The 109,483-nt window shown below is 67.7% G+C and carries 107 protein-coding genes, 1 tRNA gene and 3 riboswitches (1 of these 111 only partly in view); of the genes, 63 read left to right on the forward strand and 45 right to left on the reverse strand.

Annotated elements, in window-relative coordinates; all coding sequences use genetic code 11:
- Positions 1-77, reverse strand: partial view of a DUF3108 domain-containing protein gene (locus ACSQ86_RS03125; protein WP_436308481.1) — the 5' end (the start) only. It extends 1,042 nt beyond the left edge of the window; 77 of the gene's 1,119 nt are visible here — the first part of the coding sequence; it begins with the start codon at positions 75-77; its stop codon lies off the left edge, out of view.
- A gap of 98 nt (positions 78-175) precedes the next feature.
- On the opposite strand from ACSQ86_RS03125, the gene ACSQ86_RS03130 reads away from it, so the two are divergent.
- Positions 176-1,198 carry a fumarylacetoacetate hydrolase family protein gene (locus tag ACSQ86_RS03130; RefSeq protein ID WP_436302648.1) on the forward strand — a complete coding sequence of 341 codons (1,023 nt, stop codon included), beginning with the start codon at positions 176-178 and terminating at the stop codon, positions 1,196-1,198.
- Here ACSQ86_RS03130 and ACSQ86_RS03135 read toward each other — a convergent pair.
- The gene (locus ACSQ86_RS03135; RefSeq protein ID WP_436306248.1) at positions 1,189-1,359 is read right to left on the reverse strand and encodes a hypothetical protein; all 171 of its coding nucleotides are present in this window, start codon (positions 1,357-1,359) and stop codon (positions 1,189-1,191) included. The genes ACSQ86_RS03130 and ACSQ86_RS03135 overlap by 10 nt on opposite strands.
- A 103-nt stretch (positions 1,360-1,462) precedes the next feature.
- Positions 1,463-2,260, reverse strand: coding sequence for a response regulator transcription factor (locus tag ACSQ86_RS03140; RefSeq protein WP_436302649.1), 798 nt, complete (start codon positions 2,258-2,260; stop codon positions 1,463-1,465).
- Positions 2,261-2,334: 74 nt separating this feature from the next.
- Here ACSQ86_RS03140 and ACSQ86_RS03145 point away from each other — a divergent pair, with 74 nt between their 5' ends.
- Genes ACSQ86_RS03145 through ACSQ86_RS03155 form a run of 3 tightly spaced genes read left to right on the forward strand, consistent with a single transcriptional unit; the run spans position 2,335 to position 5,326 of the window.
- On the forward strand, positions 2,335-4,083 hold the full coding sequence (locus ACSQ86_RS03145; RefSeq protein ID WP_436302650.1) for an FAD-dependent monooxygenase: 1,749 nt from the start codon (positions 2,335-2,337) through the stop codon (positions 4,081-4,083).
- Complete coding sequence (locus ACSQ86_RS03150) at positions 4,080-4,310, forward strand: hypothetical protein (RefSeq protein ID WP_093105183.1); 231 nt, start codon at positions 4,080-4,082, stop codon at positions 4,308-4,310. The genes ACSQ86_RS03145 and ACSQ86_RS03150 overlap by 4 nt, the downstream gene beginning before the upstream one ends.
- 41 nt (positions 4,311-4,351) lie before the next feature.
- Positions 4,352-5,326 carry a Bug family tripartite tricarboxylate transporter substrate binding protein gene (locus ACSQ86_RS03155; RefSeq protein WP_436302651.1) on the forward strand — a complete coding sequence of 325 codons (975 nt, stop codon included), beginning with the start codon at positions 4,352-4,354 and terminating at the stop codon, positions 5,324-5,326.
- A 164-nt stretch (positions 5,327-5,490) separates the two neighbouring features.
- Here the strand turns inward: ACSQ86_RS03155 and ACSQ86_RS03160 are convergent, their stop codons facing one another.
- Both ACSQ86_RS03160 and ACSQ86_RS03165 read right to left on the reverse strand, forming a co-directional pair.
- Positions 5,491-6,651 carry a toxin-antitoxin system YwqK family antitoxin gene (locus ACSQ86_RS03160; RefSeq protein WP_093105188.1) on the reverse strand — a complete coding sequence of 387 codons (1,161 nt, stop codon included), beginning with the start codon at positions 6,649-6,651 and terminating at the stop codon, positions 5,491-5,493.
- Positions 6,652-6,673: 22 nt separating this feature from the next.
- Positions 6,674-7,087 (reverse strand): VOC family protein, encoded by a 414-nt coding sequence (locus ACSQ86_RS03165; RefSeq protein WP_436302652.1) that lies wholly within the window; start codon positions 7,085-7,087, stop codon positions 6,674-6,676.
- A 52-nt stretch (positions 7,088-7,139) separates the two neighbouring features.
- Here ACSQ86_RS03165 and ACSQ86_RS03170 point away from each other — a divergent pair, with 52 nt between their 5' ends.
- From ACSQ86_RS03170 to ACSQ86_RS03200, 7 genes are all read left to right on the forward strand, one after another.
- Positions 7,140-8,390 (forward strand): cystathionine gamma-synthase family protein, encoded by a 1,251-nt coding sequence (locus ACSQ86_RS03170; RefSeq protein ID WP_436308482.1) that lies wholly within the window; start codon positions 7,140-7,142, stop codon positions 8,388-8,390.
- Between the two features lie 55 nt (positions 8,391-8,445).
- A complete protein-coding gene (locus ACSQ86_RS03175; RefSeq protein WP_436302654.1) occupies positions 8,446-9,450 on the forward strand; it encodes a TraB/GumN family protein in 1,005 nt (334 codons plus the stop codon).
- Between the two features lie 29 nt (positions 9,451-9,479).
- Positions 9,480-9,836 carry a DUF2946 family protein gene (locus tag ACSQ86_RS03180; protein ID WP_436308483.1) on the forward strand — a complete coding sequence of 119 codons (357 nt, stop codon included), beginning with the start codon at positions 9,480-9,482 and terminating at the stop codon, positions 9,834-9,836.
- Between the two features lie 138 nt (positions 9,837-9,974).
- Entirely contained in the window at positions 9,975-12,227 is a 2,253-nt protein-coding gene (locus ACSQ86_RS03185; RefSeq protein ID WP_436310252.1) for a TonB-dependent receptor, read from the forward strand.
- Positions 12,228-12,257: 30 nt separating this feature from the next.
- The gene (locus ACSQ86_RS03190; protein WP_436302656.1) at positions 12,258-12,746 is read left to right on the forward strand and encodes a copper chaperone PCu(A)C; all 489 of its coding nucleotides are present in this window, start codon (positions 12,258-12,260) and stop codon (positions 12,744-12,746) included.
- Positions 12,747-12,829: 83 nt separating this feature from the next.
- Positions 12,830-13,603: a PhaM family polyhydroxyalkanoate granule multifunctional regulatory protein gene (locus tag ACSQ86_RS03195; protein WP_436308484.1), complete on the forward strand. Its 774-nt coding sequence runs from the start codon at positions 12,830-12,832 to the stop codon at positions 13,601-13,603.
- Between the two features lie 34 nt (positions 13,604-13,637).
- Positions 13,638-14,906 (forward strand): FIST signal transduction protein, encoded by a 1,269-nt coding sequence (locus tag ACSQ86_RS03200; RefSeq protein ID WP_093105207.1) that lies wholly within the window; start codon positions 13,638-13,640, stop codon positions 14,904-14,906.
- A gap of 136 nt (positions 14,907-15,042) precedes the next feature.
- On the opposite strand, the gene ACSQ86_RS03205 is transcribed toward ACSQ86_RS03200, so the two are convergent.
- Both ACSQ86_RS03205 and ACSQ86_RS03210 read right to left on the reverse strand, forming a co-directional pair.
- A complete protein-coding gene (locus ACSQ86_RS03205; protein ID WP_436302658.1) occupies positions 15,043-16,218 on the reverse strand; it encodes a M20 aminoacylase family protein in 1,176 nt (391 codons plus the stop codon).
- 9 nt (positions 16,219-16,227) lie between these two features.
- Complete coding sequence (locus ACSQ86_RS03210; RefSeq protein ID WP_436302659.1) at positions 16,228-17,214, reverse strand: tripartite tricarboxylate transporter substrate binding protein; 987 nt, start codon at positions 17,212-17,214, stop codon at positions 16,228-16,230.
- A gap of 110 nt (positions 17,215-17,324) precedes the next feature.
- On the opposite strand from ACSQ86_RS03210, the gene ACSQ86_RS03215 reads away from it, so the two are divergent.
- Both ACSQ86_RS03215 and ACSQ86_RS03220 read left to right on the forward strand, forming a co-directional pair.
- Positions 17,325-18,209, forward strand: coding sequence for a LysR family transcriptional regulator (locus tag ACSQ86_RS03215; protein WP_436302660.1), 885 nt, complete (start codon positions 17,325-17,327; stop codon positions 18,207-18,209).
- 96 nt (positions 18,210-18,305) lie between these two features.
- A complete protein-coding gene (locus ACSQ86_RS03220; protein WP_436304862.1) occupies positions 18,306-19,403 on the forward strand; it encodes an IS5 family transposase in 1,098 nt (365 codons plus the stop codon).
- 136 nt (positions 19,404-19,539) lie between these two features.
- Here the strand turns inward: ACSQ86_RS03220 and ACSQ86_RS03225 are convergent, their stop codons facing one another.
- The 3 genes from ACSQ86_RS03225 to ACSQ86_RS03235 form a co-directional block, all read right to left on the reverse strand.
- Positions 19,540-20,808, reverse strand: coding sequence for a D-amino acid dehydrogenase (locus ACSQ86_RS03225; protein WP_093105219.1), 1,269 nt, complete (start codon positions 20,806-20,808; stop codon positions 19,540-19,542).
- An 85-nt stretch (positions 20,809-20,893) separates the two neighbouring features.
- Positions 20,894-20,999, reverse strand: a riboswitch (glycine riboswitch).
- 15 nt (positions 21,000-21,014) lie between these two features.
- A riboswitch (glycine riboswitch) is annotated at positions 21,015-21,105 on the reverse strand.
- Positions 21,106-21,132: 27 nt separating this feature from the next.
- Entirely contained in the window at positions 21,133-22,380 is a 1,248-nt protein-coding gene (locus tag ACSQ86_RS03230; protein WP_436308485.1) for an FAD-dependent oxidoreductase, read from the reverse strand.
- Between the two features lie 79 nt (positions 22,381-22,459).
- Positions 22,460-22,566, reverse strand: a riboswitch (glycine riboswitch).
- Positions 22,567-22,699: 133 nt separating this feature from the next.
- Positions 22,700-23,434, reverse strand: a complete 735-nt coding sequence (locus ACSQ86_RS03235; protein WP_093105224.1) for a helix-turn-helix domain-containing protein — start codon at positions 23,432-23,434, stop codon at positions 22,700-22,702.
- A gap of 159 nt (positions 23,435-23,593) precedes the next feature.
- On the opposite strand from ACSQ86_RS03235, the gene ACSQ86_RS03240 reads away from it, so the two are divergent.
- The 8 genes from ACSQ86_RS03240 (at position 23,594) to ACSQ86_RS03275 (ending at position 31,507) form a co-directional block, all read left to right on the forward strand.
- Positions 23,594-24,397 carry a hypothetical protein gene (locus ACSQ86_RS03240; RefSeq protein WP_436308486.1) on the forward strand — a complete coding sequence of 268 codons (804 nt, stop codon included), beginning with the start codon at positions 23,594-23,596 and terminating at the stop codon, positions 24,395-24,397.
- 21 nt (positions 24,398-24,418) lie between these two features.
- A complete protein-coding gene (locus ACSQ86_RS03245; RefSeq protein WP_436308487.1) occupies positions 24,419-26,380 on the forward strand; it encodes an MFS transporter in 1,962 nt (653 codons plus the stop codon).
- Positions 26,380-27,033: a phosphatase PAP2 family protein gene (locus ACSQ86_RS03250; RefSeq protein WP_093105233.1), complete on the forward strand. Its 654-nt coding sequence runs from the start codon at positions 26,380-26,382 to the stop codon at positions 27,031-27,033. The genes ACSQ86_RS03245 and ACSQ86_RS03250 overlap by 1 nt, the downstream gene beginning before the upstream one ends.
- A 103-nt stretch (positions 27,034-27,136) precedes the next feature.
- The gene (locus tag ACSQ86_RS03255; RefSeq protein ID WP_436302664.1) at positions 27,137-27,622 is read left to right on the forward strand and encodes a YiaA/YiaB family inner membrane protein; all 486 of its coding nucleotides are present in this window, start codon (positions 27,137-27,139) and stop codon (positions 27,620-27,622) included.
- A 35-nt stretch (positions 27,623-27,657) separates the two neighbouring features.
- Positions 27,658-28,089, forward strand: coding sequence for a hypothetical protein (locus ACSQ86_RS03260; RefSeq protein ID WP_436308488.1), 432 nt, complete (start codon positions 27,658-27,660; stop codon positions 28,087-28,089).
- Positions 28,090-28,157: 68 nt separating this feature from the next.
- On the forward strand, positions 28,158-28,970 hold the full coding sequence (locus tag ACSQ86_RS03265) for a DUF2145 domain-containing protein (protein WP_436294493.1): 813 nt from the start codon (positions 28,158-28,160) through the stop codon (positions 28,968-28,970).
- Positions 28,967-30,400: an FAD-binding oxidoreductase gene (locus tag ACSQ86_RS03270; protein WP_436308489.1), complete on the forward strand. Its 1,434-nt coding sequence runs from the start codon at positions 28,967-28,969 to the stop codon at positions 30,398-30,400. Before ACSQ86_RS03265 ends, ACSQ86_RS03270 begins: the two co-directional genes overlap by 4 nt.
- 21 nt (positions 30,401-30,421) lie before the next feature.
- A complete protein-coding gene (locus tag ACSQ86_RS03275; RefSeq protein WP_093105245.1) occupies positions 30,422-31,507 on the forward strand; it encodes a serine endopeptidase in 1,086 nt (361 codons plus the stop codon).
- On the opposite strand, the gene ACSQ86_RS03280 is transcribed toward ACSQ86_RS03275, so the two are convergent.
- A complete protein-coding gene (locus ACSQ86_RS03280; RefSeq protein ID WP_436302668.1) occupies positions 31,480-32,250 on the reverse strand; it encodes an SDR family NAD(P)-dependent oxidoreductase in 771 nt (256 codons plus the stop codon). The two genes, ACSQ86_RS03275 and ACSQ86_RS03280, sit on opposite strands and share 28 nt — an antisense overlap.
- Before the next feature lie 119 nt (positions 32,251-32,369).
- Between ACSQ86_RS03280 and ACSQ86_RS03285 the strand changes: the two genes are divergently transcribed.
- Positions 32,370-33,287, forward strand: a complete 918-nt coding sequence (locus tag ACSQ86_RS03285) for an aldose 1-epimerase (protein WP_436302669.1) — start codon at positions 32,370-32,372, stop codon at positions 33,285-33,287.
- A gap of 94 nt (positions 33,288-33,381) precedes the next feature.
- On the forward strand, positions 33,382-33,771 hold the full coding sequence (locus ACSQ86_RS03290; protein ID WP_436302670.1) for a hypothetical protein: 390 nt from the start codon (positions 33,382-33,384) through the stop codon (positions 33,769-33,771).
- 7 nt (positions 33,772-33,778) lie between these two features.
- Here the strand turns inward: ACSQ86_RS03290 and tgt are convergent, their stop codons facing one another.
- Both tgt and queA read right to left on the reverse strand, forming a co-directional pair.
- Entirely contained in the window at positions 33,779-34,951 is a 1,173-nt protein-coding gene (gene tgt / locus ACSQ86_RS03295; protein ID WP_436302671.1) for a tRNA guanosine(34) transglycosylase Tgt, read from the reverse strand.
- Positions 34,945-35,988 carry a tRNA preQ1(34) S-adenosylmethionine ribosyltransferase-isomerase QueA gene (queA, locus tag ACSQ86_RS03300; RefSeq protein ID WP_436302672.1) on the reverse strand — a complete coding sequence of 348 codons (1,044 nt, stop codon included), beginning with the start codon at positions 35,986-35,988 and terminating at the stop codon, positions 34,945-34,947. Before queA ends, tgt begins: the two co-directional genes overlap by 7 nt.
- Positions 35,989-36,063: 75 nt before the next feature.
- Here queA and recG point away from each other — a divergent pair, with 75 nt between their 5' ends.
- The 3 genes from recG (at position 36,064) to ACSQ86_RS03315 (ending at position 39,916) form a co-directional block, all read left to right on the forward strand.
- Entirely contained in the window at positions 36,064-38,178 is a 2,115-nt protein-coding gene (gene recG, locus ACSQ86_RS03305; RefSeq protein WP_436308490.1) for an ATP-dependent DNA helicase RecG, read from the forward strand.
- 43 nt (positions 38,179-38,221) lie between these two features.
- Positions 38,222-39,187, forward strand: a complete 966-nt coding sequence (locus tag ACSQ86_RS03310) for a LysR substrate-binding domain-containing protein (protein ID WP_093105260.1) — start codon at positions 38,222-38,224, stop codon at positions 39,185-39,187.
- Between the two features lie 135 nt (positions 39,188-39,322).
- Entirely contained in the window at positions 39,323-39,916 is a 594-nt protein-coding gene (locus ACSQ86_RS03315; RefSeq protein ID WP_436294459.1) for a Dps family protein, read from the forward strand.
- 10 nt (positions 39,917-39,926) lie between these two features.
- Here the strand turns inward: ACSQ86_RS03315 and ACSQ86_RS03320 are convergent, their stop codons facing one another.
- Positions 39,927-42,080, reverse strand: coding sequence for a TonB-dependent receptor (locus ACSQ86_RS03320; protein ID WP_436308491.1), 2,154 nt, complete (start codon positions 42,078-42,080; stop codon positions 39,927-39,929).
- A 228-nt stretch (positions 42,081-42,308) separates the two neighbouring features.
- Between ACSQ86_RS03320 and ubiA the strand changes: the two genes are divergently transcribed.
- Entirely contained in the window at positions 42,309-43,190 is an 882-nt protein-coding gene (ubiA, locus tag ACSQ86_RS03325; protein ID WP_436302675.1) for a 4-hydroxybenzoate octaprenyltransferase, read from the forward strand.
- A 12-nt stretch (positions 43,191-43,202) separates the two neighbouring features.
- Here ubiA and proC read toward each other — a convergent pair whose 3' ends face one another.
- Positions 43,203-44,060: a pyrroline-5-carboxylate reductase gene (gene proC / locus ACSQ86_RS03330; protein WP_093105270.1), complete on the reverse strand. Its 858-nt coding sequence runs from the start codon at positions 44,058-44,060 to the stop codon at positions 43,203-43,205.
- A gap of 351 nt (positions 44,061-44,411) precedes the next feature.
- Between proC and rplN the strand changes: the two genes are divergently transcribed.
- The 20 genes from rplN to ACSQ86_RS03430 all read left to right on the forward strand — a co-directional run bounded on the left by rplN (position 44,412) and on the right by ACSQ86_RS03430 (position 54,202).
- Positions 44,412-44,780 (forward strand): 50S ribosomal protein L14, encoded by a 369-nt coding sequence (rplN, locus tag ACSQ86_RS03335; protein ID WP_093105273.1) that lies wholly within the window; start codon positions 44,412-44,414, stop codon positions 44,778-44,780.
- 13 nt (positions 44,781-44,793) lie between these two features.
- Positions 44,794-45,111, forward strand: coding sequence for a 50S ribosomal protein L24 (gene rplX, locus ACSQ86_RS03340; RefSeq protein ID WP_093105275.1), 318 nt, complete (start codon positions 44,794-44,796; stop codon positions 45,109-45,111).
- An 11-nt stretch (positions 45,112-45,122) separates the two neighbouring features.
- Positions 45,123-45,662, forward strand: coding sequence for a 50S ribosomal protein L5 (gene rplE, locus ACSQ86_RS03345; protein WP_093105278.1), 540 nt, complete (start codon positions 45,123-45,125; stop codon positions 45,660-45,662).
- A gap of 8 nt (positions 45,663-45,670) precedes the next feature.
- Complete coding sequence (rpsN, locus tag ACSQ86_RS03350; protein ID WP_093105280.1) at positions 45,671-45,976, forward strand: 30S ribosomal protein S14; 306 nt, start codon at positions 45,671-45,673, stop codon at positions 45,974-45,976.
- Between the two features lie 20 nt (positions 45,977-45,996).
- Entirely contained in the window at positions 45,997-46,392 is a 396-nt protein-coding gene (gene rpsH, locus ACSQ86_RS03355) for a 30S ribosomal protein S8 (protein WP_093105283.1), read from the forward strand.
- Between the two features lie 24 nt (positions 46,393-46,416).
- Positions 46,417-46,950 carry a 50S ribosomal protein L6 gene (rplF, locus tag ACSQ86_RS03360; protein WP_093105285.1) on the forward strand — a complete coding sequence of 178 codons (534 nt, stop codon included), beginning with the start codon at positions 46,417-46,419 and terminating at the stop codon, positions 46,948-46,950.
- A 14-nt stretch (positions 46,951-46,964) separates the two neighbouring features.
- Positions 46,965-47,330 (forward strand): 50S ribosomal protein L18, encoded by a 366-nt coding sequence (rplR, locus tag ACSQ86_RS03365; RefSeq protein WP_093105479.1) that lies wholly within the window; start codon positions 46,965-46,967, stop codon positions 47,328-47,330.
- An 18-nt stretch (positions 47,331-47,348) separates the two neighbouring features.
- Positions 47,349-47,867 (forward strand): 30S ribosomal protein S5, encoded by a 519-nt coding sequence (gene rpsE, locus ACSQ86_RS03370; RefSeq protein ID WP_093105288.1) that lies wholly within the window; start codon positions 47,349-47,351, stop codon positions 47,865-47,867.
- A 14-nt stretch (positions 47,868-47,881) separates the two neighbouring features.
- On the forward strand, positions 47,882-48,067 hold the full coding sequence (gene rpmD / locus ACSQ86_RS03375; RefSeq protein ID WP_009124818.1) for a 50S ribosomal protein L30: 186 nt from the start codon (positions 47,882-47,884) through the stop codon (positions 48,065-48,067).
- A gap of 24 nt (positions 48,068-48,091) precedes the next feature.
- Positions 48,092-48,523, forward strand: coding sequence for a 50S ribosomal protein L15 (rplO, locus tag ACSQ86_RS03380; protein WP_093105289.1), 432 nt, complete (start codon positions 48,092-48,094; stop codon positions 48,521-48,523).
- A gap of 20 nt (positions 48,524-48,543) precedes the next feature.
- The gene (secY, locus tag ACSQ86_RS03385) at positions 48,544-49,854 is read left to right on the forward strand and encodes a preprotein translocase subunit SecY (protein WP_436302676.1); all 1,311 of its coding nucleotides are present in this window, start codon (positions 48,544-48,546) and stop codon (positions 49,852-49,854) included.
- Positions 49,855-49,863: 9 nt separating this feature from the next.
- Positions 49,864-50,082: a translation initiation factor IF-1 gene (infA, locus tag ACSQ86_RS03390; RefSeq protein WP_093105295.1), complete on the forward strand. Its 219-nt coding sequence runs from the start codon at positions 49,864-49,866 to the stop codon at positions 50,080-50,082.
- A 34-nt stretch (positions 50,083-50,116) separates the two neighbouring features.
- Positions 50,117-50,230: a 50S ribosomal protein L36 gene (rpmJ, locus tag ACSQ86_RS03395; RefSeq protein WP_038201958.1), complete on the forward strand. Its 114-nt coding sequence runs from the start codon at positions 50,117-50,119 to the stop codon at positions 50,228-50,230.
- Between the two features lie 24 nt (positions 50,231-50,254).
- The gene (rpsM, locus tag ACSQ86_RS03400) at positions 50,255-50,620 is read left to right on the forward strand and encodes a 30S ribosomal protein S13 (RefSeq protein WP_019653977.1); all 366 of its coding nucleotides are present in this window, start codon (positions 50,255-50,257) and stop codon (positions 50,618-50,620) included.
- 12 nt (positions 50,621-50,632) lie between these two features.
- On the forward strand, positions 50,633-51,037 hold the full coding sequence (gene rpsK / locus ACSQ86_RS03405) for a 30S ribosomal protein S11 (protein ID WP_068674563.1): 405 nt from the start codon (positions 50,633-50,635) through the stop codon (positions 51,035-51,037).
- 134 nt (positions 51,038-51,171) lie between these two features.
- Entirely contained in the window at positions 51,172-51,795 is a 624-nt protein-coding gene (gene rpsD / locus ACSQ86_RS03410; RefSeq protein WP_093105298.1) for a 30S ribosomal protein S4, read from the forward strand.
- A 129-nt stretch (positions 51,796-51,924) separates the two neighbouring features.
- Entirely contained in the window at positions 51,925-52,914 is a 990-nt protein-coding gene (locus ACSQ86_RS03415) for a DNA-directed RNA polymerase subunit alpha (protein WP_028250818.1), read from the forward strand.
- A gap of 77 nt (positions 52,915-52,991) precedes the next feature.
- Positions 52,992-53,393 carry a 50S ribosomal protein L17 gene (rplQ, locus tag ACSQ86_RS03420; RefSeq protein WP_093105301.1) on the forward strand — a complete coding sequence of 134 codons (402 nt, stop codon included), beginning with the start codon at positions 52,992-52,994 and terminating at the stop codon, positions 53,391-53,393.
- An 18-nt stretch (positions 53,394-53,411) separates the two neighbouring features.
- Positions 53,412-53,488: transfer RNA gene (locus ACSQ86_RS03425), tRNA-Met, on the forward strand.
- A 303-nt stretch (positions 53,489-53,791) separates the two neighbouring features.
- Positions 53,792-54,202 carry a hypothetical protein gene (locus ACSQ86_RS03430; RefSeq protein WP_139191665.1) on the forward strand — a complete coding sequence of 137 codons (411 nt, stop codon included), beginning with the start codon at positions 53,792-53,794 and terminating at the stop codon, positions 54,200-54,202.
- A 26-nt stretch (positions 54,203-54,228) separates the two neighbouring features.
- Here ACSQ86_RS03430 and ACSQ86_RS03435 read toward each other — a convergent pair whose 3' ends face one another.
- Genes ACSQ86_RS03435 through ACSQ86_RS03460 form a run of 6 tightly spaced genes read right to left on the reverse strand, consistent with a single transcriptional unit; the run spans position 54,229 to position 61,127 of the window.
- Positions 54,229-54,624, reverse strand: a complete 396-nt coding sequence (locus ACSQ86_RS03435; protein WP_093105307.1) for a RidA family protein — start codon at positions 54,622-54,624, stop codon at positions 54,229-54,231.
- Positions 54,621-56,237: an AMP-binding protein gene (locus tag ACSQ86_RS03440; RefSeq protein ID WP_436308492.1), complete on the reverse strand. Its 1,617-nt coding sequence runs from the start codon at positions 56,235-56,237 to the stop codon at positions 54,621-54,623. The genes ACSQ86_RS03435 and ACSQ86_RS03440 overlap by 4 nt, the downstream gene beginning before the upstream one ends.
- A complete protein-coding gene (locus ACSQ86_RS03445; protein ID WP_093105313.1) occupies positions 56,234-57,430 on the reverse strand; it encodes an acyl-CoA dehydrogenase family protein in 1,197 nt (398 codons plus the stop codon). The genes ACSQ86_RS03440 and ACSQ86_RS03445 overlap by 4 nt, the downstream gene beginning before the upstream one ends.
- A gap of 4 nt (positions 57,431-57,434) precedes the next feature.
- Positions 57,435-58,289: an enoyl-CoA hydratase family protein gene (locus ACSQ86_RS03450; protein WP_093105316.1), complete on the reverse strand. Its 855-nt coding sequence runs from the start codon at positions 58,287-58,289 to the stop codon at positions 57,435-57,437.
- Positions 58,286-58,762: a MarR family winged helix-turn-helix transcriptional regulator gene (locus tag ACSQ86_RS03455; protein ID WP_093105319.1), complete on the reverse strand. Its 477-nt coding sequence runs from the start codon at positions 58,760-58,762 to the stop codon at positions 58,286-58,288. The genes ACSQ86_RS03450 and ACSQ86_RS03455 overlap by 4 nt, the downstream gene beginning before the upstream one ends.
- 1 nt (position 58,763) lies before the next feature.
- Positions 58,764-61,127 (reverse strand): bifunctional salicylyl-CoA 5-hydroxylase/oxidoreductase, encoded by a 2,364-nt coding sequence (locus tag ACSQ86_RS03460; protein WP_436308493.1) that lies wholly within the window; start codon positions 61,125-61,127, stop codon positions 58,764-58,766.
- Positions 61,128-61,225: 98 nt separating this feature from the next.
- Between ACSQ86_RS03460 and ACSQ86_RS03465 the strand changes: the two genes are divergently transcribed.
- The gene (locus ACSQ86_RS03465) at positions 61,226-62,494 is read left to right on the forward strand and encodes a class I SAM-dependent methyltransferase (RefSeq protein WP_436302679.1); all 1,269 of its coding nucleotides are present in this window, start codon (positions 61,226-61,228) and stop codon (positions 62,492-62,494) included.
- Between the two features lie 14 nt (positions 62,495-62,508).
- The gene (locus tag ACSQ86_RS03470) at positions 62,509-62,832 is read left to right on the forward strand and encodes a DUF1840 domain-containing protein (RefSeq protein ID WP_093105327.1); all 324 of its coding nucleotides are present in this window, start codon (positions 62,509-62,511) and stop codon (positions 62,830-62,832) included.
- 188 nt (positions 62,833-63,020) lie between these two features.
- Here the strand turns inward: ACSQ86_RS03470 and ACSQ86_RS03475 are convergent, their stop codons facing one another.
- Positions 63,021-64,037 carry a Bug family tripartite tricarboxylate transporter substrate binding protein gene (locus ACSQ86_RS03475; protein ID WP_436302681.1) on the reverse strand — a complete coding sequence of 339 codons (1,017 nt, stop codon included), beginning with the start codon at positions 64,035-64,037 and terminating at the stop codon, positions 63,021-63,023.
- Between the two features lie 77 nt (positions 64,038-64,114).
- The gene (locus tag ACSQ86_RS03480) at positions 64,115-65,038 is read right to left on the reverse strand and encodes a LysR family transcriptional regulator (protein ID WP_436302682.1); all 924 of its coding nucleotides are present in this window, start codon (positions 65,036-65,038) and stop codon (positions 64,115-64,117) included.
- 110 nt (positions 65,039-65,148) lie between these two features.
- On the opposite strand from ACSQ86_RS03480, the gene ACSQ86_RS03485 reads away from it, so the two are divergent.
- On the forward strand, positions 65,149-65,910 hold the full coding sequence (locus ACSQ86_RS03485; protein ID WP_093105334.1) for an SDR family oxidoreductase: 762 nt from the start codon (positions 65,149-65,151) through the stop codon (positions 65,908-65,910).
- On the opposite strand, the gene ACSQ86_RS03490 is transcribed toward ACSQ86_RS03485, so the two are convergent.
- The 4 genes from ACSQ86_RS03490 to ACSQ86_RS03505 all read right to left on the reverse strand — a co-directional run bounded on the left by ACSQ86_RS03490 (position 65,838) and on the right by ACSQ86_RS03505 (position 69,649).
- On the reverse strand, positions 65,838-66,353 hold the full coding sequence (locus ACSQ86_RS03490) for a MarR family winged helix-turn-helix transcriptional regulator (RefSeq protein ID WP_436302683.1): 516 nt from the start codon (positions 66,351-66,353) through the stop codon (positions 65,838-65,840). The two genes, ACSQ86_RS03485 and ACSQ86_RS03490, sit on opposite strands and share 73 nt — an antisense overlap.
- Positions 66,350-67,354 (reverse strand): alpha-ketoacid dehydrogenase subunit beta, encoded by a 1,005-nt coding sequence (locus ACSQ86_RS03495; RefSeq protein ID WP_436302684.1) that lies wholly within the window; start codon positions 67,352-67,354, stop codon positions 66,350-66,352. Before ACSQ86_RS03495 ends, ACSQ86_RS03490 begins: the two co-directional genes overlap by 4 nt.
- Complete coding sequence (locus tag ACSQ86_RS03500; RefSeq protein ID WP_436302685.1) at positions 67,345-68,364, reverse strand: thiamine pyrophosphate-dependent dehydrogenase E1 component subunit alpha; 1,020 nt, start codon at positions 68,362-68,364, stop codon at positions 67,345-67,347. Before ACSQ86_RS03500 ends, ACSQ86_RS03495 begins: the two co-directional genes overlap by 10 nt.
- A 97-nt stretch (positions 68,365-68,461) precedes the next feature.
- A complete protein-coding gene (locus ACSQ86_RS03505; protein WP_436308494.1) occupies positions 68,462-69,649 on the reverse strand; it encodes a helix-turn-helix domain-containing protein in 1,188 nt (395 codons plus the stop codon).
- Between the two features lie 129 nt (positions 69,650-69,778).
- Between ACSQ86_RS03505 and ACSQ86_RS03510 the strand changes: the two genes are divergently transcribed.
- From ACSQ86_RS03510 to ACSQ86_RS03530, 5 genes are all read left to right on the forward strand, one after another.
- Positions 69,779-71,884, forward strand: a complete 2,106-nt coding sequence (locus ACSQ86_RS03510; RefSeq protein WP_436308495.1) for a PQQ-dependent dehydrogenase, methanol/ethanol family — start codon at positions 69,779-69,781, stop codon at positions 71,882-71,884.
- A gap of 102 nt (positions 71,885-71,986) precedes the next feature.
- On the forward strand, positions 71,987-73,009 hold the full coding sequence (gene xylF / locus ACSQ86_RS03515) for a D-xylose ABC transporter substrate-binding protein (RefSeq protein WP_436302687.1): 1,023 nt from the start codon (positions 71,987-71,989) through the stop codon (positions 73,007-73,009).
- Positions 73,010-73,013: 4 nt separating this feature from the next.
- On the forward strand, positions 73,014-74,201 hold the full coding sequence (locus ACSQ86_RS03520) for a sugar ABC transporter permease (protein ID WP_436308496.1): 1,188 nt from the start codon (positions 73,014-73,016) through the stop codon (positions 74,199-74,201).
- Positions 74,201-74,977 carry an ATP-binding cassette domain-containing protein gene (locus ACSQ86_RS03525; RefSeq protein ID WP_436302689.1) on the forward strand — a complete coding sequence of 259 codons (777 nt, stop codon included), beginning with the start codon at positions 74,201-74,203 and terminating at the stop codon, positions 74,975-74,977. Before ACSQ86_RS03520 ends, ACSQ86_RS03525 begins: the two co-directional genes overlap by 1 nt.
- Positions 74,978-75,038: 61 nt before the next feature.
- Positions 75,039-76,202, forward strand: a complete 1,164-nt coding sequence (locus tag ACSQ86_RS03530) for an ROK family transcriptional regulator (RefSeq protein WP_093105358.1) — start codon at positions 75,039-75,041, stop codon at positions 76,200-76,202.
- Here ACSQ86_RS03530 and ACSQ86_RS03535 read toward each other — a convergent pair.
- Positions 76,190-77,167 (reverse strand): tripartite tricarboxylate transporter substrate-binding protein, encoded by a 978-nt coding sequence (locus ACSQ86_RS03535; protein ID WP_093105484.1) that lies wholly within the window; start codon positions 77,165-77,167, stop codon positions 76,190-76,192. The two genes, ACSQ86_RS03530 and ACSQ86_RS03535, sit on opposite strands and share 13 nt — an antisense overlap.
- Positions 77,168-77,328: 161 nt before the next feature.
- Here ACSQ86_RS03535 and ACSQ86_RS03540 point away from each other — a divergent pair, with 161 nt between their 5' ends.
- Positions 77,329-78,789 (forward strand): NAD-dependent succinate-semialdehyde dehydrogenase, encoded by a 1,461-nt coding sequence (locus ACSQ86_RS03540; protein WP_436294474.1) that lies wholly within the window; start codon positions 77,329-77,331, stop codon positions 78,787-78,789.
- Position 78,790: 1 nt separating this feature from the next.
- On the opposite strand, the gene ACSQ86_RS03545 is transcribed toward ACSQ86_RS03540, so the two are convergent.
- From ACSQ86_RS03545 to argH, 10 genes are read right to left on the reverse strand one after another with little or no spacing between them, the layout of a single operon-like run.
- Positions 78,791-79,774: an NAD(P)H-quinone oxidoreductase gene (locus tag ACSQ86_RS03545; RefSeq protein ID WP_436308497.1), complete on the reverse strand. Its 984-nt coding sequence runs from the start codon at positions 79,772-79,774 to the stop codon at positions 78,791-78,793.
- Between the two features lie 22 nt (positions 79,775-79,796).
- On the reverse strand, positions 79,797-80,666 hold the full coding sequence (locus tag ACSQ86_RS03550; protein ID WP_093105366.1) for a transporter substrate-binding domain-containing protein: 870 nt from the start codon (positions 80,664-80,666) through the stop codon (positions 79,797-79,799).
- Between the two features lie 45 nt (positions 80,667-80,711).
- Positions 80,712-81,485, reverse strand: coding sequence for a class II aldolase/adducin family protein (locus ACSQ86_RS03555; RefSeq protein ID WP_436308498.1), 774 nt, complete (start codon positions 81,483-81,485; stop codon positions 80,712-80,714).
- Between the two features lie 12 nt (positions 81,486-81,497).
- On the reverse strand, positions 81,498-82,901 hold the full coding sequence (locus ACSQ86_RS03560) for an MmgE/PrpD family protein (RefSeq protein ID WP_436308499.1): 1,404 nt from the start codon (positions 82,899-82,901) through the stop codon (positions 81,498-81,500).
- On the reverse strand, positions 82,898-83,806 hold the full coding sequence (locus ACSQ86_RS03565; RefSeq protein WP_436308500.1) for a polysaccharide deacetylase family protein: 909 nt from the start codon (positions 83,804-83,806) through the stop codon (positions 82,898-82,900). The genes ACSQ86_RS03560 and ACSQ86_RS03565 overlap by 4 nt, the downstream gene beginning before the upstream one ends.
- Positions 83,803-84,675: a polysaccharide deacetylase family protein gene (locus ACSQ86_RS03570; protein ID WP_436308501.1), complete on the reverse strand. Its 873-nt coding sequence runs from the start codon at positions 84,673-84,675 to the stop codon at positions 83,803-83,805. The genes ACSQ86_RS03565 and ACSQ86_RS03570 overlap by 4 nt, the downstream gene beginning before the upstream one ends.
- Positions 84,676-84,686: 11 nt before the next feature.
- Positions 84,687-85,517: an ABC transporter substrate-binding protein gene (locus ACSQ86_RS03575; protein ID WP_436308502.1), complete on the reverse strand. Its 831-nt coding sequence runs from the start codon at positions 85,515-85,517 to the stop codon at positions 84,687-84,689.
- A 33-nt stretch (positions 85,518-85,550) separates the two neighbouring features.
- Positions 85,551-86,324 carry an amino acid ABC transporter ATP-binding protein gene (locus tag ACSQ86_RS03580; protein ID WP_093105380.1) on the reverse strand — a complete coding sequence of 258 codons (774 nt, stop codon included), beginning with the start codon at positions 86,322-86,324 and terminating at the stop codon, positions 85,551-85,553.
- Positions 86,325-86,326: 2 nt separating this feature from the next.
- Positions 86,327-87,202: an amino acid ABC transporter permease gene (locus ACSQ86_RS03585; RefSeq protein WP_436302699.1), complete on the reverse strand. Its 876-nt coding sequence runs from the start codon at positions 87,200-87,202 to the stop codon at positions 86,327-86,329.
- On the reverse strand, positions 87,196-88,635 hold the full coding sequence (gene argH, locus ACSQ86_RS03590) for an argininosuccinate lyase (RefSeq protein WP_436308503.1): 1,440 nt from the start codon (positions 88,633-88,635) through the stop codon (positions 87,196-87,198). Before argH ends, ACSQ86_RS03585 begins: the two co-directional genes overlap by 7 nt.
- Positions 88,636-88,810: 175 nt before the next feature.
- Here argH and gcvA point away from each other — a divergent pair, with 175 nt between their 5' ends.
- A complete protein-coding gene (gene gcvA / locus ACSQ86_RS03595; RefSeq protein WP_436294481.1) occupies positions 88,811-89,752 on the forward strand; it encodes a transcriptional regulator GcvA in 942 nt (313 codons plus the stop codon).
- Positions 89,753-89,770: 18 nt separating this feature from the next.
- On the opposite strand, the gene speB is transcribed toward gcvA, so the two are convergent.
- Entirely contained in the window at positions 89,771-90,748 is a 978-nt protein-coding gene (gene speB, locus ACSQ86_RS03600) for an agmatinase (protein ID WP_093105386.1), read from the reverse strand.
- 148 nt (positions 90,749-90,896) lie between these two features.
- Between speB and ACSQ86_RS03605 the strand changes: the two genes are divergently transcribed.
- The gene (locus ACSQ86_RS03605; protein ID WP_436308504.1) at positions 90,897-91,838 is read left to right on the forward strand and encodes a 2-hydroxyacid dehydrogenase; all 942 of its coding nucleotides are present in this window, start codon (positions 90,897-90,899) and stop codon (positions 91,836-91,838) included.
- A gap of 36 nt (positions 91,839-91,874) precedes the next feature.
- On the opposite strand, the gene ACSQ86_RS03610 is transcribed toward ACSQ86_RS03605, so the two are convergent.
- Positions 91,875-93,335, reverse strand: a complete 1,461-nt coding sequence (locus ACSQ86_RS03610) for an amino acid racemase (protein WP_436308505.1) — start codon at positions 93,333-93,335, stop codon at positions 91,875-91,877.
- Positions 93,336-93,431: 96 nt separating this feature from the next.
- Between ACSQ86_RS03610 and ACSQ86_RS03615 the strand changes: the two genes are divergently transcribed.
- The 4 genes from ACSQ86_RS03615 (at position 93,432) to ACSQ86_RS03630 (ending at position 102,020) form a co-directional block, all read left to right on the forward strand.
- The gene (locus ACSQ86_RS03615; protein WP_436302704.1) at positions 93,432-94,328 is read left to right on the forward strand and encodes a LysR family transcriptional regulator; all 897 of its coding nucleotides are present in this window, start codon (positions 93,432-93,434) and stop codon (positions 94,326-94,328) included.
- Between the two features lie 195 nt (positions 94,329-94,523).
- Positions 94,524-96,635: a CHAT domain-containing protein gene (locus tag ACSQ86_RS03620; RefSeq protein ID WP_436302705.1), complete on the forward strand. Its 2,112-nt coding sequence runs from the start codon at positions 94,524-94,526 to the stop codon at positions 96,633-96,635.
- On the forward strand, positions 96,632-98,302 hold the full coding sequence (locus ACSQ86_RS03625) for a ShlB/FhaC/HecB family hemolysin secretion/activation protein (RefSeq protein ID WP_436308506.1): 1,671 nt from the start codon (positions 96,632-96,634) through the stop codon (positions 98,300-98,302). The genes ACSQ86_RS03620 and ACSQ86_RS03625 overlap by 4 nt, the downstream gene beginning before the upstream one ends.
- Position 98,303: 1 nt before the next feature.
- Positions 98,304-102,020, forward strand: a complete 3,717-nt coding sequence (locus ACSQ86_RS03630) for a two-partner secretion domain-containing protein (RefSeq protein WP_436308507.1) — start codon at positions 98,304-98,306, stop codon at positions 102,018-102,020.
- Positions 102,021-102,134: 114 nt separating this feature from the next.
- Here the strand turns inward: ACSQ86_RS03630 and ACSQ86_RS03635 are convergent, their stop codons facing one another.
- Positions 102,135-102,992: a LysR family transcriptional regulator gene (locus tag ACSQ86_RS03635; RefSeq protein ID WP_436302708.1), complete on the reverse strand. Its 858-nt coding sequence runs from the start codon at positions 102,990-102,992 to the stop codon at positions 102,135-102,137.
- A gap of 83 nt (positions 102,993-103,075) precedes the next feature.
- Here ACSQ86_RS03635 and ACSQ86_RS03640 point away from each other — a divergent pair, with 83 nt between their 5' ends.
- Positions 103,076-103,456 (forward strand): tautomerase family protein, encoded by a 381-nt coding sequence (locus ACSQ86_RS03640; RefSeq protein ID WP_436308508.1) that lies wholly within the window; start codon positions 103,076-103,078, stop codon positions 103,454-103,456.
- A 73-nt stretch (positions 103,457-103,529) separates the two neighbouring features.
- Here the strand turns inward: ACSQ86_RS03640 and ACSQ86_RS03645 are convergent, their stop codons facing one another.
- From ACSQ86_RS03645 to ACSQ86_RS03660, 4 genes are all read right to left on the reverse strand, one after another.
- On the reverse strand, positions 103,530-104,309 hold the full coding sequence (locus ACSQ86_RS03645; protein ID WP_436302710.1) for a hypothetical protein: 780 nt from the start codon (positions 104,307-104,309) through the stop codon (positions 103,530-103,532).
- A gap of 16 nt (positions 104,310-104,325) precedes the next feature.
- Positions 104,326-106,311, reverse strand: a complete 1,986-nt coding sequence (locus ACSQ86_RS03650) for an ATP-binding response regulator (protein WP_436302711.1) — start codon at positions 106,309-106,311, stop codon at positions 104,326-104,328.
- Positions 106,308-107,312, reverse strand: a complete 1,005-nt coding sequence (locus ACSQ86_RS03655) for an ABC transporter substrate binding protein (RefSeq protein ID WP_436302712.1) — start codon at positions 107,310-107,312, stop codon at positions 106,308-106,310. Before ACSQ86_RS03655 ends, ACSQ86_RS03650 begins: the two co-directional genes overlap by 4 nt.
- Positions 107,313-107,480: 168 nt before the next feature.
- The gene (locus tag ACSQ86_RS03660) at positions 107,481-109,373 is read right to left on the reverse strand and encodes an ATP-binding protein (RefSeq protein WP_436308509.1); all 1,893 of its coding nucleotides are present in this window, start codon (positions 109,371-109,373) and stop codon (positions 107,481-107,483) included.
- Positions 109,374-109,483: the final 110 nt, after the last annotated feature.

Below are 109,483 nucleotides of genomic sequence, written 5' to 3' on the forward strand. Positions count from 1 at the left end.
GCAGCCGCCAGCAGCGCCAGCCCGCGCCAGGGCGGGCGCGGAACCGGGGGCTGGGCGGGGAGGGCGTGCGGGGGCATCGGATGTGGATCGGAACGCGGCGCCAAGGTTCGCTCGGTACACTGCCGCCCGTTCAATCAGTTTAGTAGCGATGCCGTGCCGGCATCCGCCGCCACCCATGAAACTCGCCACCCTCAAAGACGGCTCGCGCGACGGCCAACTGGTCGTCGTTTCGCGCGACCTGGCCAGCGCCCACTACGCCACCGGCATCGCCAGCCGCCTGCAGCAGGTGCTCGACGACTGGGGCTTCATGAGCCCGCAGCTGCAGGACCTGTCGGATTCGCTCAACGCCAGCCGCGCGCGCCACGCCTTCCCCTTCGATCCCACGCAATGCATGGCGCCGCTGCCGCGCGCCTACCAGTGGGCCGACGGCTCGGCCTACCTCAACCACGTCGAGTTGGTGCGCAAGGCGCGCAACGCCGAGGTGCCCGAAAGCTTCTACACCGACCCGCTGATGTACCAGGGCGGCAGCGATGATTTCATCGGCCCCTGCGACCGCATCGTGGTCGCGAGCGAAGCCTTCGGCATCGATTTCGAGGCCGAGATCGCCGTCGTCACCGGCGACGTGAAGATGGGCGCGAGCCCCGCGCAAGCGCTCGACGGCATCCGCCTGGTGATGCTCGCCAACGACGTGAGCCTGCGCAACCTGATCCCGGCCGAGCTCGCCAAGGGCTTCGGCTTCTTCCAGAGCAAGCCCGCGACCGCCTTCAGCCCGGTGGCCGTTACGCCGGACGAGCTGGGCGAGGCTTGGCAGGGCGGCCGCGTACACCTCACGCTGCAGAGCACCTGGAACGGCCGCAAGGTTGGCATGTGCGACGCGGGCGAGGAGATGACCTTCCACTTCGGCCAGCTGATCGCGCACATCGCCAAGACGCGCAACGTGCGCGCCGGCAGCATCGTCGGCAGCGGCACGGTGAGCAACAAGGGTGTCGAGAAGAACGGCCGCACCGAATGGCCGAAGGGCTACAGCTGCATCGCCGAGAAGCGCTGCATCGAGACCATCCAGGACGGCCAGCCGGCGACCGAGTTCATGACGTACGGCGACACGATCCGGATCGAGATGAAGGGCAAGGACGGGCAGTCGATCTTCGGGGCGATCGATCAGGAAGTGGCGGCGCCGGGCAGCACCGGTCAGCCATAACGCGCGAATTCGTTTCCATCTCGCTTCAGAAGCTGAATGAGCTTGGGATGGGTAAAGAGCTTTTCCTTGCCCGCCTGGACTTCTGCCAGCACGCCCACGCCGACCAGATCCTTCAGGTAGCGTGACGCCGCCTGGCGCTGCGCGATCTGCTTGTTGACCAGGTTGCCGGCGGCGACAGGTCAATTCAACGTGTCGTCATTTTTTGATTTTGACAACATGTCAGCCCTTGCGCGTCGGGACATGAAGTTGGAACGTGTCACAAATTTACGCTTTTGGCGACACGATCGGCTGAGAGGCACCGCGCAGCAAGGCCTTCAGGCCTCCGATCCCCAGCCGCCGAAACGCGCGGTACTGGTGGGTCCGCGCCGTCGTGAGCTCGATGCCGATCTCGCGCGCCGCTTCCTTGGCGGTCTTGCCGGCCATCAGGTGGCCGATCACCTCCCGCTCGCGCAGGCTCAGAGCGAGCAGGCGCGTGGCCAGCGTGGGCTCGGCAGCCTCGCGCGCGGCCATGGCGCTGCGGCCGTGCGCGAGCGTGGCATCGGCCAGCAGCGTGGCATGCGTTTCGAGCAGCGCGAAATCGGCGTCGCTGAAGTCGGGCTGGGCGAGGCTGCGGTAGAAGCTCACCGCCGTGCGCTGGCCGGTCGGCAACAAGAGCAGGATCGAGGCGCGCTCGCGGATGCCGACGTCGCCGTAGCAGGCGGCGCGATAGGCCGGGTCTGCCACCTCCTCGGCGCGCTGGTGGCCGAGCCACAGCTGCGGGCGCTTGGGCAGCTTGCGCTTCGCCAGCCAGACCATGTTGGGATCGAGCAGGTCGAAGCGTTGCGCCACGTAGCGCTCCGAGGTGCGCTCGGCCGTGTTGCCGTAGGTGCTCGCGGCGGACACCGTTTCGATGCGGCCGGTGGCACTCACCGCGAACACGGTGCAGAAGGTCACCGGCAGCACGCGGTGCATGGCGCCGAGGTAGCTGGCCGCCAGGTGCGGCGTGCCGACGCCGGCGAGCACGCCGCTTACCACGGGGGCCGCCAGCGCATGCTCGGCGGCGCGAAGAGGCCAGCGCCTCATGGGGATCTCAGGGTTAACACTTCGTACGAAGTTACGACATCGGCGGAAGGAAGGCATCGGGACAATCCCTTCGCATGAACACCGCTGTCGCCCCGAAGCCCGCCGCACGCGCCGGCGATGCCGCCACCGGGCCGCTGCCTCCGGTGGCCGGCGAGTTGCCGCCGTCGGTCGGCGACTTCCACTACACGCGTTTCGATCCGCGGTTGCCGGCGCTCGAGGACGGCGTCGAACCGGGCCGCCATCCGGTCGTGATCGCCGGCGGCGGCCCGGTCGGCATGTCGCTCGCGCTGGGCTTGGCCAACCACGGCATGAAGAGCGTGATCCTGGAAGCCGACGACACGGTCTGCGTCGGCAGCCGCGCGGCCTGCATCTCGCGCCGCAGCCTGGAGATCATCGAACGCCTCGGCGCGCTGCCGGCCTTCCTGGCCAAGGGCCTGCCCTGGACCGGCGGGCGTAGCTTCTACAAGACCGACGAGGTGTTTCGCTTCGAGATGCCGCACGACGAGCGCCAGAAGCTGCCGCCGATGATCAACCTCGAGCAGTACTACATCGAGCAGTACCTGCTGGACGCGATCCATCGCCGCAACGAAACATCGCCCGGAACGATCGACATCCGCTGGGGCACCGAGCTCGCCGGCTTCGCGCAGGATGACGAAGGTCTGCGGCTGCAGGCGCACAACGCGCTCGGCAGCTACGCGCTGCAGGCCCGGTGGCTGGTCGGCTGCGACGGCGGCCAGAGCTTCGTGCGCAAGTCGCTGGGCCTCAATCTCGAGGGCACGGCCTACGAGGGCCGCTACGTGATCATCGACATCGAGCTGCACAGCACGCACCCCACCGAGCGCCGCGCCTGGTTCGATCCGCCCTGGAACCCGGGTTCGACCGTGCTGATGCATCGCCAGCCCGACGACATCTGGCGCATCGACTACCAGCTGCGCGCCGGCCAGAGCACCGAGGAGGCGCTGCAGCCCGCTGCGGTGCAGGAATTCGTGCAGCGCCATCTGGAAGCCATCGGCGAAGGCCACCTGCCCTGGAAGACGGTCTGGACCTCGGTCTACCGCGCCGGCGCGATGACGCTCGACAGCTACCGCCACGGGCGCGTGCTCTTCGCCGGCAATGCCGCGCACGCAATGCCGATCTTCGGCGTGCGCGGCCTCAATTCGGGCTTCGACGATGCCGACAACCTCGCATGGAAGCTGGCGCTGGTGGCGCGCGGCGCGTCCGATGCCGCGCTGCTCGGCAGCTACTCGCAGGAGCGCATCGCGGCCTTCCACATCAATGCCGAAAGCGCGATGCGCAGCACCGAATTCATGTCGCCGCCTTCGCGCGGCTTCGACCTGCTGCGCGAAGCTGCGCTTTCGCTCTCGGGCGCGCACCGCGAGATCGCGAACCTGATCAATCCGCGGCAGACGCAGGCGGTGCAATACGAGGCCTCGGCGCTGTCCAGCGCGAGCGACGAACTCTCGGCCGGACCCAAGCCGGGCGAAGCGATGCCCGAGCAGCAGCTGTCGGCCGAGCTGCATCTCACCGACTGGCTGGGTCCGGTGTTCACCGTGCTCGTGCTCAACATCGATCGCAAAAAAGACGCCGCGCTCGAAGCCGAACTCGCGGCCGCGCAGGCCGGCCCGCTGAAGGCGGTGCTGCGCAAGCTGCCGCCGGGCGCCGCCGATGCCGCGGTGTTCGCGGCCCTGGGCGCGCAGGACGGCGCCGTCTATCTGCTGCGCCCCGACGGCCACGTCGCCGCGCGCTGGCGCCGCGTGCCGCCGGGCGCGCTCTCGCAGGCGCTGGCGCGCGCATCCGCATTGGCAACAAAGGAGGCCGCATGACTGCTGCACTGAGCCCCGAAGCGCGCGACCGTCTCTACGCCGACTGCGCGCGCGCCATCAGCGAGGCGGGCGTGGAACGAGAATCGCTGTTCCTTGCCCGGCTCGCGCTGCTGCTGTTCGAGCAGGTCGGCGACGAAGCGCGCTGCCGGGCCGCGCTGGCGCATGCGCTGGACCGACTGCCCACACCCTCGCTGTCTGCCGCGCCGGCCGACGAGCGCGCGAGCTGACCCTTTCACGCCAACTCACTAAAACCCAGGAGACTTTTCCAATGGATCGCAGAACCCTGCTCACCACCCTTGCCGCCAGCGCGGCTGCCGCTGCCGCACCGTGGGCGCGCGCGCAGAACTACCCCGAGCAGCTCATCAAGTGGGTGGTGCCGTATCCGGCCGGCGGCGGCACCGACGTGATCGCGCGCACCCTGGCCGAAGCCATGCGGCAGACGCTGGGCCAGCAGATCGTCATCGACAACCGCCCCGGCGCCTCGACCAACATCGGCGCCGACCTGGTCGCCAAGGCCAAGCCCGACGGCTACACCATCATGTCGGCCGACAACGCGGTGCTGGCCTTCAACGAATACCTGTTCAGCAAGCTGCCCTTCAGCCCCGAAAAGGACTTCAGCTACATCGGCGCCATCGGCAGGTTCCCGCTCGCGCTGGTGGTCCATCCGGACTTCCCGGCCAAGGACTTCAAGGCCTTCCTGGCCTACGTGAAGGCCAACCCCGGCAAGGTCAACTACGCCTCGCCCGGCAACGGCTCGCCGCACCACCTGGCGATGGAGATGTTCAAGAACCGCACCAGCGCCTTCATCACGCACATTCCCTACCGCGGCGCGGCGCCGGCGATGGCCGACGTGATGGGCGGCCAGGTGCCGTGCATGTTCCTCGACCTTGCCTCGGGCCTTCCGATCATGCAGGGCAACAAGGTGCGCGTGCTGGCCATCGGTTCGGGCGCGCGCTCGAAGCTGCTGCCGGAGGTGCCGACGCTGGCCGAAGTGGGCGTGCCCAACAGCGAGGTATTCGCGTTCCAGGGGATTCTGGGTCCGGCCGGCTTGCCGGCGCCCGTGGTCGCCAAGCTCAACGCCGACTTGAACCGCGCCTTCGGCGTGCCGGCAGTGCAGAAGCGCTTCAGCGATTTCGGGATGGAGGCGATACCGGGGACGCCTCAGCAATTCGCTGCGTTGTCGCGTGCCGAGTCGAAGCGCTGGGGGCCGATCATCAAGTCGGCGGGGATCAAGCTGGATTGAAGACTTCACCAGCAGCTCGGTGGCCAGGTCTGCAGCGATGACCCCCTCGCGGCCGGCGAAGCCAGGCCTGTTCGGGGAACACCGCGGAACCGGCTTTGCCGGGCCGCTGGTGTTGCCAGGGGGTTGGCGGACCACACGAAGTGGGGGAGCCTGGGGGGTGAGCGCTACTTCGCGAAGGCCTTGCGCGACCCGTCCTCGAACACCTCGTCGTCGCGCTCCGGCTTGCCGTCGGCATCCCAGGTGCGTTCGCGCGTGACGCGGCCCTTGTCGTCGTAGATCGATTCGGCCATCAACGTGCCCTTGTCGCTGAAGCGCTGGTGCGTGCCGACGGCGATGCGGCGAAACCGGTCGATGAGCAGGTAGCGCCCGAGCGCGGCGCGCTGGCCGTTGTCGTGGAATTCGGTGATCTCCAGCTGGCGCGCATCGCCGGCCGTGCCGTAGCGGGCCTTGCTGCGCGGCTGTCCGTTGAGGTAGTAGCTCTCGTCGCTTTGCGGCTCGCCGGCCGCGTTCCAGCGCTGGTCGCGCACCAGCGTGCCCTTTTCCGAGAACTCCTGCTCGCGCTGCCTGATCGCGCCGCGTTCGACCAGCAGGAAGACCACTTCGCGGCGCTTGATGCCATCCGAAGACCAGCGCCGTTCGGTGCGCTGGTTGCCGCTGATCTCGTCCTGCACCGAAGGCTTGCCGTTGTCGTAGAGCTCCTCGCTGCGCACCCGCTTGCCGGCCGCATAGGCCAGCCGCGAACGCAGCGTGCCCTTGCTGTCGAACAGCTCCACCTGCGAGGGCCCGTTCACGAAGCCGCACAGCCGTGCATCGTCGACCGCCGGCGCCAGCATCGGCTTGTCGCCGCAGCGCAGTGCCGACAACTGGCCGCGCTCGGTGAACTCGGCCGAGGCACGTTCGCCCGGCTCGGCATAGAAGGCGATGCGGCGCACCTGGCCGCCGGGATGGAAGCTGCGCGTCAGGCCGGTTTCATGGCCGTTCTCGTAGATCGCCTCGCGCAGCACGCGGCCTGTGGGCGAGAACTCGCGTGCGCGGCCCTGCATGTTGCCGTTGGCGTTGACGCTGTGCTCCTTCACGAGCTTGCCCTTGTCGTAGTAGCGCACCAGGCCCATGAAGACGCCGTTCTGGATCTGCTGCTCGCGCATCAGCTCGCCGCTGTCGCGGTCCTTGCAGCGCATGAGGCCGGTCTTGCCTGCGGTGGTGTTGCCGTTGGCCGGATTCACGCTCTGGCCGTTGAGCTCGCAGTCCTGCACCGCATGCGCGGCGGGATGGAAGAGGGCGGCGAATACGGCAACGAGTCCGGCAATGCGCAGAGAAGTGACCATGGCGAAGCGGATGAAGTTCAGGTCATGCGTCGTAGACGGTGTCCAGCGATCGGAATCCCTTTGCCTCGATCGGGTTGCCGAAAGGGTCGCAGAAGAACATCGTCCATTGCTCGCCCGGTTGGCCTTCGAAGCGGACCTGCGGTTTCAGCACGAAGTCGGTGCCGGCCGCCTGCAGGCGCTCGGCCAGCGTGCGCCACGCGGGCAGCTCGAGCACGATGCCGAAGTGCGGCATCGGCACCAGCACGTCACCGACGTGGCCGGTGCGCGAGGTGGCGAAGGGCTCGCCGAGGTGCAGCGAGATCTGGTGGCCGAAGAAGTCGAAGTCGACCCAGGTGTCGGTGCTGCGGCCTTCGGCACAGCCGAGCAGGCCGCCGTAGAAGCGTCGCGCCTCATCGAGATCGCGGACATGGAAGGCAAGGTGAAATATGCTGCGCATGTAACAAGCATAGCCGCGCTGCTTCGCTTTGACACCCATGGATACAACTCCGATGACCTCGCCCACCGCCCCTCCCGCCCCTGATCCCACCACTCGGCTGCTGCACGCCGACCGCCATTTCGGCGTCGAGCAGGGCGGCGTGCACATGGCGGTGCACCCGTCGGTGCAGTACGGCTACGAGCGCGTCGAAGACCTGATCGGCGTGTTCCAGGGCACGCTGAAGAACCGCTTCAACTACGCGCGCCAGGGCACGCCGACCACCGCGGCGCTGGAGGCCAAGCTCACGGCGCTCGAGGAGGGCGTGGGCACCGTCTGTTTCGCGACCGGCATGGCCGCGGTCTCGGCCGTGTTCCTGACGCTGCTGCGCGCAGGCGACCACCTGGTCGCGAGCCGTCATCTGTTCGGCAACACCCACAGCGTGCTGGGCACGCTCCAGGGGCTGGGCATTCAAGTGGGCCTGGTCGACGCGTCGTCGGCGGCAGCGGTGGCCGATGCGCTCACGCCCGCGACCCGCATGGTGTTCGTCGAGACCATCGCCAACCCCGGCACGCAGGTGCCCGACCTGGCGGGCATCGGCCGGCTCTGCGCCGAACGCGGCCTCGTCTACGTGGTGGACAACACCATCACCTCGCCGGCCCTGTTCCGGCCCAAGACGGTGGGCGCGAGCCTGTCGCTCAACTCGCTGACCAAGACCATCGCCGGCCACGGCAATGCGCTTGGCGGTGCGGTGACCGACACCGGCCTCTTCGACTGGAGCGGCTTCCCCAACATCTTTGCCGGCTATCGCCAGGGCGATGCGAAGCAGTGGGGCTTGGTGCAATTGCGCAAGAAGGGGCTGCGCGACCTGGGCGGCTCGTTGAGCTCGGACCATGCCCATCGCATCGCCGTCGGCGCCGAAACCCTGGCCCTGCGCGTCGCGCAGAGCAGCGCGACGGCCCTGTCGCTGGCCCGCTTCCTGGAGAGCCATCCGGCGGTGGCGCGCGTGCACTACCCGATGCTCGAATCGCATCCGCAGCATGCATTGGCGCGCGCACATTTCGCTTCGGGCGCCTGGCTGCTGTCCTTCGAGCTGCAGGATCCGCAGGCCTGCATACCCGTCATCAACCGGCTCCAGATCCCGATCAAGGCGACCGGCATGGGCGATACGCGCACGCTGATCATTCCGGTGGCGCCGACCATCTTCTGGGAGGCCGGTCTCGCGAGGCGGGCCGAGATGGGCATTGCGGAGGGGCTGATCCGCGTCTCGGTCGGGCTCGAGCGCGAGAGCGATCTGGTCGCCGATTTCGCGGCGGCGCTGGCATGAGCCGCCGGGCCGCTCCCAAGGCGAATACCGCAGCGCGCAGCGCGGAGGTTGCCTGATGACCGGCTGGCTTTCCCGTCTGCGCTGGCATCGTGCGCTGTGTGCCCTCGGCTTCGCGTTCCTGTGCGCCGGCGCCGCGCCCGCCTTTGCGGCCGACGAAGGCAGCGCCAAGCCCTTCTGCCCGCCGCCGGCCGCCATGCCCGACCTGTCGGCCGAGGCCATGCGGCGCGCGATGCAGCAGGCGATCGACCGCGGCCTCTTGTGGCGCATCGAGAAGGACGGCCGCAGCTCCTGGCTCTACGGCACCATGCACCTGGGCAAGGCCGAGTGGATGGTGCCGGGGCCGCGCGTGCTGCGCGCGCTGATGCAGAGCGACACGCTGGTGCTCGAACTCGATTTGCTCGATCCGGCGACGCTGGCCGTGTTCAGCGCGCCAGCTGACCAGGCGGCCAGCGCGCGCGTGCTCACGCCGGAACGGCAGCGCCGCCTGGACCGGCAAGCTGCCGCCGCCTGCCTGCCCCAGGGCGCGCTGGCCCGGCTGCGGCCGATCCTGCAGGTCACGACGCTGTCGATGCTCGCGGCGCGCTCCGAGGGGCTGTATGGCGACTACGGCAGCGAGGCCTTTCTCGCCGGCCTGGCGCGCGCCCGCGGCAAGCCTATCGTCGCGCTCGAGACCGCAACGGACCAGTTGAAGATGCTCGGCGGCGATTCCGAGGCGGAGGAGGGCGAGCAGATCGACCAGGCCCTCGACGAACTCGAATCGGGCCGGACCGGCGCGCTGGCGGGCGAGCTGGCGCAGGCCTGGGCGCGCAACGACTGGGCCCGGCTCGACAGCTACACGCAATGGTGCGATTGCATGCGCACGCCCGCCGATCGGCGCGCGCTCAAGCGCCTGCTCGACGATCGCAACCCCGGCTTGGCCGATGGCATCGCGCGCCTGCATGCGCGGGGCCAGCGCGTGTTCGGCGCGGTCGGCGCATTGCACATGGTCGGACCGACGGGCCTGCCGGCGCTGCTGGCGGCGCGCGGCTTTCGCGTGACGGCGGTAGTGCCCGGCCCTTGAGTGCAGGACTGGCCGATAATCGCCGCCTCATGTCCTGCCTGCGCCACGCCCGCCACCTCGGCCGCTTCGTGCTGCTGTGGTTCGCGCTGTCGCTGGGCGTGGCGGTCGCCTCGCCGATCGTGAATCCGCAGGCGGCGGAGCTGGTCTGTTCCAGTGCCGGCGCCGTCAAGATGGTCGTGCAGACCGACGACGGCGCGCAGGAGCTGGGCATGAGCCACATGGACTGCCCGCTGTGCGTGTTGACCGGCGCGCCGCCACCCGCAGCAGCGGCTGCGCTGCCGAGTCCTCTCCCGCTGGCCCATGCGGTCCAGCCCATTCCGGCCGCACGCATCGCCGCGGCCACCGCCGCGCCGCTGCCCGCGCGCGGGCCGCCTTCCTTCTCCTGAACTTTTCATTCGTCGCAGCGCAGCACCCGCGGGGTGCCGGCTGCCGGCCGACCTGGCCTGAAGTTCTGGAGAGAATCCGTGAGAGAGAAACCCCTGGCCCTGGCGTTCGCCGTGGCCGTTCCCTGGGCCGCGCCGGCAATGGCGCAAGACGCGGCATCGCCGCCTGAAGGCCTGATTCGTTCCCTCGGCACCGTCACCGTGACCGGTGGCCGGCCGAGTTCGCTGCCGACGCAGATTCCCACCACCATCGAAGGCGTGACGCGCGAGCAGATCGGCGAGACGGTGAACGCCACCGACAGCGAGGACGCGCTCAAGTACCTGCCGAGCCTGGTGGTGCGCAAGCGCTACATCGGCGACTTCAACCACGCGGTGCTCGCGACGCGTGCCTCGGGCACCGGCAACAGCGCCCGCTCGCTGGTGTTTGCCGACGGCATCCCCTTGTCGAACCTGCTGGGCAACGGCGCCACCTTCGCGCCGCGCTGGGGCATGGTCTCGCCGGAGGAGATCGAGCGCGTCGATGTGCTCTACGGCCCGTTCTCGGCCGCCTACTCGGGCAACGCGGCCGGCGCTGTGGTCGATTACGTGACGCGCATGCCGACGCAGTTCGAGGCGCATGCCAAGCTCACGGGTTTTCGCTCGAACTTCGATCTCTACGGCAGCCATTCCTCGCCCGCCGGCAACCAGGTCGATCTCTCGCTCGGCAGCCGCAGCGGCGACTGGTCGTGGTGGCTCGGCCTGAGCCGCACGCAAAGCAAGGGCCAGGCGCTGGTGTTCGCCAACCGTCTGCTGAGCGCGGGCACGGTGGGCAGTGCCGGCACGCCGGTCACCGGCGCGGTACCGGGGCTCAACCCTTCGAACCAGCCCTGGTGGCTGCTCGGCGGCACGACGATCTACGACACGACCCAGGAGCAGGCCAAGATCAAGCTGGCTTACGATTTCTCGCCCACGCTGCGCGCCACCTACACGCTGGGCACCTGGAACAACAGCACGAGCGGCACGGTCGACAGTTGGTTGCGCGACCGCTTCGGCCAGCCGGTCTATTCGGGCCGTGTCAACATCGCCGGCCGCGTCTACAACCTCGACACGCCCAGCGCCGCCTTCGCCCCGACCCAGACCGATCTGCGGCACACCATGCATGGCCTCTCGATCAAGAGCAACACGCAGGGGCAGTTCGACTGGGAGGTCGCGGCCAGCCTGTTCGACTACGCGGGCGACATCGCGCGCACGCCGACTGCGGCGCTGCCCGCTGCCTTCTACGGCGGCGCGGGGCGCATCACCGACATGGACGGCACCGGCTGGGACACCCTCAAGGCCGCCGGCACCTGGCGTCCGAGCGGGTCCGCCGAGGGCATCGGCGCCCATGTGCTCGACTTCGGATTCCAGCAGGAGCGCTACAAGCTGCGCACGCTGGTGAGCAATACGCCCGACTGGATCGAGGGCGGGGCCACGAGCCGCTTCTCGGCCTTCACCGGCAACACCGAGCTGCAGTCGCTCTACGCGCAGGACACGTGGCGCTTCGCCCGGAACTGGAAGACCACGCTCGGCCTGCGCCACGAGCGCTGGCAAGCCGACGGCGGCACGCTCGCCAACGCGACGGCCGTGCGAGCCTTTCCGACCCGTACCGACAGCTACAACTCGCCCAAGGCCGCGATCGCCTGGCAGGCCTCGCCCGAGTGGCTCTTCAAGGCATCGACCGGCCGCGCGGTGCGCATGCCCACGGTGAGCGAGCTCTATCAGGGCTCGATCGAGGGCAACACCATCCTCAACAGCGACGCGACGCTGCGGCCCGAGCGTTCGGTCACGACCGAGCTGAGCGCGGAACGCGATCTCAAGCGCTGGGGTATCGACGGCCTGCTGCGCACCACGCTGTTTTTCGAACGGACGAAGGACGCGCTCTACAGCCAGCAGCTGCGCCCGGGCGTCACCACGGTGCAGAACGTCGATGCGATCCGCACCCGCGGACTGGAGCTCGCCTTCCAGGGCGCCGACGTCGGCATCCAGGGGCTGGACCTCTCCGCCAGCCTGACGCTGGCCGATTCCGAGATCACCGCCAACCGCGGCTTTCCCGCCAGCGTGGGCAAAGCGCAGCCGCGCGTGCCGCGCACCCGCGCCACGCTGCTCGCCACCTACGGGCCCGACGCCCGCTGGTCATACTCCATCGGCGCGCGCTACAGCGGCAGGCAGTACGGTTCGCTCGACAACAGCGATCCGAACGGTTCCGCCTACATGGGCTTCAGCAAGTACTTCGTCGCCGACGTGCGCGTGCGCTATCGGATCGACAGGCAGTGGAGCGCAGCCTTCGGCATCGACAACCTCAACAACAACAAGTACTGGGCTTTCCACCCCTACCCGCAACGCACCTTCGTGGCCGAACTCAAGTTCGACCTTTGACTTTGACTCACACTCCCAAGGACCGTCCCCATGAACCTCTCGATCGCCATCAGAACCCTCGCGCTCTGCGCTGCCTTGACGGGCGCCGCCGGTGCTTTTTCGCAAACACCCGCCGCCGTCCAGGTGCGCGACGCCTGGGTGCGCCAGTCGGTGCCCGGCCAGAGCGGGACCGGCGCTTTCATGAAGCTCACCGCGCCGGCCGGCGCGCGGCTGGTCGGCGTCTCGACGCCCTTGGCCGGTGTAGCGGAAGTACACGAAATGAAGATGGAGGGCGACACGATGCGCATGCGCGCCGTGCCCGGCCTCGATCTGCCGGCCGGCAAGACCGTCGAGCTCAAGCCAGGTGGCTACCACCTGATGCTGATGGACCTCAAGCAGCCGCTGGCCGAGGGTGCCAGCGTGCCGGTCACGCTGCGCTTCGAGGACGCGAGGGGCAAAACGAGCACGCTGGAACTCAAGCTGCCGGTGGGCGCGCCGGCCGATGGCGCGGCGGCGCCGGCGCACAACCACAAGCACTAGCTTTAGCGCCTGCCGCGGCGCCAAAAGCGCATCCCCTTGGAGTAAGCTGCCCGGACAAGAATCACTCTCCAGGAGACCTCCCCATGAGCGACGCGAGCAAGCCTTTCGCCTTCAGCCAGTTCGTCCCGGGCTTCGACTTCCTCCAGAGCCTCGCGAGCGGTGCTGCGGGGAGCGCGAGCACGGTGCCCGGCATGCCGAGCCTGTCGAGCTGGGTGGCGCCGACCTTGAGCGTCGAAGAGGTCGACAAGCGCATCCAGGAACTCAAGACCGTGCAGTACTGGCTGGAGCAGAACGGTCACGCGCTCAAGGCCACCATCCAGGCGCTCGAGGTGCAGAAGATGACGCTCTCGACGCTGCGCGGCATGAATGTGCGCATGGAGGATCTGGCCAACGCGTTCACGCGGCAAGCGACGGCACCTGTCGCCGCGCCGGCGCCGCGCGCTGCACCGCCGGCTCCGCCGCCTGTGCCGGAACCGGAGGACGAGCCGGAAGACGAACCCGAAGACATCGAGACGCCGGTCGCGGCAGCCCGGGGCAACGGGCGCGGCAAGACCTCGGCGACTGCCGTCGCATCGTCGGACGCATCCGCCGGCGTGGTCGACCCGCTGCAATGGTGGGGCGCGCTCACGCAGCAGTTCCAGCAGATCGCCAGTTCGGCCCTGCAGGACGCGTCCCAGCTGAAAATGCCGGACACGGCCAAGCCGCTGGCCGATGCGGTCGGCAATGCGATGGGCACCGCATCGGGCAAGAAGCCGGCACGCAAGACGGCCGCGGCCGCCACGAAGAAGGCGCCGGCTGCGCCCGGCGCGGCCAAGAAATCCACGGCGCCGGCGCGCAAGCGAGCGCGCGGACGCTGATCCCCACACCGAACCACGCCAGAGAGCCGAGTCCATGAAGCTGTTTCCCTCCGGTCACGCCACCCATCCGCAATGGCGCATGGCGGCCGGGCTCGTGCTGGCCCAATTGCGGGCGCAGATGGCGTTGCCCGACTACGCACGTTCGCCCACGCTGGGCTTGCTCTACATCACCGACCACTACGCCGAGGATGCGCAGGAGATCCTCGACCACCTCGGCGCCGAGTTGCCCGAGATCACCGACTGGTCGGGCACCGTGGGCATCGGCGTCTCGGCCAACAACGCCGAGTACTTCGACGAGCCGGCACTCAGCGTGATGCTGTGCCAGCTCCCGAGCGACCAATACCGCGTGTTCTCGGGCGTGGCGCCGCTCGCCAGCACCGAGATGAGCGGCTTCGCGGCGCACACGGCGCTCGTGCATGCCGACCCGGCCACGCCCGAACTCGCCGAGCTGATCGCCGAGATGGCGGGCCGCACCGACACCGGCTACCTGTTCGGCGGCCTCTCCTCGGGCCGCGCCGGATCGCTGCAGTTCGCCATCGGCGGCAACGGCAATATCCGCGGCCACGGCGCCGCGGGCGGCGTGTTCTCGGGCGGGCTTTCGGGCGTGGTGTTCGGCGAGGGCGTGCGTGTGGTGTCCAGGGTTACCCAGGGCTGCCAGCCTGTGTCGCGCGAGCGCGTGATCACCGAAGCCGACGGCAACCTGCTGCTGCGGCTCGACGGCGAGCCGGCGCTCGACGTGCTGCTGGCCGAGCTCGGCGTTTCGCTGGAGGCGCCGCAGGAGGCGATCGATGCCGTGCGCGCCACGCTGGTCGGCCTGGTCGATGCCGGCAGCGACAGCATCCGTCGCACCGGCGACCTCGGCGCCGACGTGCTGGTGCGCCACATCATCGGCCTCGACCCCACGCGTCGCGGCGTCGCGATCGCCGACACGGCCGAAGCCGGCATGCGCATGACCTTCTGCCGCCGCAATGCGCAGGCCGCGCGCGCCGACCTGATGCGCGTGTGCGCCGAGGTCCGCGAAGAACTCGAACCCCAGGAGCAGACGCTCGCGACCGCACGCGCCGTCGCGGCCGGCGAAGCCGAGGCCGCGCCCCATCCGGCGCGCCGCATCGCCGGCGCCGTGTACGTGAGCTGCTCGGGCCGCGGCGGCCCGCATTTCGGTGCGCCCGGGGCCGAGCTGCAGATCGTGCGCCATGCGCTCGGCGACGTGCCGCTGGTCGGCTTCTTCGCCGCCGGCGAGATCGCACGCCATCACCTCTACGGCTACACCGGCGTGCTGACCGTGTTCACCGCGGACGACTGAAAACTCACTGCCCTGCGTGCGCGAAAGCGCGAGAGTCCGGCGGGGAACACCGCGGAACCGGCTTTGCCGGGCCGCCGGTGTTGCCCCCGGAGAGGGGGTGGCGGACCACACGAAGTGGGGGAGCCTGGGGGTGAGTTCAATCCCGCAGGAAGCGTTCGGTCAGAAGCACCCAGTACGCGGAGCCGATGGTGACGTTGTCGTCGTTGAAGTCGTAGCCGGGGTTGTGCACCATGCAGGCGCCGTGGCTGTCGCCCTCGCCATTGCCGATCAGCAGATAACTGCCGGGCACGCGCTCGAGCATGAAGGCGAAGTCCTCGCTGCCGGGCAGCGCCGGCGCCTGCAGCGTGACGCGCTCCGGGCCGAGCAGTTCGAGCGCCACTTCGCGCGCGAAGGCGGTTTCCTCGGGCGTGTTGACCAGCACCGCATAGCCGGGCCGCCAGTCGATCTGCGCCTTGACGCCGAAGCTCTCTGCCTGTGCCGCGACGAGCGCCTTGATGCGCTCTTCGAGCCTGCCGCGCACCTCGCGGTCGAGCGCGCGCACGCTGATCTCCAGCACGGCGCTCTGCGGGATCACGTTGTTGGCCTTTCCGGCATGGATGGCGCCCACCGTGACCACGGCCATCTGCAGCGGGTCGATGTTGCGCGACACCACGGTCTGCAGCGCCATCACGATGCTGGCCGCGGCGACGATAGGGTCGGCGGTGCGGTGCGGCATCGCGCCATGGCCGCCGATGCCGGCGAGCGTGACGGTGGCGTAGTCCGACGAGGCCATCGCCGGGCCTTCGCGCAGCGCCAGCCGGCCTTGCGGCAGGCCCGGCATGTTGTGCATCGCGAAGATCGCGTCGCACGGGTACTTGTCGAACAGGCCGTCCTCCATCATCCGCAGCGCGCCGCCGCCGCCTTCCTCGGCCGGCTGGAAGATCAGGTTCAGCGTGCCGTCGAAGCGGCCGCGTTCGGCGAGATGGTGTGCGGCGGCCAGCAGCATGGCCGTGTGACCGTCGTGGCCGCAGGCATGCATCACGCCGGCGTGGCTGCTCGCGTAGGCGAGGCCGGTGGCTTCGTCGATCGGCAGCGCATCCATGTCGGCGCGAAGGCCGAGCCGGCGCTTGCCCTTGCCGCGCACCAGCCGGCCCACCACGCCGGTGCCGCCGAGGCCGCGCTCGACCGCGTAGCCCCAGCTCTCCAGCTTCGCGGCGACCAGCGCCGAGGTGCGGTGCTCGTCGAAGGCAAGTTCGGGATGGTGGTGGATGTCGCGCCTGAGGCCGATGAATTCGCCGGCCTGCGCGTGCAATTGTTCGAGGAGTGTGCTCATGAGGCCAGCTTACTGCGGCTGCAGGTTGATCGACTTGGCGATGTTGCGGTAGCGCGCCGTTTCGGCCTCGAAGAACTTCGCCGATTCGGCCAGCGACATCGGCGCCGAAGCCACCTGCGTCTGGGCCGCGAGCTGGGCGCGCACGGCCGGGTCCTTCAGGGTCGCGCCGATCGCCTTGTGCAGGCGCTGCACCACTTCTTCCGGCGTGTTCTTCGGCACCATGAAGCCGCTCCAGATCTTGTAGGAGAAGTTCTTCAGCTCCTTGCCTTCGCTCACGGCCGGCACGTTCTTGAGCAGCTCGGAGCGCTGCGCGCCAAGCTGGCCGATCACCTTGAGCCGGCCCTGCTCGGCCAGCGCGCCCATGGCCGCGCTGTAGACCAGCACCGCGAAGTCCACCTGGCCGCCGCCGATGTCCTGCAGGAGCGGTGCGTTGCCCTTGTACGGCGCATGCATGAGCTTGATGCCGGCCTGCTGCTGCACGCTCTCGAGGATCAGGTGATAGAGCGATCCGACGCCCACGCTGCCGTAGCTCAGCGGCGCGTCGCCGGACTTGCGCGCCAGCGCGATCAGCTCGTCGACGGTGTTGGCCGGCAGGTCCTTGCGCGCGACGAAGACCATCACGGCGTCGGTCACCGGATGCACGAGGCGGAAGTCCTCGGCCTTGAGCTTGACGGCCGCATTGGCCAGCGGCGAGAGGATCACCTCGTTCGGCGAGCCCTGGAAGATGTAGTAGCCGTCGGCGGGCGCCGCCAGCACCTTCTGCGCAGCCATCGCGCCGCTGACGCCACCGAGGTTCTCCACCACGACCTGCTGGCCCAGTTCCTTGCCCAGCGGCACGGTGAAGATGCGCGCGGCCGCGTCGGAGGGCCCCCCGGCCGGATAGGGAACCATCAGGCTGACGGGCTTCGTTGGATAGGTCTGCGCGAAGGCCGTGCTTGCGGCGAGCATGAGGCCGGCAAGAAGTAGGGTGCGCGAAGGTCGGGACAACGGTTTCATCGGGGCTCCGGTGGATGCGAGCGAATCGTAGGAGTCATCAATCCGAACGTCCAATGCATTGTTGTCTGCATTAGCATGACTTCGATGCACTACTTTGCCGGGCACCCACGATGACGCTGGTTCAACTAAGGCATCTGATCTCGCTCGCAAAGAGCGGCTCCTTCAGCAAGGCCGCACAGGCCCAGCACCTGACCCAGCCGGCGTTGAGCCGCAGCATCCGCGCGCTCGAGGACGAACTGGGTATGCCGCTGTTCGACCGGGTCGGACGCCGCAACGAACTCACCGCTTTCGGGCGCGAAGTGCTGAACCGCGCGCGCCAGCTGGTGTTCGAGGCCGACGAGTTGCGCGACAGCGGCCGGCTAATGCGCGAGGGGCAGGGCGGCGTGATCCGCATCGGCATGGGCTCGGGTCCCGGCGCGATGCTGATGACGCCTTTTCTGATGCGCATGGCGACCCGCCATCCGAAGATGCGCGTGGTCGTGTCGCGCGGCGGCACCGATTTGCTGGCGCAGGCGTTGCGCGCGCGCACGCTCGATGCGCTGGTGGTCGATGCGCGTTCGCTGAAGCCCGCGGCCGACCTGGAGCTGAGCGCACTGCACGAAATGCGTGGCGTCTTCATGTGCCGCCGCGGCCATCCGCTCGCGCGGCTTCGCAGCGGGGTGAGCTTCGAGGCGGTTCAGCGCTATCCCGTAGCCTCCACGCCGCTGAGCGACGAGGTGGCGCGCACCTTGGTCGAGGCCTATGGACCCGAGGCGCACCCGGCACTCTGCGTGACGCTGCAGTGCGAGGAAGTCCCGAGCCTGGTGGAGGTGGTGCGCCGGAGCGACGCCGTGCTGCTGGCCATTCGCGCGGCGGCGCCAGACCTGGTCGAGCTGAAGATGAAACCCGAGCTTAATGGCGTCGCGCGTTTCGGCCTCGTGACCTTGCGCCGGCGCACCGAGGCGCCGGCGCTGCCGATCCTGCGCGAGCTGATGCAGGAGTTGCTGCGCGACTGAGACTGGGACCTAGCAGGCTGCTGAAATACCTCATTCGAAAGTCCCCCGTAAGTAGGCCTGGGGCGTTGTCTTTGCAGACCCACAAAACCTGCTCCGATGCGCGGCCCTGACACATTCACCGAAGGTTTGTTCACCATGAGACGGCTGGACGACTTCGTTCCCGCCGACCATCCGCTGCGCCGCATCCGGGTGATGGTCAATGAGGCGCTGGCCAAGATGGACGAGTTGTTCTCTCGGATGTACGAGGCCGACATCAAGGGCGGCCGCCCGAGCATCGCGCCGGAGAAGCTGCTTCGCGCGATGCTGTTGCAGATTCTGTTCAGCATCCGCTCGGAGCGCCAGCTCATGGAGCAGACGCAATACAACATGCTGTTTCGCTGGTTCATCGGCCTGGCGATGGACGACGCGGTGTGGGTGCCGACGGTGTTCAGTAAGAACCGCCAGCGCCTGATTGAGCACGACGCGGTCGTCGCCTTCTTCAACGAAGTGCTGGAGACGGCGGAGAACAAGGATTGGTTGTCGGGAGAGCACTTCAGCGTCGATGGCACGCTGATCCAGGCCTGGGCCGGACACAAGAGCTTCGTTGGCAAGGACGGTGACGACGATGGCGCCAGCGGCGGGGACTTCAAGGGGCAGCGACGCAGCAACGAAACGCACGAGTCGAAGACCGATCCCGATTCGAGGCTGTACCGCAAGGGCAAGACTGCCAGCGAGTTGCGCTACATGGGACACACGCTCACCGACAACCGTCACGGCCTGGTCGTTAACGCCATGGTCACGCAGGCCGACGGCTTTGCCGAGCGTGAAGCGGCCAAGGTCATGATCAGGGACGCACGTCAAGCCACCGCGAGTCCGGATACCGAGGTCACGCTGGGCGCCGACAAGGGCTATGACGCGGCCGAGTTCATCGAGGCGCTGCATCGCATGAAGGTCACGCCGCACGTGGCGCAGAACAAATCGGGGCGTCGCTCGGCGGTGGCCGACGAGATCGCTCGGAGCGAGGGCTATGCGATCTCGCAGCGCAAGCGAAAGCTCATCGAGCAAGGCTTCGGCTGGGCCAAGTTCGTCGGCCCCATCCGGCAGGTGATGGTGCGCGGCATCAAGAAAGTCGACCAGTTGTTCGTGCTGACGATGGCCGCCTACAACTTGGTGCGCATGCGGACCTTGGCAGAAGTCCGTCCGTTGGCCGCGTAGCGGGCCAGTGAGAGCCCCAAACGCGCCTCAAAACGGGGGAAACAGGGATGGCAGCGGACTTGGGACGCCGAAATCACAAGAATGCCGTCTTCAGTGCGCTGGGCGCCTTCGGCGTGCCTGGTACTTCAGCAGCCTGCTAGGAGGTGGCGAAAGCGAAGTCGACCTCGGGCTTGAGGCCGCTCACGATGCGCGCGATCGATTTGCCCGAGCCGCAGGCGTGGGTCCAGCCCAGCGTGCCGTGGCCGGTGTTGAGGAACAGGTTCGGCAGCTTCGTTTTGCCGATCAGCGGCACGTTGCTGGGCGTCGCCGGCCGCAGTCCGGTCCAGAACTGGGCTTGCGTGCTGTCGCCGGCGCCAGGGAACAGCTCTTCGACGCGCCGCACGATGGCCTCGCAGCGCACGCGGTTCAGGTCACGGTCGTAGCCGTTGAGTTCGGCCGTGCCGGCGATGCGCAGGCGGTCGCCGGTGGCCGAGGTGTAGCGCGAGAACACCAGCTTGTACTCGTCGTCGGTCAAAGAGACCTGGTGCGCCTTCGAGGCATCCTTCACCGGCAGCGTGACCGAGTAGCCCTTGGCCGGGTAGATCGGCAGCCGGATGCCCAGCGGCGTCGCGTAGAGCGGGCTCAGCGAGCCCATCGCCAGCACGAAGGCGTCGCCGCGGATGCGCTGGAAGCGGCCTTCGTTGTCTGTCGCTTCCACGTGGTCGATGCTGCCGCCTGCTTCGCGCAGCGCGGTCACGGTGTGGCTCATGAGGAAGTTCACGCCGGCCGCAGAGGCCAGTGCGACCAGTTCGCGCGCGAAGCGGTTGGCATCGCCAGATTCGTCTTCGGCCGTGTAGGTGGCGCCGGCCAACTGGGGCCGGATGTGGGCTAGCGCGGGCTCGATCTTCACCGCCTCGTCGGCCGAGATCACCTGGCGCTCGCAGCCCAGTGCGCGCATCTGCTCGGCCGGCTTCAGTGCGCCGTCGAATTCCTTCTGGGTCGTATAGAAGTGCAGGATGCCCTGGGTGCGCTGGTCGTAGCTGAGACCGGTGTCGCGGCGCAGCTGCTGCAGCGTGTCGCGGCTGTAGGTGCCCAGGCGCACGATCTGCTCGATGTTGTGGCGCGTGCGCGCCGGCGTGCATTCGCGCAGGAACTGCAGGCCCCAGAGCCACTGGCGCATGTCGGCGCGGATGCGAAAGAGGAGCGGTGCATCTTCCTTGCCGAGCCATTGCAGCACCTTGAGCGGCGCGCTCGGGTTGGCCCAGGGTTCGGCATGGCTGACCGAGATCTGGCCGCCGTTGGCGAAGCTGGTTTCGGCAGCCGGTGTGGCCTGCCGGTCGATCACGGTCACTTCGTGGCCGAGTTGCTGGAGGTAGTAAGCCGAGGTCACGCCGAGCAGGCCGGCGCCGAGAACGATCACGCGCATTTCGAGAACCTTTGAGGTTGCAGCGCTTGAACGCAACGGAAACGGAAGCTCGAAAAAGAAAGCAACCGGACCATGCGTCCAAGTTGCCGCTCCCCCTGTCCTCGGTACCTGAGAGATTCACCCGCTGCGCCCGCAGCAGGTTTGCTCCTTCGGTGCATCACATGGCGTGATGGCTCTCCAGACGGCTTTGACAGTTGATGCAGTACAGGCTCATCGCGTGAGCCGACCTGAGCGTTTATGGGAGTTTGCGCCTTCGGTGGAGCCGCTTCCCGCGGCCCGCTCTCCTGCAGTGCAGCAATTGTAAGGCGGCGAGGACGCGCGCGGCTACGGATTTCTGAAGGCGAACTCGAGCTCGGGCCTGAGGCCGCTCACGATCCGGGCAATCGACTTGCCGGCGCCGCAGGCGTTGATCCAGCCGCGCGCGCCCGGCGCGACATTGAGGAACAGGTTGAACAGGCGGGTCTTGCCGATCATCGGCAGCCCGTCCCGGCTGACGGCATGCACGACCGTCTCGAGGGAGGCATGCGCCGTGTCGGCCGCGCCGGGCAGCAGCGTTTCGATGCGGCGCAGGATGGCGTCGACGCGGTCCGAATCGGGCTCGCTCTCTTCGTCGAAGCTGGCGCGTACCGTGGCGGAGACCCGCAGGCAGTCGCTGCCCGGCGTTTCGATGCGCCGGATGCCCAGCTTGCCCTGCCGGTCGCGCAGCGCGACGCGCGGTGCGCGGGTCGCGTCCTTGAGAGGGATCGTGACGATGTATTCGCGCAGGAAGCGAAAAGGCATGGCGATCTTCAGCTTTTCGGCGTGCATCGCGCTGGAGATGCCGAGCGCCAGCACATAGGCCTGGCCGCGCAGGACGACGGGCTGGCCGTCGGCATCGAGCAGCTCGACATGGTCGATGCGGCCTGCGCGCTCCTCCAGGGAGATCACCGTGTGCTGGGTCAGGAAGCGCACGCCGGCCGCGCGGCACAGGAACACCATGCTGGCCGCGAACTGGGCCGGGTCGCGCGCCGCCGGATCGTCGAGCGAATAGGCTGCGCCGGCGAGCTCGCCGCGCAGGGCCTGCAGGGCCGGCTCGATGCGCAGCGCCTCTTCGGCCGAGACCAGGCGCTCCTCGCATCCCAGATCTTTCCAATGAGAGGCGCGCGCCAGCCGGGCGTTGAAGGCGTCGGCATCGGTGTAGATGCTCAGCAGGCCCGGGTTGCGCTGGCCCGGGGGCACGCCGGCTTCGTCGCGCAACGAACGCACGATGTCGCGGCTGTAGGCGCCCAGCCGGACGAGGTGTTCGATCGGCTTGGATTTCGGCGCCTCGCCGATGGCGCGATCGAGCAGCTTCGCGAAGCGTCGCCGCAGGCGCACGTACAGCCCCACCCATTTCGCGCGGGCGGCACGGCGAGCGGCGGATTGCCGAAGAAGCTGGTCGGCCGCGGCCGTGACGACCGTGTCGACGCGCCCGCGCGCCTTGGCGGCCGGCGTGGCATGCCTGTCGACCACCGTCACTTCGTGGCCCAGCTGTTGAAGGTAATAGGCCGATGTCACGCCGAGCAAGCCGGCGCCGAGTACAACCACGCGCATGTCCAGATCCTTTTGGGATGGCATGAACGGCGGGTTTGGGCGCTCACTGTGCGGAGCTGCCGTAACCCGGGGTTCAGATGCCGCTCCCCCTGTCCTTGGTACCTGAGAGATTCATCCGCTGCGACTTGCAACGGACTTGCTCCTTCGGCGCATCACCTGGCGTGATGACTCTCCAGACGGCAATTGACTAAATGAGCAGTGATTCGAACCGATGCAAGGTTCACCTGAGCGTTCATGGGAGTTTGCGCCAACGGTGGGATGTCGATGCATCCGCTTTTCTGCGGTAAGAATCTTAGCTTAGAAACCGGTTTCCTGGCCGTCACGCGCGGCGCAGGCGGGTGAACAGCTCGAACTCCCAATTGCGCATGCCCAGCAGCAGCGTGTAGCCCTCGCGCTCCTTGGGCGAGAGCTTCTGGTCGGTCTGGTGTTGCTGGGCGAAATCCTGGGCCACGCGCTGCAGCCGGTCCAGAAAGGCCGGCGCCAGCGAGCGGCTGATCGAGCCGTGAACCAGCAGCAGGCCTTCGGCCGGCCCGTCGAAGCCGCCTCGGTAGTAGTCGAGCACCACGTTCTCGCGGAAGAAGTCCATCACCGGCCCGTGCGGGCGCCAGCGGAAGGTTTTGGCGAGTTTCAGGCGGTAGCGGTTCAGCGGCCGGAGCTCGATGATGCCGATGCGGTCGAGTTGCGCGAGGTAGCCGATGCATTCCGCCTCGCTGATCCGGTAGGCGGTCACGATCTGCTCCAGCGTCCACTGGCTCAGGACGCAGATGGCCAGGAGCAGCAGCTTCTTGTCCTTGACCACGGCCTTTTCCTGCTCGAGCGTCAATTCCTTGAGCAGCGGCTGCGCATCGGCCACGCGGCGGGCGAGTTCGGCGAAGTCGATCTTGAGTGCACGGCAGATCGCATCGACCCGCGTGAGCGGCATGTCGCCCTTGGCGAGCATGCGCTTGACGCTGGATTCGGCCATGTCGAGCGACTTGGCGAGATCCGCATAGGTCATGCGGGCGGTTTTGAGCTCGTTCTTGAGAGCCTGCACAAGGTCGACGGTGGTGCTCATGGCGGGAGTATTGGGATTTGATACCTGAGGTCGTGAAAAAGTACTCCGTATCGATTCTCGATGCTCCCGGAGCGGTTGACAACCTACATTCCGCCGCACACACATCACCCGGAGCCCGCCATGCCTCTGCCTTGTCTGACCCGCCGCGAACTTGGCCTCTTGTCCCTCTTCGTCCTGCTCCTGCTGCTTGCGATCGCCGGCCCGGCCCTGCCGGCGCCCGGCCTGGGCGGCGCGCCTTTCGCCGACGACCGCGGTTGGCACGGCGTGCCCTATGCGATGGACGTGCTGAGCAACCTGCCTTTCGCGGTGATCGGCGTCTGGGGGCTGCGCTGGCTGCGCTGGCTGGAACGGGCGCACGAGGAGGCGCAGGACGCCGCGCCGCTGCCCCAGGCCATGGCCCAGCCGCCGGTCAACACGCTCGACTGCGCCTGGATGTTCTTCGCGGGCCTGATCCTCATCGCCGCCGGCTCGGCCTTCTACCACCTGCAGCCCGACGGCCTGCGGCTGGCGGCGGACCGCGCCGGCATGGCGGTGGCCTTCGCCGGCCTGATCGGCTGTGCCGTCTGCGAGCGAGTCAGCGCCCGCGCCGGCTGGCCGGCCGCCTGGTTCACGCTGACCGGCGGTCTGCTGGCGGTGGCCGTCCACCAGGTGAGCGGCAACGTGCTGCCGTGGGCGCTGGTCCAGTTCGGCGGCATGGCGCTGGTGCTCGCGCTGGCACTTGCCAAGCCCCTGGACGGCGCCATCGGCCTCAGGCTCGGCTGGGTGATCTTCTTCTACGCGCTGGCCAAGCTGCTCGAGCTGTCGGACCATGCCATTTACGAAGCGACGCATCATCTGATGTCGGGCCACAGCCTCAAGCACCTGGTCGCGGCGCTGGCGGCGCTGCCGGTGCTGCATGCGCTGCAGTCCATGGGACGGCAGACGCTGCGGCACAATCCGGGCGCGGCCGCGGTGACGGCCTGAGGAACCCGCCAGGGAATTCGCATGACAGCACCGGTCGACGCCTCCATTGCCATCGCGCCCGAAGCGCATGCGCACGCCAATCAATTCGCCTTGCTCGGGCAGCGGAGGTTCGGCCCGTTCTTCTGGACCCAGTTCGCTGGCGCGGCGAACGACAACCTCTTCAAGTTCGCATTCACCGTGATGGTGACCTACCAGCTGCAGCTGGGCTGGATGCCGCCGGCCATGGCGGGATTGGCCATCGGCGCACTCTTCATCCTGCCCTTCCTGCTGTTCTCGGCGACCGCGGGGCAGCTCACCGACAAGTACGACAAGACGAAGATGATCCGCTTCGTCAAGAATCTCGAGATCGCGATCATGGCGGTGGCGGCGTGGGGCTTCATGCGTGCGGACGCCGTGGTCCTGCTGGGCTGCGTGTTCCTGATGGGGCTGCATTCCACGCTGTTCGGTCCGGTCAAGTTCGCCTACCTGCCGCAGGTGCTTGATGCGCGGGAGCTCACCGGCGGCAACGGCATGGTCGAGATGGGGACCTTCGTCGCCATCCTGCTGGGACAGGTGGCCGGGGGCCTTCTCGTGGCATTGCCGCAGGTCGGCCACACCACGGTGGCGGTGGCTTGCGTGCTGTTGGCGCTCGCGGGGCGCGCGGTGGCGCAGGCGATTCCACCCGCGCCGGCCACCGATCCGGGCCTCGTGATCAACTGGAATCCGTTCAGCGAAACCTGGCGCAATCTCAAGCTGGCGCACGGCAACCTGGTCGTGTTCCGTTCGCTCCTGGGCATCTCGTGGATGTGGTTCTTCGGCGCCGTGTTCCTGAGCCAGTTCCCGAGCTTCGCGAAGGAGGTGCTGCACGGCAACGAGCAGGTCGCCTCCCTGCTGCTGGTGGTGTTCTCGGTCGGCATCGGCATCGGCTCGCTGCTGTGCGAAACCCTGAGCCGCCGCCAGGTGGAGATCGGCCTGGTGCCGCTGGGCGCGATCGGCATGAGCGGGTTCGCCATCGATCTCTACTTCGCCTCGCGCGCGCTGCCGCCCGCGGCGGAGATGGGGCTCGCTGCCTTCATGGCCCAGTCCGTTCATTGGCGCGTGATGGCCGACCTCGGCCTGCTGTCGCTCTTCGCGGGGCTCTACAGCGTGCCGATGTACGCGCTGATCCAGCTGCGCAGCCAGCCCACGCACCGGGCTCGGATCATCGCGGCCAACAACATCCTCAATGCCCTGTTCATGATCGGCAGCGCGGTCATCGCCGGCGCGCTGCTCAAGGCCGGCTTCACGATCCCGCAGATCTTCTTGTTTACCGGCATCGCTAATGCGGTGGTGGCCTTCTACATCTTCATGCTGGTGCCGGAGTACCTGCTGCGCTTCGTGGCCTGGGTGCTGTCGCGCATCGTCTACCGCTTCGACGTCAAGGGCGAGGAGCACATTCCGGCCGAGGGCGCGGCCGTGCTGGTCTGCAACCACGTGAGCTTCATCGATGCGGTGCTGCTGATGGCCGCGAGCCCGCGGCCGATCCGCTTCATCATGGACCACCGCATCTTCCGCGTGCCGGTGCTCGGCTGGCTGTTCCGGTTGGCCAAGGCCATTCCGATCGCGCCGCAGAAGGAAGACCCGGCAGCCTATGAAGAAGCCTTCGCGCGCGCGGTACAGGTGCTGCGCGAGGGCGATCTGCTCGCCATCTTCCCCGAGGGCGCGATCACGCGCGACGGCAGCCTGCAGCCCTTCAAGGGCGGCGTGATGAAGATCCTCGAGGCCGCGCGTGCCGAGGGCATCGATCCGCCGGTGATCCCGATGGCGCTGACCAATCTCTGGGGCTCCTACTTCAGCCGCGTCGAGGTGCGCGACGGCGAGAACGTAGCCATGGTGCGTCCGTTCCGGCGCGGCTTTTTCAGCCGGGTGGGGCTCCATGTCGGCAGTGCGATGCGGCACGCCGAGGTGCAGCCCGAGGCTTTGCAGCGGCGCGTGAGCGGGCTGCTGGAAAGCCAGCCGAGCTGATGCTGTTCCTGCCTGACGGCTTCTGGTATTCAATCACCTGGTTTGGTGACAGCGGCTTCCTGCTGCCCGTCGCGGCCTGGATTGCCGTGTGGCTGGGCGTGCGGACGGTCACACGGCCGATCGCATGGCGCTGGCTCGCGCTGTTCGGCTCCGCCGGCGCCATGGTGGCCGCTTCGAAGATCGCCTTCATGGGCTGGGGCATCGGCAGCGCCATGCTCAACTTCACCGGCATCAGCGGGCACACCATGCTCTCGGCCAGCGTCTGGCCGGTCGCCTTCTGGCTGACCGCAGCGCATTGGGAACCGCGCGTGCGCGTCTCCGCCGCCACGCTCGGCTGGGTCTTCGCTGCGCTCATCGGGCTGTCGAGGCTGGCGATCTATGCCCATTCCAAGTCGGAGGTGGCCGCCGGATTCGCGCTGGGCGCGGCCGTCAGCGCGTTCTTCCTGTGGCAGCAACAGCACCGGCCGCCGCCGCGGCTTCATTGGATCCTGCTGCTGATCAGCATGGTCTCGCCGATGCTCTTCCTGCGCCCCGGCACTACAGCGCCCACGCACGACGCGCTCGGGGTGATCGCGGTGCGGCTGGCCGGTACGGAGCGGCCCTTCACGCGCGACGACCTGCTGCGCCGTCGGGTGCGCCAAGGTATCGACTAGAGATACCGGAGGCGTCGCAAGGTGCCACTGGTGCAGTAATTTGCGCCTCGCCGAGGAAGTGCGAACCATCATTCGCGCACCTTCACTACGCCGCGAGGCATTCATGCAACCCTTCTCTTCCACCGTTTCCATCCAACGCGACACCCGTGCCTGGCAAGTCCAGGTCTGGATCTCCTTCGGGATGGCCGTGTTCCTCTGCGCGACCGGGCTCGGCTGGCTGCCGGGGCAGGCGCTGGACCGCGCGTTCATGGTGATGGGCTACGTGTTCTGCCTCTCGGCCGCCTTCGTGCTGGCGAAGTTCGTGCGTGACAACCAGCGCGGCACCACGCCCGGTGCCGGCGACACGCCGATGTGGAAGCTGGTCGTCTGGGGCGGCTTCTTCACCGCGATGGGCCTGACCGGCTGGGGCCTGCTGCGGATGGAGATCAGCGAGACCTACAAGGCCTTTCTCGGCGTGAGCTGGCTGTTCCTGATCAGCTCGGCCTTCACGCTCGCCAAGACCCTGCGCGACCGCCATGAAGCCTATCTCGCCGAGGCGCGCCTCCAAGGCCGCCGCGAAGCCCGCGCCGAAACCGGCCAGGGCGAATGAAGCACTCCATACACCTCATCTTTCGAAAGCACATCATGAAGAAGTCCTTCGTCACGGTTCTGATGGCGGCTTGCGCCGCGATGGCGGGTGTTGCCGCCCCGCTTCACGCTCATGCACAGAGCGAAGCCTCGGCAGCGCTCTCGATGCTGCCGCTGGCCTCGGTCGTCGGCGTCGCCTCGGTGGCCTTGCCCGCGGCGCTGTCGGTGGGTGGCTCGGTGCTTACGGTGGTGGCGGTAGAGGCATCGGTCGACGGTACCGTCTACCTGCTCGAACGTGCCTCCGATGGCGCCCGCGCCAGCGTCAAGGTACTGGGCCGCGCGGCCCACGGTGCCTCGGTCGTTGTCGGCACGATGGTCACGGTCAGCGTGATCGGCTCGGGCATCGTGCTGTCGGCGGCCGGCGAGGTGCTGGCCTTCGTGCCCAATGCGGTCGGCCGCGCGCTGCTCTACAACGAGAGGCTGTCATGAGGCGCGCGCCCACCAACTTCGGCCCCTACGAGATCGAGTACCGGGCCCAGGTTTCCCGCCCGCGCCGAATGCTCCGGGCCATTCTTCAGGTGTTTGCGGCGGCGGCGGCCGTGGTGCTGGCGGGGCTCTTCCTGTTTCCGCTCAACGCGCACGCCGGTCGTTCCTGTGAACAGCAGAAGCCCGGCGCGGCGGCGGTCATGAAGGGTATGCAGCTCGCCGAGCGCACGGCACAAGGGCTCGATGCAAGCGGTGCGCGGGTCGTGCTGCTGGCGCGTGCGGGGCAAGACCTGAGCAAGTACGGCCTGCGCTACTCGCATCTGGGCCTGGCCTACAAGACAGAGGCGGGAACGTGGCGCGTGGTCCACAAGCTCAACCAGTGCGGCACGGCGGTGGCAGCCATCTATCGCCAAGGGCTGGGCGAATTCTTCCTCGATGACCTCTGGCGCCATGAGGCCGCCTGGGTGATCCCGGCGCCGGCCGTGCAGGCGCAGGTGCTGGCGGCGCTCAACGAATCGCCCGCTCGCATCACGCGGCTGCACGCCGCGCCCTACAGCATCGTGAGCTACGCCTGGGGTCACAAGTACCAGCAGTCGAACCAATGGGCGATCGAGACGCTGGCTGCGGCGATGGAGCCCGGCACCATCCGCACCCGCGAGCAGGCGCAGGCCTGGCTGCAGTTCAAGGGCTACGAGCCCGGCGTGCTGAAGCTCGGGCCGCTCACGCGACTCGGCGGACGCGTGGGTTCGGCCAACGTGGCCTTCGACGACCATCCCAACGAGAAGCGCTTCTCCGATCGGATCGAAACGGTGACGGTCGATTCGGTGTTCGCCTGGCTGCCGCGGGCGGGGCTCGGCGCCGCGCCGGTGGTGCTGCGCCTATGAGCCCGGCAAGCGGCATCCTAGTATCGCGCCGCACCCTGCTCGCCGCCGCACTGATGGGGGCCGGCCTGCTGCTGGTCTCGCCCACGGAGGTCCATAGCGGAACGCTGCACCCCGTCGAGAACGTGACGCGGCTCTACACGGTGAAAGTCGAACGTGTGGTGACTCCGCGCTCGCGCGAAGCAGTTCGCAACGCGCTTCTCGAGTGGCCCGGCCTGATCGCTGTAGGCGGCGGACGCTATTCCATGGGCGGCCAGGTTGCAGTCGCAGGTGGCCTGCACATCGACATGCGTGAAATGAATCGGCTGGTCTGGCTGCGCCCCGACACGAAGACGGTGCGTGTGGAGGCCGGCATGCGCTGGCGCGACCTGCAGGATCACATCGACGCACATCAACTCTCGGTGCAGACCATGCAGAGCTATGCCAACTTCACCGTCGGCGGCTCCGTGTCGGTGAACGCTCATGGCCGGTATGTGGGCCATGGGCCGATCGGGCACTCTGTGCGAGCGCTGCAGCTGGTGCTGGCCGATGGCGAGATCGTCGAGGTCGATCGTCAGAAGCACCCGGAGCTTTTTCGCGCGGCCATCGGCGGCTACGGCGCCGTCGGCGTGATCACGGAGGTCGAGCTTGCACTGGACGACAACGTGCGGATCGAACGCACGGTCGAGGCACTGGCGCTGCGGGACTATCCGGCCTGGTTCGAGCGGGAAGTGCGGGCCGCAAACGGATTCCTCCTGCACAACGCTGACTTGGTCCCGCCCTTTTTCGACGAGGCATCGGCCGTGAGCTGGCGTCGCTCGGACAAGCCACTGACGGTGGCCGCACGACTGGTTCCGCGCGATCGGAGCTATCGGCTGGAACAGGGCATGGTCTGGGCAGTGACCGAGCTGCCGAACGGCGATGCGCTGCAGCGCAAATACATCCGCCCTGCGTTGCTCGATAGACCGGAGGTGGTCTGGCTGAACTACGAGGCGAGCCTGGACCTTCGTTCGCTGGAGCCAGCCAGCCGGCGAGCATCCACCTACGTGCTTCAGGAGTACTTCATTCCGACGCAGCACTTTCTCGTCTTTGCAACCGAGATGGCACGGATCATCCGAAAGCACCAGGCGAAAGTGCTCAATGTGTCGATCCGGCATTCGACGACCGACGAGGTGTCGATGTTGGCTTGGGCACGCGAGGAAGTGTTTTCATTCGTCGTGTACTACGAGCAGCGCACCGACTCCCAAGCCTTGGAAGATGCCGGCCGCTGGACCCGCGACATGATCGACGCTGCGCTGAAGTGCGGCGGAACCTATTACCTGCCCTATCAGCTGCATGCGACCCGGGCGCAATTTGCTGCCGCCTATCCTCAGGCTGATGCGTTCCGGGCCGTGAAGCGCGCGGTAGACCCTCAAGGACGGCTGAGCAATGCGCTGTGGCAGCGATACCTTTGAATCGAAACAGGAGCTATTGAGATGAGCAAGTCCTTGCGTTTGTCCGAAAAGTGGTTTCGCCGCGGCCTCTGGGTGGTGGCGCTGGTGTTCGCGAGCTTTCTGGTCGGGCTGGGCAGCACGATCGTCGGCGATCTGCCGCAGGTCGAGCGCACGCTGACCCTCGACGATTTCATCGACAAGGCGGCGGCCGAGCCGCTTCGCGCCACGATCCGCAACGCGCAGCGCACCGAGCAGGAGTCGACACGCGAGCGCGAGCAGGCGGAGCTAGCGCTCCTGACCGCCCAGCAGACCAGCCGGGCGGCGCGCGAGACCTTCGGCAACTGGCTCGCGACGCGGCGCGCCACTGCGCAGCCCGACCAGGACACCGAGTTGATCGCGCGCACCAAGGCGCTCGATACGCTGAAGGCCAGGGAAGACGACGCCCAGAGGGCCGTGGGCGCGCAGCGCCAGATCGCACTCGATGCGCGGCAGGCGCGCCAGAGCGCGCAGCAGAAACTCGCGCCGCTGGAAGACGAAGCGCGCAAGAAGCTCGAGGCGGAAAACCGTCGCGTCGAACTGCGCGTGTTCGGCTACCGGCTCGCGCTCACCTTGCCGCTGCTCTTGATCGCCGGCTGGCTCTTCGTGAAGAAGCGCAAGAGCACCTACTGGCCTTTCGTGTGGGGCTTCATCTACTTCGCGCTCTTCGCCTTCTTCGTCGAGCTCGTGCCCTATCTGCCGAGCTATGGCGGCTATGTGCGCTACGTGGTCGGCATCGTGGTGACCGTGCTCGTGGGGCGCTACGCCATCATCGCGCTCAACCGCTATCTCGCGCGCCAGAAGCTGGCCGAGGCGCAGCCCGACACGGTGCGCCGCAACGAGCTGAGCTACGACACCGCGCTGGCGCGGCTCGCCAAGAGTGTGTGCCCGGGCTGCGAACGGCCGGTGGACCTGAAGAACACCGAGATCGATTTCTGCCCGCATTGCGGCATCGGCCTGTTCGATCACTGCGGCGTCTGCGAAGCGCGCAAGAGCGCGTTCTCGCGCTTCTGCCACGCCTGCGGGACCGGTGCGGCTGCCGCGGCGGCGCCGGGTATTCCGCCTCAGGTCCAGCCTGCGTCCACCACGTAGTCCTGCGCGGTGCACATCTTCGAATCGTCGGCCGCGAGAAAGAGCGCCATGCTGGCGATGTCCTCGGCCATCACGCGGCCCGGCAGGCACTGAGCGGCATCGATCTGGGCCTCGGATTCGGGCTTGACCCAGAGCTTCAACTGGCGCTCGGTCATCACCCAGCCCGGCACGATCGAGTTGACGCGGATGTTGGCCTTGCCGAGGTCGCGCGCCAGCGAACGCGTGAGGCCGCGCGCGGCCGCCTTGCAGGCCTGGTAGACCGGGTAGCCGGCGCCCTTGATCATCCAGCTGATCGAGCCGAAGTTGATGATCGACCCGCCGCCCTGCGCGCGCATGTCCTCGGCCACGGCCTGCGCGGCGAAGAACTGGTGCTTGAAGTTGATCGCCACCAGCCGATCGAAGTCTTCGCTCGTGACGTCGGCCATCTCGTGGCGGCGGTCGTTGGCCGCATTGTTGAGCAGCACGCGGATCGGCCCGAAGCGCGCGCGCACCGCGGCGATGGCTGCGCCAAGCGCCGCGACGTCGGTCACGTCGCACTCGTGGAACAGCACCTCGTTTTCGCCCCGCAACCGGGCGGCAAGCGCGCAGCCCGCAGCCGCATCGATGTCGCAGAAGCCCACATGCGCGCCCTGCGCATGGAAGGCGCGCACCAGGCTTTCGCCGATGCCGGTGGCGCCGCCGGAGATGAACACGCTGCGGCCGGCGAGCGATGGATAGCAGGCGGAGGGGGGCGATGCCGTCATGAGGAGGATCCGTGCAGGAACGAAGTGCCAGTTGCGATTCTCCACGCCAACGATGGTGCGTGTCACCCGGGTGGCCGAGAATGCCGCGTTCGCATCAACGATCGAAGGCACGCACTCCCATGAACGACAACGACGAACTGGTGCATCTTGCGGCGGGCGCATTGCATCTGGTGCTGGCGCCGGAGGTCGGCGGCGCGATCGCAGCCCTCTACGATGAGCGCGACGGCCGGCGCTTCGACTGGTTGCGGCCGGCCACGGCCGATGCGCTGGCCGCACGTCATCTCCTGGCCATGGCGAGTTTTCCGCTCCTGCCCTGGTGCAATCGCCTTCGCGACGGCCGCGCGCATGTCGGCGGGCGCGACATCGCCATTGCGCCGGGCCATCCTGCGGGGCCCTCGGGCCGGCATCCGCTTCACGGCATCGGTTGGCAGCGGCCATGGCAGGTGGCAGAGGCCTCGCCAACCCGCGCGGAGCTCGTGCTGAGCGTCGAGGCCGATGCCCAGTGGCCCTGGCGCTTCGAAGCCTCGCAGCTGTTCGAACTCGATGCGACGGGGCTGCGTTGCACCATCACGCTGATCAACCGCGACAGCGCCCCGATGCCGGCCGGCATCGGCCATCACCCCTACTTCATCCATCACGCGGGCACACGCCTGTCGGCGAACACCGGCGCCATGTGGCGTGGCGATGCGGAGGTGATGCCGGTCGCGCTCGAGCCGACGCAAGAGGTGGCCCGGCTGCGCGAAGGCGTGGAGCTGGCCGAGCTCGATCTGGACAACAACTTCACAGGATGGCTGCGTGAGGCCCGCATCGAATGGCCGACGGCTTCGTGCGCGCTGGCGATGGCGGCCGAGGCGCCGCTCGACTTCTTCGTCCTGTACTGCCCGAGCGGCGCGGATCATTTCTGCGCCGAGCCGGTGAGCCAGTGCACCGATGCTTTCAACCTGTGGGACCGCCATGGGCTCGGCGAAGTGGGCGGCACGGTCCTCGCGCCCGGGGCCTCGCTTTCAGGGCGCTGGTCGCTGCTGCCGCAGCGCTGACGCGGGCACTCCCGCGTGCGGCGTATGGCTTCCGGCGTGTTCTCGCGCGAGCGGGTTCTGGCTACGCTCGATGCCTTTGATTCAGAGCACGATCATGTTCAGGAACCTCATTCGCCGCCATGCCGCCGCAGGTCTTTACGTCGCGTCGGTCGCTGCTGCCTTGCTGTCGGCGGCGAGCCTCGTGACCCATGCGCAGGAGCCGGCGACCTTCCGTCTCTTCAAAGTGGTTTCGCCGCGCGACGACATCGTGGTCGGCATCGAGGCGGCTCAGCTCGGCGCCGGCAGCACGCCGGAAGTGCAGCGCTTCGCGGCGCTGCTGGCGGACAAGAGTCCCTTGACGGTGTGGCAGTACGCGTCGCAAAAGGATGCGGGCGGCGCGCTGGTGCAGGCGCCGCTGCGGCAGGTCGCGCTGTTCAAGAACGAGCTGCTGCGCATCGAGCCCTACACGACGCCGCTGCCCATCAAGGTGCCTGGCGCCAAGTAGGCGCATCCTAGACGCCGCGGGCCCGGTCGGCCTTGAACTGCGCGCGGAACTGCGTGTAGGTGCCGGCATCGAGCGCCGCGCGGATCTCGCGCATCAGATTTAGGTAGTAGTGCAGGTTGTGGATGGTCGTGAGCATCGGGCCCAGCATCTCGCCGCAGCGGTCGAGATGGTGCAGGTAGGCGCGGCTGAAGCCGTCGCGGCCGCCTTCGTTCCACGACACGCCTGATGCGCCGGCGCAGGCATGGCAGCTGCAGCTCGCATCGATCGGCTGCGGGTCGCTCTTGTGGCGCGCATTGCGCATCTTGAGGTCGCCGAAGCGCGTGAACAGCGTGCCGTTGCGCGCATTGCGCGTCGGCATCACGCAGTCGAACATGTCGACGCCCTGTGCCACGCCCTCGACCAGGTCCTCCGGCGTGCCCACGCCCATCAGGTAGCGCGGCTTGTGCGCCGGCAGCCGGTGCGGCGTGTGCGCCATGATGCGCAGCATCTCGTCCTTGGGTTCGCCGACGCTCACGCCGCCGATCGCGTAGCCGGGAAAGTCCATCTCGACGAGCTGGGCCAGCGACTCTTCGCGCAGGTTCTCGTACATGCCGCCCTGCACGATGCCGAAGAGCGCGTTGGGGTTCTCGAGCCGCGCGAACTCCGCCTGGCAGCGGCGCGCCCAGCGCAGGCTGAGCTCCATAGAACTGCGCGCCTCGGCCTCGGTCGTGAGGTGGCCCTGGGTGTCGTAGGGCGTGCACTCGTCGAACTGCATGACGATGTCGCTGTTGAGAATGGTCTGGATCTGCATCGAGACCTCCGGCGTGAGGAAGAGCTTGTCGCCGTTGACCGGCGACGCGAACTTCACGCCCTCCTCGCTGATCTTGCGCATCGCACCCAGCGACCAGACCTGGAAGCCGCCCGAGTCGGTGAGGATGGGCTTGTCCCATTTCTCGAACTGGTGGAGGCCGCCGAAGCTCGCCATCACGTCCAGGCCGGGACGCATCCAGAGATGGAAGGTGTTGCCGAGGATGATTTGGGCGCCCATCTCCTCGAGGCTGCGCGGCATCACGCCCTTGACGGTGCCGTAGGTGCCCACGGGCATGAAGATCGGAGTTTGCACCACGCCGTGGTTCAGCGAGAGCGTGCCGCGGCGCGCATGGCTCGCGGGGTCGGTGGCGAGGAGTTCGAAGTTCAGCATGGTTGTCTCGAAAGAAGCATCGCGTCGCCGTAGCTGAAGAAGCGGTAGCGCTCGCGGATCGCGTGGGCATAGAGCGCCATCACGCGCTCGTAGCCCGCGAAGGCGCTCACCAGCATCATGAGCGTGCTCTTGGGCAGGTGGAAGTTGGTGACCAGCAGGTCGACGTGTTCGAAGGCGAAGCCCGGCGTGATGAAGATGCGCGTGTCGCCCGCCGCTTCGCCGCTCTTGGCCCACGATTCGAGCGTGCGCACGGTGGTGGTTCCGACCGCGACGATGCGGCCGCCGCGCGCCCTGGTTTCGGCGATGGCGCGTTGCGTCGTCTCGGGCACCTCGTAGCGCTCTGCATGCATCGTGTGATCGGCGATGTTCTCGGTCTTCACCGGCTGAAAGGTGCCGGCGCCGACGTGCAGCGTGACGTTGGCGCGCTGCACGCCGCGCGCCTCGAGCTCGGCCAGCAGCGCCTCGTCGAAGTGCAGCGCCGCGGTCGGCGCGGCGACCGCACCCGGCACGCGTGCGAACACGGTCTGGTAGCGGCGCTCGTCGTCCTGCGAGTCGGCGTGTTCGATGTACGGCGGCAAGGGCACGTGGCCGCAGCGGGCCATCAGCGCATAGGGGTCTTCACCGGCGGCGCTGTCGAAGCGAAAGCGGAACAGCGCGCCGTTCTCGTCGGGCCAGCGGCCGAGCAGCGTCGCCCGGAACTCGCCGGCCATCGCCAGCGCGGTGCCGGCCGGCGGCTTCTTGCTGACCTTCATGTGCGCGACGACTTCGTTGCCTTGCAGCACGCGCTCCACCAGCAGCTCGAGCTTGCCGCCGGTGGGTTTTTCGCCGAAGAGGCGCGCCTTGACGACGCGCGTGTCGTTGAAGACCAGCAGATCGCCGGCGCGCAACTGCGAGGGCAGGTCCTTGAAGATGCGGCCGATGGGTGGATCGACCGTGCCGTCGAGCAGTCTCGAGGCGCTGCGCTCGGCGGCGGGATGCTGGGCCACCAGTTCGGGCGGCAGGTCGAAATCGAAATCGGAAAGCGTGAAGGCGCGCATGGTGCTTGAGGGCCGGACGGGCCCGTGCCAAGGAGGCGGAGGAAGAGGCGGCGAAGAGCCGGGCAGAATTGTCCCATGCCCGCCGCCGCCAAGTCGTCTCCACCGGAAAAGCCCGCAGCAGCACCGGCGCCAGCGCCCGGCGCGGGCCTGAGCCCGGTGCAGCGCGCGCTGCGCAAGCTCGGGCTCCTGCGCGACATCGATTTCGCGCTGTACCTGCCGATGCGCTACGAGGACGAGACGCGCATCGTGCGGCTGGCCGACACGCGCGACGGCGACACGGCCCAGATCGAGGCCGTGGTGAGGGATTGCGAAGTCGTGTTCAGGCCGCGCCGTCAGCTGATCGTGACGGTGGACGACGGCAGCGACACCTGCCAGCTGCGCTTCTTCAACTTCTATCCCTCGCAGCAGAAGCAGCTCGCGGTCGGCGCGCGGGTGCGGGTGCGCGGTGAGGTGCGCGGCGGTTTCGTCGGGCGGCAGATGATGCATCCGACGGTCAAGACCGCGGGCACCGAGCTGCCGCAGGCGTTGACGCCGGTGTACTCGACGATCGCGGGGCTGGCCCAGCCGATGCTGCGGCGCGAAGTGCGCTCCGGCTTGGCGCGGGCGGTGCTCGACGAGACCGTTCCGCCGGCGCTCGCGCCGTCGGGCGCATGGGAACTGCGCCGGGCGTTGAGCTTTCTCCACTACCCGGCGCCCGACGTGGCGATGGCCACGCTGGAAGACCACAGCCACCCGGCCTGGCAGCGGCTCAAGGCCGACGAACTGCTTGCGCAGCAGCTCTCGCAACTGCAGGCGCGCCGGGCCCGCGCGGCGCAGCGCGCGCCGGTGCTTTCGGCGGCGGCTTCCGGTGACTCGCTGTACAAGGAACTGCTGGCCACGCTGCCCTTTGCATTGACCGGCGCACAGCATCGGGTCGGCGAGGAGATCACGCACGACCTCGCTCGCGACGTCCCGATGCACCGCCTGCTGCAGGGCGACGTGGGCTCCGGCAAGACCGTGGTGGCGGCGCTGGCCGCCGCGCGCTGCATCGATGCCGGCTACCAGTGCGCACTGATGGCGCCCACCGAGATCCTCGCGGCGCAGCACTTCGGCAAGCTGGTCGGCTGGCTCGACCCCTTGCTGGCCGAGCGTGGCCTGCGTGTCGCCTGGCTCACCGGCAGCCAGAAGAAGAAGGAGCGCGACGCGATGTCGGCCGCGGTCGAGAACGGCGAGGCCGCGCTCGTGATCGGCACGCATGCGGTGATCTCGGAGAAGGTGCGCTTCGACAAGCTCGCGCTGGCGATCATCGACGAGCAGCACCGCTTCGGCGTTGCGCAGCGCCTGGCCCTGCGCGGCAAGGCCGTCGGCGACCTCGAACCACACCTGCTGATGATGAGTGCCACCCCAATCCCGCGCACGCTCGCGATGAGCTACTACGCCGACCTCGACGTCTCCACGCTCGACGAGCTGCCGCCGGGCCGCACGCCGATCGTGACCAAGCTGGTGGCCGATCACCGGCGCGACGAGGTCATCGATCGCATCCGCGCCCAGCTTGCGCAAGGGCGGCAGGTCTACTGGGTCTGCCCGCTGATCGAAGAAAGCGAGGCGGTCGATTTGCGCAACGCGACCGAAACGCGTGACGAGCTGGCCGCCGCACTCGGCGCGCAGGTCAGCGTGGGGCTGCTGCACTCGCGCATGCCGACAGCCGAAAAGCAGGCGGTGATGGAGAGCTTCACGGCCAACCGGCTCCAGGTGCTGGTCAGCACCACGGTGATCGAGGTCGGCGTCGACGTGCCCAATGCCTCGCTGATGGTGATCGAGCATGCCGAGCGCTTCGGGCTTTCGCAGCTGCATCAGCTGCGCGGGCGTGTCGGACGTGGCGCGGCCGCTTCGGCCTGCGTGCTGCTCTATGCACCGAACGAAGGCGGCCGGGTCGGCGAGGCGGCGCGCGCGCGGCTCAAGGCGATGGCCGAAACCAGCGACGGCTTCGAGATCGCACGGCGCGACCTCGAGATCCGCGGGCCCGGCGAATTCCTCGGCGCGCGGCAGTCGGGCGCGCCGCTCCTGCGCTTTGCCGACCTGAGCACCGATGTGTTGCTGCTCGATTGGGCGCGGGCGCTGGCGCCGCGCATGCTCGACCGCCATCCGGAACTCGCAATCAAGCACGTCGATCGCTGGCTCGGCAGCAAGGCGGAGTACCTCAAAGCCTGAATTCGGCAGAGGTCGCAGCGTCTGCGCATAATTGACGCAGGCTATGACTCTCACCGAACTCAAATACATCGTTGCAGTCGCGCGTGAGCGGCATTTCGGCAAGGCGGCCGAGGCCTGCTACGTGTCGCAACCCACCTTGTCGGTCGCGATCAAGAAGCTGGAAGACGAACTCGAGGTCAAGCTTTTCGAGCGCAGCGCGGGCGAGGTCACGGTCACGCCGCTGGGCGAGCAGATCGTGCAGCAGGCCCAGAGCGTGCTCGACCAGGCCGCGAGCATCAAGGAGATTGCCAAGCGCGGCAAGGACCCGCTGTCGGGGCCGCTCAACCTGGGCGTGATCTACACCATCGGCCCGTACCTGCTGCCCGACCTGGTGCGCCAGAACATCGCGCGCACCCCCCAGATGCCGCTGGTGCTGCAGGAGAACTTCACCGTCAAGCTGCTCGAGATGCTGCGCGCCGGCGAGATCGACTGCGCGATCATGGCCGAGCCCTTTCCCGACACCGGCCTGGCGATGGCAGCGCTCTACGACGAGCCCTTCATGGCGGCCGTGCCCGTCCATCATCCGCTGGCGGAGCGCGAATCCGTGAGCTCCGACGAGCTCAAAAAAGAGACCATGCTGCTGCTCGGCACCGGCCACTGTTTTCGCGACCACGTGCTCGAGGTCTGCCCCGAGTTCGCGCGCTTCTCAAGCAATGCCGAGGGCATCCGCAAGAGCTTCGAGGGCTCGTCGCTCGAAACCATCAAGCACATGGTGGCGGCCGGCATGGGCGTGACGCTGGTGCCACGCCTGTCGGTGCCGAACGGTGCGCTCAAGTCCAAGGCCAAGGGCCGCGGCAAGGAGCCCGAGCAGATCGTGCGTTACCTCCCCGTGCGCGACGAGCAGGGCGGCGAGCCGACGCGCCGCGTGGTGCTGGCCTGGCGCCGCAGCTTCACGCGCTACGAGGCCATCGCGGCGCTGCGCAACGCGATCTACGCCTGCGAGCTGCCGGGCGTCAAACGACTCTCGTAGGACTTGCTGTCATCGGCCTACGCGTTCGACCCCGGCCGAGGGCAATCGCTGCGATAGAGTTCGGCTGTTGCGAAGCCCGCCCTTGGCTTCTAAAGTTTCTGACCGCCATCCAACCTTGAAGAAAGAACTCGCGCCATGGCCAAAGTCGTGAAGAAATCCAAGTCCCCGATCTCCGCTGCACCCTCGGCCTCCGCCGGCAAAGTGCCCAAGAAGGGCGGCGCCGTGGTGGCCCTGGAGTCGGGCAGCCGCAATGCGCCGATCATCAACATCGGCATCGAGCGTCAGGACCGCGCCGCCATCGCCGAAGGCCTGAGCCGCGTGCTGGCCGACACCTACACGCTCTACCTCACCACGCACAATTTCCACTGGAACGTGACCGGCCCGCACTTCAACTCGCTGCATGCGATGTTCATGGCGCAGTACACGGAGCTCTGGGGTTCGACCGACGTCATTGCCGAGCGCATCCGCGCCCTGGGTCATTACGCGCCGGGCTCGTATGCCGAGTTCAGCAAGATCGCGACCGTGCCCGACGTGCCGAAAGATCCGCCGAAGGCGATGGAGATGGTGCGCATCCTGGTCAAGGGCCACGAGACAGTTTCGCGCATCGCGCGCGAGTTCATCCCGGTGGCCGAGGAGGCCGGCGACGACCCGACCGCCGACATGCTCACCGCGCGCTGCACGGTGCACGACCAGACGGCCTGGATGCTGCGTTCGCTGCTCGAGGACTGATCCGCCCCGATCAGAACTTGGCGCGCAGGGTCAGCTGCAGTTCGCGCGGCGGACCCGGAATGATCAGGTTGTCGACGCTGCCGTGGGCCGAGATGTAGTGCTTCTTGTCGAAGATGTTCTTCAGGTTCAGCGCCAACTCGTAGCGATCCGTCTTGTAGCTGCCCGCCAGGTCGGCCGTCATGTAGCCTGGCAGGGTCACCAGGTTGGTCAGCGAGGCGTAGCGCGCGGCCACGTAGTTCAGGCCGCCGCCCGCGCTGAAGCCATGGCCCAGGTCCTTCATGAGCCAGACGAAGGCCGAGTGCCGCGGCGTGAGCGGTGCGACCTTGCCCTGGACCGGGATGGGTGCACCGACCGGCAGTTGCAGTGAACTGACGGTGGCCACCGACTTGACCATCCGCCCGTCCAGGTAGGCATAGCCCGCGCTCACGTCCCAGCGCCCCGGCAGCTTGCCGGCGAGCGTGAGTTCCAGTCCGTTGGTGCGCTGCGTGCCCACGTTGATCTGCCGCGCCGGATTGGCCGGATCGCTGTTCTTGATGCCCGAGCGCTCCAGGTTGAAGGCCGCGGCCGTGAAGCTGAGCGCACCGTCCAGGAAGTCCAGCTTGGCGCCGATCTCCTTGTTGACCGTGATCTCGGGTGCGTTGTCCGCGTTGCTGGCCGAGAGCGCGAAGGTTTCCGCCGAGGGCTGGAAGGAGCGGCTGTACGACAGGTAGTAGGACTGCGCCTCGCCGGGCTGCCACACCAGGCCGGCGCGCGGGCTGAACTTCTTGTCGGTGCGCGTCAGGGTCGGGAGACTGCGCTCGAACGAGGTCTCCTGGTCGAACACGTCGTAGCGCCCGCCGACCAGCGCCTTCCATTGCGGCGCCAACGTGATCTGGTTCTGCGCGTACAGCGCAGAGGTTTTGAAGGTGGAGTTGCTGGGAATCGCGCTCGTCGCCAGATAGTTGGCGAGCGGGATGGGTGGCGGAACAGCGACAGGATTGAAGATGCTGACGCGCTGAAAACCGACGGCCGAGGACACGGAATAGGCGCGCTTGTCCTGCACGCCGAACTCCGTGCCGACGAGCCATTCCTGCTTGAAGCCGCCGATGTCGTTGCGCCACGTCAAGTCGGTCTGGTTGAACCAGCCGCTCTCGTCCCGATCGACGAAGCCGCGGGTGCGGCCCACGGTCAGGCGCACGGGGTCGGTGGTGCCGCTGGGCAGCGTGTTGTAGCGATCCAGGTGGTAGCTGGAGTAGCGCGTCGTGTTGCGCAGGTTCAGTTCATCGCTGAAACGATGGTTCAGCGTGGCGGTGAAAGACTGGACCTTGGAGGTGCTCGTGTCGTCGCGCTTGGCCAGGGCGGAGCCGTAGTAGGTGCCGATCGGCACGTCGACCGGCCGGCCGTTGAGCGCCGGGATGCCGAAATCCGTCAGCCGCTGGTCGTGGGCGTTGGTGTATTGCAGCAGCAGGTCGGTCTGCGGGCTGAACTTCATCGCGAGCGAGGGCGCGATGCTGTAGCGGTCGATGAACTGCTGGTCGCGGTAGCTGCCCGACTTCTCGCGGGCGACGTTGAGTCGGAACGCCATGTTCTCGCCGATGGGCGTGTTGAGGTCCGCGGTCGCGCGCTTGAAGTCGTGGCTTCCCAGGCCGAGCGACACCTCGCCGAAGGACTCTCCAAATACCGGCTTCTTCGTGACGCGGTTGATCAGGCCGCCCGACGACCCGCGGCCGTAGAGCACTGCGGCCGGTCCCTTGAGCACCTCGATGCGCTCGGTATCCGACAGGTCGCGGAAGTACAGCGCGTCGTCGCGCACACCATCCACGAACCAGTCGGCGATGGCGGTGAAGCCGCGGATGACCACCTGGTCGCGCTGGCCGTCGCCGCTGCTGAAGGAGACGCCCGGCGCATTGCGCAACGCATCCTGCATCGAGGTGACGCCTTGATCGCGCAGCAATTGCGCCGGCAGCACGTTGACGGCTTGCGGTATGTCGCGCAGCGGTGCGCTGCCCTTGGTGGCGGTGCTGCTGGCGGCCGGGGCGTACCCGGCGTCTTGCTCCGTGCTGACCGTGATTTCCTTCAGCGTGTTGTTCTGGGCCTGCGCCGTGCAATGCAGCAAGGCGAGCGCGGCAGCGGTCAGGGGCAGATGGCGCAGGCGTGGGCGCAGCGCGCGTGGGCGTAGAGACATGGATTTCCTTCAGGGCAAGAACCGGATCGCGAAGCGCCACGCGGCTCGCCATCGAAGCGATGACTAAACCGGATGTGCCCTGCCTGGAAATGTCTGGGTTGGGTGCCTTTTGCGCGGAAGTCCTGGCGCTGGGCCGGGCTCGATGCAAAGGGTGATCGCGTCGCGCGAACCGCCGGATTCTAGTGTGGCAAACGAGGGCGTCTATTTGGCGTGACGCAAAATCGGCCCATGTCCGCATCCACTGCTGCCGCGCCGCGCGGCCGCCTCTCGCTCTACCTGGACCTGATCCGCTGGAATCGTCCCGCCGGTTGGCTGCTGCTGCTGTGGCCGTCGCTCGGCGCCCTGTGGTTTGCCGCCGGAGGCTGGCCGGGCTGGCACCTGCTCACCGTGTTCGTGCTGGGCACCATCCTCATGCGCAGCGCCGGCTGCTGCGTCAACGACGTGGCCGATCGCGATTTCGACCGCCATGTCAAGCGCACCGCCCAGCGGCCCGTCACCAGCGGCGCCATCTCGGTCAAGGAGGCGCTCGCCGTGGGGGCGGTGCTCGCGCTGGCCGCCTTTGCGCTGGTGCTCACGACCAACCGCGTCACCGTGCTGTGGTCGTTCGCGGCCTTGGCTGTGACCCTGATCTATCCGTATGCCAAGCGCTTCGTGTCGATTCCGCAGGCGGTGCTGGGCATCGCATTCAGCTTCGGCATCCCGATGGCCTTCGCGGCCGTGCAGTCCAGCGTGCCGGCTTTCGCGTGGTGGCTGCTGGCGGGCAACCTGTTCTGGGTGCTGGCCTACGACACCGAGTACGCGATGGTTGATCGCGACGACGACCTGAGGATCGGCATGAAGACCTCGGCCATCACCTTCGGCCGCTTCGATGTTGCGGCCGTGATGGCGAGCTACGCGATCTTTCTGGCGGTGTGGGCCGCGGCCGGCGCGAGCGAGGCCCTGGGCCCCGCCTTCTTCGCCGCCATCGGCATCGCGGCGGCGCAGGCGCTGTGGCATTGGCGGCTGATTCGCGACCGCACGCGTGACGGCTGCTTCAAGGCCTTCCGGCTCAACCACTGGCTGGGCTTCACCGTGTTTGCCGGTGTCGTGGCCGGCTACGCGCTGCGCTGAAGCCGCGCTGCCTCAATCGCGGCCGAATTCCTTGGCGAGTTCGCCGGCGCGCTGGTGTGCGGCGCGGATCGCGGCCTTGAACTTCGCCTTGACGTCCGCGCTCTCGAGCGAGCTGATCGCTGCATAGGTGGTGCCGCCCTTGGAGGTCACGCGCTCGCGCAGCACCGCGGGCGGCTCGCTCGCATTGCCGGCCAGGGCCGATGCGCCGCTGAAGGTGCCCACGGCGAGGCGATGCGCCTGCTCGGGCGAGAGGCCCAGCTCGACGCCGGCCTCCGTCATGGCCTCGATGAAATAGAAGACATAAGCGGGGCCCGAGCCCGAGACCGCGGTCACAGCATCGAGCGCGCCTTCGGCATCGACCCACAGCAGGTCGCCGGTGGCATCCAGCACCTGCTCGGCCAGCTTGCGGCCGGCGGCATCGACCGCCGGGCGCGCGAACAGGCCGGTCATGCCCTGGCCGACCAGGGCCGGCGTATTGGGCATGGCACGCACCACGCGCTCCGTGGCCAGCCAGCGCGCGATGCTGTCGGAGGGGATGCCCGCCGCGACGCTGAGATGCAGCGCCTCGCTCGCCAGAGCGCGGACCGGTCGCGCGGCCTCCGCAAAGCTCTGCGGCTTGACGGCCCAGACCACGACGGCGCAACGCGCGAGAGCGGCACCGGCCTCGGGTTGGGCGGTGATGCCAAAGTCGTGCAGGAGCCGTGCGCGGGCTTCGGCAAAAGGTTCGACCACTTCGAAGGTCTCTGCAGGGACGTCCCGCTTGATGAGCCCGCCGATGATGGCGCTGGCCATGTTGCCGCCGCCGATGAATCCGATCGGCGGCAAAGGGGTCGGTTCCCGGCGGGGCAGGAAGGTGACTGCGATGTTCATGACTTATTCCGTGACACTCAACGATGGCCCAGCGCTCTCGCGGCAGCGGCCGGACCGAAATTGTCGCCGCTCGCCAGTGCCCGGCAATGCAGAAGCAGGCAGTTTTTGAAAGCGCGCGCTCACATCTAAAAATAATCGCTGAGTGTTGTGCAGCGTCACGGATTGGCCGGTTGACAGTACTCATAGGCCGTGCAACAATCGCGGGCTTCGCTTTTCAAAAGGCGAAGCTTCTGCCCAACGGAGGCGCATCAAAGTGGTTTTGATGCGCGGACGACGGGCCCAAGACTGACCGCAGAGCCTTCGCAGGGAAATCCTGGGGAGATGAGCGGTACAAGTTGGGAACTACTAGACATGATCCAAACTGAATCCCGGCTCGATGTGGCCGACAACACGGGCGCGAAATCCGTCCTGTGTATCAAGGTGCTCGGCGGCTCCAAGCGGCGTTATGCCAGCGTGGGCGACGTCATCAAGGTCAGCATCAAGGAAGCCGCTCCGCGTGGTCGCGTCAAGAAGGGCGAGATCTACAGCGCAGTGGTGGTCCGTACCGCCAAGGGCATCCGTCGCAGCGACGGTTCGCTCGTCAAGTTCGACGGCAATGCCGCCGTTCTGCTCAACGCCAAGCTGGAGCCCATCGGCACCCGCATCTTCGGACCGGTCACGCGCGAACTGCGCACCGAGAAGTTCATGAAGATCGTGTCGCTGGCCCCCGAAGTTCTGTAAGGACAACAACGCCATGAACAAGATTCGCAAAGGCGACCAGGTCATCGTGTTGGCCGGGCGCGACAAGGGCAAGCGCGGCACGGTGTCGCTGCGCAAGGACGACTCGCACCTGATCGTCGACGGCATCAATCTGGTCAAGAAGCACACCAAGCCGAACCCGCTCAAGGGCACGACCGGTGGCATCGTCGAGAAGGCCATGCCGATTCACCAATCCAACGTGGCGATCTTCAATGCCGCGACCGGCAAGGCCGATCGCGTGGGCATCAAGGTCACGGACGGCAAGCGCGTGCGCGTCTTCAAGTCCAGCGGCGACGAAATCAAGACCGCCTAAGGGGTACTTACATGGCACGTCTCCAACAACACTATCGCGAAAAAGTCGCGAAAGACCTGACCGAAAAGTTCGGCTACAAGTCGCCGATGCAGGTTCCGCGTCTGACCAAGATCACGCTCAACATGGGTGTGGGCGAAGCGGTCGCCGACAAGAAGGTCCTCGACAACGCCGTCGCCGACCTGACCAAGATCGCCGGCCAGAAGCCGGTCGTGACCAAGTCGAAGAAGGCGATCGCCGGCTTCAAGATTCGCGAGAACCAGCCGATCGGCTGCATGGTCACGCTGCGCGGCGTGCAGATGTATGAGTTCCTGGACCGTTTCGTGACCGTGGCCCTGCCGCGCGTGCGCGACTTCCGCGGCATTTCCGGCCGTGCGTTCGACGGCCGCGGCAACTACAACATCGGCGTGAAAGAGCAGATCATTTTCCCCGAGATCGAATACGACAAGGTCGATGCCCTGCGCGGTCTCAATATCAGCATCACGACGACGGCCAAGACCGACGAAGAGGCCAAGGCGCTTCTCGCGGGCTTCCGTTTCCCGTTCAAGAACTGAGGTGATTTGTGGCTAAAGTAGCTTTGATCGAGCGCGAACTCAAGCGCGACAAACTGGTCGCAAAGTACGCCGCCAAGCACGCGGAGCTGAAGGCGATCGCCAACGACGCGAAGAAGAGCGACGAAGAGCGCGCAGCCGCCCGCCTGGGCCTGCAGAAGCTCCCGCGCAACGCCAACCCGACGCGCCAGCGCAACCGCTGCGAAATCACCGGCCGCCCGCGCGGCACCTTCCGCCAATTCGGTCTGGCCCGCGCCAAGATCCGTGAACTGGCTTTCGCTGGCGACATCCCCGGTGTCACCAAGGCCAGCTGGTAAGCCAGGCAGGAGCAAACAATATGAGCATGAGTGATCCCATTGCCGACCTGCTGACGCGTATCCGCAACGCGCAGATGGTGGCGAAGCCCACCGTGTCGGTCCCGTCTTCCAAGGTGAAGATCGCGATCGCACAGGTGCTGAAGGACGAGGGCTACATCGACGGCTTCCAGGTCAAGACCGAAGCCGGCAAGACCGAACTCGAAATTGCACTGAAGTACTACGCTGGCCGCCCGGTCATCGAGCGCATCGAGCGCGTGAGTCGTCCCGGCCTGCGCGTCTACAAGGCCAGCGCCGCGATTCCGCAAGTCCAGAACGGCCTCGGCGTTGCTATCGTCACGACCCCCAAGGGCGTGATGACCGACCGCAAGGCCCGCGCTACCGGTGTCGGTGGCGAAGTGCTGTGCTACGTCGCCTAAACGAGACATCGAGGAGAAACTGAAATGTCCCGAGTAGGAAAAATGCCGGTCGCCATCCCCGCAGGCGTGGATGTGTCGATCAAGGAAGACCAGATCAGCGTCAAGGGCACGGGCGGCACGCTCAACCTGGCGTTGAACGCGCTGGTCAATGTCGTCAGCAAAGACGGCAAGCTGAGCTTCGAACCCGCCAACGAATCGCGTGAAGCCAACGCGATGAGCGGCACGGTTCGCCAGCTGGTGAACAACATGGTGGTCGGTGTGACCAAGGGCTTCGAGAAGAAGCTGAGCCTGATCGGCGTGGGCTACAAGGCCCAGGCGCAGGGCGCCAAGCTGAACCTGCAAGTCGGTTACTCGCATCCGGTCAACATCGACATGCCGCAAGGCATCACGGTGGCGACGGCGACGCCGACCGAAATCGTGATCAAGGGTGCCGACCGCCAACGCGTCGGCCAAGTGGCCGCTGAGATCCGCGCGATTCGTCCGCCCGAGCCTTACAAGGGCAAGGGCATCCGCTATGCGGACGAGAAGATCGTGATCAAAGAGACCAAGAAGAAGTAAGGGGCAGCAAAATGATGTTGACCAAAAAAGCACAGCGTCTTCGCCGTTCGCGCCAGACCCGCATCCGCATTGCGACGCAAGGCGTGGCGCGCCTGACGGTGAACCGCACCAATCTGCACATCTACGCCACCGTCATCTCCGACGACGGCACCAAGGTGATTGCCACTGCATCGACGGCCGAAGCCGAAGTGCGTACCTCGCTGGGTGGTTCCGGCAAGGGCGGCAACGCCGCTGCGGCCACCGTGGTCGGCAAGCGCATCGCTGAAAAGGCGAAGGCCGCCGGCATCGAGAAGGTCGCTTTCGACCGCGCAGGTTTCGCCTACCACGGCCGCGTCAAGGCGCTGGCCGATGCGGCTCGCGAAGCCGGCCTGCAGTTCTAACCGGACACGAGATTCAAAATGGCAAAGATTCAGGCAAGAACGCAGAGCGAAGGCCCCGAAGACGGTCTGCGCGAGAAGATGATCGCGATCAACCGCGTCACCAAGGTGGTGAAGGGCGGTCGTATCCTCGGTTTCGCGGCACTCACTGTGGTGGGTGACGGCGACGGCCGCGTCGGCATGGGCAAGGGCAAGTCGAAGGAAGTGCCGGCCGCCGTGCAGAAGGCGATGGAAGAAGCGCGTCGCAACCTCGCGAAGATCTCGATCAAGAACGGCACGCTGCATCACCGCGTGACGGGCCATTGGGGCGCTGCCTCGGTGGTCATGATCCCGGCCCCGAAGGGTACCGGCATCATCGCCGGCGGCCCGATGCGCGCCGTGTTCGAAGTCATGGGCATCACCGACATCGTGGCCAAGAGCCATGGTTCCTCGAACCCCTACAACATGGTCCGTGCCACGCTGGACGGCCTGAAGAATTCGACGACGGCGTCCGAAGTCGCTGCCAAGCGCGGCCTGACCGTCGAACAACTCTTCGCCTGAACGGGAGCATCGACATGACGACGCAACAACAAACCCTCAAGGTGCAATTGGTCAAGAGCCCGATCGGCACCAAGGAATCGCATCGCGCCACCGTGCGTGGCCTCGGCCTGCGCAAGCTCAACAGCGTGAGCGAGCTGCAGGACACGCCCGCGGTGCGCGGCATGATCAACAAGATCAGTTATCTGGTCAAAGTGCTCTAAACAGAGTCGCTGAGAGAGACGTATATGGAACTCAATGGCATCAAGCCGGCTGACGGCTCCAAGCACGCCAAGCGCCGTGTCGGCCGCGGCATCGGCTCCGGCCTGGGCAAGACCGCGGGTCGCGGTCACAAGGGTCAGAAGTCGCGTGCGGGCGGTTTCCACAAGGTCGGCTTCGAAGGCGGCCAGATGCCGCTGCAGCGTCGCCTGCCCAAGCGCGGCTTCAAGTCGCAGCTGCTCAAGTACAACGCCGAAGTAACGCTGACCTCGCTCGAGAAGCTCGGCCTGGCCGAAGTCGACGTGCTGGCGCTCAAGCAAGCAGGCCTGGTCGGTCAGATCGCCAAGGTCGTCAAGGTCATCAAGTCGGGTGAACTCACCAAGGCCGTCAAGCTGACCGGCATCGGTGCGAGCGCCGGCGCCAAGGCTGCGATCGAAGCAGCCGGCGGCAGCGTGGCCTGATCGGACTGAAAGAAGTCTTCGTGGCAACCAACGCGGCAACGCTCGCAAAAACAGGCAAGTTCGGCGACCTGCGTCGCCGGCTCGTCTTTTTGCTGCTCGCGCTCGTGGTCTATCGCATCGGAGCTCACATTCCGGTGCCGGGCATCAACCCGGACCAACTCGCGCAGCTGTTCCAGGGCCAGCAGGGCGGCATCCTGAGCCTGTTCAACATGTTCTCGGGCGGGGCGCTGTCGCGCTTCACCGTGTTCGCGCTGGGCATCATGCCGTACATCTCCGCGTCGATCATCATGCAGTTGATGACCTACGTGGTGCCGACCTTCGAGCAATTGAAGAAGGAAGGCGAAACCGGCCGGCGCAAGATCACCCAGTACACGCGCTACGGCACGCTGGGCCTGGCGCTGTTCCAGTCCTTCAGCATCGCGGTCGCGCTGGAATCGTCGGCAGGCCTCGTGATTTCGCCCGGCTTCGGCTTCCGCATCACGGCGATGGTCAGCCTCACGGCCGGCTCGATGTTCCTGATGTGGCTCGGCGAGCAGATCACCGAGCGCGGCCTCGGCAACGGGATTTCGATCCTGATCTTCGCGGGCATCGCGGCCGGCCTGCCGAGCGCGATCGGCGGATTGCTCGAACTGGTGCGCACCGGCGCCATGAACGTGATCGTCGCGCTGTTCATCGTCGCGGTGGTCATCCTGGTGACCTACTTCGTCGTGTTCGTCGAACGCGGTCAGCGCAAGATCCTCGTGAACTACGCGCGGCGCCAGGTCGGCAACAAGGTCTACGGCGGCCAGTCCTCGCACCTGCCGCTGAAGCTGAACATGGCTGGCGTGATCCCGCCGATCTTCGCGTCGTCGATCATCCTGCTGCCGACCACGGTCGTGGGCTGGTTCAGCACCGGCGAGAGCATGCGCTGGATCAAGGACATCGCGAGCGCGCTGACGCCGGGGCAGCCGATCTACGTGCTGCTCTATGCCACCGCGATCGTGTTCTTCTGCTTCTTCTACACGGCGCTCGTGTTCAACAGCCGCGAGACGGCCGACAACCTGAAGAAGAGCGGTGCGTTCATTCCAGGCATTCGCCCAGGTGACCAGACCGCGCGCTATATCGACAAGATCCTGGTTCGTCTGACGCTGGCCGGCGCGGTGTACATCACCTTCGTCTGCCTGCTGCCCGAGTTCCTGATCCTGAAATACAACGTGCCGTTCTATTTTGGCGGCACCTCTCTGCTGATCATCGTGGTTGTCACGATGGACTTCATGGCCCAAGTGCAGAACTACATGATGTCGCAGCAGTACGAATCGCTGCTAAAGAAAGCCAATTTCAAGACTTCCTAGGCGATTGAGATGTCGAAGGACGATGTCATCCAGATGCAAGGCGAGGTTCAGGAGAACCTGCCGAATGCGACCTTCCGGGTGAAGCTGGAAAATGGACACATCGTGCTGGGGCATATTTCCGGAAAGATGCGGATGCACTACATCCGCATCCTTCCAGGTGACAAGGTCACCGTCGAGTTGACGCCCTATGACTTGAGCCGGGCGCGCATTGTGTTTCGGGCGAAATGAGTCGCCGGGTTGGACAGAGTTTTAGGAGAATGAAATGAGAGTTTCGGCTTCGGTCAAAACCATTTGCCGTAATTGCAAGATCATCCGCCGCAAGGGTGTGGTGCGCGTGATCTGTACCGACCCGCGCCACAAGCAGCGCCAGGGTTGATTGAAAGAGTATTAGAGGACGCACATGGCACGTATTGCTGGCATCAACATTCCGCCGCACAAGCACGCTGAGATCGGCCTGACCGCCATCTTCGGCATCGGTCGCACCCGCGCCCGCAAGATCTGCGAAGCGAGCGGCATCGAATATTCGAAGAAGATCAAGGATCTGACCGACGCCGATCTCGAGAAGATCCGCGACCAGATCGCGCTCTTCACCATCGAAGGTGACCTGCGTCGCGAAACGACGATGAACATCAAGCGCTTGATGGACATCGGCTGCTACCGCGGCTTCCGTCACCGTCGCGGCCTGCCGATGCGCGGCCAGCGCACGCGCACCAACGCCCGCACCCGCAAGGGTCCGCGCAAGGCCGCGCAGTCCCTGAAGAAATAAGGATAGATCAGCATGGCTAAAGCTCCTGCCAACAACGCAGCGCAACGCGTTCGCAAGAAGGTCCGCAAGAACGTGGCGGACGGCGTCGCGCACGTGCACGCCTCGTTCAACAACACGATCATCACGATCACCGATCGCCAGGGCAACGCTCTGTCGTGGGCGTCGTCGGGTGGCCAGGGCTTCAAGGGCTCGCGCAAGTCGACGCCGTTCGCTGCGCAGGTCGCTTCGGAAGTCGCCGGTCGCGCTGCGGTGGAACAAGGCATCAAGAACCTCGACGTCGAGATCAAGGGCCCGGGCCCGGGACGCGAATCGTCGGTGCGCGCGCTCGCCGCGCTCGGCATCCGCATCAACTCGATCGCCGATGTGACGCCGGTTCCGCACAACGGCTGCCGCCCGCAAAAGCGCCGTCGCATCTAAGGCGAGGACGCCCGGCGCAGTCAGCTTTCGAGCCGGCTGCGCGTTTTGTTTTTTCAACAAGCCCACCGCCATCGGCACGCCGCTGATGGCTCCCGCAGACAGCCTCTGCGGCAGATGACACAAAGGAAGATCAAGTGGCACGCTACCTCGGCCCCAAGGCCAAACTTTCCCGCCGCGAAGGCACCGACCTGTTCCTGAAGAGCGCCCGCCGTTCGATCCAGGACAAGGCCAAGTTCGACTCCAAGCCCGGCCAGCATGGCCGCACTTCTGGTCAGCGCACCTCCGACTTCGGTCTGCAGCTGCGCGAGAAGCAGAAGGTCAAGCGCATGTACGGCGTGCTCGAGAAGCAGTTCCGCCGCTACTTCGAGGAAGCCGATCGCCGCCGTGGCAACACCGGCGCCAACCTGCTGTTCATCCTCGAATCGCGCCTGGACAACGTGGTCTACCGCATGGGCTTCGGCTCCACGCGCGCCGAAGCGCGCCAGCTGGTCTCGCACAAGGCGATCACGGTGAACGGCCAGTCGGTCAACATCCCGTCGTACCTGGTCAAGACCGGCGACGTGATTGCCGTGCGCGATAAGTCGAAGAAGCAGACCCGCATCGCCGAAGCGCTGCAACTCGCCCAGCAGGTCGGCATTCCGGCCTGGGTCGAAGTGAATGCCGACAAGGGCGAAGGCACCTTCAAGAAGGTGCCCGATCGCGACGAATTCGCGGCCGACATCAACGAATCGCTGATCGTCGAACTGTATTCGAGGTAACAGGCGAAAACGTGCCGCCATCCGGCGGCCCGGACTTTGATTTTTTGTTCCCTGCCGCGGGCACCGCGGCCGGGCACTTCACCAGCCTTACCGGTGTAACGAGCCGGGGGTATTGAGAGGAAGTTCTGCATGCAAACCACCCTGCTGAAACCCAAGACCATCCAGGTCGAGCAACTTGCCGCCAACAAGGCCAAGGTCACGCTCGAGCCCTTCGAGCGCGGCTACGGCCACACGCTCGGCAACGCGCTGCGCCGCGTGCTGCTGTCGTCGATGGTCGGTTACTCCGCCACCGAAGTGACGATCGCCGGCGTGCTGCATGAGTACTCGTCGATCGACGGCGTGCAGGAAGACGTCGTCAACATCCTGCTGAACCTCAAGGGCGTGGTGTTCAAGCTCCACAACCGCGATGAAGTCACGCTGAGCCTGCGCAAGGACGGCGAAGGCGCGGTGACCGCGTCGGATATCCAGACGCCGCACGACGTCGAGATCATCAACCCCGACCACGTGATCGCCCACCTGTCGCAGGGCGGCAAGCTCGACATGCAGATCAAGGTCGAGAAGGGCCGCGGCTATGTGCCCGGCACGATGCGCCGCTACGCGGACGAGCCGACCAAGTCGATCGGCCGTATCGTGCTCGACGCCTCGTTCTCGCCGGTCAAGCGCGTGAGCTACACGGTCGAAAGCGCCCGCGTCGAGCAGCGTACCGACCTCGACAAGCTCCTGGTCGAGATCGAGACCAACGGCGCGATCACCGCCGAAGACGCGGTTCGCGCCTCGGCCAAGATCCTGGTCGAGCAACTGGCCGTGTTCGCGCAGCTCGAAGGCGGCGAACTCGCTGCGTTCGATGCACCCGCGCCGCGCAGCGCCCAGCAGTTCGATCCGATCCTGCTGCGCCCGGTCGACGAGCTCGAACTCACGGTGCGTTCGGCCAACTGCCTGAAGGCCGAAAACATCTACTACATCGGTGACCTGATCCAGCGCACCGAGAACGAGCTGCTCAAGACCCCGAACCTGGGTCGCAAGTCGCTCAACGAAATCAAGGAAGTGCTCGCCTCGCGCGGCCTGACCTTGGGCATGAAGCTTGAAAGCTGGCCACCGGCCGGCCTCGATAAGCGTTAAGAATCACCACACCTGTGTGTTGCACCGGGCAGTACCTGACACGGCTGCCTGTTTTTATAAAGTAAAGGAAAAGCACCATGCGTCACGGACACGGACTCCGCAAACTCAACCGCACCAGCTCGCACCGCCTCGCGATGCTGCAGAACATGATGAACTCGCTCATCGAGCATGAGGTCATCAAGACCACGGTCCCCAAGGCCAAGGAACTGCGCCGCGTCATCGAGCCGATGATCACCCTGGCCAAGAAGCCGACGGTCGCCAACAAGCGCCTGGCTTTCGATCGCCTGCGCGACCGCGACAGCGTGGTCAAGCTGTTCGGCGAACTCGGCCCGCGCTACCAGGCACGTCCGGGCGGCTACACGCGCATCCTGAAAATGGGTTTCCGCGTGGGCGACAACGCGCCGATGGCGCTGGTCGAACTGGTCGATCGTCCCGAAGTGACGGAAGCCCCTGCCGACGAGCAGGCCGGCGAAGAATAAGCTATAATTCCATCTTGCCGCGCGATGGAGCAGCCTGGTAGCTCGTTGGGCTCATAACCCAAAGGTCGCAAGTTCAAATCTTGCTCGCGCAACCAAATTTCCGGCAACCCAAAAGGTTGTTGCTGAAAAAGCAAAACGCCCACCTCGAGTGGGCGTTTTGCTTTCCGGCTGCTAAAGAAAAGACTGCGCGCCATCGATTTTGGGATCTGTCCCAAGGGCGTTTCGCTCCCAGTTTTCTGTTAGTACCAAATTACTCTTTCCACCGTGAAACGAGTCTAAAACGCCCACGCCGTGTGACAAAGATCACGGATGCGTGCGCGTGACATGTGTAACATCTGGCCGATTCGAGAACAGTTGAAGGACGAGAAGTCTGTGAATTGCGCAAATAAGGGACTTTCATGATCGACCCTTCGATTTCGCGAAATCTGATTGAAAACGCAATGGGCGCTGTCGAGCAGGCGGTCGACTATATTTTCAATGACGAGCCTGCCGTTCCATTTCACCCGACGACCGATCTCCTTTCTCTCAGTCCGAGCGAGGAAGACCAGATTCGTCGCGGCGAACAGGCGAATTACCGCAGCCGTCCCACGACATCGGCGCTCAGTTTTTGCCTGACTTCGGCTATTTCGCTGCTGGCGATTGCGCATTCATTGATCGATCAGCCCGCAGCCCTGTCGCCGGTCGAGCGGGAACAGCTGTGGAAAAAGCTGGCCGCGGAAACCAAGATTGCGGGGCGCGCTGCCTATCGCGCGGCGCTCATCCTCTCGGATCCGGGCGCCGAGGCAGCGACCCACGAGGAAGTACTCTGAGGCTGCGGGCGCGGTAGCCGCTGGGCTCAGTCGGGCAGCACCGCCGTGACCTCGATCTCCACCTTGGCGCGCGACTCCACCAGCGCTGCGACCTGCACGCAAGTCATCGCCGGGAAGTTCCGGCCCATCGTTTCGCGATAAACCGGCCCGAGCTCGCCCAGGCGCCGGTTGTATTCGTCGCGGTCGGTCACGTACCAGGTCATGCGCACCATGTGCTCGGGGCCGGCGCCGGCTTCGCGCAGGATGTCGGCGATGTTGCGCAGGGCCTGTCCTGTCTGCTCGATGAAATCGTCCGACACGAACTGCTGCTGCGCATTCCAGCCGACCTGGCCGCCGACGAACACCATCGTGCCGCGCGCGGCAACGCCGTTCGCATAGCCCTTCGGGGGTGCCCAGCCGGGCGGTTGCAAAAGTTTGATCATGGTGTGATTTGCCTCAGTTTGAATCGTTGGAGCTTGCCGGTCTCGGTGCGCGGCAGCGCAGCGACGAACTCGATCTCCCGTGGGTATTTGAAGGGCGCGATGGTGGCCTTGACGTGGTCCTGCAGCGCCTTGACCAGGGCAGCATCGCCGGTCTGGCCGGGCTTGAGCACGCAGAAGGCCTTGACGATCATTCCGCGTTCCTCGTCGGGCTTGCCGACCACGCCGCATTCGGCGACCGCCGGATGCTTCAGCAGCGCGTCTTCGACCTCCGGCCCGCCGACGTTGTAGCCGGCGGTGATGATCATGTCGTCGGCGCGCGACTGGTAGAAGAAGTAGCCGTCCTCGTCCTGCACGAAGGCGTCGCCGGGATAGTTCCAGCCCTTCTTCACATAGTCGGCCTGCCGCGGATCGTCGAGGTAGCGGCATCCGACCGGCCCGATGAGCGCCAGCTTGCCGACGGTGCCGCGCGGCACTTCATTGCCCTCGTCGTCCACCACCTTGGCGGTGAATCCCGGCACGACCTTGCCGACCGCGCCGCGCCGAACCTGGTCGCCGGCGGCCGAAATGTAGATGTGGAACACCTCGGTGCCGCCGATGCCGTCCAGCATCTCGATGCCCGTGGCGTCCTTCCACAGCTGGCGGGTCGCGTCGGGCAGGGCCTCGCCCGCGCTCACGCTGATGCGCAGGCTCGGCACGCCGGAAGCCTTGGCGAAAGGCGCCATCTGCCTGTAGAAGGTGGGGGCCGTGTAGCAGATGGTGGCGCCGAACTCGCGGATCGCCTTGACCATCGTCTCCGGCGTGTAGGGGCCATCGTGGAAATACACGGATGCGCCGGCCCACATCGGGAAGACCAGCAAGCCGCCCAGGCCGAAGGTGAAGGCCAGCGGCGGCGAGCCCAGCACGATGTCGTCGCTGCGCGCCTGCAGCACGTGACGCGGCCAGGTCTCGCACATCGCGAGCACGTCGCGGTGGGTGGTCACGGGCGCCTTCGGCTTGCCGGTGGTGCCGGAGGTGAAGGCCAGCAGCGCAATGTCGTCGGCGGCTGTAGGGCAGGCCTTGAACACGCCGCTCTTGGCGGCAGCGCGCGCGCTCAGCGAATCGGCTGCATCCGGCTGGTTGAAGGCCACGAGGGTCTGCAGCACCGGATGCGCCTGCTGGGCGATCCGCAGCTCGTCGAGCAACTTGCCATCGCACAGCGCGACCACCGGCCGCGATTTCTCGATGATGTCGCCCAGCTCTTTCGCGCGCAGCAGCGGCATGGTGGCGACCGCGATCAGGCCGGCCTTGACCACGGCCAGCCAGGCCAGCGCCATCGCGATCGAATTGCCTCCGCGCAACAGCACGCGGTTGCCGGGCACCAGGCCCAGGTCTTCCACCAGCACCTGCGCGATGCGGTCGACCTCGGTCGCGGCCTCGGCGTAGCTCAGCGTGCGGGCCGGCGAGCGCAGCATCGGCTTGTCCGCCAGGCCATTGGCGCTGGCCTTGTCGAACAGGACCTCGACCAGGTTGAGTTGGTCGGGCAACTGCAATTCGGGCCGGTCGTACCGGAACATGGGCAGTTGCTCTGCCGGCGGCAGACGGTCGTGAACGAAGCGATCGGTCTGCGCACTCATGCCTGGCTCCGCAAGACGGACTTGCCGATGATCAGTTGCTGCACCTCGGTCGCACCCTCGTAGATGCGCAGCGAACGGATGTCGCGGTAGAGGCTCTCGACCTTGGTGCCCACCTTCACGCCGAGGCCGCCGTGCATCTGCAGCGCCATGTCGATCACGCGGCTCGCGTTCTCGGTCGCGCACATCTTGGCCATCGCCGCCGCGGCCGTGAGGTCGCCGACGGCGGGCCCGCCACGGGCTTCGCTGTCGTCTCGCATCCAGGCGGCGCGGTAGGTGAGCAGCGCCGCGCTGTCGATCAGCGCCGCCATCTCGCCGAGCTTGGCCTGCGTGAGCTGGAAGTCGGCCAGCGTCTGGCCGAACATGCGCCGGCGGCTCGCATGGTGGACCGCTTCGGCCAGCGCGCGCCGCGCCATGCCGAGCGCAGCGCCGGCGACCGAGGCGCGAAAGATGTCGAGCGTGCGCATCGCGAGCTTGAAGCCGCCATGCAGCTCGCCGAGCTGGGCCTCGCGCGGCACGACGCAGCCGTCGAAGCGCAGCGTGGCAAGCGGGTGCGGCGCCATCACTTCGATGTGTGCCGAGGTGTCGAGTCCGGCCGTCTTCGCATCGACGACGAAGGCCGTGATGCCGCGCGAGCCGGCGGCCGGATCGGTTTTCGCGAACACGCAGTAGAAGTCGGCGATGCCGCCATTGCTGATCCAGGTCTTCTCGCCCGTGAGCCGCCAGCCGTCCGAGATGGCGACAGCCTGCATCGCCATCGCGCCGACGTCCGAGCCCGCCTCGGGTTCGCTGAGCGCAAAGGCCGCGATCTTGTCGCCGCGCGCCACGGCGCCGAGGTAGTCGCGCTGCTGTGAGGCGCTGCCGGCCAGCGTGATGGCGCCGCTGCCGAGGCCCTGCATCGCAAAGGCGAAATCGGCCAGCGGCGAATGGAAGGCCAGCGTTTCGCGCAGCAGCACCAGCGCGCGCGAATCGAGGCGTTCCAGCGCGCCGCCCGAAGAAGCCGGCACGCAATAGCGCAGCCAGCCGCCCTGGCCGAGCCGCTTCACCCAGTCGCGGCAAGCGGCGCGATCGTCGCGCTCGTCCACCGACTGGGCGGCTGCCCAGGGCAGCAGATCGCGCGCCAGCGCCCGATGCGCATCGTCGAAGAAGGGCAGCGCCAGGTGCGCCGTGGAAGGAGGTACGGGCGAAGCAGCCATTGCGTCAGTCTCCGCCGAACACCGGCTTGCGCTTGGCCGCAAAGGCTTCGAAGGCGCGCCTGAAGTCCTCGGTCTGCATGCAGATCGCCTGCGCCTGCGCCTCGGCCTCGATCGCCTGGTCGATGGTCATCGCCCATTCCTGCGACAGCATGGTCTTGGTCATGCCGTGCGCGAAGCTCGGGCCTTCGGCGAGCTCGCGCGCCACGGCAGTGGCGGCGCCGAGCAGCGCGCTGCTCTCGTGCAGCGCGTTGAAGAAGCCCCAGGCGTGGCCTTCCTGCGCCGTCATCGCGCGGCCGGTGAAGAGCAGCTCCGAGGCGCGGCCCTGTCCGATCACGCGCGGCAGCAGCGCGCAGGCACCCATGTCGGCGCCGGCCAGTCCGACGCGCGTGAAGAGGAATGCGGTGCGCGCTGCGGGCGTGCCGTATCGCAGGTCGCAGGCCAGCGCGATCATCGCGCCGGCGCCGGCACAGACGCCGTCGATCGCGCCGACGATGGGTTGCGGGCAATGGCGGATCGCCTTCACCAGGTCACCCGTCATGCGCGTGAACTCGAGCAGTTCGGGCATGTGCATCTGCGTGAGCGGCCCGATGATCTCGTGCACGTCACCGCCTGAACAGAAGTTGCCGCCCGCGCCCGTCACGACGATCGCCTTGACGTCGGTCGCGAAATTCAGCGCGCGAAACAGGTCGCGCAGCTCGGCGTAGGAGTCGAAAGTCAGCGGATTCTTGCGCTCCGGCCGGTTCAGCGTGACCGTGCCGATGCCGTCCTCGAAGGACCAGCTGAAATGCTCGGCCTCGTAGTCGGCCTTCGGCTCGAATTGCGCGCGCATGGGACTGCTTGCGCCGATGTAGTGCTTCATAGGGCCTCCGCCAATTGTTGATGTGAATGCTGCTTGACCTTGCCGAGCAGCTTGTGGAGCTGCGTGACCTCCTTCGCGTTCAGGCCCGCGAAGGCATCGACGATCCATGCCTCGTGCTGTTGCGCCATCTCGTTGAAGAGCTTGCGGCCACGCGTGGTGAGGCGCACGCGCCAGGCGCGGCGATCGCCCTCGACGTCGACGCGCTCGACCAGCCCCTCGGCCACCAGCTGGTCGGTGATGCCGGTGACGTTGCCGCCGGTCACCATCATGCGGCGCGACAGCTCGTTCATCTTCAGCCCGTCCGGCGAGCGTTCGAGTTGCGACATCAGGTCGAAGCGGGGCAGGGTGGTGGCGAACTGCTCGCGCAGCTCGTTGCGCACCTGCTTCTCGATAAGCTGGGTGCATGTCAGCAACCGCAGCCAGAGGCGCAGCTCGTCGGGGTGCTCGCTGTGGGCTCTTGCTTCGAGGTCCATGCTATTGATCCTCCTCGCTGTTGCGCGGCACGGCCGTCGCAGCCGCCGCGGCGGCCAGCTGTTGCTGCTTGGCGATCTCACGGTACATCTGGTCGCGCCCGCTCAGGTATTGCTTGGGCCAGTCGACGTCGCGGCTTTGCAGCTTGGCCGTTTCGTGCAGGGTCCACGCCGGGTCGGCCAGGTGCGGCCGTGCGATCGCGCACAGGTCGGCGCGGCCCGCGGCGATGATGCTGTTGGCCTGGTCGGCTTCGGTGATGGCGCCGACCGCAATGGTCGAGATGCCGACCTCGTTGCGGATGCGGTCCGCAAAAGGCGTCTGGTACATGCGTCCGTACACCGGTTTCGCCGTGCGCGTGGTCTGGCCCGAAGAGACGTCGATGAAGTCGCAGCCCGCTTCCTTGAAGAGCCGCGCCACCACCACCGCGTCGGCATCGGTATTGCCGCCGAGCGCCCAGTCATGGGCCGAGATGCGCACGCTCATTGGCCGTTCGGTGGGCCAGGCCGCGCGCATCGCGCGGAACACTTCCAGCGGATAGCGGCAGCGGTTCTCGAGGCTGCCGCCGTACTCGTCGGTGCGCAGGTTGGTCAGCGGGCTGATGAAGGAAGCCAGCAGGTAGCCGTGCGCGCAGTGCAGCTCGAGCCAGTCGAAGCCGGCTTCGGCCGCGCGACGCGTCGAGGCGACGAACTGGTCGCGCAAAGTGTTCATCTCTGCTCGCGTCATGGCGGCGGGCAATTGGTTCTGTTCGCCGTAGGCCAGCTCGCTGGCGGCGATCAGCGGCCAGTTGTCTTGCGGCAGCGGTTCGTCGATCTCTTCCCAGCCCAGCTGGGTCGAGCCCTTCGGCCCGCTGTGGCCCAGCTGCATGCCGATCTTCGCCGTGGTCTGCGTGTGCACGAAGTCGACGATGCGCTTGAAGGCGGCCGACTGCGCATCGTTGTAGAGACCCGTGCAGCCGGGCGTGATGCGGCCCTCGGGCGTCGGGCTGGTCATCTCGACGAACACCATCGCGGCGCCGCCGAGCGCGCGCGCGCCAAGGTGCACGAGCAGGAAGTCCTGCGGCACGCCGTCGACCGCGCTGTAGGTCGCCATGGGCGAAACCAGAATGCGGTTCTTGAGCGTGAGGCCGCGCACCGTGAGCGGCATCAGCATCGGAGGCAGCGGCTTGCCGCCCGCGAGCCACGCCTCGTAGCCGCCCAGCCATTGCGTGTCGCGCAGGCGCAGGTTCTCGTGGCTGATGCGCTGCGAGCGCGTCATGAGCGAGTAGGCGAACTGCTCGATCTCCATGCCGGTGTAGCGGTGCACGTTCTCGAACCATTCGGTCGAATTGCGCGCCGCGTTCTGGATCTTGAGCACCTCGACGCTGCGCCGCGCCTCATAGGCTTCGAGCACATGGTCGACGCTGCCGCCGCGCGCGAACTCATCGCTGAGGTCGATCGCATCCTCGAGCGCGAGCTTGGTACCCGAGCCGATCGAGAAGTGCGCCGTGTGCGCCGCGTCGCCCATCAGCACCACCGGCACGCTCTTGCCATTCACCTCGACGCGGTGCGTCCAGTGCTTGCAGACCACGCGCGGAAAGCGGATCCAGTTGGCCGAGCCGCGCAGATGCGTGGCGTTGCTGATCAGCTCGTGACCGCCGAGGTATTTGGCGAAGAGCTTTTCGCAGAAGGCGATCGCTTCGGGCTGCTCCATCTTGTCGAGGCCATGGGCCTGCCACACCGCTTCGGGCGTTTCGACGATGAAGGTCGAGGTCTTGTCGTCGAACTGGTAGGCGTGGGCCTGGAACCAGCCGTGCTCGGTCTTCTCGAAGGCGAAGGTGAAGGCATCGAAGGTCTGGTGCGTGCCGAGCCAGACGAAGCGGCACTGGCGCAGATCGATGTCGGGCTCGAAGACGTCCGCATAGCGCTGGCGAATGCGGCTGTTGAGGCCGTCGCTGGCGATCACCAGGTCGGCGCCGTACTGCGCCGCCAGGGCCTGGTCATCCGTGGCGTCGGTCTCGAACACCAGCTTGACGCCGAGCGCCAGGCAGCGCTCCTGCAGGATGTTCAAGAGGCGCTTGCGGCCGATGCCGCAGAAGCCGTGGCCGCCCGAGCGCACCTGGCGTCCCTTGAAGAACACCTGAATGTCGTCCCAGTGATGGAACTCACGGCCGATCAGCGCGGCCGTTTCGGGATCGGCGGCCGCGAGGTTGTCGAGCGTCTGGTCGCTCAGCACCACGCCCCACCCGAAGGTGTCGAAGGGGCGGTTGCGTTCGATCACCGTGACCTCGAGCGCCGGTCGCCGGGCCTTCATCAGGAGCGCGAAGTAGAGGCCGGCGGGACCGCCGCCGATGCACAGCACGCGCTGCAGATCTGTTGCGAAGCTATTCATGGATCAATAGTTTAGGCCTAAACAATCTGTTGTCAACCCGGCAAGGGTTTTCGCCGAGGTCGGTTGACGAAGTTCGCCGCTGCTGGCAAAAATCAGCCATGTCAAGCCTGTTGCCGAAGATCGAGTCCCAGCTTTCCACGCTGCCGGTTCCCATCACGCTGCAATTGCCCGATGGGCGGAAGGTCGCAAAGCCAGGCTCACGCGTCACGCTCGCCTTCTCCGAGTGGTCGGCGCTCGCCAAGCTCACCGCTCGGCAGATCGGTGCCATCGGCGAGGCCTACGTCGAGGGACGGGTCCAGATCGAAGGGAAGATGCGCGACCTGATCGATGTCGCGGTCAGCCTGCTGCCCGGCAATCCGGCGGAAACCAACACCAACTGGTGGAGCCGGCTGCAGCGGCGCACCAAGTCGCGCGGCTCGCACTCGCTGGGCAAGGATGCGGCGCAGATCGAGTTCCACTACGACGTGTCGGACGACTTCTATGCGCTGTGGCTCGACCCGCGGCGCGTCTATTCGTGCGCCTATTTCCGTGACGCCGGGATGACGCTGGCGCAGGCCCAGGAGGCCAAGCTCGACCACATCTGCCGCAAGCTCATGCTGCAGCCGGGTGAGCGCTTCCTCGACATCGGCTCGGGCTGGGGTGCGCTCCTGCTGTGGGCGGCCGAGCACTACGGCGTCGATGCGACCGGCATCACGCTGTCGAAGAACCAGCATGCGCACGTGACGCGCATGATCGAGGAGAAGGGCCTGCAGGGCCGCGTACGCGTCGAACTGCTCGACTACCGAAAACTCGACAGCGACAAGCCCTTCGACAAGATCTCGTCGATCGGCATGTTCGAACACGTCGGCAGCGTCAACATGCCGACTTACTTTCGCAAGATCCATTCATTGCTCAAGCCGGGCGGCCTGGTCATGAACCATGGCATCACTTCGGGCCAGCTCGACTACAAGCAGCTCGGAGCCGGCATGGGCGATTTCATCGAGAAATACATCTTCCCGGGCGGCGAACTGCTGCACGTCACGCATGTGCTGCGCGAGACGGTGGCCGCGGGCCTGGAGATGGTCGACACCGAAAACCTGCGGCCGCACTATGCGCGCACGCTCTGGGCCTGGTCGGATGCGCTCGAGTCCCGGCTCGACGAGGCGCGCGAGGTCCTGCAGCGCGCCGGCGGCCACCAGGGCGGCAATGCCGAGCGCATCCTGCGTGCCTACCGCCTGTATCTGGCCGGTTCGGCGATGTGCTTCGAACAGGGCTGGATTTCGCTGCACCAGATGCTCGCCACCCGGCCCGACGGAAAGGTCGAGGGCGGCGCGCTGCGCGGCGCGCAATCGGTGTACCCTTTTGTCCGCGACTACATCTACAAATAACCGAGCGAGGCACCATGCTGTATCGATTCAAATCGCGGGCCAGCCCCCCCTTCGTGATGCTCGAAACCCACGCGCGTCAGTTGTTCGACATCATCGGCAAGGCGCCGGAGCGCAAGGGCATCGTGACGGTGGAGCAGATGCCGGCCGCCATCGCGGCGCTGGAGGCGGCCATGGCGCGTGAAGCCCACAACGCCCACAACAACGACGATTTCGCCGTCGAAGGCCATGACGAGGCGGCCGAGAAGCAGCACATCACGCTGCACCAGCGCGCCGTGCCCTTGCTGCACATGCTCAAGGCGTCGCTGGCCGACCGCAAGGACGTGATGTGGGAGGTGTGATCACCCCCAGGCTTGCTCGCTTCGCGTAGAGCCTGTCCTGAGCCTGTCGAAGGGAGCCTGTCGAAGGGAGCCTGTCGAAGGGCCAACCCCCTCTCCGGGGGCGCCGCCTGCGGCCCGGCGAAGCCGGTTCCGCGGCGGCCCACGGTCCGGTGCGCTGCGCGCACCAATGGATCAGGAACGCCAGGGGCTTAGTCCACCTTGGCCCCGGAGGCCTTGACCACCTTCGCCCACTTGGCGTGTTCGCTGTCGATCATCTTGGCGAACTCGGCCGGCGAGTTGCCGCTCGGGATCGCGCCCTGGGCCAGCATCTTTTCCTTGATCGCCGCGGTGCCGAGCGACTTGGCCACTTCCTGCTGAATGCGGTTCACGATCTCGGGCGGGGTGCCGGCCGGGGCCAGCAGGCCGAACCATGAGCTGGCTTCGTAGCCCTTGAGCATGGGGCCGCCGGCCTCTTCGACCGTCGGCACGTCGGGCAAGGCCGGCGAGCGCTTCGAGCTGGTCACGGCCAGCGCCTTGAGCTTGCCGCCCCTGATCTGCTGCATCGACGAGGGCAGGTTGTCGAACATCACGTCGGCGTTGCCGCCCACCAGGTCCAGCAGCGCCGGGCCCGATCCGCGATAGGGGATGTGCGTCATGAAGCTGCCGGTCATGGTCTTGAAGAGCTCGCCCGCCAGGTGGATCGAGGTGCCGCTGCCGCTCGAAGCCATGTTGAGCTTGCCGGGATTCGCCTTCGCGTACTTCACGAAGTCGGCCACGCTGTTGATGTTGAGCGCGCGCGCCTTGTCGGCATTCATCTCCATCACGTTGGGCACCGCGGCCACCAGCGTGATCGGCGCGAAGTCCTTGATCGGGTCGTAGGGCAGCTTGGGGTACAGCGCGCGGTTGATGCCGTGCGTGCCCACCGTGCCCATCAGCAGCGTGTAGCCGTCGTTCGGCGCCTTGGCCACGATCTCGGCGCCCACGTTGCCGCCGGCGCCCGCGCGGTTGTCGACGATGAACTGCTGGCCGAAGGCCTTGGAGAGCTCCGGCGCCACGGCGCGCGCAAGGAGGTCGGTGGTGCCGCCGGGCGCGAAGGGCACCACGATGCGCACCGGCTTGGTCGGCCAGCTGCCTTGGGCCGCCGCGGGCCCGGCAGCCAGCACCAGGGCGGCGATCGCGCCCAGGGCCAGTGCAGAGCGGCGGCGGGATTGGAACGAGAGGGTCATGCGTGTTTCCTGTTGATGCATGGCATCGAGTTTGACAGGCGAAGCGCCTCGTTCGTCGCGGGTGAAACCCCGTGTGCTCAGATCCCCTGCATGCGGGCCGCGAAGCGCTGCTCGCGAAACTTCTCGACCACGAAGTCGACGAACACGCGCGTCTTCGCCGGCAGCAGCTTCTTGCTCGGGTAGTAGAGCGAGATCGGCCCCGAGTCGGCATACCAGCCCGGCAGCACGCGCACCAGCTCGCCGCTTTGCAAGCCGGGCAGCGCGAAAGCCATCGGCAGCAACGCGATGCCCAGGCCCATCATCGCGGCGTGGGCGATCGCCTCGGGGTCGCTGAAGATCAGGCGCGGCTTTGCATCCGCCGCGCCTTCGTCGCCGGCCGCGTTGCGCAGCGTCCAGGCCCGCACCCGCCCGGTGGGTGAGGAGCGCCGCATGATGGCGTCGAAAGCGGCCAGGTCGGACGGGTGCTCCGGCACCGGCTTGCCGGCCATGTACGCGGGCGCCGCGACCGCCACGATGTGGATGCGCGCGAGCTCGCGCGCCACCACGCCGGGCGTCAGCTCGATGCCGCCGCCGATCGCGGCGTCGAAGCCCTCGCCGACCAGGGCGACCTGCCGGTTGTCGAAATGCCAGTCGGGCACGACCGCCGGGTAGCGCGCCAGGAACTCGCCGACCAGCGGCACCACGTACGTGCGCCCGAAGGCCTGGCCCATGCTGACCTTGAGCGTGCCGGCCGGCTGGCCCCCGGCTTCGGCGGCGCCCGCCATCGCATCGGCCAGCGTGCCGAGCGCGCCGCCGATCTGCAGCAGCAGCCGTTCGCCGCTCTCGGTCAGGGTCAGCTTGCGCGTGCTGCGCTGGAACAGGCGCACGCCCAGACCCGCTTCGAGGCGCGCGACGTTCTTGCTCACCGCGGCAGGCGTCAGGCCGAGTTGTCGGGCGCCGGCGGAGAAGCTGCCGGCCTCGGCGCTGCGGACGAAGGATTCGAGATGGCTCAGCGGCTGCATGGGTGCATTTTCAACCACGGGTTGAGATTGATAGGGCAGTTTTATGGCTACCGGCAATGCAATGCAATCCCCAAACTACAGGCATTCCACAACCACTTCGAAAGCGCACCATGTCCCCAAGCACTTCTTCCAAGCCCGTTCTGGCCGGCAAGACGGCCTTCGTCACCGGCGGCTCGCGAGGCATCGGCGCCGCCATCGTGCGGCGTCTCGCCAAGGACGGCGCCGCCGTCGCCTTCAGCTATGCCAGCAACGAGGCTGCGGCCAAGGAGCTTGCCGGCAGCATCGAAGCCGCGGGCGGGCGCGCGATCGCGCTGCGCGTCGACAGCGCCGATGCCGATGCGCTGCGCACGGCGATCGACGAAAGCGCGCGCACCTTCGGCCGGCTCGACATCCTGGTCAACAACGCCGGCGTTCTCAAGCTGGGCGCCGCCGACCAGATCTCGCTGGAAGACTTCGACCTCACGCTGAACGTCAACGTGCGCGCCGTCTTCGTCGCCATCCAGGCGGCGCTGCGCCACATGGGCGAGGGCGGCCGCATCATCAACATCGGCAGCACCAACGCCGAGCGCATGCCCTTCCCCGGCGGCGGCGTCTATGCGATGAGCAAGTCCGCACTCACCGGGCTCGTGCAAGGCTTCGCGCGCGACCTCGGCCCGCGCGGCATCACGATCAACAACGTGCAGCCCGGCCCGGTCGATACCGACATGAACCCCAAGGACGGCCCGATGGCCTCGGCCATGCATGGTTTCATGGCCATCCCGCGGCACGGCCGCGGCGAAGAGATCGCGGGCATGGTGGCCTACCTCTCGAGCCCGGAAGCGGCCTTCGTGACCGGCGCGGGCCTCAACATCGACGGTGGGTTTGCAGCCTGAGCGTCCGGGCCGGCCACCGACGCGATCAGCCGGTCGAGGGTGGCACTCAGGTGCTTCAGATCTTCGGCGCCGACGCCCGCGAACAGCTCGGCCTCGCGTTCCCACGCCTGCACGCGGACCGTCTCGAACAGCGCCTTGCCGGCGCTGCTCAGGTGGAGGCGGCTGCGGCGCAGGTCGGTCGGGTCTTCGTGGCGGTGCAGGCGCTTGTGGCGCTTCAGCCCCGCCAGCGCGCGGCTCACCGCCATCTTGTCGAGGCCGGTGAGCTCGCAAAGCTGCGTGGCCGTCAGGCCGGGCTGCGTGCCCAGCGCCGCCATCGTGCGCCACTCGTTGAGCGTGAGCGCGTGCTGGCGCCCGACCCGCTGCTGGAAAGGCCGCGCCGTCAGGTTGACGACCCGGACCAGCTTGAAGAAGACCGAGTCCTCGAAGCCAGCCTCGGTGTTCATCCGCACAAGGCCCTGGCAGTTTGAACGATCCGCTCGGCGCCGACGCGCGATTGCGCTTCGAGCACCGGCGAATAGCCGACCGGGATGCGCGGCGCGCCCAGGCGTGCGACCCTGCAGCCGGTGGCCTCCGCCGCACTGGCCGCGATCTCGGCGCCGAAGCCGGCGGCCTGCACCGCCTCGTGCACGACCAGCAGGCGGCCCGTGCGTTCGCAGGAGGAGAGCACCGACTCGCGGTCCCAGGGCCACAGCGTGCGCAGGTCGAGCAGATCGACCTCGATGCCTTCGGCCGCCAGCGTGTCGCAGGCGGCGCTACACGCCTGCATCTGCCGGCTCCAGCTCACCAGCGTGAGCGCGTTGCCGCGGCGCAGCTGCGCCGCCTTGCCGAGCGGCACCACCCGCGTTTCGTCGACCTCGCCGCGCGAGGCCCACAGGTTCTTGTGCTCGATGTAGACCACCGGGTCGCCGCACTGCATCGCGGCGCGCAGCAGCGAATGGTTGTCCTGGGGCGTCGAAGGGCACACCACCACCACGCCCGGCAGGTGCGCGAACCAGGCTTCGAGCGACTGCGAATGCTGCGCCGCCGAGGCATCCCAGATGCCGCCCGGCATGCGCGCGACCATCGGCACACGGCCCTGGCCGCCGAACATGAAGCGGTTCTTGGCGGCCTGGTTCACCAGCTCGTCCATGCCGCACAGCGCGAAGTCGACCACGCGCATCTCGACCACCGGCCTGAGCCCTGCCAGCGCCATGCCGACGCCGGCGCCCATGATCGCGGCCTCGGAGATCGGCGTGTCGATCACGCGCTCGGCGCCGAAGCGCTGCTGCAGCCCCTTGTACTGGCCGAAGATGCCGCCGCGGCCGACGTCCTCGCCGAGCACGACCACGCGCGAATCGGCTTCCATTTCGCGCTGTACCGCGAGCGCGGCCGCTTCGGCATAGCTGAGTTCGCGCACAGTGCTGCCGGCGGCGCGGCCGCCCGCGATGTCGCTCGTCATGTCCATTGGCCCGCTCCGGTGGTCTGCACATCGGTGAAGGCGGCGCCGGGCTCGGGCCAGGGCGCGGCATCGGCGGCGGCGAGTGCGGCGGCGACTTCTGCCTCCGCCTCGTCCTCGATCGCATCGAGCAGAGCGGCGTCCATGCCGTCGGCGATCAGGCGGCCGCGCGCCCGCGCGACCGGGTCGGTCTCCAGCGCCGCAGCCAGCTCGGCCGGGTCGCGGTAGGCGGCGAGGTCGACCGACACATGGCCCTTCACGCGGTAGGTGAGCGCGTGCAGCAGCCGCGGCCCGCCGCCGGCGCGCACCTCGGCGACCAGCCTGCCCGCGGCCGCATGCACCGCGAACACGTCGTTGCCGTCGACCCGGGTGGCGGCGATGTCCATCGCCTCGGCGCGCGCGGAGGCGCCTTCGCCGGCGGTCATCGGGCCGCTGGCGGTGGTTGCGCTCCAGCGGTTGTCCTCGCAGACGAAGAGCACCGGTAGCCGGTACACGCGCGCCCAGTTCAGCGACTCGAGAAAGGGGCCGCGGTTGATCGCGCCATCGCCGAAGAAGCAGACCGTGATCGCGTCCTTCTTCTGCAGCTTCTGGGCATGCGCCGCGCCGACCGCGATCGGCAGCCCGGCCGCGACCACGCCGTTGGCGCCCAGCATGCCGACCGAGAAGTCGGCGATGTGCATCGAGCCGCCCTTGCCGCCGTTGAAGCCGCTGGCCTTGCCGAACAGCTCGCACATCATGCGCACGAGGTCGGCGCCCTTGGCCAGCGTGTGGCCGTGGCCGCGGTGAGTCGAGGTCAGGTAGTCGGCGGGGTGCAGATGGGCGCCGACGCCGGCTGGCACCGCCTCCTGGCCGGTCGACAGATGCAGCGGGCCGCGCACCTTGGCGACGCCGGCGGCTTCCTGGCCGTAGGCGCTCACGCCACCCTGGCTGGCCGCTTCGGCGGCATTCTCGAAGGCGCGGATGCGCAGCATCGTGCGGTAGAGCGCGCGCCGCGCGGGCTCGGGAATCGGCAAATCCATATCGGCTCCAGCGCAGTACACATCTGCGCTTTGCCGAAAATCGTATCGGGCGTGACCAATGCGCGTGAGCGGGCTAACCCGGCCGCGAGGCCGACCTTCATTCAGGCGCGTTCTGCTGCCAGCTCTTGAGACGGCGATAGAGCGTGCCGCGCGACACCCGCAGTTGGCGCGCGGCATGCGAGATGTTGCCGTAGTGCGTAGCCAGGGTCTCCTCGATCAGCTTGCGGCTGTGGCCGCGCAGCGTGCCGTCGCTGGCGGGCGGCTGGGTCGGCGCGACCGGCGGCACCTCGTCGAGCGGCGTCGAGTCGATGGGCGCTTCGGCCGGCACGTTCACCGCATGCCGGAAATCGACCCCGTCGTGCGCCTGCAGCCGGGCCTGCAGCCAGACGCCGAGCCCGCTTGCGAGCCGCACCGGCTGCGCGGCCTCGTGGCGGGTCATGCGCAGCAGGCCCTCGAGGTCGAGGCCGAACAGCTGCTCGGCATCGCAGGCCCCGGACTCGGGCAGCCGGCCGATCAGCCGCATGCCGGCCGTGTTGAGCCAGGCCACGGTGCCATCGGGCGCGATGCCGGCCAGGGCCTCGAGCGGCGTGCCCAGCAGCGCCGGGCTGGCCTGGAAGCGCAGCACCAGCCGGTCCTGCGACTGCGCCTGCAGCAGGCGGTTCTCGATCGTCGTCGCGTAGAGCGCGACCATCGACGCGGCATCGAAGCCGAAGCGCCGCATCTCGACCGAGATGTCGAGCACCGCGGCCAGGCGGCCGTGCACGTCGCGGATCGGTGCCGCTGCGCACTGCATCTCGCGCAGGTACTCGAAGTAGTGCTCGGCGCCCTGCACCGTGCAGGCCTGGCCGGTGGTCGCCACGATGCCCGGCGCCGTGGTGCCGACCACGCTCTCGGCGATGTTGACGCCCAGGCGAGCGGTCTTCTGCAGGATCGGCTGCTGCGCCGCGGCCGGATGGTGCGTGACGTGCATGATCACGCCCTGCGCATCGGTCAGCAGCACGCGGCAGTCGGTGCCGGCGAGCGAGCTCTCCATGCTCGCCAGCTCGTGGCGCGCGGCCTTGAGCAGCTCGCGGTTGCGGCCCAGCGTGCCGTGCAGGCGGCTCGGCGTGACGGCGTCGAAGGCGATGACGCGGCGCGTGTTCGCATGGGCGCGCGTGCAGCGCATCCACGACTGGAGCACCGCCTCGCCGACCAGGCCGGAAGGGCGCACGCCTTCCTCGAAGAACTGCTGCCGGGCCAGCGCCACGCGCTCGGCGCGCGTATTGGCGAAGGGGGACAGGGGCATGGCCGTCTCCTGTGATCGAGGAGGCTGAATTTGTTCCGCAATGGAACAGTCGAGGTCTAGGGAAATCCCGAGGGTGAACAAAGCGTGCGCGCGCACCATTCTTCGATACACAACGACCGGAGACGCACGATGAACAAGACCCACGCCGCGCTCGCGCTCGGCGCGCTGCTGTGCTTGGCCGCAGCACCCGCCTCGGCCCAGACCAAGGGCTCCGCCGAGCACATCAAGGCCGTCACGCAGCGCGTGGACGGCAACTTCATCCGCAGCAACGCCGCGAAGACGGCCGACTGGCCCAGCCATGGCCTCGACTACGCGGAAACGCGCTTCAGCAAGCTCGACCAGATCAACGCCGGCAACGTGAAGGAGCTCGGCCTCGCCTGGTCCTACAACCTCGAATCCACGCGCGGCGTGGAGGCCACGCCGCTGGTGGTCGACGGCATCATGTACGTCAGCGCCTCCTGGAGCGTGGTGCACGCCATCGACGTGCGCACCGGCAAGAAGATCTGGAGCTTCGATCCGAAGGTGGACAAGTCCAAGGGCTTCAAGGGCTGCTGCGACGTGGTCAACCGCGGCGTCGCGCTCTACCAGGGCAAGGTGTTCGTGGGGGCCTACGACGGGCGCCTGATCGCGCTCGATGCCGCCACCGGCCAGCCGGTCTGGGAGAAGGACACCATCGTCGACCGTTCGAAGTCCTACACCATCACCGGCGCGCCGCGCGTCTTCAAGGGCAAGGTGGTCATCGGCAACGGCGGCGCCGAGTACGGCGTGCGCGGCTACATCACGGCCTACGACGCGGCCACCGGCGAGCAGAAGTGGCGCTGGTTCACCGTGCCGGGCGACCCGTCCAAGCCCTTCGAGGACGCCTCGATGGCCAAGGCCGCCAAGACCTGGGACCCTTCGGCCAAATACTGGGAGGCGGGTGGCGGCGGCACCGCCTGGGACACGCTCGCCTTCGACCCCGAGCTCAACCTCATGTACGTGGGCACCGGCAACGGCTCGCCATGGGCGCGCAGCAAGCGCAGCCCCAAGGGCGGCGACAACCTCTACCTGGCCTCGATCGTCGCGCTCAACCCCGACACCGGCAAATACGTCTGGCACTACCAGCAGACGCCAGGCGACAACTGGGACTACACCTCGACCCAACCGATGATCCTGGCCGACCTGAAGATCGACGGCAAGCTGCGCAAGGTGATCCTGCATGCGCCGAAGAACGGCTTCTTCTTCGTCATTGACCGCAGCAACGGCAAGTTCATCTCGGCCAAGAATTTCGTCGAGGTGAACTGGGCCACCGGCTACGACAAGAAAGGCCGGCCGATCGAGGTGGCCGCCGCGCGCCAGAACGAGAAGCCCGGCGACAGCATCCCCGGCCCCTTCGGCGCGCACAACTGGCATTCGATGTCCTTCAACCCGCAGACCGGCCTGGTCTACCTGCCGGCGCAGAACATCCCGCTGAGCCTGATGGACGACAAGGCCTGGAAGTTCAACGAGAACATGCCGGCCCGGCCGCATGCAGCGCTCGGCTGGAACACCGCCATGTTCATCAATGCCGAGCCGCCCAAGAGCAAGCCCATGGGCCGCCTCGTCGCGTGGGACCCGGTGGCGCAGAAGGAAGCCTGGGGCGTCGAGCATGTCTCGCCCTGGAACGGCGGCACGCTGACCACGGCCGGCAACCTGGTGTTCCAGGGCACGGCCGACGGGCGCTTCGCGGCCTACAACGCCAAGACCGGCGAGAAGCTGTGGGAGACCGCCACCGGCACCGGCGTGGTCGCGGCGCCCGCCACCTACATGGTCGACGGCAAGCAGTACGTCTCGATCGCGGTCGGCTGGGGCGGCGTCTACGGCCTGGCCGCGCGCGCCACCGAGCGCCAGGGGCCGGGCACGGTCTACACCTTCGTGGTCGGCGGCAATGCGCCCAAGCCGGAGTTCGTGCAGTACCGCATGGACAAGCTGCTGCAGGGCGTGAAGTACGACCCAGCCAAGGTGCCCGACGGCACGCTGCTCTACGTGAGCAACTGCGTCTTCTGCCACGGCGTGCCGGGCGTGGACCGCGGCGGCAACATCCCCAACCTGGGCTACATGAACCCGAGCTACATCGAGAACCTCGACAAGTTCGTCTACAAGGGCCCGGCCGTCGAGCGGGGCATGCCCGACTTCAGCGGCAAGCTGAGCGCCGAAGACGTGGAGAAGATCAAGGCCTTCATCCAGGGCACGGCGGACGCGATCCGGCCCAAGTAGGACAAGGCCGCTAGTCCATTTGCCCGCAGGGATTCCCCGGATGGCCGCCGTCCGGCGCGGTGGACATAGTTCGTCCCTCGAACTAATTCGGAGACCCTGCACATGAAGCTCGACCGCACCCTGACCGCCCTGGCTCTCGCCCTGTCCGCTTTCGGCGCCTCTGCGCAAACGGTGGTCGGCGTGAGCTGGTCCAATTTCCAGGAGGAGCGCTGGAAGACCGACGAGGCCGCGATCAAGGCGCAGTTGGAGAAGCTGGGCGCCAAGTACATCAGCGCCGACGCCGGCGGTTCGCCCGAGAAGCAGCTCGGCGACATCGAAGGCCTGATGTCCAAGGGCGCCAAGGCGCTGATCGTGCTCGCGATGGACAAGGACGCCATCCTGCCGGCAGTCAACAAGGCCACCCGGCAGAAGGTGCCGGTGGTGGCCTACGACCGGCTGATCGAAGCGCCCGGCGTCTTCTACATCACCTTCGACAACGTCGAGGTCGGCCGCATGCAGGCGCGCGCCGTCTACAAGGTGCAGCCCAAGGGCAACTACGTGTTCATCAAGGGCTCGCCCACCGATCCCAACGCCAACTTCCTGCGCGCCGGCCAGCAGGAGATCGTCGCCGAGGCCGTGAAGAAGGGCGACATCAAGATCGTCGGCGACGAATACACCGATGGCTGGAAGCCCGAAGTCGCGCAGAAGAACATGGAGCAGATCCTCACCAAGGTCGGCAACAAGGTCGATGCGGTGGTGGCGGCCAACGACGGCACCGCCGGCGGCGCGGTGGCGGCGCTCACGGCCAAGGGCATTCGCGGCATTCCGGTATCGGGCCAGGACGCCGACTTCGCGGCGCTCAACCGCGTCGCGCTCGGCACCCAGACCGTGACGGTGTGGAAGGACTCGCGCGAGCTCGGCCGCGAGGCCGCCTCCGCCGCGATCGCCCTGACCCAGGGCAAGACGCCGGAGAAGGCCGCCAACTGGAGCGGCGGCGAGAAGAAGGTCGCGATCTCGTCGCGCCTCCTCACGCCGGTGCCGATCACGCGCGACAACCTCGACGTGGTGGTCAAGGAAGGCTGGATCAAGAAGGCCGAGCTCTGCAAGGGCGTGTCTGGCGACAAAGCCCCGGCCGCCTGCAAATAGGGCTATGAGTCAGTCCCCGGGGCTGTGGCGCAGGAGCGGCATCGACCTGCGCCTGCTCCTGATGAGCGTGCTGCTGGTGGTGATGGCCATCGTCTTCCACGTGCTCTCGGGCGGCGTCTTCCTGTCGCCCGAGAACCTCTACAACATCGCGCAGCAGACCGCCGTGGTGGGCATCGTCGCGACCGTGATGGTGCTGGTCATCGTCGCGCGCCACATCGATCTCTCGGTCGGCTCGGTGATGGGCTTCGTCGGCGTGCTGGTCGCCTACCTGCAGTACACGTCGGGCTGGTCCTGGCCGGCGGCCTGCCTCGCGGGCCTGGTGGTCGCGCTCCTGGTCTCGCTCTACCAGGGCGGGCTCACCGCGATGCTGGGCGTGCCTTCCTTCGTGGTCACCTTGGGCGGCCTCATGTCCTTCCGCGGCGCCGCCTTCCTGGTGGCCGACGGCAAGACGCAGCCGGTCAACGACGAGTTCTTCCAGCGCCTGGGCGGCGGCTACGACGGCGGCATCGGCACCACGGCCACCTGGGTGCTGGCTGCGGTCGTGGGCGTGGTGCTGTTCGCGCGCAAGCTGCAGCAGCGGCGCGCGCGCCAGCGCCACGAGATGCCGGTCGAGCCGCTGTGGCTGGACCTGCTGCTCACGGCCGTGCCGGTGGCCGTCGTGTTCGCCTTCGCCGCAACGATGAACAGCTACCAGATCTCGTCGAAGACCGAGCCGCAGGGCATCCCGATCCCGGTGCTGATCTGGGCCGTGGTCGCGGTCGTGCTGTCCTTCATCGTGCATCGCACGCGCTTCGGGCGCTACGTGTTCGCGATGGGCGGCAACCCGGACGCGGCCGCGCTGGTCGGCATCCCGGTCAAGCGCGTGACGATGCTGCTGTTCGCCCTGCTCGCGGTGCTGGTGACGGTGGCCGCGATCGTCTCCATCGCGCGCCTCAACGCCGGCACCAATTCGCTCGGCAGCGGCATGGAGCTCTACGTGATCGCGGCGGCGGTCATCGGTGGCGCTGCGCTGGCCGGCGGCAGCGGCTCGATCTTCGGCTCGGTGCTGGGCGCGCTGATCATGCAGTCGCTCGACAGCGGCATGCTGCTGCTGGACGTGCAGATCGGCAAGCGCATGGTGATCATCGGGCAGGTGCTGATCGTCGCGGTCGTCTTCGACGTGCTCTACCGCAAATACTTTGGAGAGCGTTGATGAGCGCCGCGACACAACCCCTGGTCGAGCTGCGCGACATCCACAAGGCCTTCGGCGGCGTTAAAGCGGTGGACGGCGTTAGCGTCAACCTCTATGCCGGCGAGGTGGTTGCGCTCCTGGGCCACAACGGTGCCGGCAAGTCCACGCTGATGAAGATGCTCGCCGGCGCCTACCCGGTCGACTCGGGCGAAACGCTGATCGCAGGCGAGCAGGTCCACATCCGCACGCCTTCGGAGGCCCAGGCGCAGGGCATCGAGACCATCTACCAGACGCTCGCGCTGGCCGACAACCTCGACTCGATCTCCAACCTCTTCCTTGGCCGCGAGAAGCTCACGCCCTGGCGCACGCTGGACGACCACTTCATGGAGAACCAGGCGCGCAAGGTGTTCCAGCGCCTGAACAAGAACTTCACCAACATCCGCGTGCCGGTGCGGCGCCTGTCGGGCGGCCAGCGGCAGGTGGTCGCGATCTCGCGGGCCCTGTACTTCAACGCCCGCATCCTGATCATGGACGAACCCTGCGCCGCGCTGGGCCCGGAAGAAACCGCGATGGTCGGCAGGCTGGTGAAGCAGCTCAAGGCCGACGGCGTGGGCATCTTCCTGATCACCCACGACATGCCCGATGTGTTCGGCTTGAGCGACAGGCTGGCCGTGATGAAGAACGGCCGCCTGGTCGGCACCTACCGCACGGCCGACGTGACCGAGGACGAGGTGCTGGGAATGATCATTGCGGGCAAGCGGCCAGAAGGCAAGGTGCAGGCCGAACACGCCGGATGAGCGCCGCGCCGGGCCGCCCCAAGCAAGCTCGCACCGCAGTGCGAAGCACGAAGGTTACTTGATGACCACGATAGGCGACCAGCAGCTGGTCAGGCGCATCAACCGCAGCGTGCTGCTGCGCCTCCTGCGCGCCAAGCCAGGGCTGTCGCGTGCGCGGCTGGCGGCCGAGAGCGGGCTCACCAAGTCCACTGTGAGCCTGCTCGTGCGCGAGCTGCTCGAGGATGGCTGGCTGCGCGAGGCTGGCGCGGCCGTCGCCGACGGACTGGGGCGGCCCTCGATCCCCCTGCAGATCCACGCCGGCGTGCGGGCTTTGGTCGGTGTCGAGATCGCGGTCGAGACCTTGCGTGTGGTGTGCGTCTCGCTGTTGGGCGAACTGCTCCATTCGGAAGCCTGGCCCTTGCACGAGCATGCGCCGCGCGCGGTATGTCGGCAGGTCGCGCGCATGGTGGCCGCCGCACACCGGCACCTGAGCGCCGCGGGGCTTCAGCCCTCGGGCATCGGCGTCGGCGTGCCCGGCGCGGTGGACGACGCGACCGGCCAGGTGCGCTTCGCCCCCAACCTCGGGTGGCGGGAGGTCAGCTTGCTGCCGGGCCTGGTCGAGGCGCTGGCGCAGGAGGGCATCGCGGATGTGCCGGTCCAGCTGCAGAACGATGCCGACGCGGCGGCGCTGGGCGAGTACGAGTTCGCGGGCGGCGAGGGCGAGGACCCGCTGGTCTTCGTGAGCTGCGATGTGGGTGTGGGCGCCGGCGTGGTGCTCAACGACCGCCTCTTCACCGGCGCGCACGGCATGGCGGGCGAGATCGGCCACACCATCCTGCAGGTGGAAGGGCCGCTGTGCTCCTGCGGCCGGCGCGGCTGCGCCGAGGCCTTCCTCGGCTCGCGCGTGCTGGGCAGGGGCGCCGACGCCGCGCGGCGCGGCGCGGCCTTCCTGGGCGTGCTGCTCCAGAACCTCTGGGTCACCTTCGAGCCGCGCGCGATCGTGGTTGGCGGCCAGTCATGCCAGGCGAATCCGCAACTGCTGGACGGGGCGATCGAGGTGGTGCGGCGCTATGCCGAGAGTGCCGGCATGCCGCCACCGGTGGTGCGCGGCGCGCGCCATGGGGAATGGGCGCCGGCGGTTGGAGCGGCAGCACTCGCCTTGCACGAGTACCTGCGGCCGCTCCATCCGGATTCGAAGGCACGGCGCGAGCGCGCCGTGCGAGGGAATCAATTTCAGTCGGCGTAGACGCCGGCAGCCTTGATGATCGGGCTCCACTTGGCGATTTCGGCGGCGACGAACTTCTTGTGCTCGCCCGGCTCGACGCGGCTGTCGGCGGTCACCACGGCGCCCAGGCCTTCCTGCTTCTTGATGAAGTCCGGATCCTTCAGCGCGACCTTGAGCGCATCGTTGAGCTTCTTGGTCACCGCGGCCGGCGTGCCCTTGGGCGCGTAGAGGCCGTGCCAGATCGTGATCTGGAAGTCCTTCAGCCCCGATTCCTGCAGCGTCGGCAGGTCCTTGAGCAGCGGCGTCGTCAGGCGCTTCGAGGTGGTCACGGCGTAGGCCTTGACCTTCTTGGCTTCGATCTGCGGCGAGGTGTTGGTGGTCTGGTCGCACAAGAGGTCGATCTGGCCGCCGATCAGGTCGGTGATCGCGGGCGCCGTGCCCTTGTAGGGCACCGGCGTCATTTCGGTCTTGGTCGCGCTCTGGAAGAGCAGGCCGCACAGGTGCGACGCCGAGCCCACGCCCGCGTTGCCGAGGTTGATCTTGCCCTTGTTCTCCGCAATCCAGGCGGTGAGCTCCTTGTAGTTGTTCGCCTTCATGCTGGGCTTGGCGATCAGCGTCATCGGCACGTCGTTGACGATGCCCAGGTATTCGAAGTCGCTCTCCACCTTGAAGGGCACGTTGCGCACCAGGGTCGGGACGGTCGCCATGCCGATGTGGTTCAAAAGCAGCGTGTAGCCGTCCGGATTGGCGCGCGCCACCTTGGCGGCACCGATCGAGCTGCCGGCGCCGGGCACGTTGTCGACCACGATGCTGACGCCGCCCAGGGGCTTGCGCAGCGCCTCGGCCAGGTCGCGCGCGACGCGGTCGGTCGGGCCGCCGGCGGAGAAGGGCACCACGATGCTGATGGGCTTGCTGCCCGGGAAATCCTGGGCGTGGACGCCGACGACCGCGGCGGCAATGGCCGTGAAGGCTAGCAGTTTTTTCATGGTCATTCCATGTTCAATCCGAGTTCAAGGGCCGCGATCTTATCGGGTGCGGATGGCCGGACGAATACCGGATTGCCCTTAAGGGATACCGCCGTCCACCTGTTTACAGGCAGCCGCCGTGGTTATCGTGGTCCCTGGAACCCGAGACAAGGAGCACAGGCATGCTGAAACTGAAGGATCCGACCCTGCTGCGCCAGCAGGTTTTCGTCGCCGGCGAATGGGCGGACGCGGACAGCCGCGAAACCATCCCCGTCACCAACCCCGCCAACGGCGAGCAGATCGGCACCGTGCCGAAGTGCGGCACCGCCGAAACCGTGCGCGCGATCGCCGCCGCGGAAACGGCCCAGCGCAACTGGGCCCGGCGCCCGGCCAAGGAACGCTCGGCCATCCTGCGCAAGCTCAACGACCTGATGCTGGCCAACGTCGACGACCTGGCGCTCATCATGACCACCGAGCAGGGCAAGCCGCTGGCCGAGAGCAAGGGCGAGATCGCCTACGCGGCCTCCTTCATCGAATGGTTCGCCGAAGAAGCGCGCCGCGTCTACGGCGACACGATCCCCGCCCCGCAGGCCGATCGCCGCATCCTCGCGTTGAAGCAGCCGGTCGGCGTGACGGCCGCCATCACGCCCTGGAACTTCCCGGCCGCCATGCTCACGCGCAAGGCCGGCCCGGCGCTGGCCGCGGGCTGCTCGATGGTGGTCAAGCCCGCGACGCAGACGCCGTTCTCGGCCCTGGCCTTCGCCGAGCTCGCCGACCGCGCCGGCTTGCCCAAGGGGCTGCTGTCGGTGCTCACCGGCTCCGCCTCCCAGATCGGCGGCGAGATGACGAGAAGCCCTATCGTGCGCAAGCTCACTTTCACCGGCTCCACCGAAGTCGGCCGCACGCTGATGAAGCAGTCGGCCGACACCATCAAGAAGCTCTCGCTCGAGCTCGGCGGCAACGCGCCCTTCATCGTCTTCGACGATGCCGACATCGATGCGGCGGTCGAAGGCGCGATGGTCTCCAAGTACCGCAACACCGGCCAGACCTGCGTCTGCGCCAACCGCATCTACGTGCAGCGCGGCGTGCTCGAGGCCTTCACCGAGAAGCTGGTGGTCAAGGTCCATGCGCTGAAGGTCGGCGCCGGCACCGAGCCCGGCGTGACGCAGGGCCCGCTGATCGACGACAAGGCGGTGGCCAAGATCGAGGAGCATGTGGCCGATGCGGTGAAGAAGGGCGGCAAGGTCCTGGCCGGCGGAAAACGCCACGCACTCGGCGGCAACTTCTACCAGCCCACCGTGATCGGCGGCGCGACGCCCGGGATGCTGGTGGCGCACGAAGAAAGCTTCGGCCCGCTGGCGCCGATCTTCGCCTTCGACACCGAGGCCGATGCGATCGCCGCGGCCAACGACACCGAGTTCGGCCTGGCCTCGTACTTCTACAGCCGCGACGTCGGCCGCATCATGCGCGTGGCCGAGCAGCTGGAGGCCGGCATCGTGGGCGTGAACACCGGCCTGATCTCCACCGCCGAGGCGCCCTTCGGCGGCGTCAAGCAGTCGGGGCTCGGACGCGAAGGCTCGAAGTACGGGCTCGACGAGTTCCTCGAGATCAAGTACGTGTGCCTGGCGGGGCTGGACAAGTAGCTCAATCCTTCATGCGCACGACGATCTTCCCGACATGCCGGCCTTCTTCCATGTATCGATGGGCATCGCTCATGCGGTCCAGGGGAAACATGCGGTCGATGACGGGAGAGATCCGGCCTGCCGCGACATGAGGCCACAGCGCGCGCCGGACGCCTGAGACGATCCGTGCCTTGGCCGCCAGCGGCCGGTCGCGCAAGGAGGTGGTGAAAAGAGAGCCGCGCTTGCCCATCATCTTGCCGAGCGGTATCTGTCCATCCCGGCCGCTTTGCAAGCCGATCATGGCGATGCGGCCATCGGGCGCGAGGGCGTCTATGTTCCTCGGCAGGTACGAGGCGCCCATGTTGTCGAGGATCACATCCGCGCCCCGGCCGCCGGTTTCCTTCTTCACCACGGCGACGAAGTCCTCCGTTCGGTACGAGATGGCGCGCTCGGCGCCGAGCGCCACGCAGCGCTCGAGCTTGTCGGCGCTCCCCGCTGTGGCGAACACGCGTGCATTCAAGGCCCGCGCCGTTTGAATGGCGAAGGTGCCGATGCCTCCCGCCCCGCCATGAACCAGAAGAACCTCTGCGGCGCAGAGCCCGGAAATGTCGAGCAGGTTGGACCACACCGTGCAGGCCGCTTCGGGCAATGCCGCCGCATCCACCAGATCCACGATCGGCGGGACGGTCAGCAGCTGGGTTGCCGGCGCGCAGACACGCTCTGCGTAGGCCCCGCCTGCAACCAGCGCGCACACGCGGTCTCCGACCGCCCAGTCCGCCACGTCCGGGCCGATCTCGAGAATCGTTCCGGAGCACTCGATGCCCAGAACTGCCGGCAAGGTCGTCGGCGTGCCGTAGCTTCCGCGCCGCTGCAGCAGGTCGGCGAAGTTCAACGCCGTCGCATGGACATCGATGACGACCTCCCCTGCGCCCGGACGAGGATCCGCAAGCCCGGCAAGCGACAGGACTTCCGGCTCGCCGGTGCGATCAAGAACTACCGCACGCATCTTCGCTCCTGCTGCAATACCATCAATTGCCCGCGTCGATCGTGACTTCCGCGAGCGCCTGCCGCCCGATGCCGTACTTCTGCAGCACCTGCTTGTAGCTCCCGTTCTTGATGGCAGCAGTCACGGCTGTCGCGACCGCGTCCCGCAGGGCGGGCTCGTTCTTGTCGAAGGCAAAGCCGAACAGCGTCTTGTTCAGGGGCTCGCCGACCAGGGCGTAGACGCCGGGCTCCTCATTCATCAGATAGGAGACGTACTCCGGGCCGAGAACCGCCGCGTCCAGCCGGCCCTGCTTGAGGTCGAGACGCGTCGCCGTGGCGCCGGCGGTTCCGTTGACCGTGGAGGCGGCCTTGCCCGCGCCGACGCAGTTCTTGTCGCTCCAGGCGATGGTCACCGGGTAGTAGCTGGTGGTCCGCGGCACGCCCACGGTCTTGCCGCAAAGATCGCCGGCGGCCTTGAGCGAATCCTTCTTGCCGCTGGTCGTGAAAGGCTGCGCGCCGGTGGCGAGGTAGTCGACGAATGTGAGTTTCTCGCGCCGCGAAGGCAGGTCCGTGAACGCCGTGCCGATCATGTGGATGCGGCCGGTCGCCAGCGAGGGCGAGAGCTGTTCGAAACTCATCTCCTCCCATTGCACCGAGACGCCCAGTTCCTTGGCGATGATTTCCACCAGCTCGACATTCACGCCGATGCGCTTGTTGGACTGGGGATCCTTGTAAGCCATCGGCGGATAGGTCGACTCGATGCCGACGACGAGGGTGCGCGTGGCCTTGATCTTTTCCGACAGAGGCGTTGCTGCGATCTGCGCCAGGGCGGCCGGCGGTCCCGACAGCGCCAGGCCGATGCCTGCGCACAGCGTGCATGCCCGAAGCGCGTGGACAAGGGAGGAGTGCTTCATTGCTGCGATTTCCTTTCTGTGGATGGGTTCGATGGGTTCGCTTCTTCAGGCCTGGTACTGGCCCGCCTGGGCCTCGATGAGCCGGCGCGCCGCCTGCCAGGTCAACTGCACGATCTCGGCGGACTCCCCGCTTTCGAACTGCTCGGCCGTCAAGGCCTGCACTTCGACGGGCGGTGTGCGAATCGGCATGCCACCCGCGAGCGCGTTCACCTGGATCTGGCACGCCCGCTCCAGGAACCAGAGTTCATGGAAGGCGTCGGCCACGGTGGCGCCGCCGACCAGCAAGCCGTGGTTGCGCAGGATCATTGCGTTGCAGCGCCCCAGGTCTGCGACCAGGCGCTCGCGTTCTCCGAGCTCGAGCGCGATGCCCTCGTAGTCGTGGTGGGCCAGCCGCCCGTGGAACTTCAGCGCGTGCTGACTGATGGGCAGCAGGCCCGCTTCCTGTGCCGACACCGCCGCGCCCGCAGCGGTATGGGTGTGGATCACCCAGTGCAGGTCCGCGCGCGCCGCGTGCACGGCCGAGTGGATCGTGAAGCCGGCCCTGTTGATGCGGAAGCGCGCATCGGGCGCACCGTGCGCGCGCCCGTCGACCACGTTGCCGTCGAGATCGATCTTCACGAGATCGGAGGCACGCATCTCCTCGAACAGCAGGCCGTAGCGGTTGATGAGAAAGTGCGCCTCCGGGCCCGGCACGCGCGCAGAGATGTGCGTGTCGATCAGGTCGGTCATGCGAAAGTGCGCGACCAGCCGGTACAGCGCCGCGAGTTCGCAGCGCGTCGCCCATTCCTCGTGGCCGATTCCTTCGGGAGGGTTATTCATGGGGTGTTCCTCTCAGCGAATCAACTCGTGTCGTTCGGACTGGCCGGCCAGGAGAGGCAGCAGCGCGCGGGCATCGTCGAGCTCGTCGAGGTGAAGGACGCGATCGGCCAGCGCATCGGCTTGCTCGGCCGGCAGCGCAATGGCGGCCAGTTCACTGAACTTCGCGCGCAGCGCGGCATCGCTCAATGGGTTGGCGGGTGAGCCGAGCGCAATCGGCACGTGATGCGAAACGCTCGCGCCACGCTGGGGCGTGACGCTGACCACCGGCTCGTCCAGCGCGGCCATCTCCGGGTCGACGTGCAGGCGGACCAGTGACATCGCGGCACTCAGGCGCGCATCCTTGCGTGCCGGCGCGAGATAGCGCGCGAGGCCGGCGTCGCCGAACACCCAGGCGATGGCGATCGCGTACGGCATGCTCATCTGCGCACTGGAGAGCGAGGCCAGGTCGCGCCCGCCGCACATGTCGTGCACGAACGCGCTGAGGCGCACGTCGATGCGGCCCACCTGCTGCGCCAGCCCCGGATTCGCCGCCATCAGATGCAGCACGGCGTCGATGGTCGAATGATTGCTGCGGCACGAAGCATGCGGTTTGATCGAGCAGCGCATCAGCTTCCAGACGCTGCCCGCCTCGGCCAGCAAGGCCTCGGGTTGCTTCGACGCGGACGCGAAGGCGTTGAAGAAGCCGCCCCACACATCGTCGAACACCTGCGTCGGACCGCTGACGCCCTGTGCCGCGAGCAAGGCTGCCGTGAGCCCGCCTTCCGCCGCCCGCCCGGCATGAAGGCGCTTGGTTTGCGATGCGTCGTGAATGAAAGCCCACAGCCCGCTGCTGAAGCTGGCGGCATGGCCGAATGCGGCCGCGGTCTCTGCCGCGTCGAGTCCCAGCAGATGACTTGCTGCTGCAGCAGCGCCGAAGGTGCCGCAGGTGGCGGTCGAATGCCAGCCCTTGCCGTTGTGCGCCGAATAGCCGCCGCAGGCCTCGAGCACGCGCCGTCCGATGTCGTATCCCAGCACGACGGCGGTGATGAGATCGCGGCCGGAGACAGGCCGGGGCCGCGCGCGCCCGGCCGGCACGGTCAAGGCCGCGATGGCCGCGGGCAGCACGACGGCGCCCGAATGGTCGCAACCGCCGGTGTCGTCGAGCTCCAGCGCATGCGCCGCCACGCCATTGGCGAAGGCCGCGTCGCGTGCACCTAGCGAACGCGTCGTGCCCCACACCGGCGATGTTCCGGCACTGGGTTCAGCGCCGAGCATCTGCAGCACCTGGCGCGGCTCGAACGCGGCAGCGCCGGCCAGCGTCGCGCCGAAGGTATCGAGGATGTGGCGTTTGGCGCGCGCCACCACCTCGGCAGGCAGGTCGTCGTAGCGCGTACCGGCGCAGAAGTGCGCCAGCTGCAGGGAAATGCTGTCGCTCATGGTGCGACGGAAGCTTCGTGAAGCGGTGAGAAGACGTCGACCGGATGGCCGGCCTCGTTCCCGGTGTGACGGCTGCTCCACCACGCGGCGACATCCCGTCCCGTCGCGACCCACACGTCGTCGTGCGCCAGCACGCCGGCGAGGAATTCGCGCAGCAGGTCGATGCGGCCCGCCGTGCCGATGATCTCGGGATGCAGGCGCAAGGGAAGGCACAGGCCGAAGCGGCGGAAGCCCGCGAAGTCCTGCTGCCAGTTGCCCAGCACCTCGCAGTACGACGCGATGCGCGGCTGGCCCACCGGCACCGGCGGATAGAGGTTGAAGGCGAAGTAGGGCTCGTCTTCCAGTTCGTAGTGGAGCGGAATCTCAACCAGCGCCTGCGCGGCATCGCCCGAGGGTGGATGCAGATAGGGCAGGTCGTCGCCGCGCCAGGACGAAGACCACCGGATGCCCGCCGCGCGCAGCTGCTGCGTGAAGCCTGGCGCCCAGTTGCCGAAGGGCGAGCGAAAGCCCACCGGCGCCTCGCCGATGACCTCGGCCAGCACGGCCTGCGCGGACAGCAGGCTGTCGCGTTGCTGCGCCAGGCTCAGCGCGTCGAAGTTCTCGCAGCCGAAGGATGCGTTGCCGATCTCGTGACCGGCCTCGTGAATGCGTCGCACCGTCGCGCGATGTTCGAGCGCGACGGTGCCGGGCACGAACCAGCTCGCGCCGAGCTTGAACTCCTCCAGCACGCCGAGCAGCCGATCCACGCCGCGCCTGGCGCCGTACTGCCACACCGACAGGCTCTTCTCGCGCCCCGCCATCCGCGGCTCCTGCGCAAGGATGCCGGCAGCGTCGAAGAAGTCGACCGTGACGACGAAGGCCATCCGCTTGCCCTCGGGCCAGTGGCTGCGTGCCGGCGGCTTCATGCGAGCACCCTCGCGCCGGCATGCTGCTCGCGCCACCACTGCGCGACCTCGCCGCAACGGGCGAACCACACGCCTTCGCGACTGCGCATGTGCTGGCACAGGCGTTCCAGCAGCAGGATGCGTCCGGGCTTGCCCGAGACCTTCGGATGGAACAGCGTCGTCATGCACAGGCCGTCGCGGTGCGAGCCGTCGAACTCGCGGCGCCAGTTGTCGAAGGTGGCGTCGTAGCTCGCGATGCGGTCGAGGCCGGCGGGATAGTCGGGGTTGCGCTGGTAGGCCAGCGATGCGTAGTCGTCCAGCTCCCAGCGGCCCGGGATCTCCACCAGGCTGCGGCCGCTGGCCGCATGCTCGATGAAGTAGGGCCGGTCATCGCCGCGCATGGAACTCGAATAGCGCACGCCGGCGTCGAGCAGGATCTCGATCGTGTCCGCGCCCCAGTCGCCCGAGGGTGTGCGAAAGCCGGCGGGCGTGAGGTCCAGGTGCTTGCGGAACAGCGCGAGCGACAGCGCCATCACTTCCTGCTGGCGCTCGCGCGTCAGCTGCCAGAAGGCCTCGTGCCGATGGCCGTGGTAGCCGATCTCGTGGCCGCGTTCGACGATGGCGCGGATCTGCGCCGGCCAGTTCTCGAGCACCCAGGTCGGCACGAAGAAGGTCGCCGGCATGCGGTACTCGTCGAGCATGTCCAGCAGATAACCGACGGCGCGCCACGGGCCGTAGGCGCCGAGCGTGAAGAAGGAAGGATTGCGCCAGATCGAGCCGTCGAGCATCGCGTTGCCGGTGGGGCCGTCGACATCGAAGGCGAGCGCAACGCTCGATTGCACGCCTTCGGGCCAGAGACGGGGCGGTGCGGCGTCGCCGATCGCTTGCACGGGCATGCGCTTCAGTTGGCGCTGTCGATGATCAGCTTGGGCACTGCGTAGTCGGCGAGGCGCCACTTGGCGGCGATCTTCGCGTAGCTGCCGTCGGCGATGAGCTTGGTCATGGCCTCGCTCAGCTCGGCCGCGAGCGCCTCGTTCTTGCGGCCGATCGCCAGGCCGACGTACTGGAAGGCGAAGGGCTTGCCGACCGTCGCGTACGTGTTCGGCTCCTGTCCCATGATGTAAGGCAGCGTTTCGCCGCCTTGCACCGCCGCGTCGAGGCGGCCCTGGCGCAGCTGGGTGCGCGCGTCGGCCGAGCCGTCGGTGCCCGTCACGATGATCGCCGGCTTGCCGGCCTTCACGCACTGGGCGTCGCTCCACTTGCCGATCTCGACCGGGAACGAGGTGCGGCGGCTCGCGCCCACTTTCTTGCCGCACAGCGCGGTCATGCTGGAGAACTCGGCCGCCCGCGCATTCGTCACGTAGAACTGCGGGCCGGTCTTCAGGTAGTCGATGAATTTGACCGCGTCGCGACGCTCCGGCAAGTCGGTCATGCCGGAAAGAATGATGTCGACGCGGCCGGTGGCGAGCGAGCTCATCATCTGGTCGAAGCTGGTTTCTTCCCATTTGATCGTGGTGCCGAGCTTGGCCGCGAGTGCCTCGCCCAGGTCGATGTCGAAGCCGCTCAGCTTGCCGCTGGCCGGGTCCTTGAACTCGAGCGGCGGGTAGTTGGAGACCACCGCGGCGGAGATCGGCGCGCCCTTGGCGCGCGCGGTTTGTGCCTGCGCCAGCGGCAGGACCAGCGCGAAGGCTGCGGCGAGGAGGCTGAGACGTGTGAGTGGGCGGCAAGTCATGCGGGAGCTCCGGAGGTGGTCAAAGAAAAAAAGTCAGCCGCGAACGGCGGAAATGAACTCGCGGGTGCGCGGATGCTGCGGGGCGGACAGGACCTGTGCGGGCGTGCCGGTCTCGACGATCTGCCCCTGGTCCATGAACATCACGCGCGTCGCCACGTCGCGGGCAAAGCCCAGTTCGTGGGTGACGACGACCATGGTCATGCCGCTGGTCGCCAGGTCGCGCATGACCGACAGCACCTCGCCGACCAGCTCGGGGTCGAGCGCCGAGGTGGGCTCGTCGAACAGCATCAGCTGCGGCCGCATCGCCAGCGAGCGGGCGATCGCCACGCGCTGTTGCTGGCCGCCCGAGAGATCGATCGGGAAGGCCTCGCTCTTGTGGGCGAGGCCGACGCGATCGAGCAGCGCGCGCGCTTCGGCGAGCACCTCCTCGCGCGGGCGGCGCTGCACGCGCAGCGGGCCCTCGATCACGTTCTCCAGCGCCGTCATGTGCGGGAATAGGTTGAAGCGCTGGAACACCATGCCGGTCTTCAGGCGCTGGCGGGCGATCTCGGTTTCGGACAGCGCGTAGAGCTTGTTGCCCACCTGGCGAAAGCCGACCAGTTCGCCGTTCACCCAGAGCGCGCCGTCGGTCACGGTTTCGAGCTGGTTGATGCAGCGCAGGAAGGTGCTCTTGCCGGAGCCGGACGGGCCGATGACGCAGAGCACCTCGCCGGCGGCGATGTCGAGCGTGATGCCCTGCAGCGCCTGAAAGTCGCCGAAGCTCTTGCGCACGTCGACCGCGCGCACGATGGGATCGGTATGGCGCATGCTCACTGCCTTGCCGCAGCGCGCCCTGCGCCGCGTGCGTAGTAGGACTCGACGCGCGACTGCAGCAGCGAGAGCACCGTGACCACCACGATGTACCAGATGCCGGCCACGATCAGCAGCTCGATCACGCGGGCGTTGGCGTAGTAGATGTTCTGCGCGTTGTGCAGCATCTCGGCGTACTGGATCACGCTGGCCAGCGAGGTCAGCTTGATCATGCCGACGAACTCGTTGCCGATCGGCGGGATGATCACGCGCATCGCCTGGGGCAGGATCACGCGGCGCAGCGCGAGCAGGCGCGGCATGCCGATCGACTTGGCGGCCTCGTACTGGCCGACGTCGACCGACAGCAGGCCCGCGCGCACCACCTCGGAGGTGTAGGCGCCCTGGTTGATGCCGAGACCCAGCAGCGCGGCGAGGAAAGGCGTCATCAGCTCGACCGTGCGCATCTCCCACAGGCCCGGGATCCCGATGGTCGGGAACACCAGCGCCAGGTTGAACCACAGGAGCAGCTGCAGGATCACGGGCGTGCCGCGAAACAGCCATGTGTAGCCGCGTGCCACCCAGCTCAGCACCGGATTGGCCGACACGCGCATCACCGCGGTGATCACGCCCAGCACGATGCCCAGCCCCATCGCCAGCACGCTCATCACGATGGTGTTGACCAGGCCGGTGAGTATCGATTGCGCCGTGAGGAACTTGCCGACGTACTGCCATTCGATCTTGCCGCGCGCAAAGGCGTTGAGCACGAACAGCAGCGCCACCACGATGAGCGTGGTGGCGATGTAGCGCCCCCAGTAGCGGCGCGGCACATGTTTCAGATGGGAAATGCCGGCCGGCGTGGACGCATCCGGCGGTGCGGTGGCTGCGGCCGTCAGCATCGCGGCCCCGTGTAGTCGGCGATCCACGCGCCATGTTCCGCGAGCCGGGTCTTCAGGCGTGCGATCTGCTCGCGCACGCGCTCCGGCGCGGTGCCGCCCTGGCCGTGGCGCGCCGACACGGCGGCTTCGAGCGTCAGGTGCTCGAGCACTGCGGGCTTTAGCCGCGGGTCGACCTCGGCCAGCAGCAGGGCGGAGACATCGCTCAGTTCGATCTGCTTCGCTTCGCAGGCCTTGACCAGCGCGCCGGTGATCTCGTGCGCTTCGCTGAAAGGCACGCCGTTCACCGCCAGCCAATCCGCCACCTCGGTGGCGAGCGCGAAGCCCAGCGGCGCCTGGCGCTTCAGCTGCTCGACATCGACGCGCATCGTCCGGATCATTCCGGCCATGGCCGGCAGCACCAGCGACAGGGTGTCGATGCTGTCGAAGGCCGCGCTCTTGTCTTCGGCCAGGTCGCGGTTGTAGGCCAGCGGCAGCGACTTCAGGGCAGAGAGCATTCCCGTCAGGTTGCCGATCAGGCGGCCGGCCTTGCCGCGGCTCAGTTCGGCGATGTCGGGGTTCTTCTTCTGCGGCATGATCGAACTTCCGGTGCAGTAGCCGTCGTCCAGCTCCACCCACCGGAACTGCCGCGATGACCACAGGACCACCTCTTCGGACAGGCGCGACAGCTCGACCGTGAGCATGCTGGCGACGAACAGGAACTCGCACACGTGGTCGCGCGCCGCGACCGCGTCGATCGAGTTCTCGCACGGTGCGTCGTAGCCGAGCTCCATCGCCGACAGCTCCGGCGAGCGGCAGATCGCCGAGCCGGCCAGCGCGGCGGCACCGAGCGGCGAACGTGCGCTGCGGCGGTCCCAGTCGACCAGCCGGTCGATGTTGCGGCCGACGGCCTGGGCATGCGCCATCAGGTGATGCGCGAACACGATGGGCTGCGCGGGCTGCAGATGGGTGAAGCCGGTCGACAGCGTGCCGATGTGCAGCTCGGCCTGCGCCACGAGCGCGTGCTGCAGCTCGAGCACGGCGCTGGCGAGGGTGCGCGCCCGGTCGCGCAGGTACAGCTTCAGGTCGTTGGCGGCCTGGTCGTTGCGCGAGCGGCCGGCGCGCAGCTTGCCGCCGATGGCGCCGAGCCGCAGGGTCAGCACGCGCTCGAGGAAGGTGTGCACGTCTTCGTCGGCTTCGGAGGGATGCAGGTCGCCGGCGGCGTACTCGCGCTCGACGGCATCGATGGCCGCGAGGAGCTGGGCCAGTTCGTCGGCCTTCAGCACGCCCGCGCGCTGCAGCTCGCGAGCATGGGCGCGGGAGCCGGCCAGGTCGTAGGGCACGAGCCTGAAGAAACTCGGCTCCGATCGCGACAGCGCCTTCAGTGCCGCCGACGGTTCCGACCTGAAACGGGCTCCCCAAAGACGCTGCGTGGCACTCGCTTCTTGCGCTTCCATATCGTTACCACAAAGTGACAATGGGCTGCATCGTAGTAAGAATGACCAGCGCTGGAAAACGAGATTAAGAACCGGGTTGCCTGTAAAAAATCTCAGCATCCGGAGGACACGGCCCTGCCGAAACTGCGGGGAAACGAGGGTTGTGGCCTGAACCTTGCTGGCATCCCATCCCCCCATGGACAAACCCACAGAAGAACACTCCGTGCACGACATCGCGAAGCGCCTGGCGGTGCGCAGCCGGCTGCCTCCGCTCAATGCCTTGCGAGCCTTCGATGCCACTGCCCGCCACCTGACCGTGGTCAAGGCTGCCGACGAATTGAGCGTGACGCCGAGCGCTGTCAGCCATCAGCTGCGCACTTTGGAAGACGCACTCGGCGTGCAGCTGTTCACGCGCAACAAGACGCGCCTGAAACTCACTCCCCACGGCGAGGCGTTGCTGCCCTCGATCCGTGCGGCCTTCCAGATGATTGCTTCCGCGGCCGCCAGGCTGGGCGACAGCGTGATGATGGGCGACCTGGTGGTGTCGGTGCCGGTCGGGCTCGCCTCGCGCCTGCTGACGCGTCACATCGGCGAATTCATGGTGGCGCATCCGGACGTGCGGCTCAAGCTGATCGCCTCCAACGAGGACAAGGAGGTCTACCTGCCCTCGGTCGACCTGTGCATCCGCTACGGCACGGGCATCTGGCCCGAGCGGCAGGTGCGGCTGCTGAGCCATGTCGAGTTGTTCCCCGTCTGCAGCCCCGCGATGATCAACGGGCCGGTGGGAGTGCGGGCGCTCGACGACCTGAAGCATCACATGCTGTTGTGCGAGGACGGCGGCACCGAGTGGACGCGCTGGCTGCTCGCGGCCGGCATGCCGGCCAGCGGCTTTCGCATGACCGAGATGGGCAACGCGCACATCGCGATCGAGGCGGCACTTCATGGCCAGGGCGCGGCCCTGGGCGACAGCCTTCTGGTGGGCGACGACCTGGCCGAAGGCCGGCTCGTGCGGCTGTTCGAGAACCGCATTCCGGCCAAGCACGCGTACTACCTCGTGTGCCGCCATGAAGTGTGCGAGAACCCGCTGGTCGCGGGCTTCACCGATTGGATCCTCGGCAAGGTGCGAACCGGCGAATAGGCGCGCCACGCCTCGGCTTCAGTCGCGGTACACCACGCCGGGCAGCACGCACAGCATCTCGAACGCGAGGTTGGCGCCGACCAGCGCCGTCGTTCCGTGCGGATCGTAGGGCGGCGAGATCTCGACCAGGTCGGCGCCCACCAGGTCGAGGCCACGCAGGCCGCGGATGATCTCCAGGCCCTGGTGCACCGTCAGTCCGCCGATCTCCGGCGTCCCCGTGCCCGGCGCGAAGGCGGGGTCGAGGCCGTCGATGTCGAAGCTGAGGTAGACCGGCCCCTTGCCCACACGCTCCACCACTTCCTTCATCAGCGGGACCAGGCTCTTGTGCCAGCACTCCTCGGCCTGCACCACGCGAAAGCCCTGCTCGCGGCACCAGTCGAAATCGTCGGCGTGGTAGCCGGTGCCGCGCAGGCCGATCTGCACCACGCGCCGGCAGTCGAGCAGGCCCTCTTCCACCGCGCGGCGGAAGGGCGTGCCGTGGGCGATCTTCTCCCCGCCCATGGTGTCGTTCACGTCGGCATGCGCGTCGACGTGGACCACGCCGATCGGGCCGTGGCGCTTGTGCATCGCACGCAGGATCGGCAGCGCGATGGTGTGGTCGCCGCCGATGCTGATGGGACGGCAGCCGTTGGCGATGATGGCGTCGTAGGCCGTGGCGATGCGGTCGATCGAGTCGAAGATGTTGTAGGCGTTGGTGGCCACGTCGCCGATGTCGGCGACCTGCAGCGAGTCGAAGGGCGCGGCGCGCGTTGCCATGTTGTAGGGCCGCAGCAATACGGACTCGCTGCGTACCTGGCGCGGGCCGAAGCGGGCGCCCGAACGGTTGGAGGTGCCGAGGTCGAAGGGCACGCCGACGAAGCAGGCGTCGAGGCCTTCGGTCGTTTCCTGGAAGGGCAGTCGCATCATCGTCGCGATGCCCGCGAAACGCGGCACGGCGTCGCCGCTGAGCGGCTGGTTGAAGCCTGTGCGTTCAGGATGGAGGTGCGAGGATGGCATGAGCGAACCGGGCGATGGGATCGAACGATCATAGGAAGACGCGCGCGCAGCGGACTTCAAAAATCTCAGCATCTCGGCTTAGATTTATTGCGCCGGCTTGGTTCCCTGCTGCCTAGCATTGGTGGATTCGCCCGACGCTCCCTACCGGATGACCGCCACCGCACCCCATATCTTCTTCAGCAGCAACCTCGATTCACCGCAAGCCTGGCGCGAAGCCTTGGCGCGGCACCTCGGCGACTTCAGCTTCACGGTCGGGCCGCATTGCGCGGATCCGGCCGCGATCGATGTCGCATTGGTCTACAAGCCGCCGAAGGAGGGCCTGCTGGCGTTCAGGAACCTGCGTGCCGTGGTTTCGCTGTCGGCCGGCATCAACCAGTTCTCCCCCGCGATGCTGCCTGCGGGCGTGCCCTTGTCGCGGTCGATCGATTCGACGCTCACGCAGCACATGATCGCGTATGCGAAGGCCGCCGTGTACCGCTATCACCGCAGGTTCCACGTGTTCGAGCGCAATTCGCGGGAAAGCGCATGGCGCTTCGAGCTGCCGAAGTCGAATGCCGAGACCACCGTGGGCGTCCTGGGCCTGGGCGAACTCGGCAGCGCCGTCGCCAGCGCGCTGGCCGCCGATGGTTTCGGCGTTCAGGGCTGGAGCCGCAGGGCGAGAGATCTGCCGGGCATCCGGACCCACGCCGGCGACGCCGGCCTGCACGCGATGGCAGCCGGCGTGGACATCGTCATCAATGTCCTGCCGCTGACCGATGCCACCGAGGGCATCCTCTCGGGGCGCTTGTTCGCGAGCTTCAGGCAGGGCGCCTTCCTCATCAACATGGGGCGAGGCGGGCACCTTGTCGAACAGGATCTTCTGAGGGCCCTCGACGAGGGCCGCATCGCCGCGGCCACGCTCGATGTCGTCCAGGTCGAACCCTTGCCCGAGGGGCATCCGTTCTGGGCCCACCCCGGCATCCTGATCACGCCGCACATCGCCGGCATCACCTCGCCGGAATCGGCCGCGCCGCAGATCGCGGAGAACATACGCCGTGCGATGCGAGGCCAAGGCTTGCTGAATCAGGTCGACTGGGCGCGAGGCTACTAGAACAGGTCGACCCGCGCGCGCGGGCGCATGAGAGTTTTAACGTGCGGATTGACTGAATTCGATGCATCGCCGGGCCAGCACTTGGGCCGGGTCAATGACGGGGACCCGCTTGCCCTGGACCTCGTAGTCGAGGTTCTGCTGAATCAGCAGCGGAAGCTCGGTGCATCCCAGAATCACCACCTCCGCACCGCTACGCACCAGGTGCCCGATCGCGTCCTCTGCCGCGGCCCGGCAGTGATCGTCCAGGAAGCCTGCCTTGACGCCTCCGGGTCCGTAGATGACCTCCATGATCTGCTGCTGGACGACAGGCTCAGGCGTTGTCACTTGCCGCATCGCGCGTTCGATCTCGTCGTGATAGACGCGGCTCGCAACGGTCCCGGTGGTCGCGAGCAGGCCGATGTTCCTGAGGCCCGCGTACTCCCTCGTGATGAATTCGACCGTCTCCCGCAGCATGTGGACGATCGGGATGTCCAGCATCGGCTGGATGTATTTCACGAACGCATGGGCTGTATTGCAGGGAATCGCGATGATGTCGGCGTCGGCATCCTGCAGCTTCCTGCACGTGGCATACAACGCCAGCGTCGGATCGAGACCATCCCGAATCAGGTATTCGGTGCGGTCTGGAATCTGAGGGTTCTGCTCCACCACGAACTTGAGGTGGTCCTGATCCCGTGCCGCGGGTGTGGCCCGAACCAGCTTGTCAAGAAAGCTGACCGTGGCGGCCGGCCCGACGCCGCCCAGCACACCGATCTTGAACGGCCGCGTTCCGGAGGCATGGTTGGCTTCTGCTGCGAACTCGGCGTAGACCTGGTTCGAGTCGACGACCGCAAGGCCGGCCGCCGCGGCCTTGCTGTGCAAGCTGTCCATTGCGACGCACAGCACGGTACTTCCGACCAGAACCAGTTCAGCGCCCTGATCCGCAAGGTCGTCGTACGCGCGCTCGACAGCCTGAAGATCCGCCGCCGACACTGCATATTCCCCGAGGGATGAGGCACTCAGTGTTTCGATCGTTGCGGTGAGCTCCCGCAACGCCGTGGCGCGCGGGTAGATCAATTCCAGGGCGCCGCCGTCGAAACGGCTTTCGAACAGGCCCAGCGACTTGACCGAAGCCGATGCGAGCACGCCGATTCTTCGCACGCGCGGGTATCGGCTCGACACATGCTTCGCCAAGGCGTCAAGCATGCTCACGATCGGCGTTTCGGAGACCGGTGCCAGCTCGGACGCGAATCGATGGGATTCGATCGTCGGCAGCAACACGCCCGCGAGATCGGTATCGTCCATCCGCCAGATCGAGTCGAAGAGGGCGATCTTGCCGCGCTCGATCTCGGCTTCGCAGGTCGCAGGTGCATCCTCGAATGCCGAGTCCGGATCGAGCACGACCCGGTACTTCCGGGGCGCCTGGGCAGCGCAGATCGCTTCCATCTTCGCGGCGATATCGGCCGCCCCGAGATGCTCGGGCCGACCGACGACGAGAAGTGATCGGAGCCTCGGTGTCATGGATGGAGATTCTGGTTGGCGAGACGCCCTTTGTCGCATTGAAAGATGGCTGCAAACCATTAAGTGATCTAATACCCTGACTGCACAAGATTGATCATGCGGCTCAAGCACATCGAGGTCTTCAACGCGATCATGCTGACCGGAACGGTGAGCGGCGCGGCTCGCCTGCTTCACGTCACCCAGCCCGCCGTCACCTTGACGCTGCAGCACGCCGAGCTGCAGCTGGGCTATGCGCTGTTCACTCGCCAGCGCAACAGGCTGGTGCCCACCAGCGAGGCCCAGGCGCTCTATCCGGAAGTGCAGTTGCTCGTGTCGCGGCTCGAATCCGTGCGGCGGCTTTCCACCAGCCTGCGCCGGGGCGGCCGCACCGAGTTGCGCCTGCTGATCGTTCCCTCCCTGGCCGTTCGCGCGCTGCCGGATGCCTTGAAGCTGTTTCGCAAGCGCTACCCCGACCTGGCCGTGGCGATACGAATGCTGCACTCGCACGAGGTGACCCAGGCGATTGCGCTGCGCGAAGGCGATGTGGGCATCGTCTATGGCGCCATCCAGCATCCCGGCGTCCAGCAGGTCCCCATCGCCGCGGGCCGTCTGGTCTGCGTGTCCCTGAAGTCCGGGCGCGCGAGCGACCGGCGTACCACGGTGGAATTGACCGAGCTCATGCGCAGCGGCTTCATCCGCATCGACGAGCGCGATCCGATCGGCGCCATGCTGGCCGAGCAGTGTGCCCACCATGGCGGGGAGCCCGAAGGCGGCCTGACCGCGCAGACGCATCACATTGCCATGGTGTTTGCCGAACAGGGGCTCGGGCCGGCCATCGTCGACTCGTTCACGGCAGCCGCCACCACCAGCGATGCCTTGCAGGTGCGCACGCTGCTGCCGGAAGTACCGGTCAGCGTTCAGGCGCTGTTGCCGCAAGGAGAACGATCGCCGAAACAGGCCGCTGATTTCATCGAGGCCTTCAAGGCGGTCATCGTCAGCGCCCCGTCCGGTTGAGCCTCCCGCGCCAGGAGCAAGGCCCAAGGCCTACGCCCTTCGCGCTAGACCGTATTGCGAATAGGCGACCCCAGAGGCCACTCCTAGACTCCCGCGACGAGGTCTGAGAGGCGCGCACTTCCGCTGCGTCGCGGCTTGCGCCAAGCGGGCCTACAGACTGCGCGCGGGGGTCGAATGCAAGGTTCTTCGAGGTTCGTGTGGGCGCACTCTGCGCGCAAGTGGATCGCAGGCGCTCTCGGACTCGGGGCGCTCGTGGGCTGCCAGTGGGCCATGGCGCAGGCACCCGATGCCGAGGCGGCGGCCAGCAAGCAGGAGCAGGCGCGGCTCGCCGACACCGACACGCTATTCGCGCTCACCAACGACGGCGCGGTGCTCTATGCGCAGGACAGCCCCAAGCTCTCGGGCTATCAATACTGCAGCCAGGCGGTGGCGCTGGCCGAGGCGGGCGAGTTCCGCCAGAGCGTGCGCGCCGCGAGCAAGGCGCTGCACCTGGCCAACGCCACGCGCGACCCCAACCTGCTCGCGATGGCGAACCGCGATCTCGCCATCGTCTACAGCTACTCGGGCCAGCTCGAGAAAGCCGAGGAGTTTGCGCGCGAGGCGCTCAAGCATCCGGCGCGCGATCCCAAGCTGGTCGTCGGGCCGGTGCACAAGGTCATCGGCGACGTGCAGACCCGGCGCGGCGACTATGCCGGCGCGGTGCAGAGCTACGACACCGCGCTCGCCAACAGCTCGCAGCGTTATGCGCCGCTGGTGCAGTCCTCGCTCGTCAATGCGCTGATCGAGTCGGGCGAGCCGGCACGCGCGCGCCAGCTGCTCGGCACGCTGCCGCCGCCGCGCGAGGCGCCGCTGGCCGCGCAGCTCGAGCGCACGCGCGCGCGGCTGCTGCTGGCCGAGAACAAGCCGGCCGAGGCGCGCGACCTGTACCTGCAGCTGACCACACGTTCGGTCGGCACCGACAGCGGCTACTACCAGCTCTGGGCCTGGGACGGCGTGGCGCGCAGCGAACTCGCGCTGGGGCAGAAGCAGGCCGCGGCCGAGGCGGTGGGCCGCGCGCTCGGCGGCGTCGATGCAGTGCGCGCGAAGTTCCGCAGCGAAGAATTCAAGATGGGTTTGTTCTCCGATCTGCAGGCCGTGTTCGAGCGCGGGGTCGGCCTCTACAGCGAGGTGGGCGATGCGCGCCAGGCCTTCGAACTCAGCGAGCGCAGCCGCTCGCGTGCGCTGCTCGACGCGGTGCGCGGCCGGGCCCGCGTGAGCAGCGAGGCGGCCGCAACCGTCGACCTCGCGACCCTGCAGCGCACGCTGGCGCCCGACGAACGCGTGCTGCAGTTCCATGCGCTGCCCGACCGCCTGCAGGCCTGGGTGGTCAGCCCCTCCGGCATCGAGGCGAAGAGCATCGCGATCAAGCGCGACGACCTGACCGAACTGGTCGAGACCTTCCGCAACTCGGTGGTGCGCGGCCGGCGCGCCGCCATCGCCAATGCCGACAAGCTGGGCGCCGCGCTGCTCGGTCCGCTCGCGTTGAAACCGGGCGAGCGCCTCATCATCGTGCCGCACGGGCCCTTGCATTACCTGCCTTTCCAGGCGCTGCGGCTGAACGGGCGCTACGTAATCGAGACGCATCCGGTCTCGGTCGCGCCCTCGATGAGCATCGCGGTGCAGCTCGCGCAGCGCTCGCCGCGCGTCGACGCCGCGCTCATCGCCTTCGGCAATCCGCGCATCGAAGACAAGTACGACCTGCCCGGCGCCGAGGTCGAGGTCAAGCAGCTCGCGCAGCTCTTCCCGCGCAACAACGTCTACATGGGCGCCGCCGCCACCAAGACGCAGTTTCGCGACGTGGCCTCGCGCGCACCGCTGATGCACGTGGCGGCCCATGCCGAAGCCGACCAGGTCGATCCACTCTACTCGCGCATCCTCCTGGCCAACGAAGGCGGCAAGCAGAACTTCCTGGAAGCGCACGAGATCCTTGGCCTGCCGATGCAGGGCACTGCGCTGGTCACGCTGTCGGCCTGCGAGTCGGGGCTGGGCCGCATCGCGCAGGGCGACGAGGTGCTGGGCTTCACGCGCTCCTTCCTCTCCGCAGGCACGTCGAGCCTGATCTCCTCGCTGTGGCCGGTGTCGGACGACGCCACCGCCATTCTCATGAGCACGCTCTATGCCGAACTGGCCAAGGGCAGGGACATCCAGCAGGCCATGCAGGCCGGGCAGCTGGCCGTATTGAAGGAACCCCGCATGTCGCATCCGTTCTTCTGGGCCCCGTTCAACCTGATCGGCAACTGGCGGTTGAAGGTGGGGAGCCCGGCATGAGGGGCGTCGGCTCGGTGGTAGCTGTCGCGCTGGCGCTGGCCGCGCAGGTCGCGCAGGCCGCGGACGAAGAGGCCACGACGCTGCTGCCCACCCAGGATCCGTGCGGCAGCTGCGACCGCCAGGTCGCGCAGGCCTCGCCCGCGCCGCAAAGCCTGCCCGCGCCGCCCGTGCCGGCGGCCGCGTTCCGCCTCAACGACCTGCGCCTCAACGGCGTCAAGGCGCTCAGCAACGAAGAGCTGCAAAGCATCACGCAGCCCTACATCGGCCGCGACGTGACACTCGGCGATCTGGAGGCGCTGGCGCAGGCCATCACCGCCAGGTACCGCGAGCGCGGCTATTTCCTCGCGCAGGCGGTGGTGCCGGTGCAGACCGTGCAGGGCGGCGTGGTGGAGATCAGCGTGATCGAAGGCCGGCTCGGCAAGATCGACGTGATCGTGGCGCCCGATGCGCCGATCGCCGAGGCCCGCGTGCGCGCCTTCCTCGCGCCGGTGCAGCCGGGGGACGCGGTCAGTGCGCAAAGCTACGAACGCGCGATGCTGCTGCTGTCGGACCAGCCCGGCATCCGTGTCGCCTCCGGCTTGCAGGAAGGCACGCAGCCCGGCACCACCGATCTTTCGGTCGAGGTGACGGCGGCGCGGCGCTGGGTCTTCACCGCCGAGGCCGACAACCACGGCACCAAGGAGTCCGGCCGCTACCGCGTCGGTGGCAGCGCGCGCTGGCTCAGTCCCTTCGGCATCGGCGACAACCTCGACATGCGCGCGATGGTGTCCAACGACAACGGGCTGGTGTTCGGCCGCGTGGCCTACGAGGCGCCAATCGGCAGCAACGGGTGGCGCGCCGGCGTGGGTCTGGCGCGCGTCAACTACGAGCTCGGCGGCCAGTTCGCCGACCTCGATGCGCAGGGCACGGCCAACGTGCTCGACTTCTCGCTCAACTACCCGCTGATCCGCCAGCGCCAGCAGAACCTTTTTCTGCGCCTGGGCGCCGACGTCAAGGACCTCGAGGACGAGTTCGGTGCGGTGGGCTTCACCACGAAGAAGCGGGTGCAGGGCCTCGGCCTCGGCTGGACCTGGGAGCGGCGCGACGAGGTGCTGGGCGGCGGCTACTGGGCCAGTTCCGGCACGCTCTACCGCGGCAAGCTGGACATCCGCGATCCGCAGACCCTCGCGTTCGACCAGAGCATCGGCGGCCACCGCACCGAAGGCGGCTTCACCAAGCTGAGCTTCCTGGTCTCGCGGCTGCAGGCCATCGTGCCGCGCCATTCGCTCTACCTGTCGCTCGGCGGCCAGTGGGCCAGCAAGAACCTCGATGCCTCGGAAAAGCTCGCGCTCGGCGGCGCGCGCGCGGTGCGCGCCTACCCCTCCGGCGAGGTGCTGGCGGACGAGGGCGTGATCGGCATCGTCGAATGGCGCTGGTCCTACAACGAGGAGCTCACGCCCTTCGTGTTCTATGACGCGGCGCGCGGCAAGCTGGCGCGCGACCCGACGCCCTTCGACGGCGAGAACCGCCTGAGCCTGCGCGGCTACGGCATCGGCGTTTCGTGGGCGCGGCCCGGCAACTTCGCCATCAACGCGACGCTCGCCTGGCGCGACGGCACCCGCCCGGCGCAGACCGACGGCGGCGGCCGCAATCCGCGCCTCTACGTGCAGGCGCAAAAGGCCTTCTGACATGAAACACCCCCGCAACTCCGCGCGCTTCAGCATGCGTCCCGTGGCGCTGGCCATGGCGTGCATGGGCGCCGCACCGGCCTTCGCGCAACTGCCGAGCTGGAACAACTTCCAGGTGCGCGGCGGCGCCGTCGCGGTCGGCACGCCGACGGCCGGCGGCACGCAGCTGGGCATCGTGCAGGGCACGCAGCGCGCCATCGTCGACTGGCAGGGCTTCTCCATCGGCCCGGGCCATGCGGTCAACATCGCGCAACCGGGCGCCAGCAGCGTGCTGCTCAACCGCGTCACGGGCAACGAGCTTTCCACCATCGCGGGCGCGTTGAATGCCAATGGGCGCGTGTTCCTGGTCAATCCCAACGGCGTGCTGTTCGGCAACGGCGCGAGCGTGAATGTCGGCGGGCTGGTCGCGTCGACGCTCAAGATGAGCACCAGCGACAGCGCTTTCATGAGCGGCACCGAGCGCTTCGAGTTCAAGCAGGACGGCACTGCCTTCGGCACGGTCGAGAACCGCGGCGGCATCACGGCGCAGGGCGGCGGCACCATCGCGCTCATCGGCGCGCAGGTCAGCAACAGCGGCAGCATCGTCGCGCAGGGTGGCACCGCCGGGCTGGTGTCGGGCGACACGGTGACGGTCGATTTCGCGGGCGACGGGCTCACCACTTTCAAGGTCTCCTCCGGCCTCTACAGCGGCGTCGCCAACAGCGGCGTGGTGCAGGCCGATGGCGGGCGCGTCGTGATGATGGCGACCGCGGGCAGCGAACTCGCGCAAGGCGTGGTCAACACGCGCGGCGTGCTGCGCGCCGATTCGCTGGCTTCGCGCAACGGCGAGATCGTGCTCGACAGCGGCGGCTCGGCAGCGGGCGTCACCATCAGCGGCGGTCTGCTGTCCGCCGCCGGCAACGGCGCAGGTCTGACGGGCGGCTCGGTCGACGTCAAGGGGCGGACGATCCTGCTGCAGCCCGGTGCGCCGGACGATGGCGGAGTCATCGACGCCAGCGGCGGCGCCGGCGGCGGCCGCATCCGGCTGCAGGCCGCGGCGGTCGGCGGCGATCCGCAGACCGGCGCGATCGCCGTCGCCGCGGGCAGCCGCATCAGCGCCGATGCCACCGTGGCCGGCAATGGCGGCGACATCCGCCTGATGGGCGAGCGCACGCTGCGCGCCCACGGGACGCTTACGGCCCGCGGCGGGCCGAACGGCGGCGACGGCGGCTACATCGAGACCTCGGGCGGCTACGCCATGCCGGCGGGCGAGAGCAACGGCGGCATCGATCTTGCGGGCCTGCGCACCGATGCCTCGGCACCGCGCGGCACCGCGGGCACCTGGCTGATCGATCCCTTCAACGTCACCATCGTCAACGGCGCGGCCGACGGCGGCCTCACGAGCAATCCTTTCGCCCCGATCGCCGACTCCACCATCCAGGACGGCGACATCAACAACGCCCTCAACGGCGGCACCAGCGTGCGCATCACCACCGGCAATCCTGCGGCCGGAGCGGCGACGGACGGCAACATCACATTGGACGATGTGCAGATCGAATACAGCGGCAACAAAGGGGCGCTGACCTTCCAGCTCGACGCCCATCGGAACATCTTCGTCAACGGCGCATCGGTCATCGCCTCCGTCGGCGATCCGCTGAACGTGATCTTCAACGCCGACGCCAACGGCACCTCCGCGCCCTTCGGCGGCGGCACGGTCACCCTCAGCGGCGCCATCTACAGCAACGGCGGCAATGTCGCCATGTCGGGCGCCAGCGTGGATGCCGGCTGCACCATCTGCCTACCCACGGCGCTGATCGACACCCGCACCGGCAACAAGCGGGTGGATCCTCTTGCCGCCGGGGTGTACACCGGCGGCAACAATGCGGGCATCGGCGGATCGGTGCAGCTCACCGGCGTGGACACCGGCACGGGCGGCGGCTTCGTCGACGGCGCGGTGTTCATGCAGAACAGCACCATCATCACCGCCACAGGCAACGTGACGATGTTCGGCAGCCGCAGCGAGGGCAGCGGCGTCCAGCTCGAAAGCTTCGACGCCAGCACCACCATCATCACCACCAGCGGCAACGTCTCGGTGACGGGCATCGGCAGCTTCTCGAGCAACAGCTCCGAGCCGCCGGGCCACGGTGTCGTGATCAACGGCGAAACGATCACCACCGTCGACGGCAACATCACGGTCACGGGGCGCCGGCTGGCCGGCGGCACGGCCGGCAACGGCGTGCTGCTGCGCGATGGCGCGCTGCTGCAGACCACCGGCAGCGGCGACATCATCGTCACGGGCCAGTCCGACGGCGGTGCCGCGGGCGTGAACATCGCGCCCGCGGCATCGGCGACCGCACCGCCGGCCGGCCGCATCGACGGCAACCGCAACGTGGTGCTGCGCGCGGTCAACGACGGCAGCACCGATGCGCTCGCGATCGGCGGCACGGTGCGCGCGGGCAATGCACTCGACCTGCGGCCCGGCGGCGTGGACCTCGCGGGCAACGCGCTGGACCGCCCGGACGTGCCGATCACGCTCGGCGGCACGGCGGCCACCGGCTTCGCGGTCTCGGCCGCCGAGTTCACGCGCCTCACCACGCCGACCATCGTGGCCGGCAGCAACGCGCATGCGGCCAACATCGATGTGGTGGGCCCGCTCGCGCTGGCTTCGGCGCTCACGCTGCAGAACGGCGCGGGCGGCAACATCACCCTCGGCGCAGCGGTGTCGACGCCGCAGCTCGGCCTTTTGAGCGCCGGCAACATCACGCAGGCGGCTGCTGCTGCGATCGCGGCCGGCACCCTGCTCGCACGCTCGACCGGCGGCAGCGTGGAGTTGCGCAATCCGCAGAACAACGTGGGCACGGTCGGCGGCGGCGCGGCGGGAAGCTTCGCCTACGTGGATGCAGACGCGGTCACCGTCGGGCCGGTGACGGTGACCGGCTTCGATGCCGCGAGCAACCTGCCGCAGCCGGTCTCCACCACCTCGATGGCGGCCGACACCGTGTTCGTGCGCACGCTCGCCGGCGACCTCTCGCTCGGCACCAACGTCACGAGCGGCAGCGGCACCGACCTGGTGGCGGCAGCGCGTTTCCAGAATCTCGGGGCCTTCACCATCGCCGGGGCGCCCTGGCGCGTGTGGGCCGACACCTGGGTCGGCGAGACGCGCGGCGGGCTCGCAGGCTCGGGCCTGCTGCCCAATCTCTACCACTGCGCCTACCAGGGCCTCTGCACGGTGACGATTCCCGCCGGTGCCAACCACTTCATCTACGCGCAGCAGCCGAGCGCCGTCGTTCTCGTCCACAACGCCGCGCGGCCCGGCGGCGTGCCGAATCCGCTGTTCACCTACAGCATCACCGGCCTGATCCTCGGCGACACCGGCGCCGGTTTTGCCGGCGCCGTGTCGAGCCCCGCCACGCAATTCAGCCTGCCGGGCAGCTACCCGATCAACGGCAGCTTCAGCTCGGCCGAGGGTTATGCGGTCAGCGTGGTGCCGGGCGTGTTGACGGTGGGTGGACTCGTGGAACTGATCAAGCCCGACGTGGTGCGCGAGAACCAGAGCACCTGGCTCTACGACCGCAACATCGGGCCGGCGCCGATCTGCCTCGCGACCGGGCCGCTGGGCGGCGACCGCGCCGCGCAGGGCGGCGACGTGCTGGCGCGCGAATGGTCGCGCGTGCGCTCGCGGCCCAATCTCACCAATTGCATCGACACGGAGCGCCGCAACGGCTGCGCCGACTTCTGAGGCACCTTGCGTATCCGGTCGGGCTGAGCTTGTCGAAGCCTCCTGTCCGGAGTCATAGTGGGTGAGCCTTGGACAAGTTGCTGACCTGGCCTGCTCACAGTTCGTGAGCTTTCGTTAGCCTCGCACCGCGCTCCTGAAGGCAGCCGAAAGCGCGGCAAGCGCATCGCGCGGCCGGCCGTCCTTGACCCTTGAGTGAAGCAGAACTGGCAAGCGCGGTAAATCGGGAAGCCCGAGCTTGGCGCCCACGTCAACTGCGCCAAATGGCAGCATGCGCGGAGCCAATGCAGCAACGCCCAGCCCGGCCATGACGGCCGCAGCGACCGCCGCAACGCCGCCGCCGACGAAAATTTCTGTCCAGGGCACGGCTGCCGCATCGAGAAGCTGCCCGGCCATCACACGCACGCCGCAGGGCTCGGCAAGCGTGGCAAGCGGCAGGGGCTCGCCCGCGCGATGCTGCCAGCTTGGCGCTGCGAACCAGCCGAATTTTTCTTCGGTAAGAATTTCCCCGTCGCTCCGCCCGACATGCAGGCGGACGATCACGGTGTCGAGTTCCCGCCGGTCGAAGCTTTGAAGCAGGTCGCCCGACGATCCGATCCGGATTTCGATCAACAGCTGCGGGTCTTGCGCGTTCATGCGCGCGATCAGCGCGGGGAGCTCCGGCCCCGCAACATGGTCGCTGATGCCGATGGTGAGGCGCTGCCGGGCTCCGGCAAATTCGGCGAGCGCGCGGTCGTGTACCTCCAGGAGTTCGCGGGCGTGTTCGAGGAAGGCTGCGCCCCGCGCCGAAAGCTGCACCGACCGGGGCGTCCGCTCGACGAGCCGGCAGCCGAGCCTCTCTTCGAGCCGCTTCAGCTTCAAGCTGACCGCGGCCTGCGTCGTCTGCATGGCTTCAGCCGCGCGCGTGAAGCTGCCAAGCTCGACGATGCGGATGAAAGCCTCGACGGCATCCAAGTCGAGGGGGCGTTCCATCATTTCTATTTGTTATCGCTGATATAAATATAAATAGCATATCAAAATAGATAACATAAAACCAGGACAACATGGAAAGGACTTGCATGCCGCTCACTCACATCTCACTGCGTGCCGGAAAGCCGGAACCCTACCGGCAGGCGATCTTCGACAGCCTTTACCGCGCGATGCACGAAACGTTCAACGTGCCCTTAGACAACCAGTTCATGACCATCAGGGAGCATGACGCTGCGAACTTCCGCTACGGCGCGTCTTATCTTGGCATCGCCCGGAGCGACGATCTCGTGCTGATCCAGATGACCGTGAACAACACCCGCACCGTGGAACAGAAGAAGGCGCTGTTCGGGCGGATCGCGGAGCTGCTCGGCGAAAGCCCCGGCATCCGGCCGGAGGACGTGTTCGTGAGCCTTGTTGAGGTCGCGAAAGAGAATTGGTCCCTCGGCCACGGCCTCGCGCAATACGCTTGAGGCGATTCTGTTGAACGCGGCCGCAGTTTGCGCAGGAGCACGAGCGGCCCACCTACACCTCCGCACGCGCGCCTCATCGCGCCGCCAGCGCGCGGCCGAAGTCGCCGGTGTAGGTGCGCAGGCCCTGATGCGTGAGGCGGGAGCGCGCATCGATGAAGACCTTGCCGCCCACCGATTGCCAGCGGCGGCAGAACGCATAGTCCTCGCTCAAGTAGCGGCCGTTGTCCGGCTCGGCCATCACGTCGAAGAAGCGGTAGTGCGGCCAGGCGCGCGAGGCGAGGTCGCCGGTGGCGGCATCGGGCGTGTAGCGCAGTTCGGGGCAGGCCGCGGCCAGCCGCTCGAACACCGTGCGCGCGATCAGCATGAAGCCCGTGGGCGCGTCGAGCACTTCGACGAAGCCGTCCGCGTCCACCGTGCGATCGCCCTCCAGCGCGTTGGCCGGAAAGCGTGCATGGCGGACCTCGAACTCCTCGCGCGTGCTGCCCGCGGGCAGCGGCGCGCGCAGGCCCTCGGCGGGCCAGCCGTCGCTCTTGAGCGGGTAGACGCCGGCCACCACCTCGCGGCCGGCGAGCAGAAGCCGCAGCGCGGCCTCGGGCTCGAAGCCGATGTCGGCGTCGATCCAGAACAGGTGCGTCCAGCGTGCATCGGCCATGAACTCCGCCACGAGGCGGTTGCGCGCGCGCGGGATCAGGCTGTCGCCGTCGAGAAAGCGGGTCTGCATCGCGAAGCCGTGGCTCCAGGCCAGGTTCACCAGGCCGAGCAGGCTGCGCACGTAGGTCGAGCTCATCGCGCCGTTGTAGCTCGGCGTCGCGATGAAGGGGCGGATGTCTTTCAGGGCGGAGATGTCGAGCATTGCTGCATTATTGAACTCATGCGTTGCTGCGGCGGGTCGACAGAAGCGCCCGCAGCTTCGCCGGCGCCACCGGCTTGGTGAGCAGCATCACGCCGCCCTGGCGCAGCCGCTGCAGCACCTCGGGCCCGGTGGCGCCCGAGACCAGCACCGCCAGCGCATCGGGCTGCAGCCGGCGCGCGGCGTCGATCACTTCCATGCCGTCCTCGTCGCCGGCCAGCTGAAGGTCGCACAGCAGCACGTCGAAGCGCGTGCCGGCGTCGGCAAGCCGCTCCAGCGCCTCGCTGCCGGTGGCCACGCATTCCACCAGACAGCCCCATTGCCCGAGCAGCGCGCGGCTGGCATCGAGGATGGCCGGGTCGTCGTCCACCACGAGGCAGCGCAGCCCGGCCAGCGGCGACGCGGCCAGCGGCTCGGGAGCCAGCGGCAGCACGTCGCGCGGGTTCGCGCGCGGCAGCTCCAGCGCGAAGCTGCTGCCGGCCTGCAGCGCCGAGCGCAGCGCGATGCGCGTGCCGAGCAGCGCGGCGATGCGGGCGCAGATCGCGAGGCCGAGGCCGAAGCCCTGGCGGCGGTCGCGTTCGGTGTTCGCGACCTGGTAGAACTCCTCGAAGATCCGCGCCTGGTGGATCGGCGCGATGCCCACGCCGTTGTCGCGCACTTCGATGCGCACCTTGCCGCCGCGCTGTCGCGCCAGCACCAGCACCGTGCCGTCGGGCGAGGTGTGGTGGATCGCATTGCTGACCAGGTTGCCGACGATGCGCAGCAGGAGGGCCGAATCGGTGCGCACCGCGAGCCCGCGGTCCATCCACACCAGCCGCACGCGCGCGGCGGCGGCGCGCGCCGCATGCTGGGCATCGAGCTGGTCGAACAGCGTGGCGAGCGACACGTCGGTGATCGCCGGCGTCAGCACCTGCGCATCGAGGCGCGAGATCTCGAGCAGATCGTCGAGCAGCACGCCCATGAACTCGGCGCCCTCCTGCAGGCGCAGCACGGCAGGCCGCTGCGTTTCGGTGGCCGTGGGCAGCAGGCCGTCGATGAACAGGCCCATCGCATGCAGCGGCTGGCGCAGGTCGTGGCTGGCCGCGGCGAGGAAGCGGGCGCGCGACAAGGCCGCCTGCTCGGCCTCGGCCATGCGCTGCAGCGCGACGGCGGTGGCTTCGCGCACCTGCTCCTCGCTCTGCTGCCGGTTGCGCTGCAGGCGCTCGGCCAGGCGGTTGATGTCGTGGGCGAGGTTGGCGAGCTCATGGCGCGCGCGCGGCTTGCCGGCTTCGCCCTTTTGTTCGCCTGCGTTGCGCGCGACGACGTTGCAGCGCGCATCGAACCGGCCCGCCTCCAGCGCCGCCACGGTGCGCGAGATGCGCCGCAGCGGCTGTGCGACCGCACGCGCCGTGTGGCGCACCCAGGCCCACGCCGCCAGGAGCGCGATCATCGCGATGCCGATGCCCGCCATCAGCGAGCGTGTGCGTTCGCGCGCATAGGCCGTGGTGTCGCGGAAGGCCTGCACCAGGCCGATGGGCGTTTCGCCGGCGGCGGTCGAGCCTTCGGGCGCGAAGGCGCTGGCGCGCGAGGCCTCGCGCAGCGTGACCGGCGCGGTGAACATGCGCAGCTGCGCCAGAGGCGCGGTCTTGGGGCCGGCCGTCACGTAGACGCCGGCGCTGTTGCTGATCTCCACCCGCGTCACTTGGCCGCCGCGCAGCGCCGCGTTGGCGACGTTCTGCAGCGCGGGCAGGTCGCCGGCGTAGAGGCTCAGGTCGGACATCGCGGCCACCTGGCGCGCCACGGCCTGGCCTTCGGCATTGAAGGCAGCTTCGAGCGTCTCGAGGCGGCTGTGGGTGAACCAGGCGGTGAGCGCGATGGCCACCGCCGCGCAGGGCACCACGCCGAGCCGGAACAGGTCGCGCTGGAGGCTGCCGCCGACCACGACGGTGCGGCCGTCCGTTGCGGGCGGGTCCGTCGGTCGTGCGGCGGAGGCGGGCACGGCCAGACCGTGGCTCGGGGCGGTCATCGGGTGGCGGTCACCCGCTCGGTCAGTTCCCGCTCTTCCGGAATGCGCAGGCCCAGACCGCGCGCGACGGTGGCGTTGATGCGCACCGTGGCCGGCGTCGCCGCCTCGACCAGCACGCCCGCGCCCGCCGGCGCGGCGGCCACCTTCTGCCCGAGCGCGCGCGCCTGCAGCGCGAGCTGCCCCGGCGTCGAGACGGCGGCCGCAAGCCCGCCCGAGCGGACCAGGCCGTCGCTGGTGCCGAACACCGGCAGGCCGGCGCCGGCGCCCGCGCGCAGCACCGAGAGCGTGGCGGCCTGGCTGTCGCCGATCAGGTCGGGCAGCACCATGAGCGCATCGCTGCGCGGCACCAGCACGCGCAGTACCGAGGCCAGCGAGGTCGCGTCGGGTGCGTATTCGACCTGCAGATCCCAGCCCTGGGCCGCGCGCTGCAGCTCGCGCACGATCGGCTCCGACTCGGCCGTCGCCACCACGCCGAGCCGGCGCTTCTGCGGCAGCACCGCGTCGATGAGCGTCAGCTGGTCGGCCATTGCCGGCTCGCGCAGCAGCACGCCGACATGGCGGTCGGTGCGCCGCAGCGCGGGGCTTGTCTTGAGGCTTTCGTAGTCGAGCCGGCTCAGCATCACGAGCACCAGCGGGTCCTGGCCCGGCCGCTCGATGGCGGCGCGCGCCGCCACCGGCCCGACGGCCATCGTGACCGGAACCTCCGCCGGAGCACTCGGGCGCATGCCGCGGGTGCGCACGCCGGCCATCACGCGGTCTTCGCCGGCGCCCGCAAGCTCCGGGACGGGGCCGCCGGCGGGCAGGCGGACCAGATCGAAACGGCTGCCGGCCTCCTGGGATTCGCGCAGCAGGCGAACGAACTCCGTGTGGGCCGCCAGCTCGTCGGCCACCAGCACCGTGAGCCCGGCCGCGTTCGCGCCGCCGGCGAGCAGGACGGCGATGGCCATGCCCGCGATGGTGCGCAGCCCTTGAAAGAGCGCTGGAGATCGATTCGCAAACATGAACTGCACCTGCAGTGGGTGATGGACCCAATGTACGGACGCGGCCTGCTTCGCGCGATAAGGCAGAGGGCTTATGTCGGCCTGCACGGCACCGGATTGCCGTGGAAGACTGCACGGCTTCGCGGCCTGTCGGCCTATCTCCGACGTCGTATCCCTGGCGGGACCTTCCTACAACACCGCCTGACGCACCGCCGCCAACTGGGCATTGATCGCCTGCCGCAGCAGCTTCGGCGACACCGGCTTGTAGAGCACGGCGACACCCGAGTTCGCCACTTCGCGCAGCCGGTCGGGCTTGGTCTCGCCGGTCACCAGCAGGCGTGCCGTCGCCTCGCCGATGCCGCGCGGATGGCGCTCCAGCGCGGCCAGCACATCGAGGCCGTTGTCGCCGCCTTGCAGCAGCAGGTCGCTCACCACCAGGTCGGGCGGCCGGTCCCACTCGTCGGCCAGCGCCAGGGCCTCGTTGCGGGTCTGCGCGGCCATCACCTCGGCACCCCAGTTCGAGAGCACCACCTGCAGGCCCTCGAGGATGGTGCGCTCGTCGTCGATCACCAGCACCCGCACGCCGCGCAGGCTCGCTTCGTCCTCGCCGCCGGCGCCATGGGGCAGGGCTGCCGGGCCCACCGGCGCCTCTGCCGCGGGCTCGGCGGCACGCACCATCACGCGCACGCAAGTGCCCTTGTGCGGCTGCGAGCTCAGCTCGACGCGCGCGTTGAGCAGCGCCGCCAGCCGCTGCACGGTGGCGAGGCCCAGGCCCATGCCGCGCGCGTCGCGGCCCTGCCGGCCGTGCGGCTCGACCTGGTAGAACTCCTCGAAGACCCGCGACTGGTGATGCGCCGCGATGCCGACGCCGGTGTCCACCACGTCGATGCGGATGCCGCGGCCGCGCCGGCGCGCGCCGATCAGCACGCCGCCCTCGGTGGTGTGGCGCAGCGAGTTCGACACCAGGTTGTTCAGGATGCGCGAGAGCATCACGTAGTCGCTGCGCACCCAGAGCTCGGTCTTGCGCACCACCAGCCGCAGGTTCTGCTGCTCGGCCACCGGCCGGAAGTTGCGGCTGATCTCGTCGAACAGATGATCGAGCGCAAAGTCCGCCCACTGCGGCTGCAGCACGCCGGCATCGAGCTGCGAGAGGTTGAGAAGCTCCGAGAACAGCCGGTCCAGCGATTCGACGCATTCGCGGATATGGCCGATGCGCTGCAGGCGCACCGGGTCGGTCTCGCCGTTGGCCAGGCCGTCGGAGAACAGCGTCAGCGCGTGCAGCGGCTGGCGCAGGTCGTGGCTGGCGGCGGCCAGCAAGCGCGTCTTGGCTTGGCTCGCCACCTCGAGCTGCTGGTTCTTGCTGGCCAGTTCGGCCGTGGCGTTGGCGATGCGGCTTTCCAGCTCGCCGCGGCTTTCCGACAGCGCGCGCGCCGCCTCGTTGAAGCCGTGTTGCAGGTGCCGCACCTCGGCCGTGCCTTGGACCGCCACCTGCGCGTCCTCGCCGGCGCCCAGCCGGTCGACCGCCTCGCCGAGGGCGCGGATCGGCGCGCTGATGCGGCGTGCCGCCCACCAGCCGGCCAGCCCCACGCCCACCAGGCTGGCCGCCAGCACCAGCACCACGTTGATCCACACCGAGCGCTTGGCGCGCTGCACCGCGTCGAGGCTGATCTCCACCATCACCTTGCCGGTGTGCTTGCCGTCGTCGCCGATGATCGGCGCCACCACCTGCAGGCCCTCGCTGCGCTCGCGGTCGGTGGTTTCCGAATTGGCGAGGATCTCGCCGTCTTCGGACCAGATCTGCACCTGCTGCACGTGCGGCTGGTAGCTGCCGGACTGCGCGGTGCGCTGCAGCGCGCGGCGGTCCATGCTGTGGAGCTGGATCTGGGCCACGGTCGCCACCTGCAGCGCCACGGTCTGCGCATTGGCGCGCATCAGCTCGGTCACGCTCGCGAGGTGCTGGCGCGTCAGCACCGCGATCGCACCCAGCGTCGCCACCATGGCGGGCAAGAGCGCCAGCAGCACGAGCTGCTGCGCCAGCGTCAGGCGCATCAGCAGGCGGAGGGCGCGAAAGGGCCAGTTCATGGGCGCATCAGACGCCTGGCGACTTGTGTGTCAACCACCGACTTAAGTACATGTCTAGAGAAAAACGTCACGAATCTGATCGAAGTTGGTTTCTAATTGTGTTCTCGACA

Source organism: Variovorax sp. LjRoot130, from assembly GCF_964253755.1.
Taxonomy (GTDB): Bacteria; Pseudomonadota; Gammaproteobacteria; order Burkholderiales; family Burkholderiaceae_C; genus Variovorax.

Excerpts from the sequence above, each read along its gene's own strand:
- ACSQ86_RS03130 (WP_436302648.1), top strand. The coding sequence starts at position 176 with ATGAAACTCGCCACCCTCAAAGACGGCTCGCGCGACGGCCAACTGGTC.
- ACSQ86_RS03140 (WP_436302649.1), bottom strand. The coding sequence starts at position 2,260 with ATGAGGCGCTGGCCTCTTCGCGCCGCCGAGCATGCGCTGGCGGCCCCC.
- ACSQ86_RS03145 (WP_436302650.1), top strand. The coding sequence starts at position 2,335 with ATGAACACCGCTGTCGCCCCGAAGCCCGCCGCACGCGCCGGCGATGCC.
- ACSQ86_RS03150 (WP_093105183.1), top strand. The coding sequence starts at position 4,080 with ATGACTGCTGCACTGAGCCCCGAAGCGCGCGACCGTCTCTACGCCGAC.
- ACSQ86_RS03155 (WP_436302651.1), top strand. The coding sequence starts at position 4,352 with ATGGATCGCAGAACCCTGCTCACCACCCTTGCCGCCAGCGCGGCTGCC.
- ACSQ86_RS03160 (WP_093105188.1), bottom strand. The coding sequence starts at position 6,651 with ATGGTCACTTCTCTGCGCATTGCCGGACTCGTTGCCGTATTCGCCGCC.
- ACSQ86_RS03165 (WP_436302652.1), bottom strand. The coding sequence starts at position 7,087 with ATGCGCAGCATATTTCACCTTGCCTTCCATGTCCGCGATCTCGATGAG.
- ACSQ86_RS03170 (WP_436308482.1), top strand. The coding sequence starts at position 7,140 with ATGACCTCGCCCACCGCCCCTCCCGCCCCTGATCCCACCACTCGGCTG.
- ACSQ86_RS03175 (WP_436302654.1), top strand. The coding sequence starts at position 8,446 with ATGACCGGCTGGCTTTCCCGTCTGCGCTGGCATCGTGCGCTGTGTGCC.
- ACSQ86_RS03180 (WP_436308483.1), top strand. The coding sequence starts at position 9,480 with ATGTCCTGCCTGCGCCACGCCCGCCACCTCGGCCGCTTCGTGCTGCTG.
- ACSQ86_RS03185 (WP_436310252.1), top strand. The coding sequence starts at position 9,975 with ATGGCGCAAGACGCGGCATCGCCGCCTGAAGGCCTGATTCGTTCCCTC.
- ACSQ86_RS03190 (WP_436302656.1), top strand. The coding sequence starts at position 12,258 with ATGAACCTCTCGATCGCCATCAGAACCCTCGCGCTCTGCGCTGCCTTG.
- ACSQ86_RS03195 (WP_436308484.1), top strand. The coding sequence starts at position 12,830 with ATGAGCGACGCGAGCAAGCCTTTCGCCTTCAGCCAGTTCGTCCCGGGC.
- ACSQ86_RS03200 (WP_093105207.1), top strand. The coding sequence starts at position 13,638 with ATGAAGCTGTTTCCCTCCGGTCACGCCACCCATCCGCAATGGCGCATG.
- ACSQ86_RS03205 (WP_436302658.1), bottom strand. The coding sequence starts at position 16,218 with ATGAGCACACTCCTCGAACAATTGCACGCGCAGGCCGGCGAATTCATC.
- ACSQ86_RS03210 (WP_436302659.1), bottom strand. The coding sequence starts at position 17,214 with ATGAAACCGTTGTCCCGACCTTCGCGCACCCTACTTCTTGCCGGCCTC.
- ACSQ86_RS03215 (WP_436302660.1), top strand. The coding sequence starts at position 17,325 with ATGACGCTGGTTCAACTAAGGCATCTGATCTCGCTCGCAAAGAGCGGC.
- ACSQ86_RS03220 (WP_436304862.1), top strand. The coding sequence starts at position 18,306 with ATGCGCGGCCCTGACACATTCACCGAAGGTTTGTTCACCATGAGACGG.
- ACSQ86_RS03225 (WP_093105219.1), bottom strand. The coding sequence starts at position 20,808 with ATGCGCGTGATCGTTCTCGGCGCCGGCCTGCTCGGCGTGACCTCGGCT.
- ACSQ86_RS03230 (WP_436308485.1), bottom strand. The coding sequence starts at position 22,380 with ATGCGCGTGGTTGTACTCGGCGCCGGCTTGCTCGGCGTGACATCGGCC.
- ACSQ86_RS03235 (WP_093105224.1), bottom strand. The coding sequence starts at position 23,434 with ATGAGCACCACCGTCGACCTTGTGCAGGCTCTCAAGAACGAGCTCAAA.
- ACSQ86_RS03245 (WP_436308487.1), top strand. The coding sequence starts at position 24,419 with ATGACAGCACCGGTCGACGCCTCCATTGCCATCGCGCCCGAAGCGCAT.
- ACSQ86_RS03250 (WP_093105233.1), top strand. The coding sequence starts at position 26,380 with ATGCTGTTCCTGCCTGACGGCTTCTGGTATTCAATCACCTGGTTTGGT.
- ACSQ86_RS03255 (WP_436302664.1), top strand. The coding sequence starts at position 27,137 with ATGCAACCCTTCTCTTCCACCGTTTCCATCCAACGCGACACCCGTGCC.
- ACSQ86_RS03260 (WP_436308488.1), top strand. The coding sequence starts at position 27,658 with ATGAAGAAGTCCTTCGTCACGGTTCTGATGGCGGCTTGCGCCGCGATG.
- ACSQ86_RS03265 (WP_436294493.1), top strand. The coding sequence starts at position 28,158 with ATGCTCCGGGCCATTCTTCAGGTGTTTGCGGCGGCGGCGGCCGTGGTG.
- ACSQ86_RS03270 (WP_436308489.1), top strand. The coding sequence starts at position 28,967 with ATGAGCCCGGCAAGCGGCATCCTAGTATCGCGCCGCACCCTGCTCGCC.
- ACSQ86_RS03275 (WP_093105245.1), top strand. The coding sequence starts at position 30,422 with ATGAGCAAGTCCTTGCGTTTGTCCGAAAAGTGGTTTCGCCGCGGCCTC.
- ACSQ86_RS03280 (WP_436302668.1), bottom strand. The coding sequence starts at position 32,250 with ATGACGGCATCGCCCCCCTCCGCCTGCTATCCATCGCTCGCCGGCCGC.
- ACSQ86_RS03285 (WP_436302669.1), top strand. The coding sequence starts at position 32,370 with ATGAACGACAACGACGAACTGGTGCATCTTGCGGCGGGCGCATTGCAT.
- ACSQ86_RS03290 (WP_436302670.1), top strand. The coding sequence starts at position 33,382 with ATGTTCAGGAACCTCATTCGCCGCCATGCCGCCGCAGGTCTTTACGTC.
- tgt (WP_436302671.1), bottom strand. The coding sequence starts at position 34,951 with ATGCTGAACTTCGAACTCCTCGCCACCGACCCCGCGAGCCATGCGCGC.
- queA (WP_436302672.1), bottom strand. The coding sequence starts at position 35,988 with ATGCGCGCCTTCACGCTTTCCGATTTCGATTTCGACCTGCCGCCCGAA.
- recG (WP_436308490.1), top strand. The coding sequence starts at position 36,064 with ATGCCCGCCGCCGCCAAGTCGTCTCCACCGGAAAAGCCCGCAGCAGCA.
- ACSQ86_RS03310 (WP_093105260.1), top strand. The coding sequence starts at position 38,222 with ATGACTCTCACCGAACTCAAATACATCGTTGCAGTCGCGCGTGAGCGG.
- ACSQ86_RS03315 (WP_436294459.1), top strand. The coding sequence starts at position 39,323 with ATGGCCAAAGTCGTGAAGAAATCCAAGTCCCCGATCTCCGCTGCACCC.
- ACSQ86_RS03320 (WP_436308491.1), bottom strand. The coding sequence starts at position 42,080 with ATGTCTCTACGCCCACGCGCGCTGCGCCCACGCCTGCGCCATCTGCCC.
- ubiA (WP_436302675.1), top strand. The coding sequence starts at position 42,309 with ATGTCCGCATCCACTGCTGCCGCGCCGCGCGGCCGCCTCTCGCTCTAC.
- proC (WP_093105270.1), bottom strand. The coding sequence starts at position 44,060 with ATGAACATCGCAGTCACCTTCCTGCCCCGCCGGGAACCGACCCCTTTG.
- rplN (WP_093105273.1), top strand. The coding sequence starts at position 44,412 with ATGATCCAAACTGAATCCCGGCTCGATGTGGCCGACAACACGGGCGCG.
- rplX (WP_093105275.1), top strand. The coding sequence starts at position 44,794 with ATGAACAAGATTCGCAAAGGCGACCAGGTCATCGTGTTGGCCGGGCGC.
- rplE (WP_093105278.1), top strand. The coding sequence starts at position 45,123 with ATGGCACGTCTCCAACAACACTATCGCGAAAAAGTCGCGAAAGACCTG.
- rpsH (WP_093105283.1), top strand. The coding sequence starts at position 45,997 with ATGAGCATGAGTGATCCCATTGCCGACCTGCTGACGCGTATCCGCAAC.
- rplF (WP_093105285.1), top strand. The coding sequence starts at position 46,417 with ATGTCCCGAGTAGGAAAAATGCCGGTCGCCATCCCCGCAGGCGTGGAT.
- rplR (WP_093105479.1), top strand. The coding sequence starts at position 46,965 with ATGTTGACCAAAAAAGCACAGCGTCTTCGCCGTTCGCGCCAGACCCGC.
- rpsE (WP_093105288.1), top strand. The coding sequence starts at position 47,349 with ATGGCAAAGATTCAGGCAAGAACGCAGAGCGAAGGCCCCGAAGACGGT.
- rpmD (WP_009124818.1), top strand. The coding sequence starts at position 47,882 with ATGACGACGCAACAACAAACCCTCAAGGTGCAATTGGTCAAGAGCCCG.
- rplO (WP_093105289.1), top strand. The coding sequence starts at position 48,092 with ATGGAACTCAATGGCATCAAGCCGGCTGACGGCTCCAAGCACGCCAAG.
- infA (WP_093105295.1), top strand. The coding sequence starts at position 49,864 with ATGTCGAAGGACGATGTCATCCAGATGCAAGGCGAGGTTCAGGAGAAC.
- rpmJ (WP_038201958.1), top strand. The coding sequence starts at position 50,117 with ATGAGAGTTTCGGCTTCGGTCAAAACCATTTGCCGTAATTGCAAGATC.
- rpsM (WP_019653977.1), top strand. The coding sequence starts at position 50,255 with ATGGCACGTATTGCTGGCATCAACATTCCGCCGCACAAGCACGCTGAG.
- rpsK (WP_068674563.1), top strand. The coding sequence starts at position 50,633 with ATGGCTAAAGCTCCTGCCAACAACGCAGCGCAACGCGTTCGCAAGAAG.
- ACSQ86_RS03415 (WP_028250818.1), top strand. The coding sequence starts at position 51,925 with ATGCAAACCACCCTGCTGAAACCCAAGACCATCCAGGTCGAGCAACTT.
- rplQ (WP_093105301.1), top strand. The coding sequence starts at position 52,992 with ATGCGTCACGGACACGGACTCCGCAAACTCAACCGCACCAGCTCGCAC.
- ACSQ86_RS03430 (WP_139191665.1), top strand. The coding sequence starts at position 53,792 with ATGATCGACCCTTCGATTTCGCGAAATCTGATTGAAAACGCAATGGGC.
- ACSQ86_RS03435 (WP_093105307.1), bottom strand. The coding sequence starts at position 54,624 with ATGATCAAACTTTTGCAACCGCCCGGCTGGGCACCCCCGAAGGGCTAT.
- ACSQ86_RS03440 (WP_436308492.1), bottom strand. The coding sequence starts at position 56,237 with ATGAGTGCGCAGACCGATCGCTTCGTTCACGACCGTCTGCCGCCGGCA.
- ACSQ86_RS03445 (WP_093105313.1), bottom strand. The coding sequence starts at position 57,430 with ATGGCTGCTTCGCCCGTACCTCCTTCCACGGCGCACCTGGCGCTGCCC.
- ACSQ86_RS03450 (WP_093105316.1), bottom strand. The coding sequence starts at position 58,289 with ATGAAGCACTACATCGGCGCAAGCAGTCCCATGCGCGCGCAATTCGAG.
- ACSQ86_RS03455 (WP_093105319.1), bottom strand. The coding sequence starts at position 58,762 with ATGGACCTCGAAGCAAGAGCCCACAGCGAGCACCCCGACGAGCTGCGC.
- ACSQ86_RS03460 (WP_436308493.1), bottom strand. The coding sequence starts at position 61,127 with ATGAATAGCTTCGCAACAGATCTGCAGCGCGTGCTGTGCATCGGCGGC.
- ACSQ86_RS03465 (WP_436302679.1), top strand. The coding sequence starts at position 61,226 with ATGTCAAGCCTGTTGCCGAAGATCGAGTCCCAGCTTTCCACGCTGCCG.
- ACSQ86_RS03470 (WP_093105327.1), top strand. The coding sequence starts at position 62,509 with ATGCTGTATCGATTCAAATCGCGGGCCAGCCCCCCCTTCGTGATGCTC.
- ACSQ86_RS03475 (WP_436302681.1), bottom strand. The coding sequence starts at position 64,037 with ATGACCCTCTCGTTCCAATCCCGCCGCCGCTCTGCACTGGCCCTGGGC.
- ACSQ86_RS03480 (WP_436302682.1), bottom strand. The coding sequence starts at position 65,038 with ATGCAGCCGCTGAGCCATCTCGAATCCTTCGTCCGCAGCGCCGAGGCC.
- ACSQ86_RS03485 (WP_093105334.1), top strand. The coding sequence starts at position 65,149 with ATGTCCCCAAGCACTTCTTCCAAGCCCGTTCTGGCCGGCAAGACGGCC.
- ACSQ86_RS03490 (WP_436302683.1), bottom strand. The coding sequence starts at position 66,353 with ATGAACACCGAGGCTGGCTTCGAGGACTCGGTCTTCTTCAAGCTGGTC.
- ACSQ86_RS03495 (WP_436302684.1), bottom strand. The coding sequence starts at position 67,354 with ATGGACATGACGAGCGACATCGCGGGCGGCCGCGCCGCCGGCAGCACT.
- ACSQ86_RS03500 (WP_436302685.1), bottom strand. The coding sequence starts at position 68,364 with ATGGATTTGCCGATTCCCGAGCCCGCGCGGCGCGCGCTCTACCGCACG.
- ACSQ86_RS03505 (WP_436308494.1), bottom strand. The coding sequence starts at position 69,649 with ATGCCCCTGTCCCCCTTCGCCAATACGCGCGCCGAGCGCGTGGCGCTG.
- ACSQ86_RS03510 (WP_436308495.1), top strand. The coding sequence starts at position 69,779 with ATGAACAAGACCCACGCCGCGCTCGCGCTCGGCGCGCTGCTGTGCTTG.
- xylF (WP_436302687.1), top strand. The coding sequence starts at position 71,987 with ATGAAGCTCGACCGCACCCTGACCGCCCTGGCTCTCGCCCTGTCCGCT.
- ACSQ86_RS03520 (WP_436308496.1), top strand. The coding sequence starts at position 73,014 with ATGAGTCAGTCCCCGGGGCTGTGGCGCAGGAGCGGCATCGACCTGCGC.
- ACSQ86_RS03525 (WP_436302689.1), top strand. The coding sequence starts at position 74,201 with ATGAGCGCCGCGACACAACCCCTGGTCGAGCTGCGCGACATCCACAAG.
- ACSQ86_RS03530 (WP_093105358.1), top strand. The coding sequence starts at position 75,039 with ATGACCACGATAGGCGACCAGCAGCTGGTCAGGCGCATCAACCGCAGC.
- ACSQ86_RS03535 (WP_093105484.1), bottom strand. The coding sequence starts at position 77,167 with ATGAAAAAACTGCTAGCCTTCACGGCCATTGCCGCCGCGGTCGTCGGC.
- ACSQ86_RS03540 (WP_436294474.1), top strand. The coding sequence starts at position 77,329 with ATGCTGAAACTGAAGGATCCGACCCTGCTGCGCCAGCAGGTTTTCGTC.
- ACSQ86_RS03545 (WP_436308497.1), bottom strand. The coding sequence starts at position 79,774 with ATGCGTGCGGTAGTTCTTGATCGCACCGGCGAGCCGGAAGTCCTGTCG.
- ACSQ86_RS03550 (WP_093105366.1), bottom strand. The coding sequence starts at position 80,666 with ATGAAGCACTCCTCCCTTGTCCACGCGCTTCGGGCATGCACGCTGTGC.
- ACSQ86_RS03555 (WP_436308498.1), bottom strand. The coding sequence starts at position 81,485 with ATGAATAACCCTCCCGAAGGAATCGGCCACGAGGAATGGGCGACGCGC.
- ACSQ86_RS03560 (WP_436308499.1), bottom strand. The coding sequence starts at position 82,901 with ATGAGCGACAGCATTTCCCTGCAGCTGGCGCACTTCTGCGCCGGTACG.
- ACSQ86_RS03565 (WP_436308500.1), bottom strand. The coding sequence starts at position 83,806 with ATGAAGCCGCCGGCACGCAGCCACTGGCCCGAGGGCAAGCGGATGGCC.
- ACSQ86_RS03575 (WP_436308502.1), bottom strand. The coding sequence starts at position 85,517 with ATGACTTGCCGCCCACTCACACGTCTCAGCCTCCTCGCCGCAGCCTTC.
- ACSQ86_RS03580 (WP_093105380.1), bottom strand. The coding sequence starts at position 86,324 with ATGCGCCATACCGATCCCATCGTGCGCGCGGTCGACGTGCGCAAGAGC.
- ACSQ86_RS03585 (WP_436302699.1), bottom strand. The coding sequence starts at position 87,202 with ATGCTGACGGCCGCAGCCACCGCACCGCCGGATGCGTCCACGCCGGCC.
- argH (WP_436308503.1), bottom strand. The coding sequence starts at position 88,635 with ATGGAAGCGCAAGAAGCGAGTGCCACGCAGCGTCTTTGGGGAGCCCGT.
- gcvA (WP_436294481.1), top strand. The coding sequence starts at position 88,811 with ATGGACAAACCCACAGAAGAACACTCCGTGCACGACATCGCGAAGCGC.
- speB (WP_093105386.1), bottom strand. The coding sequence starts at position 90,748 with ATGCCATCCTCGCACCTCCATCCTGAACGCACAGGCTTCAACCAGCCG.
- ACSQ86_RS03605 (WP_436308504.1), top strand. The coding sequence starts at position 90,897 with ATGACCGCCACCGCACCCCATATCTTCTTCAGCAGCAACCTCGATTCA.
- ACSQ86_RS03610 (WP_436308505.1), bottom strand. The coding sequence starts at position 93,335 with ATGACACCGAGGCTCCGATCACTTCTCGTCGTCGGTCGGCCCGAGCAT.
- ACSQ86_RS03615 (WP_436302704.1), top strand. The coding sequence starts at position 93,432 with ATGCGGCTCAAGCACATCGAGGTCTTCAACGCGATCATGCTGACCGGA.
- ACSQ86_RS03625 (WP_436308506.1), top strand. The coding sequence starts at position 96,632 with ATGAGGGGCGTCGGCTCGGTGGTAGCTGTCGCGCTGGCGCTGGCCGCG.
- ACSQ86_RS03630 (WP_436308507.1), top strand. The coding sequence starts at position 98,304 with ATGAAACACCCCCGCAACTCCGCGCGCTTCAGCATGCGTCCCGTGGCG.
- ACSQ86_RS03635 (WP_436302708.1), bottom strand. The coding sequence starts at position 102,992 with ATGATGGAACGCCCCCTCGACTTGGATGCCGTCGAGGCTTTCATCCGC.
- ACSQ86_RS03640 (WP_436308508.1), top strand. The coding sequence starts at position 103,076 with ATGCCGCTCACTCACATCTCACTGCGTGCCGGAAAGCCGGAACCCTAC.
- ACSQ86_RS03645 (WP_436302710.1), bottom strand. The coding sequence starts at position 104,309 with ATGCTCGACATCTCCGCCCTGAAAGACATCCGCCCCTTCATCGCGACG.
- ACSQ86_RS03650 (WP_436302711.1), bottom strand. The coding sequence starts at position 106,311 with ATGACCGCCCCGAGCCACGGTCTGGCCGTGCCCGCCTCCGCCGCACGA.
- ACSQ86_RS03655 (WP_436302712.1), bottom strand. The coding sequence starts at position 107,312 with ATGTTTGCGAATCGATCTCCAGCGCTCTTTCAAGGGCTGCGCACCATC.
- ACSQ86_RS03660 (WP_436308509.1), bottom strand. The coding sequence starts at position 109,373 with ATGAACTGGCCCTTTCGCGCCCTCCGCCTGCTGATGCGCCTGACGCTG.